Here is a 115,343-nt window from a genome sequence, read left to right as displayed (position 1 = left end):
CATTGCTCACCTTGGCCATGAAATCGTATGGCAGATGTGCCCAGTCGGCCGTCATGGCGTCCTGACTGGTCACCGCACGCAATGCCACGGGATGTTCATAGGTACGTTCATCGCCCATGACACCTACGCTGCGAATCGTCGAGAGCAGCACGGTGCCGGCCTGCCACACGTGGTCGTAAAGACTTGTCCCGTCGGGCATGGTGTAGTTGTGCATGTGCTCTATGTAAATATCATCGGCTTCCTGCAATATGCGCACCTTCTCACGGGTGATGTCGCCAAGTATCCTGACAGCCAATCCGGGGCCGGGGAAGGGATGACGCTTGATCAAACGCTCGGGCATTTCAAGCTCATAGCCCACTCTACGCACCTCATCCTTGAACAACCACTGCAAAGGTTCACACAATTGGAGCTTCATCTCCTTGGGTAATCCGCCCACGTTGTGATGGCTCTTGATGGTCATACCCGTAATACTGAGGCTCTCGATACGGTCGGGATAAATCGTACCTTGGGCCAGCCATTTGGCGTCGGTTATCTTCTTGGCCTCGGCATTGAACACTTCCACGAAGTCACGACCTATAATCTTACGCTTCTTCTCAGGGTCGGTAACACCTTCGAGGTCCTTAAAGAACTTCTCGCTGGCGTCCACTCCTATCACGTTCAGGCCCAATCCTTGATAAGCCTCCATGACTTTGGTAAACTCATTCTTGCGCAACATGCCATGATCCACGAAGATACAAGTGAGATTTTTACCGATGGCACGGTTCAACAGCGTAGCACACACGGAAGAATCCACACCGCCCGAAAGACCAAGGATAACCCTGTCATTACCCAACTGCTCTTTGAGTTGAGCCACGGTGCTCTCCACGAACGAGGCGGCACTCCACTCCTGACGGCTCTTACAGATGTCAACAACAAAGTTCTTTAGCAACAGTTTGCCTTGCGTAGAGTGGAAAACCTCGGGATGGAACTGCACTGCCCAAAGCGGATTCTTCGTACTTGCATAGGCAGCAAAGCGCACATCGGCCGTGCTGGCTATCACATGACAATCATTAGGGATAGCCGTGATGGTGTCACCATGGCTCATCCATACCTGAGAATTGGGCTCGAAGCCTTTAAACAAGGGATTCTCGTCGTCGAACTGCTGCAAGTGGGCACGGCCATACTCACGTGTTCCGGTCTGCTCTACCTTACCGCCATTGGCGTAGGATATGAATTGGGCACCATAGCAGATACCCAGCACGGGGTACTTGCCTACAAACTGCGACAAGTCAACCTTAAAAGCCTCGGGGTCATGCACCGAATAGGGCGAGCCACTGAGAATCACTCCGATGACATCGGGGTCGTTCTGAGGAAATTTGTTGTAAGGTAGAATCTCGCAGAAGGTGTCGAGTTCACGAACACGACGGCCAATCAGCTGGGTAGTTTGTGAACCGAAATCAAGTATAATTATCTTCTGTTGCATGTTGTTAAGGGTTTATATTACTGCAAAATTATATATTTTAATCAAATAAAAGCACTGCCCATGGCTAAAAAACAAGCTGAAAGTCCCACTCACAATGTCGCGAGGAAACTTTCAGCTTCTTTCAATGTCTCCAACTTACCCACATCCATCAGGCGCAAATCCTCTTTCAGATAGCCCCTTATCGGTTGCACATGGCAAGTTTGCAGGTAGAAATCTATAATGGAAAACTTATCCGGATAACCGGCCATCAGGGGCAGCAATGAGGGTGAGAAGTTGTGCATGCCCGCAAAAGCATAGAAACGTAACTGCCTCATTCCCGCCGTAGCGTCGGCCGGGCAGCTGTTCATCAGCACGCACTCTTCGGCAGTCCGTGGCATGGGCATGGCTTTCACCCAATCATAGGGGCTCTTAACCTCGCCCGTTCCCAAATGAATCCAGCCTACCAACAGCATGTCCTGATCAAATATCATATAACGCTGGGTGACCCGCCAACTCACCAGCAGCGTGGCGCCCACCTCACGATGGGACGACACATCGTCGCCGGTCATCATCGATGGAGCCAAGGAATAGAACTTACGCAGGTCCACATTACTTAATATATCGACATTATGGATAAGGATGGGACAATCTTTCCTGAACAGCGGACCGGCTTTCTTAATACCTCCTCCGGTCTCAAGCAGTCCATCCGTCTCGTCACTTATCTGAATGTCAAGGCCGAAATTATCATGCGCACGCAGGAAATCTATGATCTGATTGGCAAAATGATGCACATTGATGACCAAGTGGGTGAAGCCCGCGGCTTTCATCTTCAAGATGACTTGCTCAATGAGCGGCTGCCCACCTACCTCTACCAAGGCTTTCGGCATAGTGTCAGTGAGCGGTTTGAGCCGTGTACCTTTACCGGCCGCGAATATCATTGCTTGCATCATAACTGCGTAAGGATATTTTCTTCTGTTGTATTTTATGAAATAAAAAAGGAGGGGCTATTTGGCCTTAAGCACCTTCTCGATTTGCTGTTCCCGATGACAAATACGCACTTCCACGCCGAATTTCTCATGAATATGCTCTGCCAAATGTTGCGCGCTGTACACACTGCGGTGCTGACCGCCGGTACATCCGAAGGAAAACATCAGGCTTGTGAAACCTCGTTGCATATAGCGGGCCACGTGATGGTCGGCCAACTGATATACATGATCAAGGAATTTAAGTATTTCCCCATCATCTTCCAAGAAGCGAATCACCGGCTCATCCAGTCCGGTAAGCTGCTTGTAAGGCTCGTAACGGCCGGGGTTATGGGTGCTTCGGCAGTCGAATACGTAGCCACCGCCATTTCCCGACTCATCGGAAGGCAGGCCCTTGCGATAGGAAAAGCTAAAGACTTTCACCACCAATGGCCCTTTACCATCGTACTTGGAGAAAGTCGCGGGGCCATCTTGCGGATGGGCAGGATATACGTTAGTATCTGTGGTCTTATAACCATCGGCCCTTTGGCTCACGTGCGGCGCCTGAACGGCAAATTGGGGCAACTCACATAACCGCTTCAACATATCCATCATATAAGGATAAGGGAAGATGTCGGGATTGAGCCGCAACAGTTCACGCAGGTTCTGCATGGCCGGTGGAATGGAATCAAGGAAGTGTTTCTTGCGCTCAAAATAGCCTCTGAACCCATAAGCGCCCAACACCTGCAAGGTACGGAACAAGACAAACAAGCTCAAACGGGCCACAAAATGGCGCTCGGATGGCACTTCCACATAGTTTTTCAACGACTGATAGTAGTCAAAAATGAGCTCTCGGCGCAGCTTAAAGGGGTATTTGGCCGACGCCTGCCAAAGAAATGAAGCCAAATCATAGTAATACGGGCCTTTTCTTCCCCCTTGGAAATCAATGAAGAAAGGGTTATCGTTCTCATCGAGCATGATGTTTCGTGCCTGAAAATCACGATACAAGAAGCTCTCATTGTTCTCTGAAGTCAGGTCTTTGGCAAACATTCTGAAGTTGGCCTCCAACTTCAACTCATGAAAATCAAGCCCGGTAGCCTTCAAAAAACAATATTTGAAGTAATTTAAGTCGAACAGCACGCTGTCGGTATCGAACTCCGGCTGCGGATAACAGTTGGACCAATCCAAATCGCGTGCTCCTCGAATCTGAATTTCGGGCAGTGCCACGATGGTACGCCTCAACAATTCCTTCTCATATTGATTATAACGGCCACCTGCCTCACGGCCACCCTTGATAGCGTCGAAGAGCGAACGACGACCTAAATCGGTCTGCAGGTAGCACAACTCGTCATCTGAAACAGCCAACACCTCGGGCACCGGTAACTTCCGTGCCACAAAATGACGGTCTAAATAGATAAAAGCATGGTCCTCATCACGACTCGTGCCTTTCACACCGATAAGAGTGGAACCATCAGCGGCTGTCAATCGAAAGTATTCGCGATTGCTGCCTGCTCCCGGCAGTTTGTCTACTTGAGCCGGTTCCGCACCGGTCCAACTCTTATACAATTCCAATAATTTCTGCATATAACTATGATTTCATCAGATTGGAAACGCTATTTACAACCACCAATCTACATGCTGTTTCATTCTGCAAAAGTAATATAATCAAGCGAGAACGCAAAATGAATCCATAAAAAAATCGGATGTCATCCCGACAACCGATTTTCATAAACAAACTACTTAAAAACTAATCTACTAAAACAAATCAAAAAAAATATCGTAATCGGATTATTTCAAACAATCCGCATATAATCTTAGTTCTCGTTGCAAATATAATATTTTTTATTATACGCTCAAAAGTTTTACAATTATTTTTTATTAAATAGTGCCCTATTTGCCCATCGCCACCTATTCAAGCACCAAACACCACTTTGCCGAAGCTGCCCTTTTACACGGTCAAAAGGCTGCTTTGAGCTTGTCAAAAGCCTGCTTTGACAGCACAAAAGGCCCCCTTTGACAAACCCGCTCAACCGTGTTTATAAAATTAAGGGATAAAACTCACGCCGCCAACCATATTAAACTAAACATCCCCATTGCGCCTCACAAATAAAAAAGAGTCCATGATTACCGTAAGGATAATGATCAAAAGACCGCTGAATGTAACGAATATGGCACGCTTCACCCCATCCAAGAGCTTAAGAATAATAAACAAAAGGCTGCCGATTACAGCCTTACAAACAAATAAGGGGACAGTGCCAATGGCCTGCCCCCCCTATTATTTTAAAATAAATTTTCTACTTCTTTATCGGCTTACATCATGCCTCCCATACCCGGGGCGGCTGCCGGCATAACCGGTTTGTCCTCCGGTTTGTCTACCATGACACATTCTGTAGTGAGCAGCATGCCCGCGATGGAAGCAGCATTCTCAAGCGCTACACGAGCCACTTTGGCAGGGTCAACGATTCCGGCCTTGCGTAAATCTTCGTATTCGTCCTTGCGTGCGTTGTAACCAAAGTCACCTTCGCCCTCACGAACCTTATTTACCACAACAGAACCTTCACCTCCTGCGTTGGCCACAATCTGACGAAGCGGCTCCTCAATGGCACGTTCGATAATGTTGATACCGGTCTGTTCATCCTGATTCTCGCCCTTCAAGCCCTTCAAAGCTGCCAAGGCACGGATGTAAGTAGTACCACCACCGGCTACAACACCCTCTTCGATGGCTGCACGAGTAGCGCACAGAGCGTCGTCAACACGGTCTTTCTTCTCCTTCATTTCCACTTCAGAGTTAGCACCTACGTAGAGTACGGCCACACCACCTGCCAATTTGGCCAGACGCTCCTGCAATTTCTCCTTGTCATAAGAGCTCTTGGTGTTGGCGATTTCATTCTTTATCTGTGCCACACGGTCAGCAATGCTCTCCTTCTGGCCGGCTCCGTCAACGATGGTAGTGTTGTCCTTAGACACTGTCACCTTCTTAGCAGAACCGAGCATTTCAAGCGTTGCCTGCTCCAGCTTCAAGCCCTTGTCCTCGCTGATGACCACACCACCCGTAAGAACTGCGATGTCTTCCAACATGGCCTTGCGACGATCGCCGAAGCCCGGTGCCTTTACGGCGCATATTTTCAGGCCACCACGAAGACGATTGACAACCAATGTGGTCAATGCTTCCGAATCAACGTCTTCCGCAATGACGAGTAGAGGACGTCCACTCTCAGCGGCGGGCTGCAAAATAGGCAGAAAATCTTTCAGATTAGAAATCTTCTTGTCGTAAATAAGGATGTAAGGACTTTCCATAACACACTCCATCTTCTCTGCATCAGTTACAAAGTAACCTGAGAGATAGCCGCGATCGAACTGCATACCCTCAACCACACCGATATTGGTATCACGGGTCTTGCTCTCCTCGATGGTGATAACACCATCCTTGGAAACCTTACGCATGGCGTCGGCCAGCAACTTACCGATTTCAGGATCGTTGTTAGCGGAAACCGTAGCCACTTGTTCTATCTTGTCATAATTGTCATCTACCTTCTCGGCATGGCTCTTGATGTGTTCTACTACGCAGGCAACAGCCTTATCGATACCACGCTTCAAATCCATGGGATTGGCACCGGCAGTAACATTCTTCAAGCCTTCGGTCACGATAGCTTGTGTCAGGATGGTAGCCGTTGTAGTACCGTCACCGGCGTCATCACCGGTCTTGCTGGCAACACTCTTCACGAGCTGGGCACCCGTATTCTCGAACTTGTCCTCAAGTTCTATTTCCTTAGCCACGGTCACGCCGTCCTTGGTAATCTGAGGAGCACCAAACTTCTTCTCGATAACAACATTACGACCTTTAGGACCCAATGTTACTTTCACCGCGTTAGCCAACTGATCCACGCCTTTCTTCATCAGGTCGCGTGCATCTACATCATATTTAATATCTTTAGCCATAATCGTTTAATTTTAAAAGTAATTGATTTAAGAATTATTCTGTCACAATAGCAAGTACATCACTCTGGCGCATCATCAGGTATTTTTCGCCCTCACACTCCAATTCGGTACCCGCATACTTACCGTAGAGCACTACGTCGCCCTCCTTCAGTATCATCTGTTCATCTTTCGTACCTTGACCTACAGCCACGACTTTGCCACGCTGTGGCTTTTCTTTTGCCGTGTCGGGAATAATGATTCCACCTACTTTTTCTTCTGCCGGTGCAGGAAGTACCAGCACTCTGTCTGCTAATGGTTTAATATTCATAATCGTATAATTTTATAAATGCGTTCTGTTCATTGCTGCCCTTTGGGAAGCTAAAAGCATGCCAATGGACCTTTTTCTGACAAACTTGGCACAAATAGTGACACAAATGTCAGTCGATTAGCCCCACATGCGTTCAGGACATTTGGTCAACGCTTACCTTTCTACACCTTTATAAATATAAAAAGAATCATTTCGTTTTGGAAAATGTCAAAATTCTTTTATCTTTGCAACTAAGTCATTGCGAATATTGTCCTACTGCAACATGAGGGCACTGATTCGTCGCTTCATTCAACAACCAATATGCTATTTATATGAAAGATTTTTTCAAGCACGTCTTTGCCACGATGGTAGGACTCTTTCTCTTCGGCTTCCTGATGACCATTTTGGCCATATTTGTCCTTGTCGGTATCCTATCTACCTCAAAAACAACGACGAACATTACAGATAACTCCGTGCTCGTACTTAATTTAGAGGGCGAAATGACGGAACGAACCGAGCAAAACTTCATGAATGAGCTAAACGGTATCAGTGGAATGAGCTTTGAGGCGTACCAAAGAGCCATTCGCAATGCCACCGATAACGATAAAATCAAAGGTATTTTTATTCAAGCTAACGGCTTGGGCGCGGAAATGGCGCACTTAGAGGAGCTGCATCAAGCACTGGCAGACTTCAAGAAATCAGGCAAATGGATTATAGCTTATGGCGAAAGCATGTCGCAGGCCAGCTATTATCTGTCGTCATTGGCCGATAAGATTTACTTAAACCCATCGGGTGAGCTGACTTGGGTCGGCCTTGGCGGTGAGATGCGATACGTGAAGCACACGCTCGACAAGATAGGCATACGCGAAGTACCCGTAAAGGTGGGCAAATACAAGAGTGCCGTTGAAATCTATACGGAAGACAAGATGAGCGACGCCAACCGTGAACAAACGGAGCGATACCTCAACGGCTGGTGGAACAAAATCGTAACAGACGTAGCCGCAAGTCGCAAAATCAGCAAAGACTCGCTCAACGCCTACGCCGATCGCCTCATCACTTTAGAGGACCAGCAGCAGCTTGTGAAGACACGCATGATTGACGGTCTCCTTTACAATGACCAAACCAAAGCCGTTGTGGCCAAAATGCTGGGACAAGATAAGGACGACGAAATCAATCAGGTAGCAGTCAGCGATTTGCAGGAAGAGCCCGTTGATGGCCTATCAGACAAGATTGCTGTCTATACGGCTTCGGGCGAAATTGTGGATAATGCCACCCCACAAAGCCTCTTCAATGGCGGCAGCCAAATCGTGGGAGACGACTTCTGCAAAAACATGCGCGACTTGGCTGACGATGAAAACGTAAAGGCTGTGGTGTTACGTATCAACTCCGGTGGTGGCTCTGCCTATGCCTCGGAGCAAATGTGGCACCAGATTATGGAACTGAAAAAGAAAAAGCCCGTCGTGGTATCAATGAGTGGCGCCGCAGCTTCGGGCGGTTATTATATCAGTAGTGCGGCTAACTACATCGTTTCTGACGCCAACACCATCACGGGAAGTATCGGTATCTTCGGCATTGTTGAAGACCGAAGCAAACTATATACTCAAATCTTGGGTATGAAATTCGACGAGGTAAAAACCAACCGTAACTCGGTGATGAGCGCTGATGGACGTTTCCTTACTGACGAACAGTTCACCTTATTGCAACGCAGCGTTGAGCGGGGCTATCATTTGTTCAAAAAACGTGTGGCCGAAGGTCGCCACATGACGATGGAGCAGGTAGAAGCCATTGCCCAAGGACATGTTTATTTGGGTTCGGACGCTCTTCGTATTCGCTTGGTTGACGCATTGGGCAATCTCGACACGGCTGTCAAGAAGGCGGCCCAATTGGCCAAACTCGACGACTACAGTGTGACACGTTATCCTGAAGAGCAGGGCTTAATGGAGCAATTGCTCAATATAGACGACAGCATGGATAGCTATCTGAACGGCAAACTCAAGCTGTTATTGGGCGACATGTATGAGCCGCTCAAGATGAAGCACGACTTGGAAACGATGGATCGCATTCAAGCACGTCTGCCTTTCTATCTCTCTATTGTAAAATAAGACTGATACGCCCATGAGAACCGAAGGTGATTTTATCAAAATCAACGAATGGCTGCTGCCGCTAAGTTGGCTGTTTGAAATCGTTGTGCGCTTCCGCAACAGTCTCTTCAATATGGGGCTGCTCAAGAGCAAAGCCTACGACGTACCTGTCATTTCCGTGGGTAACATCACCGTTGGAGGCGCCGGAAAAACTCCTCATACAGAGTATTTGGTCAGATTGTTGAGCGATGACATGCGAGTGGCCGTTTTATCAAGGGGCTACAAACGCAAGACACGGGGCTATGTGTTAGCCGACAGTGAATCCACCATGAAAGAGATTGGGGACGAGCCATTCCAAATGAAGACCAAGTTTCCTAATCTGACCATTGCGGTAGACGGTAACAGAAGACGGGGTATTGACCACATCATTCATGATGAACTCACCAAAGATACGGACGTCATACTATTGGACGACGCTTTCCAACATCGTTATGTAAAGCCCGGTATCAATATCTTGCTGGTGGATTACCACCGCCTGATTATCTACGACAAGATGTTACCGGCCGGCCGCTTACGTGAACCGCAGTCGGGGAAGAACAGAGCGGACATCGTTATCATCACCAAATGTCCCAAAGACTTGAAACCGATGGAGTTCCGGGTACTGACCAAAGCCATGGACCTCTATCCCTATCAGTCGCTCTATTTCTCGACAATCGATTATTGCGACTTGATTCCCGTATTTAATAAGGACATTCCGTCTCTACCCCTTCAAGCGGTTCAGGGCAAAAACATTCTGTTGCTGACCGGCATAGCGTCGCCCGATCAATTGGTGATTGACCTTAAAGGCTATCATGCCGACATCACCCAACTGACTTATGCCGACCACCACCACTTTACAAGCAAGGATCAGGAAAATATCAACAAAGCCTTTGAAGCATTGGCAGAACCTAAGATGATTATAACGACAGAGAAAGACGCAGCCCGTCTCCTATCTGCGGAAAATCTTAATCAGCAGGTTTGTGACGCCATGTTCGCCCTGCCGATAAAGGTGAGATTCATGCTTGACCAAGAAGAAAACTTTAACAATCAAATCATAAGCTATGTACGAAAAAATTCAAGAAACAGCATTCTGGTTAAAAGAAAGGATGACCACAAGCCCAAAGACAGCGATAATTCTAGGAACAGGCCTCGGACAATTAGCTTCAGAAATAACTGACAGCTACGAGTTTCCCTACTCTGAAATACCCAACTTTCCCGTATCAACGGTAGAGGGACATGCCGGAAAACTCATCTTCGGTAAGTTGGGTGGCAAGGACATCATGGCAATGGAAGGCCGATTCCATTACTATGAAGGCTACTCCATGAAGGAAGTGACGTTCCCCGAACGTGTTATGTACGAGTTGGGAATCACCACTCTCTTTGTCAGCAACGCATCGGGAGGCATGAATCCTAAGTTCAAAATCGGAGAACTTATGATTATTGATGACCACATCAATTTCTTCCCCGAACATCCATTGCGTGGCAAGAATTTCCCCACAGGCCCCCGTTTCCCCGACATGCACGAAGCCTACGACAAGAACTTGCGTGACTTGGCTGACGCCATTGCTGAAGAAAAGGGCATTAAGGTTTCACATGGAGTTTATGTAGGAGTACAAGGACCGACGTTTGAAACACCTGCGGAGTATCGTATGTACCGTGCGCTTGGTGGCGACGCCGTCGGCATGAGCACCGTACCCGAGGTAATCGTGGCACACCATTGTGGTATCAAGACATTTGGTATCAGCATTATCACCGACCTTGGTGGCTTTGACGTGCCCGTAGAAGTGAGCCACGAGGAAGTTCAGAAGGCTGCCAATAGCGCTCAACCTCTCATGACCGAGATTATGCGGGAAATGATTCGTCGCTCTTAAAAACAACCTCTCTATATATAAATAGGTAAAGGAAAAAGAATGGAAATATCTAAATTGGGTGAGTTTGGGCTTATCGATCATCTGACACAAGACATCAAAAATAAGAACAGCTCTACACGATATGGGGTTGGCGATGACTGTGCCGTGCTTCATTATCCTGACTCGGAAGTGCTCGTTACATCTGACATGCTAATGGAGGGTGTGCATTTTGACTTGACTTATATTGACTTGGAGCACTTAGGATATAAAGCCGCGACAGTCAATATCAGCGATATTTTCGCAATGAATGGCACTCCCCGCCAACTCATAGTCAGCATCGCACTGAGCAAACGATTTAATGTGGAGGACATGGAAGCCTTTTATACGGGGCTGAAAGCCGCTTGCGACCGCTGGGGAGTGGATATTGTAGGAGGCGACACGACCTCTTCCTATACGGGACTTGCCATCAGTATCACCTGTGTTGGTGAGGCAAGAAAAGAGAAAATTGTCTACCGTAATGGGGCACAAGAGACAGACCTAATATGCGTAACGGGTGATTTAGGCGCCGCCTATATGGGCCTCCAACTCTTAGAGCGGGAGAAATCGGTGTACTATCAGCAAGTGGAAGAAGCACAGAAAAAAGGTGATAAAGCCGCATTAAAGGAGTTACAGAATTTCCAACCTGACTTTGCTGGCAAAGAATATCTCCTTCAAAGGCAACTCCAACCCGAGGCAAGAGGAGACATGATAGAGAAATTACGGGAAATGAACATCCGTCCTACCGCCATGATGGATATATCTGATGGGTTGAGCAGCGAATTACTGCATATCTGCAAACAAAGTAATTGCGGTTGCAGGATATACGAAAACAAACTGCCCATTGACTACCAAACCGCTGTTATGGCCGAAGAGTTCAACATGAACCTTTCGACATGCGCCCTCAATGGAGGTGAAGATTACGAATTACTCTTCACTGTTCCGATAGGGGATCATGAAAAATTGGAGAATATGGATGGCATTCGCCAAATAGGATATATCACAAAACCATCATTGGGTTGCATGCTTATCACCAGAGACGACCAAGAATTTGAGCTAAGAGCACAAGGCTGGAATCCGCTGAAATAAGTTCTGAATATCTTATTTTACCACATTAGCCGTTTCAATCAACTGATTTACTGATAGAATCAATCGATTGAAACGGCTAATTATTTTATCTACAGACAAACTCAACACCCTCTCCAAACAGTAGTGTAAACGCCTTTTTGTTAATAAGATTTAATTTAATAGACTTTCCTCTGCCATTTACCCATACTATTCATAAATATTATTACCTTTGCACTCGCAATAAACAATGGTGCCATAGCTCAGTTGGTAGAGCAAAGGACTGAAAATCCTTGTGTCCCCGGTTCGATTCCTGGTGGCACCACTGCAAAGCAGTCAGAATATGACTGCTTTTTTTATTGCTCCAAATCCCAGCACTACTCCGGACTTTCTTTTAATTTAAGCCGCATAAATACCTACTTATAGTGATTGTAGGAAAGAAAGAAAACATCTAATTTTGTCGGCGATTTATAAGTAATTAACAAAAAAACATAAAAGGAAATCTGAATGGCATTGAACATCAGCGACAATCTTTTATCGTGCCGCTATGCAAAATGGACTTTGACAATATTGCTTTGTCAAAGTCTTGCTATCGTTTGTGCTCAAACGAACGTCGGCACGCAACGTCCTAAAATGGACTCAGTTACTCACAAGCTACAAGAAGTCGTTGTCACGACAAATCAGATTTTAGGTAGCAAGTTTCAAGCCCAAAACCGAACAGGGTCGGCTTATTATCTGTCTCCACAGGAAATTGTAAAATTCGGCTACACCGATATTAACCGTATGCTCAAAGCTGTTCCGGGGGTAAACCTATATGAAGAAGACGGCTATGGCCTACGTCCCAACATCAGCTTGCGTGGTACACAAGCTGAAAGAAGTGAACGTATCGTCATCATGGAAGATGGAATATTGGCTTCACCGGCCCCCTACTCCGCACCGGCTGCTTATTATTTTCCGAATGCGGCACGTATGTATGCGGTCGAAGTGTTAAAGGGAAGCAGCCAAGTTCAATATGGTCCATTCACTACGGGAGGTGCCATTAACCTTGTCTCTACACCCATTCCCAATCATTTCAGCGGCAAAGCGCAATTATCATACGGAAGTTTCAACACGTTAAAAGCCCATGCCCACGTGGGTGATCGTTGGAAACATTTTGGCTATATGGTGGAATATTTACGCTACCAATCCGATGGTTTCAAGAAGAGTACAGCCGGAAAGCCATTCGGCTTTTGGCGTAATGACCTTATAGCAAAGGTTATTCTCAATACCGCAAAGGAAGAAGGCATGAATCATTCCTTGGAATTAAAGTTTGGATATGCCAATGAGAAGTCGGACGAATCCTATGTCGGACTTTCTGAAACCGACTTCCAAAATACCCCCTTTATGCGCTATCCCGGCGCCGACAAGGACAACATGCGCACTAATCATCAACAATATGTGGCGACATATCTGATGAATTTGGGGACGAAATGGCAACTGACAGCTAACTTATACTATAATCGTTTTCATCGTAATTGGTACAAACTGAACGATGTCAGAGCCAGTGAGGAAAAGCAGGACAAGGCCGGTATTGCACAAATATTGGAAGCCCCGGAAACTAATCGCCGCTTTATGGATATTCTTATCGGTAAAACCGATCGCTACAGTCAGGCTTTAATAGTGAAAGCCAACAACCGAACCTACCACTCACGAGGCTTTCAAGTAAAAGCCAAATATCGATTTAATATAGGTGAACATTATATAAATACAGAAGCAGGACTAAGATTACATAAAGACGATGAGGACCGCTTTCAGTGGAATGACGCTTATGCCATGAAGCAGGGGGCAATGGAACTCTATCTCCCGGGCATTCATGGAACCGACGCCAACCGCATTACTGAAGCAGAGGCAACGGCAGCTTACGGCTTAGTTAAATGGGCATACCACAAGTGGACCGTCACAGCAGGTATGCGTTATGAACAAGTCAATCTGCTCAATAAGGACTATACTACCGCAGATTTACTAAGAACAGGGCACTTACGTCAAGAAATCAAGAATAGCGCTAAGGCTTTTATACCCGGTTTAGGTATCCATTGGCAAGTATTAGACCCGCTTTCTCTCTTTATCGGAGTTCATAAAGGCTTCGCTCCACCATCTGCCACATTAGGACAAAAAGCAGAAAGCAGTATCAACACGGAAATCGGTACACGCTATAACACGCGCAATTTGGCCATCGAACTTATAGGATTCTATAACCGTTATGATAACATGTTAGGAAGTGATCTTGCCGCTTCGGGTGGTACCGGCTCCCTTATTCAGTTCAATGTTGGCAAGGCCGATGTTAGAGGTCTTGAGTTTCTTGTGCGCTGGCAGCCACTTCCCGCAGCTTGGAAAGTGCGCTTGCCCTTACAACTTTCCTATACTTACACAGATACTGAAATGAAAAGCCGATTCAGTAGCAGTGCTTGGGGAGAAGTTTTTGAGGGTGACGAGATTCCCTACATCAACAAACACACACTCAATGGGCAAGTTGGCGCAGAATACAAGCAGCTAACATTCAACGTAGGAATACATTATACAAGCGATATGCGCACCACTCCCGGACAAGGAAACATCGCGAAATTCAACAAAGTACCTGCAAGATTAATTTTCGATGCGGCAGCTAACTACCGGTTTAACAAGCAAATAACCTTCACCGTTAATGCAGTAAACCTGACCAACAAACATTACATCGCTTCACGACACCCCTCCGGTCTGCGCCCCGGACATCCATTCGGTATTTACGGCGGTGTAAAATTTATTTGGTAAACACATTATAACAAGATATACAGACTCTATAAATATAATGGACAATCATAAATTTCTATTCATCTTTAAACTTACCTTTTTCTTCTTAACTGGCATGTTTGCTCTTGCAAGCCATGCACAAACAGAAAAGGTAATTGTAAAAGTGATCGACAGCAAAGGCACTCCTATTATAGGTGCAAACGTATGGAATATTGACGCTAAAGGCGGTGCTACCACTGACGACGCCGGCTTATGCACGCTCAAAGCCACAAAAGGCGACTTACTAAAAGTATCTTATATTGGCATGGTGACACGCACTGCAAAAGTCATCAGCCATGAAATACAAGTCATGCTTCAAGATGATACCAAGATGTTGGACGAAGCTGTCATCACCGGTTATCAGAAAGTTAAGAGCCGTGTCTACACTGGTGCCGCCCAATTAGTGAAATTAGACGACATCAAACTTGAAGGTATCACCGATGTAACACGCATGCTCGAAGGCCGTGTCGCCGGTTTATCCATTCAAAACATATCTGGCTCTTTCGGTTCAGCACCCCGAATCAACATCCGTGGTGGTGTTTCTATTATCGGAAATGCCCAACCTTTATGGGTTATTGATGGCGCTGTTTACGAAGATATTGTATCTCTCAGCCTTGACCAATTGGCTTCAGGCGATGCGGAAACCCTCATTAGCTCAGCCGTATCAGGTATCAACGCAACCGATATTGAAGATATACAAGTGTTAAAGGATGCAGCCGCCACCTCTATCTATGGTGCCCGAGCGTTGAACGGCGTCATTGTCGTAACGACAAAACAAGGAAAGCGAGAGCAACCCATACGCTTGTCATACGCCATGGAAATGAGTTTCCGCCGCCGCCCATCATACAATGACTTCGACTTACTCAACTCGCAGGAGACAATGTCCGTCTACCAAGAAATGCACAACAAAGGATATTTCGACCTCCAAAGCACACTTTATGGCCGCAGAGGTGGCGTGTACTATCAAATGTATCGTGATCTCACCACGTATGATAACAATACGGGGAACTATCTTTTACCCAATACCGAAACAGCCAAGGCCGCTTTCTTACGCGAACATGAGTATGCCAACACCAATTGGTTCAAAGAGCTCTTCTCTCAAAACCCAACAATCAGCAATACCATCACGCTAACCGGCGGTGGTAAAAAGATAAGTACCTATGCTTCTTTGGGCCTTTTCAAAGATTACGGTTGGACTATTACGGACAACGTGCGCCGTATTACCGCCAACGTAAATACTACTTTTTTCCTTTCCGACAAGTTTTCTACCCGTGTCATTGCCCAAGGAAATATACGCGAACAGCGGGCTCCGGGCACCATGCCACAGCAACGCAACACGACCATCGGCTCATTTGAGCGCGACTTCGACATCAATCCGTTTGCTTATGCCTTAGGAACCAGCCGCACTCTGCGCCCTCGTGACAGCCGCGGACAATTGGAATATTACCGCAATAACTGGGCTCCATTTAACATTCTCAATGAATACGATAATAATTATATGGATATTGGCGTCCTCGACTTGAAACTACAAGCCGAGGCTAACTACCATTGGAATGACTATTTGCAGGTAAAAGGCTTGATGGCCATGCGACGTGCGACCACGCATATCACACATGAAATCAAGGAAGGCTCCAATGTTGTTCAGGCATTCCGTGCCAATGAAAATCCCTATGTTGCCGCACAGAACATTTACTTACTCCACAACAATACTGACCCACTACTTCAACCACAAGTAGCATTGCCCCATGGCGGAATCTTTAACAAGACCGAGAATCAAATGAAAAACTACATGGGACGACTTGCATTGGACTATGATCGCACGCTCGGGCAGCACGATATAAAAGCATTTGGATTCGCCGAAATACGTCATACCGACCGCATAACAACTCCATTCCAAGGCTATGGCATACAGTACGACAAGGGAAACCAAGTCTTTGTCAACCCGCTTATCTTCCAAAAGCTGCAAGGCGAAAGCACCGACTACTTCGGATTAACCAAACAATATAACCGAGGTATCACTTTTTCAGGCAGCGCCACTTACGGCTACGCAGGAAAATATGTCTTCAATGCCGTCATCAACTATGAGGGAAGCAACACGGCCGGCCAAAGCAACGGCTCGCACTGGCTGCCAACATGGAACGTGGGTGCCAAATGGAACATCAACAACGAGGCCTTCATGAAGCCTTACGCCAACATCTCAAAGTTAGCCTTACGCCTCAGTTATGGACTTACGGCTAAAATGAATGAGAAAGCTATCAATGCCAACGCTGTATATCAAAACACCATCATCAACCGAATAAACTTCAAGGAACGCGAAAACGCGCTCAATATCCTGCATCTTGAAAATCGTGACCTCACATGGGAAAAAATGTACGAATTGAATTTCGGACTTGATTTAGGCCTATACAACAATCGCATCAGTTTATCCGTAGACCTCTACCAACGCAATGCCTTCGACCTCATCGACCTTATTCGTACATCGGGTATCGGCGGACAATACTATAAGTATGCCAACTTCGGTGACATGCGCACACGTGGTGTAGAGCTGTCTCTGCACACAAAAAACATCCAAACAGCAGATTTCGGCTGGTCCACCTCTTTAACGTTCAGCGCCATGGACCAAACAATAACCCGTCTGCTCAACACTCCTAACACCTTTGACATGGTTGCCGGCCATGGCAATGGTAACATCGTAGGATTCCCCAAGGGCTCACTCTTCTCTTTCAACTATCAGGGTCTTGACAACACCGGACTTCCCACATTCGACTACGGGCTCTATCCCACCAATGGAAGTGCCTATGCCAAATCCTCCAACGCTGATTTCTTAGATACCAAATATTCCAAAAGCTACCTGATATATCATGGCCCCATCGAGCCGCAAATTATCGGAGGACTCTCTAACACGTTCCGATATAAGAATTGGGACTTATCCGTGTTCATGACCATGCAAGCCGGTAATAAGATTCGTTTGAATCCTACCTATGACCCATCGTTCGGCGATTTGAATGTTTTTGGTAAAGAATACTTCCGCCGATGGCTCAACCCGGGTGATGAACTTAAAACAAATGTCCCCGTCATCCCTTCAAAAGAACAGATAGCCCTCGTGGGACAAGAGAATATCGAACGTGCTTACAACACGTATAACTACTCACAGATGAGGGTAGCCGATGGCAGTTTCGTGCGTATGAAGAACATTTCTTTAGGCTATAAGTTCCCTACCGGCTGGATCAAGGGGCTTGGCCTGCGCCAATTATCAATGAGAATGAACATAACAAATCCGTTCTTGATTTATTCTGACAAGAAACTCAATGGGCAAGATCCCGAGTATTATAAGACGGGAGGTGTATCACTCCCCACTCCTCAACAATATACTTTCACATTAAACGCAAGTTTCTAACGACCGATTGTAATACGACATACCACTATGCGAATAAAAATAAACTGTTTAGGGCTGCTCTTGCTTCTTTGCTCGTGCAGTGATTACTTAGATAAGACTCCAAGTTCAGCCATCGATGTCAATATTGATTCCGAGGAAAAAGTGGCCGAACTGATCACCGCGGCCTATCCTTCCGCCAGCTACTTCGCCTTCCTCGAAGCCCGTACCGACAATGTTGAGGAACGTGCCTACGGCATTCAGAACAGAATGAACGAGGCAATGTTCTTTTGGGAAGATTTCGATCAAGAAGATCTTGACACGCCTCTCAACTATTGGAACAGCTGCTATACCGGAATAGCACAGGTCAACAAGGCCTTGGAACTCTTATCCACATTCCCTAAAAACAAGCGTACTGAAGCCCTCTACGCCGAGGCTTTCCTGCTCAGGGCCTACCTTCATTTTATGCTGGTCAATATTTGGTCGGAGCCTTATGGCAAAAAATCAGCCTCTCAAATGGGCATTCCCTATTTGGAAAAACCCGAGAAGCATGCCATCGTCAGCTACGACCGAGGCTCCGTTAAAGACGTGTACGACAAAATAGAAAAAGACCTTTTGCGTGGTGTTAATCGCATCACTGACCAATATTATAAGGCACCTCGCTTTCATTTCAGCAAGCGTGCGGCCTATGCTTTTGCCTCCCGGTTCTATCTGATGAAAGGCGATTGGCAAAAAGTAATAGACTATTCCAACTACGTATTAGGCGAAGACGCCAAAACATCTTTACGCAGATGGTGGGACTACAGACGTAAACTCAACTTCAATTTCAAGTCATTGCACCAACTTTATTTGGCTGAGGACGAACCCGCCAACCTGCTGCTGACCACTACCCGCTCTCGCTTACAGCGCAATCTTGCCACAGAGAAATACGGACTTACGGCCGACAAAATGGTTTCCATCTTCGCCAAACGAGGTATAGAAGGTGCCCAAAACTACTCCACTATCAATTTACAAGGAGTTTATCCGCTAAATGCGTCCGAATCGCCCATCACCAATGGCAGCTACATGGCTAAGTTTGATGAGTACGCACAGTACACGGAAACCGGGAGTTCGCCTAAACAAGTGTTCGTTACTAACGTACTCTTCTCTACCGACGAGGTATTGCTCAACCGCATGGAGGCCTATACCATGCTAAGCAAATTCGAGGAAGCCATAGCTGACTTGCTCGATTATATGAGCACCAAGTTCGAGATTTATCCTGCGTTACCGCATGAAGCCTACCTGCAATCATCGCGTACCAATTACGATATTTACTCTCCTAACTATGGATTAAGCAGGGAACAACTAGCCTTGATTTCTACCATCTTGCACTTCCGACAAAAGGAATTTATGCACGAAGGCCTAAGATGGTTCGATATACGGCGCTTCTATCTCTCCGTAAAACGCAATTCCAAAGCCGGTCGTTACAAGGCTCTTGAAAAAGAAGACCTACGTAAAGTGCTGCAAATTCCCAATGAAGCCATCCGTCGAGGACTACAACCCAACCCTCGCAATGAGGCCATTATTTTGAGATAACAAAAGATGATAAACGCTAAAATAGAATCTATGATTAAGAAATTCATATACTTGTGCTGCATCACGCTGGCCCTCGCCGGCTGCTCTGAGGAAGCGCTCAATGGCGACAGTGTCATTACCGAGCCTACCGAACAGGCTTCCGATATTGACAAATGGGTCTTTAAAAACCTCACCGAACCTTACAATGTACAAGTCATTTACCAATCGGGAAGCATTGCCATGGCACCCGATGAATATGCGCCAAAGACCGAAAAGGTGCTTGACGTGCTCGAAACCATCAAGGCGCTGTGGGTAGATGTCTATGCCACCGAAGGCATAGGAGGCACCAATTACTTGAAAGAAAAAATGCCGATGCGGATTCATTTAATCGGTGGTCGCAAATTAGACGCCTCCGGCAAGGAGCTTATCACCAATCCCACTGCCACCGGTATCAATATGTATATATATAATGTAAATGAGTTCAACCGCAACGATGAACACGATGTTTTCTGCCTTATGCGCAGTGTTCATTTCCAGTTTGCCAAGCGTCTTCTTGAATTGAAAGGCTATGATCGCGATAAATTCTTGCAAATCAGTCGCCATCGCTACCGCAACTCGCCCTATGGCGTCAACGTGGGTCTTACAAAACAGAGTCGTCATGAGGCGTTCGATGTTAGCCGGGAGGCGGCAAAGCGTGGTTGTTTCTCGCTCTTTGGCCTTTCCTCGGCCGAGGATGACATGGCCGATATGATCAGTACGCTCCTCACACACAAGCCTACCGTCGAACAAGAACGCCTGCAGGCGGCCCGCCATTATGAGATTCCTAAAAACGATCCCGACCCTGATTATACCCGACAATTGGCACAAGAGGGTGAGCAGTGTGCCCAAGAAATGGAACAAAAGATGGTGATTGTCAGAGATTTTTTCAAAAAAGAAGCCGGTCTCAATCTCAACCAATTACAGCTGTTGAGTATCAACAAACTGATTAATTTCACAAAAACAAAGAATCGTGATGAATAAAATAGGATATATACTACTGCTGACTGCAGGATTAATCATGGGCGCCTGCAATGACGACACCTTGTCAGGCCCCACACCCACCGAGCGCTCTCAAGCCAATATAGAGCAGTTACGTGCGGAACTTTCTGACGCTCCGCATGGGTGGAAACTGCTTTACTTCCCTACTACCGACTCGCTTTTATTCAGCAACCTGAATACAAGTCTGGGCATGGATGACCAACATGGGCACTATGGTTACGGCGGTTTTTATTACCTACTAAAATTCGACAAGCAAGGCAACGTAACGCTTAAGGCCGACCATAGCCCGTCCCCCGCCGAGGAACAAGGCCGTTATGCCGTTCACCAATCTTCTTCCACGCAGTTGAGCCTTACTACTTTCACCTCCCTGCACACACTGATTGGCACCGCGTTTAAAGGCACATCCCATTTCCTTTACGCCCGTAAGGACTTCGACGGAAGCCTTGTCTTCCGCACGATGAACTACATGGAACCGGCCAAAGAGTATATCGTCATGCAGCGACTTGACAGCGATGAGGCGTGGAATGACAATATCAAGCAAGCCTACGACAATCGTTCATTCTTTGAGTCGATGAAAAATCCACAGATACGCATTCACACCGGCGCCATGGTTCACTTCCAAAGCGACATGAATATGAAAGCACAAGAGAAACATCGGGCCGAAATCACTTCCCATCGTTACTATCTCTTTACCTTCGCCAAGGAGTTAGCTGCCGACCCCGACGCCTATCCCCGGACTGTCGTTGGCCTTGGCTCCGGCTATACCGGTACAGAGGCCGGGCTCTCCTTTCACGCCGGAATTAGACTAAATGCCAACCACGTATTTCATGATTTTGAGCGTGTTGAAGACAAGTTTATATGCGAATTGGTGCAAGTCTACGACCCTCATACCCTTCGGCCTTATCTGATGGCCAAACACTTGGCCCCAAAAGGACAATATAAAGAAACCGGCTACATCGCCGAAATCTTTGATATGCCAACCAAACGTTAAGACTATAATTTCCCCATATATGAATAAATACACTCACAAACTTATCAATAGCCTGACTGCCATCGCGGCTTTGCTCCTGCTCTCAGCCTGTAACAAGGACTTCGCGGAGTTCCCACAAGAGAATTACGATGAGCTTTTTCCTCCCACAGAGATAGAAAAACCTCAAACCAGTGATAACCCGGTAGTGAAGTTAGGCAACCCTTATATGAAGGTCGATGAGTTCAAATACATGGGAAGAGATAACCAAACACCTTCTCAAACCTACAAGGTTACTATCAGGGCTGCCTACTATGAACCCGACAATATGGGTCCCTCATCGGCTCCCTCGCTCTATTATATAAGGTATGTCGATGAAAACGGCAAGCTCGTTACATGGAGTAGTAGCAATTCCATCGAAGGAACAAGCTCTGTTCTCAAGCGAAATAAGGAGCAAACGGTGAGCTTTACCCTGCGCTCGGGTAACCAAGTTATGCTCATAGTCAATGGAATCGGCGAACGAGGCACCGGTGTCATGGGCGCTATCGACGTGCAAGATGAGAACGGGCTTCGCCTTCTCCCCTCCTTCTTGAGCCGCCAATATCAGAACGAAGAGGGCCCCAACAATATTCAAACACCTTTTTGTAAATATTACATTCTCCCTTAAGAACATGACAAAGACTTATTTTCTCACCGCTATATGCTCACTGCTATCGTTGACCGCTTGCCATGATGGCGAGGGAGAAACCGTAGAGAGCACTTACATGCTCCCCATTGAGCAAGTACCCGATTACAAATACAGCCGCAGCGGCCTCAGTACGGTCGACCAATGGGAATGTGCCATGAATCAAAAAGCGGCCACATACATTTACGAATCGTTCCTTCAGAAAGCCTATCTTCACGACGATGACGACATGCAACGCTTGAAAGAAGCCTTTGAGGAAGGACAAAACGCAGCCCACTTATCGCAACAAGTGGCCGAGACTGTCCCCGAAGCGACGAGGCAACTCATCCTTCAGGACTTCCAACAGCTTTTCGACGACACTCGAGCCTTGGGCCAACATACCTACCAACCGGCTGCCGAGGCCACGCCGGGGTACATTGGTTACAGCGCCGGAGACAACAGTCGGTCCTTCGCCAATGCCGATGGTATCATCCCGGCAGAGGTTTTCAATGGCATGATAACGGGCACGATATATCTCAATAAGATAATGAACAAGCACCTTACCACGGCCAATTTTGACAACGAAAACCTGCGAAATGCCCACCGTGACCTGCAAATCGGGCCGGGCAACAGCTACACCGAACTTGAACACCATTGGGATTTGGCCTACGGCTACTTCAACAATATGAAGGCTATAACCCAATCGGAAGGTATCGCTTTACTGAAAAATCGGGAGCGAAAGCTCTACGAAGCCTTTGCTTGGGGCCGTTATGCACTTGGCCATTACGACTATAAACTGCTCAAAGAGAAGATGGATTTCATCCGCAAAGACCTGTCACAAATCGTTGCGGCGCGTGCCATGTACCTCCTGATAGGCCCTAACACCATGGCCAATATTGAAAGCAAGAATCCCCAAAACGCATTCTTCTTCATTTCACAAGCCTACGGACTGGTCTACGCCCTGCAGTTTTGCTGCGACATGAACGGTCAACCTGCTTATAGCTATGAGGAAATCAAGAGCCTCCTACAACTATTCAAGGACGATAAAGGCCTATGGAATATAGAGCGCCTCAAGGCCGACAGCACCACCAAAGGCTCTCTTCAGTATATCGTTATGGCCATAGGAAATAAGTTTGGCATTACCCTTGATCAACTCATTCGTTAATTATATCATCTCATATTGTACTAAATGAAAACTATCAACTTCATATTCATGCTCCTTCTTGCCCTGCCTTTCACCATGCAGGCACAAGAAAAGGAGAACCTTATTCCCAACGGAGGATTCGAGACTTTCGGTACGGGAATGCAGTCTGATGTACCCGTCTATTGGTACATACCACAAACAACACTATTCCCACGCAAAGAAAAGAACAATAAACATCAAGGCGATTTCGCCCTGAAACTGTATGCTAATGGCGGTAGTTTCCAACCCAACAACGGCGATAAGATAGCTGTTAAGTCGGGCCATAAGTACAAACTATCATTTTGGTATTGGATGAATCTGTGGAATCGGCACCTTATTTTCTCGTTCTATTGGTATAAAGGTAGCCAGTATGTCTCAAAACTTGTCTTGGATAAGCCCCTTGATAAGATTAACGAATTTGAGAAGTGGACCGAAAAGAAACACGAAATTGAAGTGCCGGAGGGGGTCGACGCCGTTACCATTTCCATTCGCTTAGAGCGTGAAAGCACATCGGGGGCGTACCTTCTGCTCGATGATTTCTCACTCACCGATGAGGGTGGAGGCAGCCAAAACAACGTTATCGCCCCGGGCAACCTGCGGATTAACGCCTTCCAACGCGAGCTTGAATGTAAGTGGGACAACGTTGCGGTAGAGGGATATACGTGGAAGGTGACATGTAATAACCAAACCTTAACCACCCAAACGCCATCGTGCACCATCACCGGACTAACTCCTGCCACCAATTATGAGGTCAGTGTAACCGCCATCGATAAGGACAAGAACACCTCTACGCCCGTGGTCATCCGTAAAAAGACTGACAACATCATGGGCAAAGAGGAGGAACTACGAATTCCTTTCCTTAGAAGCATGCCCAAAGACGGGTATTATAAGCGCAAGGACAACAAGGTACCGCTCTATTTTACCGACCTTTATCCGCAAGACGCCACCATCAATTACACGCTCGATGACCAACCCGTCGCCCCTCAAGACGGATGGATAACCTTCGATAAGGGCGAGGGTGACGGCGAACATGTACTGAAAGTAACCATCAAGGAAGCCGATGGCAAGGAGTGGATATTGGAATACAACCTATCGAGAATAGACTAACCGCCGAGCCATTCCTGCTCACACGTCAAACAATAATGATAAAAGCACTATGAATAAAACGATATTTTACCTGCTCCTTGCCGTAACCACGCTCATCACCGGCCTATCGGCATGCAGCGAGGACAACGATACTACGCTCTCCGACATAAGGATTGGTCGCGAGGCACAGCTCCATGAAGTATCCGTCAGCCGCCAAACCACCCGCAACATACTGCTCGATGGCGGGAACGGAAAGTACGCCGTGTACGTGGCCAACCCACAAATTGCGACGGCAAAGATAGTCAACGACACGCTGAAACTTACCGGACAATTCGAGGGAACGACCTTTGCCACCATTCGCTCGCATGATTTTGAGAAGCGACTCGACATCAATGTGGTGCCGCCAACGCTGGGATTCAGTCAGAAACACATTCGTTTGGCACCCAAAAACGAGAGCACTTCCGTCACACTGACCGGCGGTGGCATTGTAAACTTCGAGATAGACGACCCCGATAAGGTCGTAAGCGTTAAATGGAATGCTGCCAACCGGGTCGTGGAATTGCGTCCCCATTATGAGGGCGAGGCCGTTATCACCGCCATAGGGCAAGATGGCAGCCGCGATCAACTGACCGTCAGCGTGAGCTGTGAGGGCGAACTCAACCGCATAGGCTACTATAGTACCCGCTCAAAAGTGATGACTACCGAGCTCAATACCCGCATGGTAGTGAGAAACCGTAAGGCCGGTATCTCGCTCTTTGGCTCCGTCGACCCCAAGAACGGGCAGGGGCTGCGCCTCTCTCCCATCGTTAATCCGCGGCAAGGGCAAACCTATGACGTGACCATAGCCATGCTCGGACAGTGGCCTAACCCCAAACTATCCAACGGGACGCTGAAACTACGGGTGTTGGAAGTACGCCCCGACAAACATCTTGTAGTGCTTCGAGGCCCCGGATTCAAATTCCTGCTGCCCTATTACGACAATTAAAACCCTCTCTTATTAAATGAAAAGGCGCCATTTGCATATTTATCAGCAAATGGCGCCTTTGGTTTTAGCTTACTTTCGCCAAGCTCCCACTATCTCACCGATATATTCCGAGTGAACACCCGCGGAGAAATTGGCATAGAATTTCTTGGGAACATCCCCGAAACCCTTGGGCTCGAACGGCGCACGATAGAGTATCTTACACTCATATACCTCCGAAGCCTCCTCGTAATAAGGCGTTCCGTTGGCGGTGAATTTCGTGTGCAGCCCTAATGCCTTGGCCTTATCACCGTCACGACCACTGTGCGATCCCATGTAATTCAGTATATCCTTATGGTCCTCATCGAAAGCCATCACCGTGAAATATTGGGCTTTCTCCATGAATTGATGGGTATGACGACCTTCTGCCACATACACTGTGATCGTGGCATTGTCGTGATTCCAAATGTTGCCGAGCGCTCCCCAGCCTATGGTCATGGCGTTGCTACCCTTCTTGCTGCCCACGGCCAGCAACAAACCTTCACGCTTAAACCAACTGAAAGGATTTTCCTTAAACTCCTCCAATACGTCGAAGGGCTTTAACTCCTTCTTCTCCGGGGCGGTCGGTGCGGCCGTAGGCTGCGGTGCGGCCTTGCCTCCAAAGACATTATAGGATATATTTTCCGGTTTCCATTTGTCCTTCGGAGCAGGCGAAGTCTTAGGGTAGCCAATGACGATGGTATTGAGCGGCACCATCGTTTCGGGCAAGTTTAAGAGGCGGGTCATACCTTCCACACGATCTTTCGACGGATAAGTGCCGGTCCAAACAGCCCCCAAGCCCAGCGCATGGGCCGCAAGCAGAATGTTCTCCGAGGCTGCCGACGCGTCTTGAACCCAATAATCGCGGCCCCGATCTTGCAAAGCCTTGGTCAGGTCGCCACAAACCACGATGGCCAAAGGCGCCTTGGCAGCCATGCCCGCATTGGGATTGACCTCCGGAATACGGCTAAGCACCGCCTTATCGGTCACAACGATGAAATGCCAAGGCTGCTTGTTGACCGCCGACGGGGCAGCCATGCCGGCCCGAAGCAGTTTCTCGATTTTCTCACTCTCCACCGGCGCGTCGGTATAAGCCCTGACACTGGTGCGCGTCACGATGGTTTGATAGGCGTCATCATCGGCACCCGACCGGCGTCCCTGACTGCTCTTGGCCTGCACCAACTGAATACTGACAAGGAGCAAGGCCACGGCCAATAAGGCCATTACGATTTTTGTGTTCATAAATTAAAAGGTTTTATGTTGGCTGATTTTAAACAAACTACCCATAGGACATACAAAACGGCAATACGGCCTCATCACAACCGTAGACAGTAAGACAAACACCACCGCTATGGTTATGACCACCCAAGAGGCCGATTGGAAGATAAACGCCGAGAAAGGCTCGTAATCTACCCACTCCGCCCATACGCCGGTCCAGAGGCAAAGCATGAGAACGGCCCATAGAACCTGCCGGAACAAATCAAGTCGTTTGGCCGTCCGACTACTCATCTTGAACTTAAACCCGACACACTTGGCGGCCAATTCCTGCGCCGCGCCGAAGGGACAAACATGGTTGCAATAATGATTTTTCTTGCCAAAGAGCGGATAAACGAAGGCCATGATAAGCATGAGCACCGGCGTAAGCAAGGCCACGACGTTCATACCATTTGACATATAGCCGATAATGGCTGAATAGGAAAGGAACGAACCACACCAAAAACCGAGCACGCCAATATCCAACAACTGCTGGAAAAGGCGGTAACGCCGATTCTTATAGTACAAAGGAACAATGGCAGCCATCAACGCCACCAGCAGTCCCGCTACCGACTTAACACTCAAATCGAGCTGTTCCCACCAGCTCTTTTGGGCCGCCGACTTACGGGCATATTGCAAACCACGCTCCATGTTGCCTATGATGCCCTTCGAGGAAAAGGTTGCACCCGACACGGCGTCGACCTTCAGGGCCGCGGCTTCCTCCAAAGACTTCCCCCGCCAACGTGCGAGGAGTTGCTCGGCCTCATGAAAGAAGTCGGGCGTTTCTTGATTATCGAGCGCTCTCACCGAGCTTACGACGCCGTCCTTCACGGTTATTTCCAACGGTACGGGACCGCCATAACCGTTAATATCCTTGGCCAACGGGGCCGTATTAATGATGATAGCGCCGTCATCGCCCTTGCGAAGCGTGTCGTTGGCGGCTGTCTTTGCACCCGTAACGGCTTGTTTTTCTAAGCTGTGGCCCAGCAGTTTGCCGTCGCGCCTGATAGAAACCACGGCTATCATTAATAAGCAAATAAGCAGGCTGAGGGCACGGGAAAGTTTGTCATTCCAGTTTTTTTTCATCTTCTCCAATAAAATCTAATAATACCTTAAAGCTACAAATCATTGACGATAACTCAAAAAAAGCGTTTATATTGTGCAAAAATGATTTAACATTATTTCGTAAAGAGAAAATTCAGAAACATCTTTACAAAATGTCAAAAATGCCTGCGTTATTTCAAAATAAAAAACTTTCGGCCGGAAATTATGAAAAAACAAGCCGTTTCGTAACCCGTTATCAATCAACAGTTTATCAAAAACAGCATTTTTCCAAGCCATCCACAAGCCCCTTTTGAGGCCAATTTTACCCTTTGATTACAGCTATTTACGCACATGGAAGCGGCGCTTTGAGCGGTCCAAAGGCCTGCTTTGACCCACAGAAAAGCCATCAATCGGGAAAAGAGAAAACCAATACAGTCCCATCACCCACCTTTTACGGTCCGACAAAAGCTGAATGACATATTTTTAAGAGGTCGTTTTTTATGACCTTATTTTTACAAAACAGCGTTTTTACACGCTACGAACAAGACAACCGCCCGCCACCCCGCAAAGCCCCATTAGAAAGACATACTAAACTAAAAAAATACAATTTTTAAACTTGAATACCTATTATATGGGCGGAATTCGTTAAATTTGCGAGTTAATAAGACAATAAACGACAACACGTGATTGATTTACTTACGATAAGACAACTCAAGGCCTATGCTTGGCAAGACGGCGCTTTCATGGGCGCTTATTGGTTTGCCGCATTTCTGCTGACGCTCCATTTCCCCGCGTTGGCGCTGGGCCCGTTCATGACTTTGTGCACTCCCCTTTTCGCGGGATGGCTCCTCAGCCGCTTCAGAGACGAGGCATTGGAGGGCCGAATAACATTCAGGAGAGGATTGGCCTACAGTGTTTATACGCTCTTCAATGGCGCTTTTCTTTTTGCTTTCGGCATATTTGCCTATCTGACGCTGTTCGACGACGGCCTTTTCCTTACCACCATGCTCAACAGTTTCAGGGAAAGCATAGACATATTTAAGCAAATGGGGCAAGACCAAAAGCAAATTTACGATGCCATTGACCTCATAAACAGCCTGTCACCCATAGAGATGGGCGCTATCTTCATGGCCTATTACGTGATAGCCAGTCTGCCTTTGGCCTTCATCATTGCCTTCTTTTGCAAGCGCAAGCAGGCCAAGACGCCCCATAACCACACGACTTAAACAAAATAAAATATACATAGCATAACATGGATATATCAGTTATCGTTCCTCTGTTTAACGAGGAAGAATCTTTACCGGAACTGCATGCTTGGATTCAGCGCGTCATGAACGCCAACCAATACTCCTACGAAATCATCTTCATAAACGACGGCAGCACCGACCACTCGTGGGCCGTGATAGAGGACTTACAGCAAAAGGACCCTTGTGTGAAGGGCATAAAGTTCAGACGAAACTACGGAAAGAGCCCCGCCCTTTACTGCGGTTTCAAGGCTGCCCAAGGTGATGTTATCATCACGATGGACGCCGATTTGCAGGACTCACCCGACGAAATACCCGCTCTTTACACCATGATTACCGCCGAAGGTTACGACCTCGTGTCGGGTTACAAGCAGAAACGCTACGACCCGCTGTCGAAAACCATACCGACAAAGCTCTTCAACGCCACGGCAAGAAAGATTAGCGGAATTAACAACCTGCACGATTTCAACTGCGGATTGAAGGCCTATCGCAGGGATGTTGTGAAGAACATAGAGGTTTATGGCGAAATGCACAGATACATACCCTACCTTGCCAAGAACGCGGGATTCGACAAGATAGGCGAACGAATCGTACACCATCAGGCCCGAAAGTACGGCAAGAGCAAGTTTGGTTTGAACCGTTTTATCAATGGTTACCTTGATTTGCTTTCCCTATGGTTCCTCACCAACTTCGGCAAAAAGCCGATGCACGTCTTCGGGTTCTTGGGAAGTATCATGTTCCTGATAGGTTTCATCGCCGTTATCTGTATCGGCGTGGATAAGCTCTACGCACTGGCCAACGGCATTCCTCAACGTCTGATCACCGACTCGCCTTACTTCTTCATCGCCCTGACGACCATGTTGCTCGGCAGCCAATTCTTTTTGGCCGGATTCTTGGGCGACTTGTTGGCCCGCCAAAACCCCAATCGCAACGACTATCAGATAGAAAAGGAAATTTAACATGATGAAAAGAATCGGTATCATAGCGGCTTTGGTGCTCACGTTGGCAGCTTGTTCCACGATTGACTGCTCACTCAACAACCGGGCGGTGGCCACCTACAAGCTGGCCGGCGACGTGAAACAACTGACCAACCCGCTAACGGTGGCGGCCGACTTGGGCGATGGCAACGACTCCATTCTCCTGAATGAAGTCACGAAAGTAGACAGTTTCATCCTGCCTATGAGCTATAGCCGCAAGGAAGACGTGCTCCACTTTAAGCTCATCGTGGGCACAGACACGCTCAACGACAAGGTTTCCATCGGCAAGGAAGACCATCCCCGCTTTGAATCAGTGGACTGTAACCCCATCATATTCCATACGATTACGAAGGTAGAATATACCCGAAACTTTATCGACTCGATTGTCATCAACAATAAAAATGTTACCAATGGATTCGCCAAAAGCAATTTCCTCATTTATCTCAAGAGCCTTACTCACTAATCTTTTGCTGCTGATACTGCTGCCGGCAGTGGCACAAAAGCGCAAGAAAGTGATTGCCGTGGTGCCCGACACCATCCCCATGTGGCGTGGCGTGCAGGTCTCCGGCGACGTAGTAGGCTTGATTCAGCTTGCCGTTGGCAGCTATGGGCAGTACGAAGGGGCCGTAAAGGTGAATCTCAAAGATAAGTATTTTCCCGTCATAGAATTAGGATTGGGCAAAGCCGACGCCAACGATGCGGTGACACAACTTACCTACAAGACGAGCGCTCCCTACGGAAGAATCGGCATGGACTTCAACCTTATGAAGAACAAACACGACGTCTACCGCTTGTATGGCGGCTTCAGATACGCCTATACCAAGTTCAACTACGATGTTTCAAGTCCCGACCTGACCGACCCTATATGGGGAGACAAGATTAAATTCGAGGCCAACGACGTGGCCTGCAACTACCATTGGTTAGAAGCAGTGTTTGCTATTGACGCCAAAATATGGGGCCCCGTAAGAATGGGATGGAGCGTGAGATACAAACGAAGGATAACCCACACGCACGGGGATATAGGCGACGCGTGGTATGTACCGGGCTATGGAAAAGCCGGTAATACCCGATTGGGAGGAACATTCAATATCAGCATAGAAATATAAAAAGCGATATGACCGCAAACAAAATGACAAAGAAAAAGGCCGCATGGCAGATATTGTTCTTGACTTTCCTTGTCGTGGGCACCGTCATGATTATTCTTCAACAGAAGAACACAGCGTACCAACACGATGAGGGCTTCATCTTCGGCACGATATACCACATAACTTATCAGAGCAATGAGAACCTGAAAGAGGAGATTGAGCGTGAGCTGAAGAAGGTGGACGCGGAGTTCTCCATGTTCAACAAGCAGTCGAGTGTAACAGCTTTCAACCAAAAGAACAGCTTGGAAATGAGCCCTATGTTTGAGGATGTGTATCAGACGGCCGGCGAAATCAACAAAGAAACGGACGGCGCCTTTGATATTACGGTGGCTCCGCTGGTGAATGAGTGGGGATTTGGCTTCAAGAATCAGAAGTTTCCGTCTGCTTCCACCGTAAAAGAACTACTCAAGCATGTGGGTATGGAGAAGCTAAGTGTGAAGAAAGTCAACGGACACAGAGGCCGGAACACCCTGATAAAAACGGATAAGGCTACAATGCTCGACTTCAGCGCCATAGCGAAAGGCTACGGAAGCGACCGAGTGGCCACGTTACTACGGAGCCATGACATTAAGAATTTCATGGTAGAAATAGGTGGCGAGGTAGTAGCGAGTGGCGTCAGTGACAAACGTTTGCCGTGGAAAATAGGCGTTACGAAGCCTACCGATGACTCGATAAGCACCAATGGTGAGCTTCAAACCGTGTTGAACATCACCGATAAGGCCATGGCTACCAGTGGAAACTACCGCAACTTCTACTATCGGAATGGCAAGAAGTACGCCCACACCATTGATCCCAAGACGGGTTATCCCGTGCAACACAGTCTATTGTCGGCCACGGTGATTGCCAACCGATGTGCCGTGGCTGACGCCTATGCCACCTCATTCATGGTGATGGGCATAGAGAAAGCCAAGGAGGTTTTGAAGAACCACCCCGAACTGAAAGCGTATTTCATCTATTCCGATAAGGAAGGGGGCAATGCCATTTGGTACACCGATGGTCTTATAGAGCCTGCTAAATAGCATTTTAAAACATTTCGTGACGAAAAGAGGAAACAGAAAATGGATAGATTCGGGCGATACAACAGATTATTGGAACTGCCTTTGTTCTTAGGTCTGAACGGCCAAGACTTGGAATCAATCGTAGAACATACGAAACTCGGTTTTCTGAAATACCACAAAGGACAAACCGTTATCAGGGAGGGAGACCCTTGCAGGAGTATCTATCTGCTGCAAGCAGGACGGTTGGAGGTAACGACCGTATGCAAGTCGCACCCTTATGAGATAACGGAGGTGATGACAGCGCCCGACATTCTGCAACCCGAAAACCTATTCGGACTGCAACAATGCTACACGAGGACCTTCACAACACTGGAACAATGTAACTTCATCACCATAGATAAGGCCGAGCTTTTGAAGCTGGGCGACACTTATACCATATTCAAGATAAACTTGCTGAACCTCTTATCGGCTCAAATACAGAAGCTGCAACAACGCATTTTTAGGGATGTGCCTGAGTCACTCTCCGAACATATCGTCAGATTCATAGCCGACCGGTGCATAAAACCGGCAGGCCATGTGAGCATAAAGATAAGAATGAATCAATTGGCAGAGGAGCTGAACGACAGCAGACTGGATGTGTCGAAGGCGCTCAACGACCTGCAAGATAAAGGCCTCATCACCCTTTCACGCGGTAAAATAGATATTCCACAATTGGAAAAACTATTCTAAAGAAGATGAAATTGTTTAATATATGATAATAACAGTTTGACAATTAAGACAAACTGCTTATTTTTCTATAAATTTGCAAGGATAAAGGAGTAATATCAGTATGAATGAAAAGAATGTAGAGACGACGCAACGAATCAATCCATTTTTTATCCCTTATAACACGCCTCATAACACCGTACCTTTTGACAAAATCAAAACAGAGGACTACGAAGAGGCTTTCTTGGAAGGCATTAGACGTGATAATGAGGAAATAGAGAAAATCATTAACGATCCGGAAGTTCCGACCTTTGAAAACACAATCATAAGAGTAGATACCTCGAAAGGCGAACATTACTATGATCTGCTCGACCGTGTTTCCAATGTTTTCTCATGTATGATGAGCGCGGAGACCAATGACGAACTTGACGCATTGGCCCAAAAGCTAAGTCCTATCCTCACCAAGCACGCCAATGACATCAAACTCAACGAGAAATTATTCCAAAGAGTAAAATATGTTTATGACCATCATAGGGAGCTGACTCCCGAGGAGGCCATGCTCTTAGAGACCAGCTATGACGGCTTTGTCAGAAGTGGCGCGCTACTGGACGAGGCCGGCAAAGAGAAACTTCGTCAACTGACAGAAGAAGCCGGCGTGCTTACGCTACAGTTCTCACAGAACTTGCTCAAGGAAAACAAGGCTTATGAGCTTCATATTACTGATGAGAAAGACTTGGACGGCCTGCCCGATACCGCCGTGGAAGCCGCCCGGATGGCTGCCAAAGAGAAAAAGCAGGATGGTTGGTTGTTTACGCTCGACTTCCCCAGCTACTCTCCTTTCATGACGTATGCCAACAACAGAGCGCTCCGCCGACAGCTCTACATGGCCAAGAACACCGAATGTATTCATGACAACAGCGAAAATAACCTCGATATTTGCAAGCGCTTGGTTAATCTGCGCCGTGAGATTGCACAACTGTTGGGCTTTGACACCTATGCCGACTATGTGCTGAAACACCGCATGGCCGGTAATATTAATAATGTATATAAGCTCTTAAATGACCTTATTGACGCCTATAAGCCGAAAGCTATTGAGGAAGTAGCGGAAATAGAACGGCTGGCCAAGGACTTGGAAGGCGAAAGTTTCGAGTTGGAACCGTGGGATTTCAGCTACTACTCGCATAAACTCCAAATGCAGAAGTATGATTTGGACGCCGAAATGCTTCGCCCTTATTTCCAACTTGACAAGGTTATTGACGGCGTATTCGGCTTGGCCACCAAACTCTATGGCATTACTTTCAAGGAAAACAAAGACATTCCCGTATATCATCCGGACGTAAAGGCCTACGAGGTGTTCGATGAGGACGGAAGCTATCTGGCCGTGTTCTATGCCGATTTCCATCCTCGGAAAGGTAAACAAGGCGGAGCTTGGATGACCGAATTTCAAGGACAATGGATTGACCACAAAAGAAACAACGTGCGTCCGCATGTCAGTGTGGTCATGAACTTTACCAAACCTACGGATGAAAAGCCGGCTTTGCTCACTTTAGGGGAGGTAGAAACCTTCCTACATGAGTTCGGTCACTCACTCCACGGCTTGTTTGCCAACACACGGTTTGGAAGCCTTAGCGGCACGAATGTATGGTGGGACTTTGTGGAATTGCCCTCGCAGTTCATGGAAAACTTTGCGATAGAGAAAGAATTTCTGCGCACATTTGCTTTCCATTATCAAACGGGCGAGGCCCTACCCGACGGGTTGATCGAGCGAATTGTCAAGAGTCGCAACTTCATGGCTGCCTACGCATGTATGCGACAAGTAAGTTTCGGTCTGCTGGATATGGCATACTACACTAAGAAAGATACTTTCACGGACGATATTATCCCATTTGAGAAAGAGGCATGGAAGCCTGCCATCGTGACGAAACAATTGCCTGATACATGTATGACGGTGCAATTCTCCCACATCATGGCCGGCGGTTATGCGGCCGGATATTACAGTTATAAGTGGGCAGAAGTGCTCGATGCCGATGCCTTCAGCGCATTTAAGGAAGAAGGAATCTTCAATCGTGAGACGGCACGGCGCTTCAGGGACAACATACTTTCAAAGGGAGGAACCGAACATCCCATGACGCTCTATAAACGATTCCGTGGAAAGGAACCGAGTATCGACGCTTTATTAGAAAGAAATGGAATCAAAAGATAAACTTCATAAACTCGATTTGCGCTATCTACGGATGGCACAAATATGGGCCGAGAACAGCTATTGCATACGCCGAAAGGTGGGAGCGCTTGTTGTAAAGGACAAGAGAATTATCAGCGATGGCTATAATGGAACTCCCAGTGGGTTCCCCAACGTGTGTGAAGACGATAACAACGCCACGCTCCCATACGTGCTTCATGCCGAAGCGAATGCCATCACGAAGTTGGCCCGAAGTGGAAACAACAGTGACGGCAGCACACTCTACGTGACCGCATCGCCTTGCATTGAATGCGCCAAGCTCATCATACAAGCCGGTATTAAGCGGGTTGTATATGCCGAAAAGTATCGGCTGGAAGATGGTATTGACCTTCTGCGCAGGGCAAAAGTCGAAGTGGAGTACATGAATCCACAAGAAGAGTCGCCTATAAATGAACCTACGAAATAAAAAGATATAAGACATTATGGACCAGAAAAGGACGAACAGATACATGCCCATCCTAATGACACTTTGTATTGTCATTGGTATTCTGATTGGAAACTTCTTCGCCAATCACTTCTCAGGTAACAGACTGAATATTATCAACAGTGGAAGTAATCGGTTGAACAACCTATTGCATATCATCGATGATCAATATGTAGACAAGGTAAACATTGATTCGCTGGTGGATAAAGCCATTCCTCAAATCTTGGCAGAGCTCGACCCACACTCTGTTTACATCAGTGCGAAAGATGTTCAGTCGGCCAATGACGATCTTAAAGGTTCATTCTCAGGCGTTGGTATTGAATTCACAATCCGCCAAGATACGATTCACGTGCAGAACGTAATCAAGAATGGCCCTGCCGAACGGGCGGGATTATTGGCCGGCGATAAGATTGTAAACGTTGACAACAAGCCTTTTGTGGGCAAGGTTGTCACGAATGAGGAGGCCATGCACAGACTTAAAGGGCCTAAAGATACAAAAGTGAAAATCGGAGTCATCAGATATGGAGAGAAAAAGGTAAAGTTCTTTACCGTCACACGTGGCGAAATACCGCAAAAAAGTATCTCCACGACTTACATGATTGACGAAAACACGGGCTACATCCGTATCAAGAGCTTCGGTGAAACCACATATCCGGAACTCCTGATAGCTTTAGCGAAGCTGTCACAAGAGGGTTTCGAGAACCTCGTCATTGACCTGCGGGACAATACTGGTGGTTTGTTACAGAGCGCAGTGCAGATGGCTAATGAGTTCTTACCCAAGAACAAGCTGATTGTATATACCCAAGGACGTAAATCTCCTCGGCATGATTTCACGTCAGATGGCCATGGCAGCTATCAGAACATACCTTTGGTTGTGCTAATAAACGAAGGTTCAGCCTCTGCTTCTGAAATTTTTGCCGGTGCGATGCAGGACAATGACCGTGCCACTATCATTGGACGACGCTCTTTTGGTAAAGGTCTCGTGCAACAACAGATAGGCTTCCCCGACGGCAGCATGGTCAGATTGACCGTCGCCCGCTACTATACGCCATCCGGACGTTGCATCCAGAAGCCGTACACAAGTGGTGAAGATGTAAACTACATGCAGGATTTGATGACAAGATACCGCCATGGAGAGTTCTTCTCTCAAGACAGTATCAAGCATAACGGTCCGGCATATCACACCAATAATGGCCGCGCCGTTTATGGTGGAGGTGGCATTACACCCGATATTTTCGTCCCGGAAGACACGACCAACATCACTTCTTACTATAAACAAGCCAGCATGAGTGGACTCATTCTACAGTTTGCGTTCACTTATACGGATGACAACCGCCCCAAATTAAATAACTTTAAGGAAATGATGGAGCTGAATGACTACCTCGTAAAGCAAAATATGGTAGAAAAATTTGCCACTTACGCGGACGGTCATGGCCTGCAACGCCGTAACTTGATGATAAAGAAGAGCTACCCGCTCCTCGAACGCTACATCAACAGTAGAATCATTTACAACATGCTTGATGAAGGAGCTTGGAACGAATATCTCAACCAAGGCGATCCCGTTATCCAAAAGACATTGGAGATTTTCCACAAAAACGCGGCGTTCCCCAAGCCTCCCCAGCCAAAGAAAACCGGCAATAAAGAGAAGACGGCCATGCTTATGAACAAGAACTTTAGTCTTTATCACCACACAACAGCACATGCTTAAACAAGAACTAAGGACTATTATAAAAGAACGGAAGCGACAATTCACCCAACAACAGTTGAGGGAGTTGTCGCTTCCTGCCATCAAGAAATTGATGAATCATCAAGCCATTAAGGGCGCAAAAACTATCATGCTGTACTATTCAATGGCCGATGAGGTAGATACGCATGACCTGATAGAACAACTGATTGCCATGGATAAGATTGTCTTACTTCCAAAAATGATTGACAATCACACCATTGAAGCAAGGCTATACAAAAGTAAAGACGACTTAAAGGAGGCTCCTTCTTATCATATATTGGAGCCTATCGGGAATATCTTTACGAACTTAAATCAAATAGAAACCATCATAGTACCCGGCGTGAGCTTTGATAAAAACGGCAATAGGCTTGGCCGTGGAAAGGGATATTACGACCGTTTCCTATCTCAAGTGCCCAACGCCTACAAAATAGGCTTGTGCTTTGATTTCCAAATAATGGATGATATTCCCGTCGAAACGACGGATATTAAGATGAATGAAGTAATAGACAATTCTATTAAAAAGACCTGCTAAAATTCTTCACGCAGCCCTTTAAAATACTTTTACATCGGTTATCACTTGACTTCCAACCTGTTGATTCAACCTGATAACCAATTGTGAGCGCATCATTGATAAGTCTTGACGAAGAGCGGGATTGGTAATCTTCACATAAAGAGTTTGATTCCGAATAAACTTTTCCGTGGTATAACGCTCCACAACCTTACCTGCCACCGTTCCCCATGCCTCTATCAGACGCTTCTGTAACAGAGGAGTTTCAAACCCTTCCTGCCGTAAGATCTGCTGAAGCAGCTCACTGATTGACTTCACTTCACGCTTAAACATATACTACTCCTTAACGTTCTTGTGTAAATACGCCATTACTCACATTGAACAAAGTGTAATCTTTTGAGGTATGTCGTAAGATATAATCCAAATGGTCACGGTTGGTGTCGGTCATAAAGATTTGCCCAAAACGATCACTCGATACGAGCCGGACTATCTGTTCCACACGTCCCGCATCCAACTTATCAAAAATATCATCCAACAACAACAAAGGAACATTGTCCGGAGAAGTACGACGAAGAAACTCAAACTGCGCCAGTTTCAATGCCAAAACAAAGGTCTTGTTCTGTCCTTGACTACCCTCACGCTTTACGGAATAACCTCCAATACTCATTTCTAAATCATCCCGATGCACGCCATGCAGCGAATAGCCTATCGCCAAGTCCTTAAAACGGTCGCGCTGAATGACTTCCAATAACGGCCCACGCTGCCCATGGGAAACATAGCGCAAGGAAACGTCCTCCTTATCATCAGAAATCAATCGATAAATATCTTGAAAAACGGGTACAAGTTGCTCTATAAGGGCGGTCCGCTTTTGAAAGATCAACTCACCGGCCTCAGCCATCTGCTCCTCCCATAGTTCCATCAGGGACATGTCCGAAATATTCTCCTGCTTCAGCAGTACATTCCTTTGCTGCAGCGCTTTGTTATAAGTATTCAGACAATCCATGTACGACTTGTCATACTGAGCTATGACAACATCCATCAACTTACGCCTGTCGTCACTGCTGCCATCTATCAGATAGCTGTCTGAAGGTGAGATAAAAACCAATGGAATCAACCCGATATGCTGCGTCAATCGCTTATACTCCTTCTGATCACGGCGCACATGCTTCTTCTGCCCTCGCTTCATACCACAATAAATGCCCACTTGCTCGTCGTCATCGGTAAGATATTTCCCTTCAATTGTCATAAAGGGCGAGTCATGACAAATCACTTGAGAGTCTATAGGGTTAAAAGCGCTCCGACAAAAAGACAAATAGTAAATCGCATCCAGCATGTTCGTCTTCCCTTCACCGTTATTACCTATAAAACAATTGATTTTGGGTGATAACGAAAGAGAGGCAGCCCGGATATTGCGGTAATTGATAACAGAAATCTTATCGAGTATCATAATTCCTTGCAAAGTTACTTGTTTTAGGACTGAAAACGAAAAAAGTAATCGATTAATTTCACTATATGAGATTAATTCAGTAATTTTGCCACACTCCAAAAGCATAGCTATCACGCTTCAAAAGCATAGCTATGACATGAAATTGGAGTTTCTTTAATCGATTCATAATAAAAAAACAATAAAACAAATGGCAATCAAAAATGAACAAAGTGTTGAGGTAGAAGTTCTCAACCAGTCCGAAGCCTTCTTCAATAAGCACAAGAAGGTCATCCTTGGCGTTATATGCGCACTCATCGTAATCATTGCAGGCACCATCCTTTACAAGGCATATTATGCCGGACCACGTGAGGAAAAAGCCAGCACAGCCTTAGGAAAAGGTCAAGAATACTTCATGAATGACATGTTCGACAAGGCGCTCAACGGCGATGGCGCAGGTTACCAAGGTTTTATTAAGTTAACTTCTGACTTCAGCGGCACCGACGCCGCCAACCTCGCCAACCTATATGCAGGCTTGAGTTTTGTCAATTTGAAAAAGTGGAACGACGCTATCAAATACTTAGAGGCTTACTCTCCAAGCGATGATTCCATGATAAGTCCGGCGGCAACCGCTGCTTTGGGCAATGCCTACGCTCACATTAATCAGCTCGACAAGGCTGTCAGCAACCTCAAGAAAGCGGCCAGCATGGCTGACGACGCTACCAAAGACGGCACAAACAACAGTATCTCTGCCTCCTTCTTACTGCAAGCCGGCAAGATTCTTGAGAGCCAAAACAGAAACGAGGAGGCCCTCAAGATTTATCAGAACATTAAAGATAAATATGTCAATTGCGTTATTGTACAAAGCCAAGAGATTGACAAATATATCGAACGTACTTCTAACAAGTAAATAATGGCTACCGCTTTACACAATCTTTCCGACTATGATTTCACCAAGATTCCTGACGCCAGCAACATGTGTTTCGGCATTGTTGTAGCCGAATGGAATCCTGAAATCACGGGAGCCCTGCTTGACGGCGCAGTCAAGACTTTAGAAAAGCACGGAGCTATCCCCGAAAATATTCACGTGAAGACTGTCCCCGGCAGTTTTGAACTTATCTACGGAGCACGCCAAATGGTATTAAATGGTGGCTATGACGCCATCATTATCCTTGGCAGTGTCATCCGAGGAGAGACTCCACACTTTGATTATATCTGCGAGGGGGTAACCTATGGCATAGCCCGACTCAACGCATCGCAAGACATTCCCGTGATTTACGGACTGCTCACGACCAACGATTTGCAGCAAGCAAAGGACCGTAGTGGCGGCCGTTTGGGAAATAAAGGCGATGAATGTGCGGTAGACGCCATTAAAATGGCTAAGTTTTAAACTGATCTTTTCCTTATGAAACTCCAACAATTATTCCTTGCTTACGAGTTTGATGAAATCATGCCGATCATCAATGAAATGTTTCCGGGTACATCAAAGTATCGTGAACCGCTTCAACAAGCCTACGAAATACTGACTACCATGAAGCCGGTGGCCTCGAAGAAGACCATCCGCTATAAAATCATGGACGCTCCCGGAAGCAAGAATGAGCACTATATCGGTGCCAACGATGTTGATTTCAGGGGACCATGGGAGGTTAGTTTAGGCAAGGATGTGTCCCGAGAGAGAGGCGTGGACCTTAGCGACGCGGACGTGTTAGCTAACTGCTTGGTCAACTTGTGCTTCTTGGGAAGCTATCCAAAAGAGTTTGAAAAAGCCCATCAGGCCCTGCTTAAGCAATAATTATAGGCCAAAAACATATAAAAGGCAGAGAACCTTCACGAGGTTTCCCTGCCTTTTTTATTTCTTCATATCGTAGAGAATACTTTACGATAAACCGATAAACACCTTATCGTTTATCAAATACCTTCCTCCTCCGAAAGCTCAAGTTCCGACTTCTTCCTATCTGCCACTGATCTGTCAGCGCCCGTATCGAGCTGCGTATCTTTTGAGATAACGACGCCACCGTGGTTGTCTATCTTCAATACCAAAGGCACATACTCATCGCTCATCTTATCGGGCGACCCCACACTGGCGGCAAACACGAGCCGATTTCCCTCGGCCACATCGAGCACTATGCCCAGCAAAACGCTGTTCTTCTTATAGATTCCATCGATATATTTCTCAAAATCGGCCTTCCTGAAAGAGCGATTAAAGAACTCACTCCCATCCTTCCGCTTGATAACCACGGTGATGATATTGTCATAAAACCTTGCTCCGCTACCGTCATCCACCACCTGCAAATCGGCGTTGGCCTTGCGTCCCACAATCACTTTGTAACGAGAACCCAGCCATTCCACCTCACGCTCTTGCGTATAATCGCCTACTTTGGAGATGGTCCGCTGCGCCTTCTGCACCGGTTTGTGCGTAATAATAACATCAGACTTTTTCTTTTCACCACATCCGGTCAGCAAAGCAAAAGCTCCACCCAGCATAGCGATGAAAGAAAAGCGAAAGTACTTATTCATATCCTTTAAATAATTTATAGCGCAAAGTTAATAAAAATATCACGGGTTTACACTATCTTTGCATAAGATAAACTGCACTCGGCCATTGAAAAGTAAACTTTTATGACGCTCGTTTGTAATATCTTTGCATAAGATAAACTGCACTCGGCCATTGAAAAGTAAACTTTTATGGCGCTCGTTTGCATTATCTTTGCATCATAAGATAAGCACAAATGAAGAATATAGCCCATATCCTATTCATGACGGTATTGCTTTTGGCATGTTCAGAACAAAAGAAAACTGAAAGCAAAACCATTCTTCCAGACACCATCCCCATGATGATTCTCCAGATACAGAAGACTTCCAAGCTCTACACCACCGAATACCATCTGCACAAAATCATCACGCATAACGACAACAAGAGCCTTTCGGGAACGGTATTCAATAAGACTTTCCACATAGATTTACCCTTGGGCAAACGCAAGATTGCCATTCCTTTAGACGCCACTTTGAAGGCTTACATAGATTTCAGTGAGTTTTCAAAGGACAACGTAAGGACATCTGACGGCAAGATAGAGATTATCCTGCCCGATCCCCACTTGGCGTTGACCAGCACGAAAGTCAACCATCAGGACATCAAACAATACGTAGCTTTCACCCGTTCCAACTTTACCGACGAGGAACTCACATCCTTTGAGCGACAAGGACGGGCGGCCATAGTCAAGGACATAGCCTCATTGGGCATTATCGACATGGCCAAAGAGAACGCGGCGAAGACCCTTGTGCCCTTCATCCGCCAAATGGGATATAAGGAAGAGGATATTATCATCACGTTCAGAAAGCCATTCGGCGCCGCCGACATCGAAAAACTGATAGACAAACCCTCAACTATTGAAAATGGAAAACAAGTCATCCGGTAATTTTAAATACTTCATCAGCCATGTCTCACGCACGATATGGCTCATCATCGGCGCAGGTCTGCTACTGATCATCACCATCGCCGCCGGCCTGTACTTCATCAATCGAAACAACCACATAACGCTCTCGCACGACCGCAAGATAGAAATCACGCCCACACAGCTTGAAACCATCGAGGCCATTGGCGAATGGGAGTTTCTCGCCATCACCGATGAGGAGCTGGTAGACACCGTCCGCAAGGGCTTCTTTGGCGACAGCGAACTCGTCAGAATCTACTATGGCACGCTCCGTTTGGGTATCAACCTGCGCGACGCCGAGCCGGGATGGATCAAGGCCGACCATGATACCATCAAGGCAGTGCTGCCCCCTATCCGCCTACTCGATAAGGACTTTATCGACGAAGCCAAGACTCGCTCCTTCTATGAGCAAGGCAATTGGGACGCCAAAGCCCGTGAACAACTCTACGACAAGGCCTATCACACCATGTTACGCCGCTGCATGACGCCGTCAAACATCAAGAGTGCGGAGGAAAACGCCAGCCGACAGTTCCATCATCTATTGACTTCCATGGGATTTGAGTTCGTTCAAATCCGATTCAAAACCACGAAGGAAGAGGACAAAGGATGAGGAATGAAACTATGAGGGAATGATATTTAAGGACAAAGGATGAGGTGATGAGATGGCGAAGAGATGAAATGAAGGGAGAAAAGATGAGGGATAACTTTGTAATAAGATAAAAAAATCTACGCCACAGCGCTAAGGTTGGGGCGTAGATGGGATGATTCTATAAAACTAAAAGCAATCTATAAAATAATAAAGTCCGCATTTTATTCTTGGAAATGCAGGCAATCCATAAATCGCTTGATAACCTCGGGCTTGCCCGTATGCTTTCCCTTGTCTTCCGAAAGTTTGCAAGTATCGTTATAGAAGTCCCATGACTCGGTTATTTTAGCGGCCACCAACTTTATAACTATGTTCATAGGTTTCACTCCTTCAAAGTCATTGGTAAAGTGAGTGCCTATCCCGAACGAGGGCTGACATAAGTCCTTGGCATATCCTTGTATCTCAATGGCCCGGTCAGTATCGAGCGCATTGCTGAAAATTACTTGCTTCGACTTCGGGTCTATGCCCAACGAACGATACTTGGCGGCTATCTTCCGCAACTGATCATGGTTGTCGCCACTGTCTACCCGAAGGCCTTTGAACAAATTGGCAAAGTCTTCCGAGAAGTTCTTACAGAAGATGTCCCACCCGAAACTGTCATAAAGATAGGTGCCTAAAGCCCCCCTGAACGTGGCCCTCCAATTGTTCATGGCTATGTGATTGGCCATCTGCGGGCCATACATGCCACCGATGGCACACACGAACTCATGGGCCATCGTGCCCACCGGCAACACATCGTACTTCATGGCCAGATATACGTTGCTCGTACCCACAAACTTTCCGGGCCACGCTCCTGCCCTATCACAGTCGCGCATGGCTCTCACGACTATATCCTCGGCCTGCTTCGAGGCACGGCGACGGGTACCAAAGTCGCTGAACACACACCCTGCGGCCAGCAGTTTCTCGGCTTTGGCGTACGACTTTTCATAATAATGCGCATAGTCGAGCTTATCGGTTTGGCCCGTGAACATGTAATACAACTCCGACACGATGGCCAATACCTTCACCTCCAACAAGATAGTGTCCGACCAATTGCCCTCAAACTCTATGTGCAGATGGTTGTTATCATCCTGCCAAACGTCGACCCATTCATGGCGATAGCGGTAACCTTTCAGGTAAGTATAGAACCAATCAGGAATGTAATAACAGCGTTTGCGCATGAATTCCACCTCCTCGTCGGTTATCACAACGCTCTCCAGCATGATGATTTGCTCACGCACGGCCTCCGCGAAGCCATCGGGATAGACGGTATCGTCACGGTCTACAAAGGAATATTTCACGTGGGCACGGGGATAATTGTCGATTACCGCACAGCACATGGAGAACTTATAGAGATCATCATCTGTAAAATGAGTGATTATCTGTCGCATAATTTTATCATTGTTTATTGACGGCAAAGATAAAGATAATTAACTGATAACCAGCCCGAACATAAATAAAAAGCGTCCGTTGTTAACAATTGTTTCACCAATGGACGCCCGGCAGTTTTCCCGAAGGGCAGCTCTCACCGTGTAAAAGCTGCCTTTTGACCGCCTCAAAGCAGGCCTTTCGCAGGATGAAAGCGGCCCTTTGACCGCATCGAAAGGCCACGCTCGCAACAGCACCGAATCCTGCCGCCAAAATAACGAAACCATGCCTATACAGCGAGAAAGTTCTCACGACCCCACCACGCCAAACAAACGCTACGCCCATACCACACCTATTATTATATAGTAAGGCGCCAACCATACTTCCACGCATAAGACAGTAAAGCACGATTGACCCATATCAATCCGTTTGATACATATCAATAAATATGTTTTAAATGCGAAATTAGTGTGAAATCATTTGGTGTGTACGCACACAATTACTAACTTTGCATCATCAAAAGGTTAATAGATTGTTTAGGTTAGTAGTAATAGATTTTTTAGGTTTAGTTATTAGGTTAAAGATTTTCAGGTTAAAGTATTAGTTAATAAGGTAAGAAAAAGGATTTTTCAGGTTAACAATTAGATGAAACAAAGGGGAGCACCGTGAGGTGCGAACCTAGCGGTCGGGCGGGATTTTCCCCTCCGATTTTTTTTGTTATAGGGCCAATGGCCACAAAAAAGAAGCCGCTGCATCACTGCAACGGCTATTCACTAAATCAACAAAACTTAATATTATCCCATATATTTTGGGGTTATGAGATTCAATCTATCAAAATACTAAATCAAATTACCAAAACATTTAAATACTTAATTTCTTTCCTATGCTATCTCTAAAAACGAATCTTCTCACCTGAAACTAATATAGCTCTCTATTTCTTTAACAACACTTGATCCAATAACTCTCTATCCTTAACTTCTCTAAAGATAATGCAAGCGGACGTCATGAAAGCGTGCTTTCAAACAGCCCACCGCGTTTTATCCGATGCAAAGATAGGACAAAATTACATGGCCCATGGCCTAAAAGCATAGAGAACCGCACAAATAGATGAGCAAACGATTGCGCAATCAGCTTAGCGAACGGCTATGTGAAGCTCCCCATCCTTCAAGTCGACAGCGCGGGCACGCAGCTTTATCTCGCCCGTTTGCCGACCGGCTTCCACCACGCACAGTGCCTTGCCGAAGAAGGCCTTGCGCTTGGTGTCCTTGAACCGCTCCATGCTGAAAGGACACCCGTTATCAACGCCGATGATCTTTCCCTCACCCGCTATCTCAAAACATATTTGATTCTCGGCCCAAGGACACAAGTGTCCGTCTTTATCCACCACCTCTACCGTGACAAACGACAACCGCTTGCCCTCAGAGGACAAGGTATCAACCGAGGCCGAAAGCCGCAAATGGTCGGGCTGTCCGGCGGTATGAATGGTTTGCTCGCCAACTACTTTCCCGTCTTTACGGGCCACCACCTTTACGTTACCGGCCTCGTAACTCACTCGCCACATGACATGATACTGATGGGGCTGCTTGCTTCGTTTGCCCTGACTTACGCCATTGATAAACAGTTCCACCTCGTCGGCCTTATTGTAATAGCACCACATGTCGACCGTTTGCCCCGGCAGCCAGTTCCAATGTGGGAAAAGATGGAGCACATTCTTGTCCGTCCATTCGCTCTGATACATGTAGTAAACGTCTTTAGGGAAGCCTGCCAAGTCGATAATGCCGAAATAACTGCTGCGTGCGGGGAAGCCGTAAGGCGTCGGTTCGCCAATGTAATCCCAGCCGGTCCATATAAACTGCCCGGCACAATAGGGCGTATGTTTCACCACATCCCATGTAGCCTCGTGCGTACTGCTCCACGACGCGTGCATGTTATCATAGGCGCTGCACATGAAAGTGGGGTCGGTATAGGGAAGCCACCACTCCTTCGGTGCCACGAAAACAGAGTCGCTGGGCAGCATGTAGTAACCTCTTGTTTGCAAAGCCGACACAGATTCGGTCATGAGGAAAGGCTTTCCGGGAAAATGAATGGGTACGTTCTTTACGTCCTCATGGTGATAATTAAAGCCTATCAGGTCGAGAGCGCCGCTTCTGAACAGCTTGTTATCGGGCGAAGGTTCGTTACATCCGGCGGTAATAGGCCGTGAATCGTCGTGCCGGCGCACGATTTCGGTCAGCAGGCGGGTGAGCCTTTCGCCTTGAGAGAGCTTCTTCGATTGGCCCGAGGCTACCTTATGGCCTGCGTTCAGCACCAAGTTAGCCTGCTCGGCGGTCAGCGTATCGGCGCTGGCTTCGTCCCATTGCTCCAACACTTCATTGCCAATGCTCCACATAACAATGCTCGGATGGTTGCGATCACGCCTTATCATGTCGGTCAAATCACGCTCGGCCCACTCGTCAAAATAAAGGGAATAATCATAAGTGGTCTTCTTTCGCTGCCACATATCAAAGGCCTCATCCATCACCAGCATACCCAATGAGTCGCAAACGTCCAGCAATTCGGGGGCCGGAGGATTGTGTGAAGTGCGTATGGCGTTACATCCCATTTGCTGTAATAGGGTTATCTTCCTGACAATAGCGTCCTTATAGACGGCCGCCCCCAGACATCCCATGTCGTGATGGTCGCAAACACCATTGATTTTCACGGGCTTTCCATTGAGCCAAAAACCGGTCTTGGCGTCGAAACGGAAAGTCCTTATACCGGCCTTCGTACGCTCCTCGTCCACGATTTTATCACCCTCGAGCAACTCGGTCGTGACGGTGTAAAGATAAGGAGAGGTAATGTCCCAGCGACGCGGATGACGGATGGTGAGCCGCTGCGCGAAAGTTGAGGTGCCGGGAGCCACGGTTATCGCCTTCACAGCGGTGGCCGCTTGCCGTCCCGAGGCGTCAATCACCCGTGAACGAAGCCGCAGTTTCCGTGCCGCAGTCGTCTCATTGTCTATCGCTATGGCCATGTCAAAGCCTCGCGCGTGGCTTTTCACGTGCTGCCCCCACTGACTTACATGTACCGAAGGCTTCTCCACGAAGTACACATGCCGATAAATGCCGCACCCACTGTACCATCGGCTGTTGGGCTGACGACTGTTGTCAACCTTCACGGCTACGACATTCGGCCCTTGGCGCAACGCTTTGGTAATGTCTACCCTGAACGATGAGAAGCCGTAAGGCCTGTGCCCAACCCTTTGTCCGTTTACATAAACGGTGGCGTTCATGTAAACTCCGTCAAAATCTATGTAGTATTTAGTGGCTTTATCCACGTGCTTTTGCGTGAAATTCTTGCGATACCATCCGATACCGCCGGGCAAGGCGCCACCTGAAGCGCCCGAGGGATTGCCCACACTGAAGTCGCCTTCGATGGCCCAATCATGCGGAAGAGACAGCCGACGCCATGCCGTGTCGTCGTAACGGGGCTGCTCCATGCGGGCGGAATCAGCAAGAATAAAGCACCAGTTGTCGTCAAAAAGTTGACGGCTGTGGCCCAAGGCCACAACCGTCACGCTGCATAACAGCAATAAAGTGAATATTTTTCTCTTCATATTTCCTATGGATTATGTAGCGATTCAAAGCTGAATCCGCTGTTCTTTGCCATCATAATCAATCATCTTTCCTACTGTTTCAATCTCCAAATCAGAGGTGCGGCTCTGTGGAGTACGATAAACGATATTGAATTTCCTATGGGTCAGCATGCCGTCGAATGAGCCTTTGCGCGCTCCTATCGTCAATGTGTGGCTGTTATCGTCATAAGTAAACGTAATCATGGCATACTTTCCTTTCTCATAATTATAATTGGTTCCCTCGTCTTCGTAAAGGGTGAACTTCCCATCTTTGCCCGCATAAACAAACAGATTGATCGTATCGGCCGGGTGCTCATCGGTCCATTCCATGGCCGGACCAAAGGGAAGAATGGCTCCTTGGGGCACAAACACGGGAATCTTTTCGTAAGGCGCGGCGGCGGTTATGGTCTGTCCGCCCTTATAATATTGGTTGGTATAAAGGTCATACCAGCCACATGAAGCGGGCAGATACACCTCCCTGCTGCGTGCCTTATAGTAGCCCACGGGGCAAGCCATCAACGATGGGCCAAACATCCATTGGTCTTTGATGTCGTTTACCTTCGTATCGGCACCGAAATCCATCACCAACGGGCGCATCATCGTGTAGTCGTTAAAGTGTACGGCGCCTGCCATGCTGTAGAGATAAGGCATAAGTCGGTAGCGCAAACGGTCGTAAGCAACGATGGTTTGATAGGCGGGATGGTTCTCGGGGGCTATGTTCCACACCTCACGCAAAGGCCACTGACCATGTGCTCGGTACAAGGGAATGAAGCAACCAAACTGGTTCCACCGGGTCTGAAGCTCACGCCATTCCTTTAAGTCCTCATTTTCCTCACCCGTACGGTTAAACAATTGCTGGGCCGCAACGTATCGATTCTCCACGCAAAAACCACCTTGGTCCATCCCCCAGAACGGAAGTCCACTGATACTATAGTTCATTCCGGCGGTCATTTGCGCACGCATGTCCTCCCATCGTGTACCGATGTCGCCGCTCCAAGTGGCCGTTGAGTACCTCTGTTCACCGGCAAAGCCGCTTCGGGTCAGCAAAAAGACACGCTGATTGGGGTTCACTCCGCGCTGCCCATGGTAGATAGCGTCGGCATTAACGATAGAATATGCGTTGAAATATTCGGTCGATGAACCCAAAGCAGTCGCACCACTGAGCGCTTTCCGATACCACATGGGGGTGCAATCGCGCACATTCGGCTCACTTGCATCCATCCACCAAGCGTCTATACCGTACTTATATTTGCTGTAAAGGTTCTCATCCATCTGTCTCCAAAACATCTTACGGGCACCTGCATCATAAGCGTCGTAGAACGAACCCATGAACCCTAACCAGTCGTAAATGCTGTCAGCAACGGCCTGATGATACATCCATCCTTTGCTGTCGAGCTCTTTATAGTTCTTGACCGTGCAATAAAACTTAGGCCAAACCGAAATCATGAAACGGCCGTTCATGGCATGCACACTATCCATCATGGCCTGCGGATTGGGGTATCGGGCTGCTTCAAAAGTGTGATCGCCCCATGAATCCAACTTCCAATAGTTCCAATCTTGCACAATATTGTCCACGGGAATATGGCGTTTGCGGAACTCTGCCAACGTGGACTCTATCTCCCCACTCGACTTATAACGCTCTCTGCTCTGCCAAAAGCCCAATGTCCACTTGGGATAAACCTGCGCCTTACCGGTCAATCGTCGGTAACCCGAAATCACATCGTCAAGATTTTGCCCGGCAATAAAGTAATAGTCCATATCCCGACTCATCTCACTCCAGATACTCAACTGGCTTTGTCGCAACGCGCCTTGGGGCTGTGCCACCCGCAATCCGCAATAACTTACATCGCCATCGGGGTACCAATCAATCAATATACTTGACTTCTTACCCTTCTGCAAAGGCACTTCAAATTTATAAGAGTTAGGATTCCAAGCCGTGCGCCAGCGTGTCGGAACGACTTCCTTGCCATCTATCACAATACGCATGTAGCCCGCATAGTAAAGAATAAACTGATAAGAATTATCTTGCGGAGCCTGAATAAAACCCTCATAGGTCACATGCGACCCGTTGAGTTTGAAGCCCTTGGGCAGATTGGCTACGCCAACATCGCGTCCGGCCTTAGCCATGGCCAGCTCGGGAAGCGCAAACTCATAGTAAATACTGTCCTCCTTACGCACCAACTTCTTACCACCTTTCTCTATATAGGTACCCGTAAGGCTGCCTTTCTTGCCCTTCTTATCATATAAGGTGAAAGCTCTGTTCAACTGGAGATAATCATTCGGATTGCCAAAACGGCAATAGCTGTAGCTGTCCCACAGTATTCCATAGTTGCGATTGCTCACCACGAAAGGCACACTAACCTTGGTATTATATTGGAAAAGGTCCTCGTTCTTGCCCTTCATGTTGAGCTCTTCCGACTGATGTTGGCCCAAACCATAAAACGCTTCGTCCGCCGGACTGTCGAAAGAGGCCTGCCATGACCAACCCACTTTCTGATTTTCGGTCAGTTTGCTATCCACTCCTATTTCCCTCTCCGGCACCCTGAAACGCTTAAAGGTCTTACCTCCGGCGTCGGCTTCGTTCAGCAACAGCTTGCCCGAAGCGTCATAAAAAGTTATCTTACCGGTAGGCGTATGCACCTTGGCCAAGACATTCCGTGTCCTAACCTCCACACAATCCTTGCTTTCTTCCACGGAAAAATCCTGAAAGAGGGGCTGTGGGACAACAATAAGGCTTTGTTTTTGAGGAAACGCATCCTCGGGTGTTGCCACCACACGGATGATGTCTTCACTGATAACCTGCAAGCGAATAAGGTTAGCACCGGTAGCAATCTTGTTCTTCACCTTAATGTTTACGGTGTTGCCACTGTGCTGATAACAACGTGCCCCTGCGGGAATAACCATCGCACAGAGCAGGGTTGAGATAATTGTTTTAGCGAGTTTCATGAGTAGTTTTTTAGTTTATGCTACAAAATTACGCCAAAATATCCGCCCAATATCCCCACCATGTTAATGAATACCGCCCTTTTGGGTTCAGCAATAGTGCAAATGTTTCCAACAAGTATATAAGATGTTACTTTCCCTCATACCGCTTTTTGTACTGTGAAGGTGTAAGTCCATACATATCAATAAAATACTTAGAGAAGTAGCGTGGATTGTTAAATCCAACCCGATAGGCTATCTCACTCACGCTCAATTGGCTCTGACGTAGCAATTGTTCCGCATGTTTCAGGCGAATCAACCTTATGAATTCCGATGGCGTAGTACCGGTTATGGCCACTAACTTCTTATACATTTGCACACGTGACATACCCAATTCGGCACTCAAGGCCTCAACGGAGATGTCGCTGTTATCAAGATTATTCTCCACATAATCGGTCGCGTCTTTCACCAACTTCTCATCCAAGGAAGTGATTTCCTCCTGCTTTATCTTCGGCTGAAGCTTACTTGAGCCTCCTCCACCGGCCTTCCATTTGATGAGATTGGCTATTCGCAACTGAAGCAAATCCAAGTTAAAAGGCTTCGTTATATAATCATCGGCACCCATCTCCATGCCTTCTATCTCCTGCTCCTGAGCCACACGAGCCGTCAACATAATGAAAGGAATATCGCATGTGGCCCTATCTGACTTCACCTGACGACACAACTCGTTACCATCCATTTCGGGCATCATCACGTCACTCAGTATCACATCGGGCTTCTTCTCCGCGATTTTCCGTAACGCTTCCTTGCCGTTCGCAGCCGCTCTCACGTCGAACTGATCGGCCAACACGTCACACATGAACGCCCGGAAGTCATCGGAATCATCGACAATCAGCACATCATGGCGCTGACGATCGGCTTTTGCCGGCATTACCACCGATGAAGCGGACGGCGCAACGACATCCGCGCTCGGCGACAACAGCAGGTTTGCCCGTGCCGTTTCCAGCGAAGCCATACCCGACTTGCCCTCTGTGGCGTCATGACGAACGGGAATCGTTACCACGAAAACCGTTCCCCCGCCGGGATTATCGGCCACAGCGACCTCGCCACCATGCAGTTCTATAAAGCTCTTCACAAGGTTCAACCCTATGCCACTGCCACCGTAAGGCGTCTCACGCTGCTGGTCAACCTGATAAAAGCGGTCGAAGATGTGAGCCTTATCCTTGTCGCTGATTCCCACACCCGTATCGCTGACTTTTATTTCGAGCATGTCCGACTCGGCCACTTGCGACTTCAAAACCCGCAACGCCACGTCAATACGCCCGCCGTCGTCCGTGAACTTAAACGCATTCGACAAGAGATTATTCATTACCTTGCGTATCTTGTCGTCGTCAAAACTCATCATCAACGACTCAACCGATGAATAGAACGTCAGCGCCACACGATGACCACCGAACTCTTGGAACGCTACGCAAATGTTACGGATAAACTCCACGATGTCGCCCGACAACACATGGAGGCGCAACTGCTCCTTATCCATCTTGCGGAAATCAAGAATTTCATTGACCATATTCAATAAACGGAGCGCATTGCGATGGACCAATTGCAGCTTATCGGCCTTTGCCTTGTCGGTTTCCTTGCCTATCAGCGCCTCCAACGGCGAGATAATGAGCGACAAAGGCGTGCGCAACTCATGGCTCACATTGGTAAAGAAATTGAGTTTCAGCTCATCTAACTGAATCTTCTGAGCAGCTTCAAACTCCACTTGTTCCATGCGATATTTAACCCGTTGACGCCGTTCCACCAACCATTTTATATAATACAAACCAATAAGCAATAACAAAACATAGCCCCAAATGGCCCAAGTCGACAAGTAAAAAGGCGGTCTCACCTTGATAGTCAGCCTGCTCACCTTGTCGCTTACACGCCCGTCACGATTGACAACCTTCACCTCCAGCTCATAAGTCGTGGCACTCAAGTTGGTAAAAGTAACGCTCGGACGATCCTCGGAGGTCATAAGCCACTTGTCGCTAAAGCCTTTCAGGCGATAAAGGAAGCGACTTTTCTCGGGTATCATGACATTATCGCCGGCCAAAAGAATGGTAAAAGCGTTCTCATTGGCCGCCAACTCGAGCACGCCACCGTCTCGCAGCGCCTCTTCCAGCACCACTCTGTCATGATAAGGCTCACCCACCGTCATCAAATGGTCGAAGAGCATTAAGCCCGAGAACAAGGCCTTGGGCTGCGACTTCATCGTTTTGATTTTCTGAGGGGGTATGATATTGATTCCATCTTGCCCACCCACGATGACATTACCATTGGAAGCAAGGTAGATGGAACGCAAGTTGAACTGCCTGCTTTGCAGTCCGTCGATGTCATTATAGCTGGTTACGAAGAAGCTCCACTTACCTTCCTCGCGCGAAACGGTCACGTGCGACACGCCATGATCACTGGCTATCCACATCGCATGGCCGAAATCTTCGGTCACCGAGCAGGCCATCGCACCCAACAAACCCGATGAGAGGTCGAGTGTTTCGAGCTGGTCGGTGTGGGGATCATAGACCGTCGCACCCGAAGCCGTGGCGTTCCAAATAAGTCCACGGCTGTCAACAAAGACCTGATTGATGGCCGAGGAAACAAACACCTGCCCCGAGCGAGTGGCCGAACGGGTGGTTATGCGATGGTTATCCATATTCATCAACGACAAGTCGGTGGCGTTTCCAATCAGCAAATTGCCCCGTGTGTCGAAAGAAAGGGAGGAAAGATAGTCGGTCGGGAGCTTGGAATTACGTGTGTTAAAGGTCATAAACCGCCCCGACTCCTTACCCAATATCTGCAAACCGCCGCCCAAAGTGGCTATCACAAGGTTGCCCGTGGCCTCCTCAACGGCCAAATGCCAAATGTTATCGCTGGCCAATCCGCTGCCATCGCCTACCTTGAATGCCTTGAAAACGCCATCCTTGTAATGCGTAAGCCCACCATTGAAACTGCCAAACCACAATGATCCGTCCTTATCGACGGCACTGCTGATGACCACATCGCTGCCCAGACCGGTCTGGGCCATGCCATAACGACGCACAATGCCCGTCACGGGATTATAGACCACGATTCCCCGATCGTTCGTGCCACACCAATAGTTGCCCGAACGGTCTTCCACTATCGTGCAAACATCGCCCAAAGTGACGGTTGAGAAACGAGAAGAAGCCGGCGAATAATAAGCCACACCATTCTTATAACAGCCCAGCCACAAGGCATTCAGGTTATCCACGTACAAGCACTGCACCGTATTATCGGGCAAACTGTGGGCGTCGGCGCTGTCAAACTGATAACTTCTGAAAGTCTTGTTCTTCAGATTGGCCGCCACCAAACCGTGATGATCGGTGGCTATCCACACGGTTTGGGTGTGGTCGGTCACGACATTCTTCACCTCAAAATCGCCCAAATCAAGCGTACAACCCTCTGAACGGAGAAACTCATACACCGAGGTAAACCATCGATGGTGGCGCCGGCTCCAGCACTCCGTGCGCCACTGATACGAATACCAGATGTTACCATAGGCGTCGGTCATGGCCCTATAGTCAGCCGTGGCGCCCTTGGTTTTACGAGAAACATAGTCGCTGCGCCAAACAACACGCTGCCGCAAGCCGTCCACACAAGCCAAACGGCCATCGCTCATCGACACCAAGACACCGCCATCATAGGCCGATAACCAAGTAATCGTGTTAAAATTTAACGCCAAAGGTCCCTTTCCCTTTTGTGGAAAAAGCACCGCACGGCCCGACTTCACGTCGTAAAAGTAGAGGCCTTGCCCATTTACGGCAAGCCACATGTTCTTTCGGGCGTCGATAAACACCCTGCTCGGCGTGCCCCGCATGCCCCTTGAACGCATCCATGAGGCTGAAACGGGGGCAAACACCTCGGCTTTAGGCGTGAAAACAGCATAACCCAAAGGCGTGCGCAACCACAGATTGCCGTCCACATCTTCCTGAATTTCCTCCACGACATTGTTGGGAAGCGACTTGGGATCGTTGTTCTTGCAGAGATAAGTCTTGAAACGAAAACCATCAAAACGGTTGAGTCCGCTTTGTGTTCCAAACCAAAGAAAGCCCCGTGAGTCCTTAAAAATGCAATTCACCTGACTGTTCGACAGTCCGTCATGGGTGCTGAGCCGGTGAAAATCGACCTTAGTCTGCGCTGACAAACCGACACAGAGCAGCGTTTGGAATAAAATATAAAGAGTGGTTAGCAAACGTTTGATCATCAGATTTTGCGCTTCATTGATATAAATACAAAGTTAGCGAGTTTTTCTTTCTTTTATTTCCACCACCCCACAGCAAAACAAGCACATTGACATAATTTAACCTAAAAACAATTGTGCCTCGACTGCTATTAAGCCAAAATGGGCCTAAAAGCATGTCGAGGCTACACACTAACTTATATATCTACTAACTCCAAAGCGGCCCAAGCCGCCCAAAACTTATTAAACAGCATAACGCAGCTCTCACAGCTACAGCCAGCCATACATGTCAATCCTTAATTACCTTCATGCCAAACTTTATCGGCTTTTCTTTTGATTTGTCATAACGGCGCCGGTAATCGGCTGCCGAGATTAGTTTGTCATGCCGCGACGGATTCCTCGGTCATCCGACCAAGACGTCGGAATAAGCACATTTCGCATGGCTCTTTAGACTCCGGCGGCAAACAAATAGTTATTTATGAAAATCTATTCGTCACGATGCAAAATTAGTAATTCCCAAAGAAAGCGTTATTACATTTTGTTTACGAGTGAACATTAAGCCGTAACCTATGCTGTTAAAATGTTTCCGATAGGTGTATAAAATGTTTCCATAAGCGACAAACCATTGATAAACAAGGTCATAACAGCATGAAAATCACGAAAACAAACACCTGAAAAAACAATAAGCCTATGCGCTGACAAACATATAAAAACAAGCCTATTCCGAAACGGCCCAATCGCTCCCACTTTGTCAAAGCTGCCTTTTCACGCTGCGAAAGCAGCCCTTTGAGCTGGTCAAAAGCCCCGTTTTACACGCCCAAAGCTGCCCTTTCGCACGCAAGAACCTACACATACATATACAAAAAAAGCGATACTCACCACCCTATCAAGTCGGGTCGCGAATATCGCACGTATCTTTTGCCCTTTACAAAAACGGTTCTTAACAGCCGAGCGCTTATCTTTCGCCTGCCGGCAACGGACCGATGACAGGACAGTAAATTATCTGTGGAAGGCTACTAAATGTAGTATTCGGCCGAATCTATCAAGCCCGCACGCAACGCATACTTCGTAGCTTCGTGCACATTGTTGACCTCTAACTTGCGAAAAATGTTCTTTCGGTGCGTATTTACCGTGTGAAAACTCGAGAAACGCTTGTCCGCTATCTCCTTGGTCGTAAGCCCCAAGGCTATGTCTTTCAGTATCTCGGTCTCCGTCTTGGTCAGTTTGGCTTTGTCCTCATTGCCCGCCGAAGGACTGAAAAGCAATTCGGTCGTACGCTGACAGATGTATCTTTTATGGGCTAAGGCGGCGGTCAACGCGTTTCTTATCTCATCCAAAGACGATTCTTTCAGCACTACGCTGAACTGCTGGCCCATCATCAGCAGCGTGCGCACGAACTCACTGCTGAGGTCTTCGCTGAAAATAATCCAGTGCGTCGCCATGAACCGCTGGCTGAGAATGGTCAGCTCGGTCATGTCGAGGAGGTCGAACAATGTGTAATCGAGCACTACGACGCTCTCCGGATTGTCCGTCAAGGCACTGATAAGGGCTTCCTTGTCCTTCACGTAGCATGAAGTGGCGTCGGGAATTTCCAAGAGCAGGTACATCACCCCCGCCCTTGTAATGTCTTGTCTGTCAGCCAAAAGAAAATTCATCTTTCTCTTTTATTTGATTACGGTGGGTATTTAGAAGGTCATTCTCATCATCAGGCGTATGCCGTTGCGATGGGCCGTGGGCAGGTAAACGTAATTGCAGCGGTGCACATACTCCACATGCAGAATCTTGAAGATGTTGTGTACACCGGCCACCAGCTCCACATAAGGGCGCTTGGGGTCCATGACGTAGCAGCCTTCGGGGAATACCATCAGCGTGGGATCGTTCACGTTGCGGGCCAAGGCCGGGTTGTTCTTGTCGGTCAAGGTGCCCCATAGGCATTTCACTCCTATGTACTCACGCCATTTGAGCTTCTTAAGCAGTGGGATACGGTTGAATATTTTGCCGTTCATATCCCAACTGACGTCCAGACTTGCGTAGCGATCGTTGAGGAATTCCATGTTATTGATAAGATTGAACGTCTCTTCTCCGACGATATAACTCAAGTTGGCAGGCGGCATAATCAGCAGTGGGAAGGGCACCTTGTTCCACTGTGCGCCGGCTTTCAGCCTCGTGTCAATCTTTCCCCATGAGCTCATCCAAAAGCGTTTGTAGACGCCTCCCTCCGTGAAATTATAGTTGTAGTCGCCACCCAGCAGGCCTTTGACACCCATGGTATGGCGCAACGTGAAGACCGGCGCGTCGAGATTCATCGGCACACGGCGCTGTTTGGTATTGATATAGGTGCGCCCCGGGGCTAATTGTAGCTGCAAAGTAAGCTCCGTAGTCCTTATTTTCCCATTATGGAGATAGTGCCCTGCTTGTTTCTCCGATAGGCTATTGATTTCCGAAGCCCTATCGATCGAAGCGTTCAGAGGTTGGAAGAAAAGCCTGCCCGCGGCCTCGTCTTCCTCCGTTTTCAGCTCTAACGTGGTCTTCATGCCCCATTCCTGCTCGTATTCAAACTGCAATTGCTGCCTATTATAGAACATCATTTTGTCTACACGGGCCCACTTGAAGGCCGTGAAAACGTTATCCTTATCGGTGTGAAGGAACTTGTCGGAAGGCGACATCACGTCATACGTGCTCGTCAGGGTTAAGGTTCGCTTTGGGAATTCTCGTGGTAAATAGTCCTTCTTGTTGAGCGAATAGGTCAGTTCTCCTTTATAGTAATTCTTCTTACTCTCAATACCGTGGGCATAATAGCCCGAGAAAAACCAGTGCTTATTGAGGTTTGCGGTGGTCTGACCACTGACACGCAGGCGCAAACCATCAATGAAGTTAGACGTTATCATCGTGTTTACCGGGCCTATATCAAACTTGCTTGGATGGTTCAAATCGCCCGTTTCCACAAAGTTTTCCACCAAAGCCTTCAGGCCAAAGATGATGTATTTAAAGCCTTTTTGCTGCTCTATGCGATGAATGAAGGCGTCCATGCCGCTCTCGCTCTTGGTCAGTTCCACCGTGCGATACTGGTTCCAGAAAGCCTCATCACGCATATTGGCGTTGGCTTCACGGCGAGTGACGGCCTTTCCCTTGAACAATTGCTTGGGCAAAGGGTCGAAAGCGTAGTCGCTCAGTCGGGTTGTGCGAGTGACAAGGGCCTTTGAGAGGAAGCTGGCCACTTTCATTTCAACGATCATATCATCAACCGAGAGCACCCATTCGCCATTACCCAACTTGGTATATTCTTGCGTTACGCGCAAATTTTCCACGAAGTTAACGTCGCTTCGCTTGGGAATTGTCAACTCACAACGCTTCACATGCAGCGTTGAGTCGGCTAAAATATAAAGGTCTCCTCGAAATCCGAAGTCCTGCTGGTTGTTGGGTAAGAACTGCAAATGGTAGCAAAGGTCGCGATCTACATACACCGTGTCCTCTATATAGTAGCGATAGAAGGCCACCGCGCTCTTGCCTATGGGGCTTGTAAAGGGATATTGCAGCAACCTGATTTGGTCATCGTATAGGTCAATATCCGTGAAAATATCCTTTAAGGCCGTATTGAGAATGTCGCCGGTAGCCAAAAATTGATTGACGCCCGTACTCTGTTGACCGGTCACAATGTCCTTCTCCGACTTTGGATTTTTCCTATAAATATGCTGTGTAACGGTCTCATCGACCGACACGGGAAGTATCAGTTTATGGTTATAGGGGCTGGTTTCTATTTGGTCCAAAAGCCATTTCCGCTTGGCGAAAAAACCACTGTCAATATCCGATGGTTGAATATCATTCACCGCCAAGGTTATCTTCTGATACTTATTAAACTGATAATAATCGTGGTTTGCCAAGTCGGTTTTCTTCTTGGCGGCTATCACCCGCTTCATCAATTCCACGGCAGGGTTGTCCTTACGGCTGTATTTGCCACGCTTCTGCTTGACCACCACTTCCGCCAAAGTCTTGGTATCGGGTTTCAATTTCACATTGATGACCGAAGGGGTCTTGGCCGTTATCGTCACGTTTTTCGACTGATAACCCACCGCACTGAACGTAAGTACCCAACCTTCATGGCGCTCTATGCTGTAAAATCCCATGGCATTACCGCTTACAGCGATATGATGGCCCTTATAGGAAGCGCTCGGATAAAAGATAGTATCACCTGTTGCCGCGTCGGTAATGGTACCGGTCAACTGCGCATGGGCAGCCACTGACAACATTACCATCAAAAAAATAATATGTAATCGCTTGATTATCATCATCTACTCTTATAACTATAATATCCAAACAGATATTATCTACTAATACCAAAAAGCGAACGATAACCGTTCGCGGGTGTACTTCGACACCTTTTTAGAATGCCAATATTTCGCTCAAATCCGTTATTACATAATCCGGAATCGTCTCATCGTATTGCTTGTTCGTCCATCCCTCGCCTTTGAACCATGCTGTTTTACAACCTAACTCCCGGGCCGGTTCAATGTCTTTATGGATACTATCGCCTGTCACAAGCACATTCTTGGCGGGTAAGCCCAAGGCTTCGACACCCAATTGAAATATCTTCGGATCGGGTTTTCGTATGCCCACGGCGGCCGACTCGATAACATCGACAAACAAGTTATCAAACTGAAATTCTCTCAAAACGGCGTTCACGTTGCCATAGAAGTTACTGACAACGACCATCGGACGCCCCATTGCCTTCAAACGAGCCAACACTTCACGGCTGTGGGCAGTGATGTCTGACACTTTCTGATAAACATCTGCCAGCACGGCTTCACGCTTTTGTGAGACCATCGCTTCATCCGCGCCCCAAAAGCCATGAGCACAGAGATAGTCCATTTCTAACCGGAGCTTAACATCCAAGGTCTTTCGGAAAGTATAGTCAGGCTTTATAATCGCATGACTGCCCAATGTACGCTCCGCGTAAACATAGGCTTCACGGAATTGGTCCTCCTCTATCGCCACGTGCTGACGCTGATACGCGTGCCATAACATCTTGCCCCAATGACATCCGGCAGTATCAAGTGTGGCGCCATAGTCAAAAATATATCCTTTTATCATCATGATTCAGTCGCTTATTTTATTCTTTCCAGCATGTCAAGACATAACCGCTCATGCTTCCGGTGCATGTAAACAGCCATTCCCTGCATTACCGTTATCTCAAACAAGAAGTAGATCCAAGGCAGATTTATCAGGCATGAGACGTAGCAAACGATAGCCCGCAGGTTAAAAGTAAGCAGGTTCGTGTAAGGCATTAAGGGCCTGCTACCTGCCAAGAAATCATCTTTTATCAGCCCGATAGCCGCCTCTGACCCATCGGGATAGGCCTTTATGGCGCTCTTCAGCTTTTGAAACGCAGGCGTACGAGCCTCTTGGCCCTTGCAATAATTGGCATAATTATAATAAAAAGCATGAGCCCAGAAAGCGCCTTTCTTAGGCAATGAGTCCAATATCTCACGTTGTCCGGCATAGCTATCCAGCTCACTTCCTTCCTTACCTTTCAAAAAGAAAAGGTGAATTTGTCGATAGTAATCGGCCAATGAGCTTTGGCGAGAATGACATAAGATACCGGCCACAGCGGCAAGGGCCCAAATCCACCACCCCCATTGCCCTCCGATAAACGGTATAGGCTCATTCATCAGTCGCACACAGATGGCCGCATAAATGCAAACAAACCACACATCACCCGAAAAACCATCGAGCATGCGACCTATCAAAGTCTTCTTTCCCGTCAGCCGAGCCATCTGTCCGTCCGTCGAATCACAGAAATTAGCGAACATCAACAGTACCATTCCCCATACATTAGACCACAAGTCAGCGTAATGAAACATCCAACCAGCGCCCATACCTAAAAAGATTGACAGAATGGTTACCGCGTTAGGATGAACTCCAAACTTATTCCACATCAAGGCAAAGGCCAGCCCTATGGGGCGCGTAAAATGGACATCTAACCACTCTTCCGTATCTTCCGACTTAAAAGAAGCCTGCAATAACTCTCCAAAATGACTCATTATATCTCCTTACATTATAAAGTTTGTTATCTTAAAATACACCTATTCTATATGAATAGAATCTGTTTCAACACTTGATTTATATGCTCTTACGCTCTATACAGTCCTGCTTTATCCCGTCACTTATGACCTCTCTACCAATTCACAGATGGCTTCAGCCGCCTCAGACACGCATCGTGAGAAGCTGGGCCAGTCGTTGAAATCGATGATATAGAAGTTTCCATGCGCATCTATGATAGCGTCGCCACCATAAACAGCCACGTCCGTCAATGTGGAAAGCAAGTCGGCAGCCGCTTCCAGTTGAGCTTTGTCAAACTCATAGTGGCGGGGCACGCCATTGAGAGCCTCATCACCAAACTTGGAAATGCCATCGTCGCCGGGGTAATAAATGTGGAAAAATCCACCCTTAACGCCATAAAACTTCACCAAATCACCTGCGACATGGGCCTGAACCACCCACTTTGTCACGCCACGCTCCACGAAAGAAGCCTGCATGGAGGCCAAGGCCGCCCGGTCATTACAGTAAACCACGTCAGCCTTAGACTGCGCGGACTGGTCTGCCCGCTTAATCCAAAAGCCATCAGGGCCATCGGTTGGCGGAACCGGAATGCCATTGTTGATCATCAGTTCCTGCAAACCGCCGCGATCGCAACGGTCCACTCCGAACGCGGAATTGAGCACCAAAGCGCCCTGCTTCTCCTTTTCTTGAAGCAAATTGAGTGCCATCCGCCCACGAGCCATTGACAAAAAGACGTCCGCATGATGGCCGGCTGTCAGCTCCTTTTCTGTAATCATGCTTATCGACAGCCCATGGCGCAGTGCCAACCTGTCACAAACAGCCTGCAAGATAGCTTTGTCTTTCGCCACCGAATTGGGCGAAAAGACCTCATCCCGCTGCACAGCAATGACTTTCATACACCTTTTTCCAAAAACAACTCGGCCTTGACGATGTCCGAAGCATGGTCAACATCCATCACCTTACTAAACGAAAAAGCTTTCAGCTTGCGTCCATCGGCGATGAGCGCACGCTGAAAGTTCCGCATTCTACTTTCCTTTCGTTCCATACAAGCACGCAAAGTGTCAATTGAAGATGAGCAAAGTCCATAGATACCGCCCGAGATAAACCGGCAATGCGCCGAATTATCATCATAAAAACCGGTAACATTCATCAACTCATCCGTACCGACATAGAGGGGCTTTTCGTCATCAATATAGTCCGTTACGCCCATCATTCCATCGAAACCATCGGCAACCACCCGGCCAAAAGCCGACACATAGGCCTGAAACTCATCCTCCTTGAAAATCGTATCGACCGTGGTCAACACAAAAGGACCATCGCTCAGGTAAGGGCTCAACTCGAAAAAGCTGTGCATGGAGCTGGGCGTGCTCTTAACGATAAAGCGCAACGGAACCCGTCGTCCCCGCAAACCATTCTTCTCCAAGTCCATCAGATGAGCGCTCACCAAAGGCGTGAGATTGTTGCAAATCACGACAATCTCCTCCGCGTCATTATCCATGAAGATACGAATAAGCCTATCAATAAGATGTTCATCCTGAACCTTTACCAAGGGTTTGGGCAAGTCCACGCCTTCCTTGGCCAGTCTTGAGCCCTCTCCCGCCGCAATAATTGCAAATTTCATGAAGTGCTATGTTACGATTGAAAACATGGCAAAGTTACAAATATTTTCGGAAGTTGAAAACTTTTTAATACCATTTTGTTTTGTAACACTTCACATTCGTTCCGACAACCCTTTGATAGCCAAATGGTCTAAGGGCGTTTCGTATGGTCTGATATGTCACCCGAGCCTCGCACGTTACGTGTAACCCGCTTGGCCGTTCCTTCGATTGAGATGTCTCCACTGCCCAAAAGATCGGCAGCAACCTCACCACATTGGTAGCAATTAAGGTCCAAGTCGCCACTTCCCCGCAGGCTTGCCTTGGTCTGCTTCACGCCATGTTGGCTGACACTAAGGTCGCCGCTGCCCAGCAAAGACAACTCCGCACGCTGCGCCACAATCTTTTTGATTTCCAAATCGCCGCTACCCGTGACCTTAGCCACATAACTGTCGCAAATAACATTGTTGAAAACCATGTCGCCACTGCCCGTGACCGCCAACTCCAAATGGTCGGTATCGACCAATTGGGGGGCCACAAACGAACCGCTACCCGTGACCGTCGCCGCTATCAGGTCAGGACTTGAAATCTTGATAACCACGTTATTATCGCGCCCGGAGCTGAAAACTCCGGAAAAAAAACGAAACTTTCCACCCGAGAACAGCTTATCATTGCTACGCACATTGAGCGTGCCTTGGCTGAGCGAAAACCTCACCTCCTTCACCAAGCGTTCAGGCCCGGTCACCTCAACCGAGTACTTATCGGCCTGCGTATAGACTATGTCATAACTTCCAGTCAAAGCTATTTTCTCGAAATTAGCTATCTTCACAATGCGTGTTACCCTGCGGTCCTTGTCGTTGGAGCCTTTATTCACGAGGTTGTTGAAGCCCGCTGCCGCACATACTAAGGAACAAGATATGCCCAATAAGGCAAAAATTATTTTCTTCATACGTTACACCTATTATATTATTAGTAAGATATATTAGGTAGACGTCAGTCCTTTGGTGAAAGTTGCAGGTAGGAAAAATATTTCAAGAGTGGGCGCATGAACGGCGTAAGATGGCGCTCCACGGGTTGCCGCGTGCGATAATCCATCCTCGAGGTGCTCTGCATGACGATGAGACGGCGCTTGGCCCGTGTCATGGCAACGTAGAATTTGCGGGCGTCCTCGGCCATTTGGTGCGCATTTCCCTTACTGAAATAACTGGGATAACGGTCGTCTATGGCGTCAAAAATTATCACATTGTCAAATTCCAAGCCCTTTGCCTTATGCACGGTCGATACAAACACACGGTCGCTGACGGCGCTGCTGCCACAGAGGTCGGCCTCTTTCAGTGTATTGATTTCCACCAAATGGCGGCCCAACTGCGCTATCATGACCGGTTCGACCTCGCCATCAATCAGGTCATTCTCCATGTAGCGCAGCGTCATGGGCAGCTTATCAATCTCTCCCATCAGCCCATCGGCCACCAAACTCTCGTAGAACGACCGCAGGGCCGTGGTGAGGTCTGTGGTATAAAGTTGGCCGAGCGACTTGACATAACGGTCCCGATAGTTTCTCACCAGCACCTCCGCACGGCTTTGAACACGGCTCTCGGCCATGAAAGCCTGCTGCTGTGGAACAATCTCCACGGCCTTTCGGTAGCAATAATCCACCAAACCGCAGGTGGCATTGACGTCATCGTCGGCCAAATGGCTGTTCTCTCCTTCCAAACTCAAGGCTCTCAACAACTGCTTCAACTTATAACCGGGCTGTCCGGGGAGCAGCAATCGGGCTATCTTCAGTGAGTCGAAATAGAGCGGATGGGCCGCCGTTAGCTCACAATCGGGCAGATAACGGCGCAGGTTATGGTCTAAAATATGGTAATCATAGTCGGCGTTATGGCCCAACAGCACACCACCGGCCGCATAGTTCATAAACATGCGCAGCGCCTCATCGGGCGGCAGGAGCTCATGATGGCGGCGTTCCTCAATCATAGGATTGACCAAATCGCCCAACATGGCGGGTATCTCGCGCTCCGTCCGGATATAAACCGAGAACTCGGAGCCGGCGACCCGCTCGCCACGAACCAGCTTCACGGCCGCTATTTGCACGATGTCGTCGTGGAAAATATCGAGCCCCGTGGTCTCCGTGTCAAAGATAACGAGCGTCTGTTCACGATAAGTCTCGGCAAAACGACCGATATAGGACATGCCGGGCGTGAGCAACAAATCGGATGGAAGCATGGCCCTGTTGAGCAAAGAACGCACAAAATTGCGAGCCGCCGTGTTCGACTCAAACACATGAAGGCCCCTTAACAGCCGCGTCCAAGCCAAGAAGTTGGTTTCCGAAGCCAACACGTTAAGATGGGCGATGAGCGTTTTCATTTCCAAAGAGGCAAACAAGTCGTCGCCCGACACCTTAAAATGGGGCAACCGTTGCTCCAAAAGAGCCTTGCTTATCTGGTCGGCGTCGTAGTTGGCGTTAACGACCACGGCCGTCGTTTGGTCGGGAAAATCATGTGACAGTCGAGCCACTATCTGCGCCGCGTCGAGGTATTCGGTCTCTATGACGGTCGACGGGGCTATCTGAAGCTCATTGCCTATCGCCACGGGCTCGTAGTCTGTCGTGGGCAAAAGGGAGCGGTCGATGTGCAATATTTCCTCGGCATAGGTATTGAAAACGTCGAGCAGATACTTGGGCGACCGATGGTTGACCTCCAAGGTGTGAACATGGCCCTCACAACGGCGGCGCAACACGTCGAGCATAGACAGCTTGGCACCCATGAAAGAGAAGATAGCCTGCTGCGAATCGCCCAAATAAAGGGCGCAACCTTCGGGCTCACTGCCGTCAAGACGCGGGCCTATGAGGTCGATTATGGCCAACTGTAAGGGGTTCAGGTCTTGCACCTCGTCCACCTGAATCCATGGATAATGAGGGTTGGCAGGGCTTTCCCTACTCAGCTCCGTGTAAGCTATCATCAGCAAATCCTCGAAGTCGAGCAGTTGGTTTTGGGCCTTGTAATCGGCATAACAGCGGGCTAAGCCAAACTTGCGGAGCATGGTCAGCACGGCTTGTTGCTCCCCCATGTCGTAGCCCTCGCCCCGAACGGCGTCACGATAGAAGTCGGTATGGTGGTAAATATCGAGCATGGTATGGGCCGTGAACTCCATTTTCTGCACCCTGCAGATGATTTTCATGGCCTCAATGTCGGCCCCGTCGAGGCTCTCGGGATGGGCCCGCAAGGTCCGAGGATGATTTTCGGCTATCTGATACATCAGGTGCGACAGTTGCATAATGAGCGAATACTCGCGCCGGCGCCGACTGTTCTGCGCCACGGTCAGCTCATCTTCCCCCGTATAACGGGTGATAATGCTGATTATATCCTCATCGTCAATTATCGACGAGTCGGCCGCCACAAAGCCGTTGTCGAACAAGTATTTGGCACAAAACCGATGCACATTGCCTATAAAGAGCCTGCCCACGCTCTCGGGGCCTATCGCCCGGGCCACACGATCACGCATGCCACGGGCCGCCCGATTGGTAAACGTAAGACAGAGCATGTCGTCATAGGCCACCCCGGCGGCATGGGCCAGTCGTATGCGCTCCGAAAGAATCTGCGTCTTTCCGCACCCCGGCGAGGCCAAAACAAGGTGGAAACCTGATTGCGAATTGATAACTTGCTGTTGGGATGCGTCGGGATGGAACATGGCAATGTGGTTTTTAAGAAATAATAGGATATTTGCAAAGATACGGTTTTCTCGCAAACAGAACGTTTTTTGTAAAGAATTTTATCCTAAAAAATGCTCTTTCCAAATGCGTCATTTAGCTTTTAAAAGTATGGGACAGCTATTCGCAATAAGTCATTTTCACCCCATAGACCTGTCAAAAGCCTGCTTTGAGGAAAGACCAACGCCCTCTTGATGAGGTCATAGCTACGCTTTGGGCCGATCAAAAGCCTATTGCCATGCGCTCAAAACAGCCAAATAACAAGGTAAAAGCATGGCTTTCAACGACCCTACACGGCCGTATTATGGCCCAATAGATTACAAAGCATTGAAATTCAACGCATTATAAAATCGCTAAAAAACGCGTTATTTCCACCCAAAATATTTTTCTTTGAAAATAACGCGGCCATTTCTGACCTTTTGTAAAATAAATTCTTAATCGGCGAAAGACGAACGGCTAACCTTGAGAAGCGCTCCGAAGATAGCGCATCCAAGCATAAGGCTTGCGATGAAGGATGTAGTTGTCGTCATTCATGTGGGCGTAGGCCTCACGCTCAAAGGCTATTTTCCGATAAGCGCCTCCCCCGATTGGCAGGCGGATAAGCCACTCCACAACATACCATAGGTAGAAACCCACGAAGAGCATTTCACGCATCTGACAAGTATGGATGCGCTCATGCTGTATCAAATCCTGCGTCATGATGACTCCTTTCCTGCAAAACAGAAAGCCCATGAGGTTAATGGCGTCGAAACGGCGTGGCGGAAGGAATCGGTTATGGATAATCTTCATTTGCGTGGAAAGCCTCAAAAGAAAGCGGAATTATAAAAAAAGAAGAACCGTGGAGATTACTTTACCTCCCACGGTTCTTCCATTGTTATCGTTTTATGATCGACCCGTTAAAGGGGCTTATACTCAACAAAGGCTTCCATGGCCTCATAACAAGCCAAGCCCAAAGAGTCGTATAACTTGGCCGTGGCACGGTTGCGGTCCTCGGAACGCTGCCAGAACAGACGCTCGTCGTTGCCCAAGAAGGGAGCGCTTTCCATCTGAGAGCTGTGCTTCAGGATAGAATTACGCTTGGCACGAAGCTCCTCGGGGCTCATGGGAACGCACATTTCGATGTTCTCAATTTCCCATTCGGCCCATGCACCACGGTACATCCAGATGCGACAGTCGTTCAACCACTCGGCTCCGGCTTCCTTTTCAACATCTATGGCTGCGAAAACGGCGTCGGTACACTTGCGGTGTGTGCCATGAGGATCGGCCAAGTCGCCGGCCACGAAGATTTGATGGGGCTGCACTTCTCTCAAGAGGTCACGTACGATTTCCACGTCCTTCTCGGTCATAGGCAGCTTCTCTATCTTACCACTCTCATAGAACGGCAGGTCGAGGAAGTGCACATGGTCTAACGGAATGTCGTTGTAGGTGCAGGCAGTACGGGCTTCGCCACGGCGAATGAGGCCCTTTATGGTGCGCACGGCAGGCGTATCAACGTCGCCTTCCTTCTTTGTGGCCAAGAATTCCTTGATGTCTTTATACATCGAAGTGATGGTTTCGTTCTCGGAATTCATGAAAAGCTGGTTATAACCGTTCACGAAGTGCATGAAACGTGTTACTTCCTCGTCGCCCACGGCGATGTTTCCACTCGTTTCGTAAGCCACATGAACGTCGTGCCCTTGCTGTACCAAGCGACGCAAAGTGCCACCCATGGAGATTACATCGTCATCGGGATGGGGAGAGAACACGATTACTCGCTTGGGGAATGGCTTGGCACGCTCGGGTCGATGGGTATCGTCGGCGTTGGGCTTTCCACCCGGCCATCCCGTGATGGTGTGCTGCAAATCGTTGAAAATCTTGATATTGGCGTTGTAAGCCGAACCATAGAGCGCCAACAATTCGCTCAATCCGTTCTCATTATAGTCCTTATTGGTGAGCTTCAGGATAGGTTTCTTCGTTACCTGACACAGCCATGTGAGGGCCGCACGTGTGAGTTTATCGGTCCAGTTGCAGCTTGTCACCAACCAAGGGTGGATAATGCGGGTGAGCTTACTGGCCGCAGAGAGGTCTACAACGACGTGGGCGTCCTTGTGGGTCTGCAAGAAGCTGGCCGGAATAGCGTCGCTCATGTGTCCCTCAACGGTAGCCTTGATGATGTCGGCCTTCTCCTCGCCCCAAGCGGTAAGGTAAATCTTGCGTGACGCAAGGATGTCAGCTATACCCAAAGTGATAGAGCATGGGGGAACAGGTTCCTGCAAACCAAAGCTCATGGTCATCTCTTCACGGCTGGTAGCGTCAATCAATATAAGACGCGCCGTTGACGAGAGAATACTTCCCGGCTCATTGGTGGCGATATTACCGATACGTCCTATACCGAGCAACATGATGTCAATACCGCCAAAAGTCTGAATGCGCTCTTCGTAAAGACGGCACTGCTCTTGTACATTTTCTTGTGCCACGGTTCCATCAAGGGTATAAATATTCTGTTCAGGAATATCAATATGATTGAGGAAACGGCTCTTCAATTGTGAGATAGCACTGAGTTGGCTATCCGGACTAAGGGGAAAATACTCGTAAGCGTTAAATACCACAACATTCTTAAAGCTGATTTCCTTGCGTTCATAACGCTGAATCAACTCGTCAAAGATTGGGATTACCGACTGGCCCGTGCCCAATCCGAGCACGCAGAACTTACCCAATTGGCTCTTGGCCGTAATCTCATTACAAATAGCATCGGCGATATTTTTGGCGCCTTGCTCAACTTTGGGGAAAATATCTGTGTAGACTTTCTCCATACGAGTTATCTCTGAACGCTCTACTGCGGTCTTAGGCGCGTAGAAGTTTTCAGAGACTGTGTTCAAAACTATTTCTGAACTTAAATGAAGTCTCATTGATTTAATGTATTAAAGGGAGTTTTTTGTTTTAATAAAAAGACTTAGAGATTATCTTTCTCTATGTCTTTGAAGTATCTGTAAGTTCCTACTTTCAGTTCTTCAGTAGCAGCTTCGTCAGCTACGATAATGGCATGTGGGTGCTGTTGTAAGGCGCTGATAGTCCATGCTTGGGTAACCGGACCTTCCACAGCGGCCTGCAATGCACGGGCCTTATGGTGACCGTTAACCAAAATCATCACCTCCTTGGCGGCCATAACGGTGCCAACACCGACGGTAAGGGCGTGCTTAGGCACTTTATTTACGTCGTTATCGAAGAATCGGCTGTTAGCTATAATGGTGTCAGTGGTCAAAGTCTTCACGCGGGTACGTGACGTAAGAGCGGAGAAAGGCTCGTTAAAGGCGATGTGACCGTCAGGACCTATACCGCCAAGGAAGAGGTCGATACCGCCTGCTTCCACAATCATTTGCTCGTAATGAGCGCATTCTGCTTCAAGATCTTCCGCGTTTCCATTCAGGATATGTACGTTTTCTTTCGGACAATCAATGTGGTCAAAAAGATTGCGAGCCATAAAAGAATGGTAACTTTCGGGGTGAGATTCAGGCAAACCAACGTACTCGTCCATGTTAAATGTCAAGACATTCTTGAAACTTACTCGGCCTTCCTTGTAAGCAGCGACCAACGCTTTGTACATACCTTCGGGCGAAGAGCCGGTTGGCAACCCTAAAACAAACTTGCGATCGGGGGTAGGATTGAACTCATTAATTCGTTTAATCACATGTTCAGCCGCCCATTTCGACAACTGCTCGTAATCTTTCTCAATAATTACTCTCATGGTTTCTTTTAATGAAGTTAGTATTTTTCTATTAAGACACAAAGATAGTGAGATTATCATAAAAAGCAAAATAAATTTTAAATGATTAAGATTTAAATTGTCATCGCATAATCAATTGCCAACTGTAGGTGTCAAAAAAGTATCGAAGGGGAATAAAACCAACACATTTATTTTGTGGTGTGACCCTTTTAATGTAATTTTGTGACATAGAAAAATATTGAAAATTCAGAATGAAAGAATTTGTTATCTCTGAAGCCAAAGCCGAAACGGCCATTCTCGTTGGCCTGATTACACAAGAGCAGGATGAGGCTAAAACCAAAGAATATCTCGACGAATTGGAATTCCTCGCCGACACCGCAGGGGCCATAACGGTGAAACGTTTCACGCAGAAAGTAAACGGTCCGAGCCAAGTGACCTACGTTGGAAAAGGCAAACTTGAGGAAATCAAACAATATATCTTGGAATGTGAGGAAGAAGATGAACCCATCGGCATGGTCATTTTCGACGATGAGCTCTCTGCCAAGCAAATAAGGAACATTGAAAACGAGCTACAAGTAAAGATTCTTGACCGTACTTCGCTCATTCTGGACATCTTTGCCATGCGGGCACAGACGGCCAACGCGAAGACACAAGTGGAACTGGCACAGTATCGCTACATGCTTCCCCGTCTGCAACGCTTGTGGACTCACTTGGAAAGACAAGGCGGCGGATCGGGTTCCGGCGGCGGAAAAGGCTCGGTAGGTCTGCGTGGTCCGGGTGAAACCCAGCTGGAAATGGACCGCCGAATCATCCTTCAACGCATCACATTGTTAAAGCAACGACTGGCCGAAATCGACAAACAAAAGACCACTCAACGCAAAAATCGTGGCCGATTGATAAGAGTTGCGCTCGTGGGATATACTAATGTGGGCAAGTCAACGATCATGAATCTCATGTCAAAGAGCGAGGTTTTCGCGGAAAACAAGCTCTTTGCAACCCTTGATACCACCGTTCGTAAAGTGGTGGTAGAGAACCTTCCCTTCCTTCTTGCCGACACTGTAGGATTCATTCGCAAGCTCCCTACCGACCTTGTCGACTCCTTTAAATCAACCTTGGATGAGGTTCGAGAGGCTGATTTGTTACTCCATGTGGTCGACATTTCACACCCCGACTTTGAAGAACAGATTAACGTGGTGAACCAAACGCTCAAAGATTTAGGGTGCAGTGATAAGCCCAACATGATCATTTTCAACAAAATAGACAATTACAAGTGGGTAGAGAAGGAAGAGGATGACCTCACTCCCGCCACTAAAGAGAATATTGACTTGGACCAACTGAAGCGAACATGGATGGCACAGTTGAACGACAACTGTCTGTTTATATCGGCAAAGAACAAAGAAAACATTGATGAGTTCCGCAACATCCTATACAAGAAGGTGAGCGAACTCCATGTTCAGAAATATCCTTACAATGATTTTCTCTATCCGCAGGTAGACTGAACGTAAGCCATATTTACGGAATCAAATAACCGGAAGACAAATGAGACAACTTACTGATAATGAAATAAGCATACTGGAAGACAACAGTTGCTGGGCAGAAGACTGGAATCGCATTTGGGTAGATGAGGATTTTCGCCCTAATTACTTTCATCGTGTGATGTTCTATGGCGACATCGAGCTGGGACTTTTCGACAAGAACGTCGAAGTTAGCCGTGGTTTCATGAAACATTCCGGTATCAATAACGCCACACTTAGGAACGTCAGCATTGGTGACAACTGCCTGATTGAGAACGTAGGCAACTATATCAACAACTACACGATAGGCGATGACTGCTACATCAGTAATGTATGTACACTCGAAACGACCGAGGGCGCTACCTACGGGGAGGGCAACCTCATTTCCGTTCTTAATGAGATAGGCGATGGAAACCTAATGATTTTCCGCGATTTGAGCAGCCAGTTCGCCGCTTACATGGTGAAACACATGCACGACCGTGAGCTGAGAGACGCCATACGGCGGCTGATTCTCGAGAACATCTACAGCCGTCAGCCCGACCGAGGCACGTTGGGCAACAATGTAAAGATTGTCAACACCAAGGAAATCACTAACACAATTATCGAAGACGACTGCGAAATCAGCGGTGCCTCACGGCTCAGCGACTGTACAATTCTCAGCAACGACAACGCCAATGTCTTCATCGGAACCGGCGTTATCTGCGAGAACTCCATCATCAGTTATGGCTCTTCCATCATCAACAGCGTCAAAATGCAGAACTGTTTTGTAGGTGAAGCCTGCAAGATAGCCAATGGATTCACGGCCGCATCCAGCGTATTCTTCGCTAATTCCTACATGAGCAACGGCGAAGCATGCGCCGCTTTCTGTGGACCTTTCACCGCAAGCCACCATAAGAGCAGCCTCCTCATCGGCGGACAATTTTCTTTTTACAACGCGGGAAGCGCCACTAACTTCAGCAACCATGCCTACAAAATGGGGCCGATGCACTACGGTATGCTCGAGCGAGGCTGCAAGACTGCTAGTGGAGCCTACCTGCTCATGCCCGCTAACATCGGAACTTTCAGCGTTTGTTTTGGAAAACTGATGTATCATCCCGACACTCGCAACCTGCCATTCTCTTATTTAATCGCCTATGGAGATACCATGTATCTGTCTCCCGGGCGCAATATTACAACCGTAGGGCTTTACCGTGACATCCGGAAATGGCCCAAGCGCGATGTCAGACCAAAGGTTTGCCAAAAGAGTATTGTCAATTTCGATTGGCTGTCACCGTTCTCCGTGGGTGAGATTCTCGAAGGAAAACGCATATTGGAGAAACTTCGAGAGGCCAGCGGCGACAATGTTTCCACTTACAATTACCACGAATATGTCATCAACGCCTCTTCCTTACGCAAAGGAATCAAGTATTATGACATCGCATTGCGTATCTACATGGGCGCCGTTTTAAAGCGGGTACTGAAGCGAGGGCCTTTTAGTCCACCTTCAACAACCATAGGATTGGGACCATGGAATGACCTCTCGGGCCTTTTACTGCCCGACAGCGAGGAGCAACAGCTCACCCAAGACATCAAAGACGGTGAGCTTGACACCATCGAAGACATTCTTCTTCGATTTGAAGACATCAACCGCCACTATCGCGATTACCAATGGGCATGGACCTACCGGCTCATTCTTGATTACTATCAGTTGGAAGAAATCACCGAGGAAGACATCGACCGCATACACCAAGACTACGTTCAGGCCCGCCGGGCATGGGTGGCCGAGATAAGGAAAGACGCCGAGAAAGAGTATGCCATGGGCGATGTTGAGCCTGCGGTGCTCGATGATTTCCTTGAAAATCTGGACCACGAGATTGATTTCGAGAATTGAATTATAAGGCAAAAAACAAATATTTTATCATATAATGAAGACAAAGTTACTATTCTTATTCGCGACATTGGCCATCACGACCTCCGTTGTCGCAAAGGACTATCCCTACACCACCGTGAAAGGAGACGCCACCCAAACACGTCTTTACACACTCGATAACGGATTGAAAGTGTACTTGAGCGTCAATAAGGAGAAGCCCCGCCTGCAAGCCAACATCGTTGTGAAGACCGGCTCACGCAACGATCCCGCCGAAACCACAGGCTTGGCACACTACTTAGAACACCTGATGTTCAAAGGAACACAGCAATTCGGAACCACCGATTATAATAAAGAGAAGCCCTATCTTGACGAAATAGAACGCCGATATGAGCACTATCGCACCCTGAAATTGCCCGCCGAACGCAAAAAAGCCTACCATGAGATAGACTCTATATCACAATTGGCCGCCCAATACAACATCCCCAACGAATACGATAAGCTGATGGCCAGCCTCGGAAGTGAGGGAAGCAACGCCTACACCAGCAATGACGTAACCTGCTACATAGAGAACATACCGGCCAACGAAGTCGAAAACTGGGCCAAGATACAGAGCGACCGCTTCCGAAACATGGTCATCCGTGGTTTCCATACGGAGCTTGAGGCCGTTTATGAGGAGAAAAACATCAGCATGGGCAGCGACAATAGCAAACAGTATGCCGCACTATGGAAGCTCCTCACACCCACTCACCCCTATGGAACCCAAACGACCATAGGCGAACAAGAGCACTTGAAAAATCCCTCCATCGTCAATATCAAGAACTATTTTAACCGTTATTACGTGCCAAACAACGTAGCCATTACGATGGCCGGTGACTTTAATCCCGACGAAGTAATTGCCATTATCGACAAATATTTCGGCGATTGGAAGCCCAATCCTAATCTCTCACGCCCTGAATTCAGCGCTCAAAAACCACTGACAGCCCCCAAAGACTCCAGCGTTGTGGGCCAAGACGCCGAGAACCTGATGATGGCATGGCTCTTCAAAGGCAGCGCCGAACTGCAAAACGACACGCTCGATATTATCAAGAACATGCTTGCTAACGGCAAGGCCGGCCTCTTCGACACAAACATCAACCAGCAGATGAAAACCCAAGGCGTAGGTGCCATGATCGATGGGCTGCACGATTACAGCGCATTCATCGTATACGGCTCGCCCCTACAAGGCCAAAAATTGGAAGATGTGCGCGCCATCATCTTGAAAGAGATAGAAAAAATGGGCCGCGGAGAGTTCTCCGACGACTTGCTTCCGGCAGTCATCGCCAATAAGAAGCTGAAATATTACAGCTCACTTGACGACAACGAAAACCGGGTAGACATGATGGTTGACGCCTTTGTCAACGACAAGAGCTGGGAAGAACAAGCGCTCCAATTAGACCGGCAGGCCAAACTGACCAAGCAAGACATCATCAACTTTGCCCGACAGAACCTGCGCACCGACAACTTCATTTGCGTTTACAAGCGCATGGGCGTAGACTCCACCCTCAAAAAGATAGAGAAGCCCATTATCACTCCTATTCCCGCAAACCGTGAATATGAGAGTAAATTCCTCGCGAACATCCGCACCTCGGAGACTAAACCCATCCAACCGGTCTTCGTCGACTTCAAAAAAGAACTCTCGTTCGGCAATGTGAAGAAAGGATTACCTTACATCTACAAACGCAATACATCAGATGATCTTTTCCAACTGATATTCCGTTACAACTTCGGAGACGAGTCCGACCTGCGCTATTCATACGCCGCGGCCTATCTCGACTTCATTGGCACCAAGTCAATGAAGGTCTCCGACATCAAGCAAGCGTTCTACAAACTGGCTTGCAACTATCGAATCACCACCGACAAGAAGAACATCAGCATATCCTTAAGCGGCCTTGGAGAGAACATGGCTCAGGCTTTGAGACTCTTGGAGGACGTTATCAGCAACGCACAAGCCGACAACGACACGTGGAAACAATTCTGCGACCTGATGGAAAAGAACCGTATAGACGCCAAAACCAACCAACAGCAAAACTTTGAAGCCCTTTGGAACTACGGCGTTTACGGTCCTTACAACCCTACTCGTAACGACTTATCGATGAAACAGCTGAGAGCCATGAACCCACAGCAGCTCGTCAACCTGCTCGGCGGGCTGAAGAACCACGCCCATACGGTGCTCTACTATGGTCCCGACACGCAAAAACAACTCCGCGACCTACTGATTAAAGAGCATAAAGTGGCCAAGAATTGGGCCAAAGACCCACAAGCCAAGCCCTACAAGGCACAACTGACGCCACAGAACGAGGTAATCATCGCTCCTTATGTGGCCAAAAACATCTACATGCGTCAGTATCATAACGAGGGAAACCTTTGGAATCAGGACAAGGCACCCGTGGAAACTCTCTTTAACCAGTACTTCGGCGGCGGCATGAACACCATCGTTTTCCAAGAACTGCGTGAGACCCGAGGCTTGGCTTACAACGCTTACGCCCTTTACCAGCGCCCCGAACGCAAGTCACAACCCGAGTCGTTCTTCACCCACATCATATCACAGAACGACAAGATGACCGACTGTATCAAGATTTTCAACGACATTCTTGACAACATGCCGCAAAATGAGGCCGCCTTCAACTTGGCCAAGCAGAGCCTGATAAAGACGTTACAAAGCAACCGAACCACAAAATTCAACATCATCAGCCGCTATCTGTTCTTGCAGCAATTAGGCCTTGAAAACGATTACATGCAGCACGTATATAATAAGGTGCAATCGCTCACGCTGAAAGACATGGTCAACTTCGAGCAAAGCCATATCGCCCGCAAGCCTTATCGCTACATCATTCTCGGCGATGAGACCAACCTCGACATGAAGGCCTTGGAAAAGATAGGCCCCATCAAGCGCCTCACCACGGAAGACATCTTTGGCTTTTAAAGCCCCAACGTGAAGAAGCTATCAACCGGACATTATTAATTTATTCATCATTTTAAATATAAAGACATTATGGCAAACAAAGTTGAATTCAAGTATGCGCCCATGTTCCAGACCGGAAAGGACGATACTGAATACCGCCTCCTGACCAAAGAGGGCGTTACAACAAGTGAATTTGAAGGCAAACAGATTGTGAAGGTATCCAAAGAGGCCCTCACTCTCCTTGCCCAACAGGCTTTCCACGACGTGGAATTCATGCTGCGCCGCGAACACAACGAGCAGGTTGCCGCCATCCTCAACGACCCCGAGGCGTCTGAAAACGACAAATACGTGGCCCTGCAGTTCCTCCGCAACGCCGAGACTGCCGTGAAAGGCGTGCTTCCCTTCTGCCAAGACACGGGCACGGCCATTATCCATGGCGAGAAAGGTCAGCAGATATGGACCGGCTTTGAGGACGAGGAAGCCCTCTCACGCGGTGTCTACAACACCTTTACCGAGGACAACCTGCGCTATTCACAGAACGCTCCGCTCAACATGTATGACGAGGTTAACACCAAATGTAACCTGCCCGCACAGATTGACATTGAGGCTACCGAAGGCGCGGAGTATCGCTTCGTGATGGTTGCCAAGGGCGGCGGATCAGCCAACAAGACCTATTTCTACCCCATGACCAAGGCTACCATTCAGAACGAAGGCACGCTGCTGCCCTTCCTCGTTGAGAAAATGAAGAGCCTCGGAACGGCCGCTTGTCCCCCGTATCACATCTGCTTCGTCGTAGGTGGCACCTCAGCTGAGAAGAACCTGCTCACCGTGAAACTCGGCTCCATCAAGTATTACGACAATCTTCCTACCACCGGCGACGAGACCGGTCGTGCTTTCCGCGACATCGACTTGGAAAACAAGCTCCTCGAAGAAGCCCACAAGATTGGCCTCGGCGCACAGTTTGGTGGTAAGGCTTTGGCCCACGACATCCGTGTCATCCGCCTGCCACGCCACGGCGCCAGCTGTCCTATCGGCATGGGTGTAAGCTGTTCGGCCGACCGTAACATCAAAGCGAAGATCAACGCCGATGGTATTTGGCTGGAAAAGATGGACACCAATCCATCAGAACTTATCCCCGAGGAATACCGTAAGCCCGGCGAAGGCGCCAGCGGCATAGAGATAGACCTCGATAAGGGCATGGACGCCGTACGCGCGGAGCTGACCAAATACCCCGTAAGCACCCGTGTGAACCTCAAAGGCACCATCATCGTGGCTCGTGACATTGCCCATGCCAAGCTCAAAGCACGTCTTGACGCAGGTGAGGACATGCCCAAATATTTCAAGGATTACCCCATTCTGTATGCCGGACCGGCCAAAACTCCCGAGGGATATGCCTGCGGTTCGATGGGCCCAACTACCGCTAACCGAATGGATCCCTACGTTGACGAGTTCCAAGACCACGGCGCTTCGCTCGTGATGATAGCCAAGGGTAACCGTACACAAGCCGTTACCGACGCCTGCCAAAAGCATGGTGGCTTCTATTTAGGCACCATCGGAGGTGTTGCCGCCGTACTTTCACAGAGCAGCATTAAGAGCATTGAGTGCGTGGAATATCCCGAACTGGGCATGGAAGCGATATGGAAGATTCGTGTGGAAGACTTCCCCGCCTTCATCCTCGTGGACGACAAGGGACATGACTTCTTCAAGGAACTGAAGCCATGGACCGCTTGCAACTGCAAGAAATAAGCACACAGAGCGAACGAACGCTCCGTTTCAAACAAAAAGGAGAAGTCTCTTCACGGAGATTTCTCCTTTCTTTTTTCTCCCCGTCCCTGCCGTTCTCAGGCGAAAAACGTTAGTGCCGCTCCCATGAATTCCAATCATCGGGTCCCAACTCTTCATGTCCCCCAAGTGCCGAGAAGCGCTAAAAGCAAAATTACACGCTCTTTTCTCCACTGCGTTTTGTAAACTTTTATTCCCTAAAAAACGCTCTTTCTTTTTTCACCATCTACGATAGACACTTCCTTATTTGGCAGAATACTCCGTTCTTTTCCGGCAAACAGCAACCTGAAATTCCGCAAGCAGCAGGTCATTATGGCCCTTTCACCCACCCGATGCACGACTACGAGCCTGCCGATGCAGCCTTTCGCCCACGCCAAAAGCCTGCTTTCAGTCGGTCATAAGGGTCCTTTCAGAAGCCCGAAATGGCGACAACACGGCATTAAATATTATAAAACACTGATTATCAGCTTATTATTTAAAAGTCTCAAAACAGCGATTTTCCCGACCAAAGTTTGATTATTTTCAAATAACGAAGCCTGTAAAAGCATTTTGTAAAATATTTTCAGCACTATATTCGCTACGCTTACGAATCTAAAGCGTAGGCGTTTCCTATGCAAGTCTGCCGACAAGAAGACGATGGCGCACGCCCCCTACTCCCCCAACCCCACATCATCACAATGGCGGCAGGCCACGCATGGTCCACATTTTTCAGCACAATGTTTGCCCAATTGAAAACGAATAAGTAATTTTGCAACGTTTTCTGACCACACTGAAAACCACAGAGGGGTGCTACCGCAATTGCGGATGCTGAGATCAGACCCATGGAACCTGATACGGATAATGCCGACGCAGGGACAAGGATAACGATTCCACGAGTTTTTCCATCTGACAAATGACAAAGCTGATAGCAGGCACTCATTTTCTGTGAAAAGGATAATAAATCATTAATATTTACACAAGAAATGAAGAAAATAGCATTGATTCTCGCGGCTACAGCCTGCTTGTCGGCTACGCATGCCGCCCCGAAAGAGGAAAAAATAGACACGCTCCGAACCTATGAGCTGCAAAACGTGGAGGTTCTTTCTACCCGTGCGGGGCGAAAGACGCCCGTGGCTTACACCACGATGGACAAACAACAAATCAAAAAGCTCAACCATGGCCACGACATTCCGTTCCTCCTATCGCTCACACCGGGCGTAACGACCACGAGCGACGCCGGCAACGGCATTGGCTACACGTCCATCAAGGTGCGTGGAACCGACCCCAGCCGCATCAACATCACGGCCAACGGCATTCCCATTAACGACGCTGAAAGCTCTCAAGTGTTCTTCGTGAACATGGGCGACTTCATGTCGAGCGTGAAAGACGTGCAGATTCAGCGTGGCGTCGGTACGTCGACGAATGGTAGCGCGGCCTTTGGCGCCACCATCAACATGCAGACCGACGCACCATCGCTTACCCCCTTTATCACGCTAAGCACGGCGGCGGGCAGCTACGGTACCCATAAGGAGAGCTTGCTCTTCGGCTCCGGCCTCCTTGCCGACCACTGGAGTTTCAACGGACGCTTGTCAAACATCGGCAGCAATGGCTATATCGACAGGGCGTCGACCAACCTCAACTCTTATTTCCTGCAAGGAGCGTACACCGGTACCAATACAATGGTGAAGTTGCTCACCTTCAACGGAACGGAGAAAACTTACATGGCATGGGACTATGCCACGAAAGAACAAATGGAAAAGTTTGGCCGTCGTTACAATCCTTGCGGCGAATACACCGACGTCGATGGTAAAACTAAGTATTACAGCAACCAAACGGACAACTATCATCAGCAGAACTACCAGCTTATTTGGAACCAATTGCTCGGTGGAGGATTCAATTTCAACATCGGACTCCACTATACCGCCGGCTTCGGTTACTATGAGCAGTACAAGGCCGGAGCCGCGTTGGCCGACTATGGCTTCACGGGCACGACGCTCTTTTCGGACATCATCCGCCGGAAGAACCTGAGTAACGACTTCTATGGCGCCGTTTATGCGGTCAATTACAAAAGAGGTCGCTGGGACGCTTCGGTGGGTGGAGCCATCAATCGCTACAGTGGGCGCCATTTCGGCAACGTCATCAGCGTGGTGAAAGCGCCCGTTGAGAACTATCCCGATACCGAATACTATCGCAACAAGGCCGAAAAGAGCGAGAGAAGTTTCTACGGTAAGGTGAATGTTGACCTATGGCGAGGCTTGAGTGCCTACGTGGATTTGCAATATCGTCACATCGATTACCGCATTCAAGACCCCAATGACAACTATTCCGCGGCAGCTAAGGAGGGATGGCTCTACGACGAGCATTACGATTTCTTCAATCCCAAGGCCGGTCTGTTCTATCAATTCAACCCCAATCACATGGCTTACGCCTCGTTTGCCATATCCCACCGTGAGCCCACCCGCAACGACTTCGAGGGCAATCCGACGCCCAAGCCAAAGGCAGAGCGCATGACCGACTGGGAATTGGGCTACAAATACCAAAGTGAACGATTGAGCGCGGCGATTAATTTGTACCACATGGATTATAAGGATCAGTTCGTGTTGACGGGTGAAATCAACGCCATCGGCGAAATGATTCACCGAAATGTGGGCTCTTCTTACCGTGAAGGCATTGAACTTCAGGCTGCTTGGAAACCGCTTGATTGGTTTAAATGGGATGCGAACGCCTCTTTCAGCAAGAACAGAGCCAAGGATTGGACGGTGAAAAGCGACAATGGAAAAGCGCTCAGCTTCGGAACCACCCACTTGAGTTTCTCTCCCGACGTTATCTTCAACAATATTTTTACCTTCAGTTACAAAGGCATTGAGGCCGGACTGCAAAGCCAATACATCGGAAAGCAGTACATGACCAACGACGATAACGAGAATCTGACGCTCGACGACTACTGTGTGACCAACCTCGACCTTAGCTATACCTTCAAACTTAAATCGGTTAAGAGTATCACTGTGGGCGCGACGGTTTACAACCTCTTCTCAAAGAAGTATTTTACCAACGGCTATGCCAGCGCCGGATACAACGATGAGGGGAAAGAAAGTTGGACGTGGGCCGCTTATTCTCCGCAGGCTCCCATCAACTTCCTTGCCCATCTGAGCATTACGCTTTAAACGATGACTGATTTCATAACACTCCATTGGCTCGATATTCTGACCACAATCTTGGGCATAGCCTACATTGTGCTGGAATATCGTGCCAGCATTCTTTTATGGGTTGTGGGCATTATCATGCCCGCACTCGATGTTTGGCTCTACTATAGCCATGGTCTTTACGGCGATGCGGGCATGGCCGTGTACTACACTTTAGCTGCTATCTACGGCTATGCGGTATGGAAATTTGGCCGGAAACATAACCAACAAGCAGGTCAGCAGTTACTGATCAGCCACATGCCCAAGCGTCTTTACCTGCCAGCTATCCTCTTTTTCTTCACGGCGTGGGCGCTCACTTATTGGATTTTACGGGCATACACCAATTCCACGGTCCCATTACTCGACGCCTTTACCAATGCTTTGAGCTTCGTTGGACTATGGGCTTTGGCTCGCAAATATATCGAGCAATGGTTCTTTTGGATTGTTGTTGATGTCATCAGTTGTTATCTCTACATCAATAAGGGCATACCTTTCAAGGCCGGCCTTTATGGTATGTATGTGGTGATAGCTGTGGCCGGATATTTCAAATGGAATAGAATGATGAAGCAACAAAGCGCTCAAAAGTAAAGCAACGTATGAATATTTACCCCAAAATAACGGCCGACACGCAATTCGACATGGTCATTGTAGCCAATGGTTCCTTTCCCGAGGATCCCATAGCGTTAAGCATTTTGCACCATGCTAAGCACATCATAGCCTGCGATGGTGCCGCGGAGACACTGCTTAACCATGGTTTTTCGGCTGACAGCTTTACCGTTGTGGGCGATGGCGACAGCTTGAGCAAGGATCTGAAGGCGCAGTTAAACTTCATACATGTAACTGAACAAGAAGATAATGATTTGACGAAAGCCACACGCCATTATGCTTCTTTAGCCGGCACGAAGCCCGGAAGCCGGGTGGCTTTCCTTGCCGCTACCGGCAAAAGGGAGGACCACACGCTGGCCAATATATCGCTATTACTACGCTACTATCGTGAATTTAACCTTCAACCCATCATGATTACCGATAAAGGTTACTTTATCCCAACGCAAGGCGATAGTAGTTTTACCACGTTCAAAGGCCAACAAGTCAGTATTTTCAACTTTGGTTGCAACCGACTTTCAAGCGACGGACTCGTTTGGAACGCCTATCCTTACCATGAATTGTGGCAAGGCACGCTCAATGAAGCCAATGCCGAGCGTGTCAGTCTCCATGGAGATGGCTTCTATCTCGTATATCTCACCTTCTTGGGAAAGCACTAAAAGTCAGTATTTCACGAAATACCAAAATGAAAAAGCGCCATGGCCAATCGACCATGACGCTTTTCTTATGTAACCATTTAAATACTATTCTTACCTACTTTTCAAGCAATCAATTCTTAATTGTCTAAAAACAATTACTTCAAATGAAAGGAATTTTCTATTGAAACCAGTTCCGATCGGAAAGCGGCGTCGTACTTCAACTTCTGCTCCACTTGTGTACAACTGTGAATAACCGTGGAATGATCCCTGTTACCAACTAACTTTCCTATTCTTGAAGCGGGCATTTTAGTGTACTTTTGCGCCAAATACATAGATACTTGACGGGCTATGACCAAGTCACGTTTACGACTTTTGCTATTCACCGCTGTCGTTGTAACATTAAAATGCGTACATACGGTATCCATAATGTCATCTACCGTCAGCGGCTTATCATCAATCTTAACGGCTCGTTTGATAACTCTTGTCGCCAACTTCATGTCTACTTCGCAGTTGTAAACAACGCTATAAGCCAATAAACTATTGATAACGCCTTGCAAATCTCTCACACTTCCATTGGCTGTTGAGGCTATAAAATGGACTACATCTTCAGGAATATGAAGTCCATCACGGCGTATCTTGCTATTCAGAATGGCCACACAAAGCTCTACATTCGGCTTTTCAAGCTCAGCGATAAGCCCACATGAGAAACGTGTTAACAAACGATCGTTCATTCCTTTCAAATCTACGGGAGGACGGTCACTGGCCAATATAATACGTTTTCCATTACGGAAAAGGTGATTAAAGATATGAAAGAAAGTGTCTTGTGTCTTTGTTGCGGTTGCCCACTCTTGAATATCATCAACTATCAACATATCTATCGTTTGATAGAAGTTGATAAAATCGTTGACTTCATTTTGAAGAACAGCGTTTGTGTACTGCACTTGAAAAAGGCGAGCACTGATATACAACACCCTCATTTGTGGATACAATTGCTTTGCATGCACACCAATCGCATTGATCAAATGTGTTTTTCCACAGCCACTTGGGCCATAGATGAACATAGGATTAAACTGATTATTGTTCGGATGCTCCGCAATGCTCTGCCCAACAGACCGCGGCAGCTTATTACATTTACCTTCTATGTAGTTCTTAAAAGTCTGGTGAGGGTTTAATTGTGAATCAATATCCTGCGGCTTTGTGGCTTCTGAAACGACTGAAGCCTGATTAGCGTGCGCTCTTGACGCAGCTTTTACGCCGGTATCCGTTGACTTTGACTGTGCGTTTTGGGGCAAGTTATTTGCCCTATTAGCCATAACACGGTATGCCAAACGAATATACATGCCGAAAGATTCAAGCGAAACCTTACTAAGTAAGTCCATATAAGCGGCTTCCAGCTCCTTAACAATATCGGAGCTGGGCACCTGAACCAACAATATCTTCTGACTTTCATCAAATGACTCGAAGACAAGTGGCTTAAACAACTTATCATACTGTTGTGTTCCAACACTCTTCCGGATGAGCGCAAGGGCGTTGTCCCAACAAGCATTAGGACTCATCATGTACAATATTCAATTATGACAACTAAATTAATGTCTTGAACTAACAGCCTTAGAACTTAGTTTCCTCCCACTAAGGGCTATTACTTGCTTTGCAAATTTAGCAAAGAATTACCAGAAAAACAAATCTTCTGATTTAGACTTTTTTAAAGAACAAGCCTTAACTCTCTCATGTTATGGACTTTACAAAGATAATGAGTCTAAATAGCCAAAACAAGCTATTGCAAAATTACAAATCACTGATTTACATACACTTACATACATCCGACAGTTCCATTGTAATCATAGTGAAACATTCTACTCACACTCTGAATTCCCCGTATATCAGCAGGTTTAGCAATAGGCCGCAATGCGTGAAACATTACGGCCTATTAATTTAGACTCAATTTATTTAGAATGAACAAATGATTTCTTAACTCTTAAATCTATATTTCTTAAGTCTTAAATCTATATTTCTTAACTTTTGAATCGATATTCCTAAACTCCTGAGTCTATAATTCTTATCTAATTACTTGTCCTTTTTACCAAAGAGCGAGAAATGTACATATCTCTTAGGATGTTCACGGACATTAATTAATAAGGAATCCGCACTCTTCATTGTCGCACTCAAATGATTATAAAGTGCCGGATCATTCATTAGCAATCCCAAGCTACCGGTATTATTATTCAACTTATCCGTGAACTGCTGCACATTTGCCAACGTTTGGTTTACTTGCTGCATGGTACCTTGCACATCTACTTTCGCCAAATTAGCCGTCAATTGATTCGTATTATCCAAAACTCCATTTGCCTTATTCATCAAACCCGGAACCTGACGATTGACAGAAGCTAACAACTGATTCAGCTCACGAGTAGAGGTTGTCAAATCGCCCGTTATGTGTTGAATATTATGCAATGACGCCGCAATAGCCGGATCAGCCAATAATTGATTCACACTTGTGAGAATACTATCGAGCTTAGGCACCATTTTCTGCACTTCAGGCACGATAGCCGCCACCTGAGACAGTGCTCCTCCATTTACCACACCTGTTATGGTGTCGCCCGGCTCCAGCCGATTACGAGGATCATTGGCCATCAAAATATTAAGTTTAACGTTGCCCATCAAGTCACTAACGATCTCCGCGGTACTGCCATTGGCTATACGCAATCCTTTCTCAACTCCGATTTCGACAACAATATCTTCCTTATGTTCCAAATCATAATGGATACCTTTCACGACTCCTATCTGATACCCATCCGCATAAATGGGATTAGAGGAAGACAAGCCGCTAATATCCTTGAACTTTACATAAAATGTATTGTCATTTGAAAAAACAGACATTCCTTTCAGGAAATTAAGTCCGAAGAAAAGAACTATAATTCCCAAAACAGCCACCACGGCTATCTTTACTTCCTTTGTAAACACCTTCGTCATTTATCTATTATTTAATCTTCTGCTTAACGATTTTTCTTAAACTCTACTATCGCCGCGTTTATATTCATCCGTTCACCATTTTTGAACGCAACGATAAACGCCTCGGGAAACCTATCGAGTATCTCCTTACGCAAACGGTAAACCTCATTATAATTCGTAGAAGCGCCATAAGTGTACTTATTCAAGCCTCCCTCCTCATAACACTCTACCGGCTCGAGCTTTTTAAAATGCTCATCCGTCGGTCGCAATTTACGAGAACTACTCAATATCTGCACCTTAAACACCGGCTTGGCAGCGTCCGTTTGCTGCGCGTTTTCATGCTGCTGCGGCACAGAACGTGTCGGACGAGACTGCGCCACGCCACTCTCACTCTTCTGATCGGCATTGGCAGGCTGGTCCACCGCGGCCGGCTGCGTCGTCTCATGGGGCTTTATCAACTGCGGGACAGTCGTTGTCTCAGTCCGCTCCGTCTTATAAGGCACCACGATACCATTAAAATATTTATTCTTATAGCGAAGAAATCCCTGAAAAATAGCTTGTCCCATCTGCCGAATACCGTCCGAGCTATTGAGGAAATTTTCCTCCTCAGCCGATGTAATGAATCCTAACTCAATAAGACAACTGGGCATTGACGTTTCACGCAACACCAAAAAGCCCGCTTGATGTACTCCTTTGTCGATACGACCAACACCTCTACACACGCTGTTCTGAATATCCCGGGCCAGCTCCACGCTTTTTTCCATGTTCTTACCCTGAATAAATTCAAACATGATATAGCTCTCCGAAGACTTTGGATCAAATCCGGCATAGGTCTGCCGATAATTCTTTTCCATCGAAATAACGGAGTTCTCACGCATAGCCACATCCAAATTGTCCTTAGCCCGGTGCATACCCAAGGTATAAGTTTGGAAACCTCGGGCCACTCTTCCCGGCGGAAGGGAATTCGTATGCACTGAAATAAACAAATCAGCATTGGCCTTGTTAGCGATATGGGCACGCTGATGCAAATCAATAAAGACGTCAGTCTTGCGTGTATAAACCACCTTTACATCCGGACAATTCTGCTCCACGCAGCGTCCAAACTCAAGTGCTATGTTAAGATTGATGGTCTTTTCCTTTGAAAAAGCGCCCATGGCTCCGGTGTCCTTTCCGCCATGGCCCGCATCTATCACCAATACAAATTTCTTATCGGCCGCGACCGACAAACTTACAAACAAGAGAATTAGGGTTGATAAGAAAACTTTCTTTCCACTCATAATACCTATTTAAATTAGGACAAAATTACAGAATATATGTCACAAAACCGATGTCAGACTTCCAGTTTTATCATTTATTAAGTGAACTTCCACACCGGCACCATCCGTATCAGCCCCCATCGGTGGGTTGAGCTTGACGATTTGCAGGGTCATTTCACGTATTGCCGGAAACACTTCCATCAGTTTCTGACCCATCCTGCCGGCAACATACTCCAGCAACTTACCGGGACAACGCATTTCCGCGGCTATAACCTCATAAACCTCTGCGTAATTCAAGGTGTCCCGAACATTGTCCGAAACCATTGCCCGGCTGAAATCATAACCTATCTCCACGCTTACGGTATAGTCATTGCCCACTATACGCTCCTGCGGCATCACGCCATGAAAGGCGTGAAACCGCAGGTTGGTAAGTGTAATTTTAGCGTTATCGACTATCATATATGTGCTATATCACTGATTATCCGCAACGACTGGCACCACAATTGGTACAAATCAGGCAACCTTCTTGGTACACCAACGTCTCCTGACCACACACCGGACACTTCTGTCCCTTAGCCGCGGTCCCGTCAGTAACGTATTTCTTCAGCGCACGTTCCACGCCTATCTTCCACGTGTTAATGCTTTCATTCTTTAATTGCAACTGACCTACGAGCTTGATGACATGCTCTATCGGCATACGATAGCGCAACACACCCGATATAAGTTTGGCATAATTCCAATACTCGGGGTTAAACTTCTCGCTCAATCCCTCAACCGTCGTCTTATATCCACGCTTGTTCTCAAACTGGAAGTCATAACGCTTCGAGCCGTCCTCGTTCACCCGCTTGATTATCCTACCCTTCGTGACGCTCTTGGGCAGCATAATGCCTTCCTCGTCATCTTGCAATCCGGTGAAGATTTCATAGGGATAACCATCCAATAAGCCCACAAAGGCCACCCATTTTTCCTTATTGTTTTGGAAACGAACCACGTCGCACTCCAATTCTTTCGGACGAACCTCGGTAACTTCGGGATGATGAAGCACGATGTTTTCGGCTTTCTTCTCCTTCTCCTCTTTCTTCTTGTCTTTCTTCGACACGGAAATCATGACACCCGAACGGCTGCCGTCACGATAAATAGTGCAACCTTTACAGCCGCTTCGCCATGCCTCGACATACAATTTGTTGACAAGCGCCTCGTCGACCTCGTTGGGCAGGTTCACCGTAACGCTGATACTATGGTCCACCCACTTCTGAATGGCGCCTTGCATCTTCACTTTCATGAGCCAATCCACGTCATTCGCCGTTGCTTTATAATAAGGTGACTTGGCCACCAGCTCATCTATCTCCTCTTGCGAGTACTTCTTTTCCGTGTCATATCCGTTTACCTGCATCCAAGTAAGGAACTTACGATGGTACACGATATACTCCTCAAAGCTGTCGCCAACCTCATCCACAAAGTCCACATGCACGTCGGTATCGTTGGGATTCACCTTGCGGCGACGCTTATAAACCGGCATGAACACCGGCTCTATGCCGCTGGTGGTTTGCGTCATGAGCGATGTGGTGCCCGTGGGAGCTATGGTCAGGCAGGCTATATTGCGACGGCCATACTTACACATGTCCTCGTAAAGCTTTCCATCGACTTCCTTCATACGCAAGATAAAAGGATTGGCAGCCTCACGCTTGGCGTCGAACACCTCAAAGGCGCCACGCTCTTGGGCCATCGTAACCGACGAACGATAGGCGTTGAGCGCCAAAGCCCGATGCACGGAAACCGAGAAATCAGTGGCCTCTTGCGTGCCATAGCGCAGTCCCAAAGCCGCAAGCATGTCGCCCTCGGCCGTGATTCCCACGCCGGTACGGCGACCCTTACCGCTCTTTTCCTTGATTTTCTCCCACAAGTGATACTCGGCGCCCTTCACCTCACCGCTTTGTGGGTCGCGCTCTATCTTGCTCATGATGAGTTCTATCTTCTCCATTTCCAAGTCAACGATGTCATCCATGATACGCTGAGCTAAGCGAACATGCTCCTCAAACTTTGCAAAGTTGAAAGAAGCGTGGTCGGTAAACGGATTCTCCACGTAGCTATAGAGGTTTATACTCAACAAACGACAACTGTCATAAGGGCACAAGGGTATCTCGCCACACGGATTTGTACTCACCGTACGGAAGCCTAAATCGGCGTAACAGTCGGGAATGCTCTCCTTCAAAATGGTGTCCCAAAAGAGTACACCCGGCTCGGCGCTCTTCCAAGCGTTGTGCACTATCTTCTCCCACAGCTTGCGGGCAGAGATTTCCTTCTTCACCATGGGCTGCTCACCGGTGATGGGATATTGCTGCACATAGGGCTTATCATCTACCGCCGCCTGCATGAAGGCATCGTCTAACTTCACTGATACGTTGGCACCCGTTACCTTTCCCTCGGTCATTTTGGCGTCGATAAACGCCTCACTGTCGGGATGTTTAATGCTGACGCTCAACATCAAGGCGCCACGACGACCGTCCTGCGCCACCTCACGTGTGGAGTTACTGTATCGTTCCATGAAAGGCACCAAGCCCGTAGACGTTAGTGCCGAGTTGTTCACGGGGCTTCCGGCCGGGCGTATATGGCTTAAATCGTGGCCGACGCCACCCCTTCGCTTCATCAACTGCACCTGCTCCTCGTCTATACGCATAATGGCGCCATAGGAATCGGCGTCGCCATCAAGGCCAATCACGAAGCAATTGCTAAGGCTGGCCACCTGATGATTGTTGCCAATGCCCGTCATCGGACTGCCGGCGGGCACGATATAGCGAAAATGATCCAAAAGATCAAAGACTTGTTGGGCCGAAACGGGGTTCTTGTATTTATTCTCAATGCGAGCTACTTCATTGGCAATGCGCCAGTGCATGTCGACCGGACTCTTCTCAAAAATATTGCCGAAGCTGTCCTTCATCGCATACTTATTCACCCAAACACGAGCGGCCAATTCGTCACCGTTAAAATACTTCAAAGTAGACTCAAAAGCCTCATCGTACGAATACGTTTTATTATTTTCCATGAACAAAATAAATGTAGGTTGTTTGCTTGCAAAACTACAATATATTTTCCTAATATTGACCCTTTTAGAACTTTATTTCGGAAATCACATAGTTAAAACTTTCCAAAAACGGGAAACTCTTTTTACCTTTGTAAAACAAAAGTTTTCCATTTTATGAAATCACTAATAACCCGCACAACCATCCGCAAATACGCTGCCACTCCCGTGACTGACGAGCTTCTTTATCGGCTTATCGAGGAAGCCGAACGCACTCCGACCATGGGAAACCTGCAACTTTACAGCGTAGTTATCAACCGCGAAGCCGACAGCAAGGCCGCTTTGGCGCCCGCTCACTTCAATCAGACCATGGTAACGGAGGCCCCCGTGGTGCTCACCGTGTGCGCCGACTTCCGTCGCACCACCGCTTGGGCCACACAACGGCAGGCCTCGCCCGGCTACGATAACGCACTCAGCTTTCTCAACGCGGCCACCGACGCCCTGCTCTACACGCAAACTTTCTGCAATTTGGCTGAAGAAGCGGGGCTCGGCACCTGCTTTCTGGGCACCACACTCTACAATCCGCAGGCCATCATCGACACGCTGCGACTGCCCCGGTTGGTATTTCCCGTGGCCACCATCACCCTCGGCTGGCCCGCCGAACAACCCGCCTTGTCCGACCGGCTGCCCCTAAGGGCTATCGTACATCAGGAATCTTATCAAGATTATACAGCCGAAAGCATTGACGATTTCTACCACGAAAAGGAATCGTTGCCCGAAAACCGCCACTTCGTAGCCATCAACCATAAGCAGACTTTAGCCCAAGTATTCACCGACTTGCGCTACACCCGCAAAGACAACGAGGCCATGAGCCAAGGGCTGCTTGAGGCACTGCGCCGTCAAGGCTTCCTTCCTTAAACGGTCATTGACTACAAACGCCATCACGGGGACGACAGCGTATCGTTCCCGTTTTTTGTAACTTACAATTGCGAAACTTCTTTACAAAGACTCCAAAAACAAGCCTTGTTTTCAAAAAAACTTTGTCCTCAATTGGAAAAACACGAAAACAAAGCAAGTTCATAACCAACTAATAATCAATATTTTACCAAAAGTCATCCGTTTTCTTGCCCGCTGCTTTCACCTCAAACCTATGCTTTGACACTCCCAAAGCAGTGCTTTGAGCAGGTCGAAACCATGCTTTCGCTTGACAATTCCTGCGTTTTGGCAATCCCAAAGGGCCGCTATGAGCTTTCCGCAAACCGAAAATCGAGGCACAAGCGCATGATTTCGACCAATCCAACGCTGTTTTTTCTCTTTTTCCTCGCTACATGACACACTCCCAAGAGCGATGAAAATTGTCAACAATCTTGACACTTTTACCATTCCTCAACAGCCTTACTACTTGCTTACCAACGTGCTACCGACATTTTATCAGTCAAAAACGATATTCATAAAGGAAGAAAATAAGCTTTTTATAACACAAAAAACATTTTTTATATAGCAAAAAGCAACAATATGATATTTTTTATTTAATTTTGCAGCCGCTTTTGAAGTTCATTAAAAGATAGGAGCAATGGAACCGCAAGAAATCAAGTCTCCATTATCAGCCACAAAGCCGCTGACCGCCTTATCGGCAATGACACGTCAGAAAGTAGCGAGTAATTAATCAAAATAAGGCAACACATTTCCTTCAATAAAGACACAGCCCATTTCAGGAACCTGCGACAACAACCATGCGTTCAGCCCATTCTATGCACATGAGAACGAGGCCGTAACAAAAGCAAAACGCGGGAAATCGAGGCAAAAAGCGTAGTTTGCCACGCTATAAACAGCAAATATTTTTAACTCAATTTTATAAAACGATTATGCAATACATTATCATTACATTCATCGTGTTCTTCGCTCTGCGACTCGTATCTTTATCATTTTCCATCCGCAATGAGAAACTCCTGCTGAAAAAAGGAGGCGTACAGTATGGCAAACTCAATTCGCTCTTGCTGACACTGGCCCACATCGCTTATTATTTTTCGGCACTTTACGAGGCTCATGTCAAAGCGGTAGATTTTAACTCCACGTCCATCATAGGCGTTGGCGTCATGACTTTTGCCTATGCCATGTTGTTTTACGTTATCTATAAGCTAAGAGATATATGGACCGTAAAACTCTACATCGTGCCTAACCAGCGCATTGAGCGCAGCTTCTTGTTCAGGACCGTGCGCCATCCTAACTATTTCCTGAACATCATGCCCGAGCTTATCGGCGTGGCATTGCTCTGCAACGCATGGACCACACTGTGCGTAGGCTTCCCCCTTTACCTATGTTTGCTCGTGGTAAGAATACGTCAGGAAGAAAGCGCCATGCGCGAATTATTCAATAAGTAAAGCCCCACAGCGGGACGCCGACGGCGGAAAAACAACGCTACTGCCCCATTCTGCCGCCACAACCCACAAGGATATATTTTTAAAATTACAAATCATAACACATTAAAAAGATGAACATTAACTCAAGACTCCTACCGACGGCCCTCATGGCCGCTGTGATAACGATTTCAGCAAGTCTCACTTCATGTGGCAAAGACCATATCGACGACATCGTGCCGCCTACCCAAAAAGAAACTCCTAAAGCGGGTTCGCCCGAGAAACCAAAGGACGCCGAGCCTGAAAAACCAAAGGAATTGACTCCTGAAAAGCCAAAGGATTCTACTCCCGAACAGCCCAAGGACACTGAGCCGGAGAAGCCCAAGGAGGAGAAACCACAAACGCCAAAGGACCCGACGCCTAAGACAAATGGGATAGAAGGTACATGGATTTTCAGCGAAGGTAAAGCTACTTTCGCCACGGTAAAGGACGGTAGGGTTAGTACTTATAAAGTAACTTGGAGCTTTGACGGGAAAAATAAGCCGCAGTTCTTGCTTGAAGACGGTAAGAAACCGGAGGCTCAAGTGCAGAAAATCCTTGAATCAGAAGACATTTATGTAGTTCCCCGTCAATGGACTTTTGGACCTTCTAACATGCTTAAAGAAACGCTCTACGATATTAAGCATAGCAAATGGGGAGCTGAAAAAACCGGAACATACAATTATTATTCACAACGAAAGCAGGTTTACACCACTCTTTCAGATGGTACATTCAGTGCTCTTAACATAGAAAAGATTCAGGAAAATGTCCTTACTATCACTGATGCGGATGGATATCCATGGGACTCCAACTCAAAGAAAATATATAATATACACTTGACTTTCAAGCGAGTAAAGTAAAAACGCATACAAACAAAAAAGCGGCTCCACCTTATTATATATAGGTGGAGCCGCCTTTTTCATTTCTATACATTCGCATTTGCCCGACTAACACGGTGCTTTTTTATTTTAAAAAGGACTTCGCGACGCTATCCTTTGCCTGCCATCGGCTTAATCTTGATAGTAAACCCGACGCACACGGGTGCTGATTCCCGTCATCACCTCGTAAGGAATGGTCTCAAGAAGGTCGCTCAATACCGTTACGGGAAGCTGCGGTCCGAATATTTCTACGGTGTCTCCTTCGTGGCAATCGATACCCGTGACGTCTATCATGCACACATCCATGCAGATATTACCTACGTAAGGAGCACGTTGCCCGTTAACAAGACAATAGCCTCGACGGTTTCCCAAGCGCCGATTAAGTCCGTCGGCATAGCCTATGGGGATGGCCGCTATCAGGCTGTCACGCTCTAAGATGGTGCGCCGACTGTAGCCTATGCTGTCGCCGGCAGGCACTTCCCGCAGTTGCAAGATGGTGGTTTTCAAGGCCGAAACGGTGTGGATGGTTTGGTTGTTGCGTGAGTTGATACCGTAAAGGCCCAGCCCCAAGCGACACATATCCAACTGACGACCGGGGAAATGCTCAATGCCTGCCGAGTTGTCGATATGACGCAGTATCTTATGGTCAAAGGCTTGCTGGAGCTGTTGGCTGCCCTTATCGAACAATTCAAACTGTTTGGCCGAGAAATCATCGAACCCATCGTCATCGCTTCCCACAAAATGACTGAATACCGAACGGGGAATGACGGCGTTCTGACGCTTGAGCCGATTGATGAGTTGCTCCATGTCATGCTCCGGATCAAAGCCTAAGCGGTGCATACCGGTATCGAGTTTGATATGAACAGGATAGTCGGTGATTCCCTCTTTCTCGGCAGCTTTGACAAGCGCATCAAGCAAACGGAAACTGTAAACCTCAGGTTCCAAATCGTAATCGAACATGGTTTTGAAGGCCGACATCTCGGGATTCATAATCATGATGTTGCTTGTGATACCGTTCTTACGCAGGGTGACGCCCTCGTCAGCCACGGCCACGGCCAGATAATCTACCTGATGATCTTGCAAGGTCTTGGCTATCTCCACGCTACCAGCCCCATAAGCGTCGGCCTTTATCATGCAGACCAGCTTTGTACCGGGCCTCATCATGTCGCGATAATAATTAAGATTATCGACAACTGCGTTGAGATTAACCTCAAGTATCGTCTCATGGACTTTACGAACCAAGTATTCTGTTATCTGATCAAAGCCAAAACTACGGGCACCTTTGATGAGAATAACCTCGTCACGCAGTGAGTTGAAGACCTCACTCTGCAAGAATCCGGCCACCGTTTTGAAGAAAAACTTTTCTGAAACCTTGATTAATTCCGCGTGTTCCGTCAGCTCCGGCCCTATGCCGATGAACTTCTCAACACCTCGCTCCACAGCTAACTTGCTCACTTCAGCGTATAAGCGCTCGGCCGATTGACCGCTCTGATAGATGTCACTCAAGACAAGTGTGCGGCGACGGCCCTTGTGATCGGGCCTGCGAGTCATGAAGTCGAGCGCTATATCGAGCGACTTAATGTCTGAATTATAGCTATCGTTGATTAAAGTACAGCCATGTTGCCCTTCTTTTACCTCCAAACGCATGGCTACGGGCTCGAGTTTGGGCATACGCAGTGCCAATGCTTCCGGCGTAATACCTAACTGAAGGGCCAATGTAGCCGATACGATACTGTTCTCAATGGAGGCTGAATCGATGAAAGGAATGGTATAACGGCCTTTAACTTGGCCTTTAAAGATGTAATCAATGGTGGTCTGTGCGCCGTCAACGTGGGCCTGCACATACATCGGAGCTTGCTCATTACGCGTGGACCAAGCCAACGACGCGGCTTTGAAATCAAACTCCGACACGCAACGTTGTACCAACTCATCATCCATACAATAAACAATGACTTCGGCCTCGTGGAACAAGCGCAGCTTTTCCTTGCACTTCTCTTCCTGCGAAGAGAAATTTTCCTGATGGGAACTACCTATGTTTGTAAGCACGCCTATCGTGGGTTGAACCAATTCTTGCAAAGCGGCCATTTCCCCGGGCTGGCTGATTCCGGCCTCGAAAATACCAACTTGTGTATCTTCTTTCAGAAGCCAAACGCTCAACGGCACACCTATCTGCGAATTATAGCTGCGCGGGCTGCGAGTAACGACCATGTCCGGCGATACCAACTGATAGAGCCATTCCTTTACAACGGTCTTTCCATTGCTGCCGGTAATACCTACTATGGGGATATTATACTCATCACGGTGGCGCTCTGCCAAGCGTTGCAACGCTTCGAGCGTACCTGTCACTTTCAAGAAATTGGCTTCCGGAAAATCGGTTTCATAATTCTGAGGAACCCGTTCCACAACAAAGTTCCTCACACCGCGGCGATAAAGGTCGGCTATATAATGATGTCCATCATTGCGTTCAGACTTTAACGCGAAAAATAAGGTTTCTTCAGGGAAACACAGAGACCGACTGTCAGTGAGCAAAAAGGCGATGTTAGCGTCTCTATGTCCAAAACGACGCGCACCAATGAGTGTGGTTATCTTTTCAATAGTATATGTCATCGTTTGATACTGTTAATGTTTTTGTAAAGCCATAACCTATAAACAATGTGGTTATAGCTCGTGCAAAGATACGGCAACCCATAGAAACAGCCAAATAAAAGTAAAAAAAACTGACGAAAATGCCTATGATACAATCAGGCTGAATGTATGCTTTTAAAGGTTGAAAAACTATATACAAACAAGGGAGAAGTCCTTATGAAAAGACTTCTCCCTTATGTTTTTTCGCTTAATAAGTTAATTTACTTCTTCTTCAAGTCGTAGTCCGCGGGGTTACCTGCTTCTTTAAACTCGGCATTCACCATACGAAGTGTACTGTCGTCAACACACTTGAAGATGTCATCACTTACACCGTCATTAGCCGGGAACCTATAGAATGTAGCCTCTTTTCCGTCAACTGTCTTCTTAAGAACTTCAGCTACGCCCGTTCTACGGAATGTTTCTTCCTTGCCTTCTTCAGCCAAGTAAGTGCTGCTCAGGCTGAAACCATTGGTTGAGTCGTTAGCCAAAGCGATTTCATACTTGATACCCGGGCCATCAGCAGCGGGCACCGTACCTTCAAAATAGAAAGTATCAGCCACGGCTGAATCCATGTTTTCTACGTTTGCAGTTGTCTTACCATTCTGGCCGCAAGCCGCAAAGAGCAAAGGCAAAGCCAAGAGAGTTAATTTTGTTTTCATTTCTTTATTGTTTAATATGGTTTAAATGTGAGTGGCAAATGTATGAAAAGAGCTACGAATAACCATCATTCAAAGGATAGATTTAACGAAAGTTAAGTCAAAGGAGATAGCTTATACTTACTTTCAAAGGCTTTTAACTGAGCTTCAGCCTTGGCTCGGAATATTTGGTATTCGGGCGACTCGGGATGGAACGGCTTATGAGCGAGGGCTTCACGGATGGGTTTCCACTCCTCCATGAATCGAAGCGTATCTTCTCCGAAATAGCTTTCGGCCAGCCGTTGCCAAATAAATTCAACGGCCTGAGCCGAAGGATGAAGCATATCGGGCTCATAAAAACGATAGTCGCGCAGCTCATCCATCATGATCTCATAGGCCGGAAAGTAACTCACTACGCCATGGAAACGTTCTTGATGGAGCAGTTCGTTAATGGCCAAAAGCAGCGTTGACTTACTAAGTTGGCTCTCATGATACCCATATTTACGATAACGAATCGGACTGACAGTCATGACTACCCTCACATCAGGATTAGTTTCACGCAAACATTCCACGGCTTCTGATAAATAGGTAGCACACTCTGCTATCGTAAGTTCACGTTCAGTGAAAAGTCGTTGTGGCCGTTTGTTGCAGTTATCAACTATTTCTCCCGTCTCATTCAGTATATAAACATGGTTGGTTCCAAGCGTAAAGAATGCCACATTAAAGGAGGTATTAGGCTCTTCGACTACCTTTTTCACCGTATGTAACACACTCGCCGGATTGTACATTACACCATAAGGATTGACCAATGTCTCAAAATGTTCATCTACAAAACGGTGCCCTATGCGGTCCGCAAAGCAACTACCGACAAACAAAAGTCTGTCGGCAGGTCTTATTTTCCACGAAGAAGATGGAATGTCTACTATCGTTCTGAACTCCATAAATAAGAAAGGTTAGGATCGACTTACCTGCAAACCGGTCACACTTAGCTGCATATCAACGAATCGGGCATTAGGATTTCCCTTGTCATTCATAAGGATTTGCTTGATACGAGCGGCCGCATCGGGGTCCTTCGCTACCATATAAAGGTATCCACCGCCACCTGCGCCGGGCAACTTATAGCCCAAACACAAATCGTCTATCAAAGAAGTAAGTCGCTCAACGGCAGGAGGATTCGTCCCACTATCCAATGCTTGATTCAAAAGCCATGACTTACGAACGAATCGTCCCATACGTTCAAAGTCCTGTCGCACGATAGCATCGTACATATCGAGGGCATGTTGCTTCATACCCGTCAGCAACTCTAACTGTTCATGCTGGTTAAGGAACATCCTACGAACTATCTGGCTCAAGATGTCTTTGGCCGTTCGGGTGATTCCCGTATAATAAAGAAGGTGACAAGGAGCGTACTCCTGATTCGTAAAAAGCTCAACCGGCAAATATCTTACCAAAGGATTTTGAGCGAAACCACGCTCTGTCTGCAACAGTTTTACACCCGAAAGAAGACCTCCGAACTGGTCTTGCCAGCCTCCACCGGTCGTTAACAACTGCTCCAAAACAAGGGTTCGGTGGCCAATATCATTCTTATCCCACGACAATCCACAGAAATCATTGAGCGCACCAAGCACTGTTGACGCAAGGATAGAGCTGGTTCCCAAACCGCTACCGGCAGGAATGGCCGACAACATGGTCAGTTCGATACCACAACCGAAGGCTTCCAACTGCGCTTGAAGGGAGGGATAACTCTCTACAGAGTAGCCCGGCTGGAATCCGGATAGCACCAACGCCGCCTTAGGAATGGAGAAAGGACTTCCCACTTTCTTGAAATCAGCCAATTGTTCATAAGTAGTAATGACCTCGGAAGACCCTAAGTCTATGCTTCGCAGGATGATCTTATACTCTTTGCAAGGCTTGACATAAGTCTGTAAAGGCGGCTGTCCGTTTAATTCTATCGCCAAATTAACTACATTTCCGCCCTCCATCAAACAGTAAGGGGGTGTATCCGTCCAGCCGCCGGCAAGGTCCACACGCACCGGACTTCGGCCCCATACAATCTGATCGGCGTACACATTCATCCTCGGCGACATGGTTTCCTCGAGTGCATTGCGTGTAAGTCCACTACGCAACAAGCCAAACGCATTATCAGCTTCACCACGGAACATCGCATCATGGATTCGTGTCATGAGGGGAGCTTGCTCCGATAAAGGCTCCGGCATTGGCAAATGAAACTTTTGGAACTCCGCAGCCGCATCGTCCAAGTCCAACTGATAGAAAACGCTATGCTCGAAATTAGCGGCCAAACGCGGCCAAGCCGTCGCACGGAAATGCTGCCTCTGCGCTTCCAAACGCCGCAGATTGGCCTGCGCCGAAATATCTTCCGCACTCATCTTCGCAGCCTCCTCATACAGCTGACGGGCCTTATCGCTAAGCTCTTGCTTCAACATGTAACGCAGAACAAGCCCCATGTCGTCTACCGAATGAACAACGGGAAACAGCTTAGCCTGCTGCAAAGGACCGGCAAACTTATCATAATAACCATACGGACGCACCACCCACGCGTCGTCACCAAGGGGAACTATGTCAACACATTGGCAGGGTTCTAAATCCAATACCCAATCATTTTCAGGCACACCGGTTACAATGTTCTCGCTGGTAAGGGTCCAATGAGAACCTATAAAACTATTTTCTATCCACAGATTTTGGTTCTCCGCGGTAATTGCCACCTCCGTTATCGCGTTCTGAACGAAGAGCGATGGATGGGGCTTTAGCGAATGGTGCATGATCTCACGCTGGTCATTGACCAAATTCTGAATGGCCAACGTGGAAGAAAGAAGCTCATGGCTAGTCCCAAAATGATAAAATTCGCCACCCTGCAAAGGCAAGATCGCCACCTTCAAATCAGCCAAATCATCATCCGGCAGAGAAGGATGAGTACCCAAAGCACAGCCAAAAGTGCCATAAAGATCATATTCCTTGAACTCACCCGATGGCGTCTTAGACTTCTGCGCCAGCTTCCTCATGGCCTTATCACTCAACAGCCATACGCCAATATCCGTCAAATAATAATGATCTTTCAGCAAACTGCCCAACGTTTCGACCGAAGGTTTCTGAAGCATACACTTCAAATCGCCGGGATTTTCACGAGAAGAAACGAACACACCATGGTCTTTCGCAATCTCAGGACCCAACCACAGCCCATAACATACAATATCCGCATCCTCCGGAATAGGAAGAAGAGGCTGCGTCGCTCGGATATAGACATCGCCACTGACTATCATCACGTTTAAATGACGTGGCGCTATATTCATGATTTTCTCATAAAGCGGCACCTGCAAAGACAGAAGTGTTTGCGACAATCGTTGCCCTCTGGCCCACCGAAAAACGGGAATCGGCGTCAAAATCTTACCCGATGGCGCATAAGAAGGCAAACGTCGGCTCTGTCCTCCGGCATGAAGCAGCAGGTATTTTTCATCTTCCGACAACGAAAGACCAGTTCCCTCGTCCTTCACCCCCTGCTTACGCCGTTGGTCATTCAAATAGTTTTCCACCAACCAAACGGAGCCACCGCCCGATCCGAGCTTCTGTCCTATGGGGTCATTGGTACAAAACCACTCTGTATCACTGTAACCTGTAATGTCATGAAAGCACTCCACCAAATTCGGCGGAAGGGAAAGAAGCTTTTTCATTTCGATTTCTTTTTGCGTATCTCGTAATAAACAGAGAGGCCTATCATCAACAACAAGATGGCATAAGCTACGTTGGCAACCGTCTCCGTGCGTTCCACGCTCTTTGGGAAGAAGCTCAAAACAACCTGATGACTTCCCGCCTGCACATTCAAGGCACGAAGAACATAGTTAACCCGGCCCAATTCTACTTTCTTGCCATCGACCGTTGCCTCCCATCCGGGGTAATAAATCTCGGAGAATACCACAACTCCACCCTTATCGGAATTAACTTGATAGGTCAACTTATTAGGCTCATAAGCTGTCAGTTGTGCCACAGCCGTCTGATTGGTGGCCACAGCTTTGCCCAATTGTTTGGCAAACTTCTTGTCCGCAACGGCATGATGGCGCAAGTCTAACTTGCCCATTCGCTCTAACTCTTGGTTGGCATTATCCACATAATCCAGCTTATCCACGAACCAAGCGTTACCATATACATAAGGATTTTGCAAGGGAACGGTTTGCCCACCATGGAGAGGGACGATGAAATACTTGGCATTCAACATATTCAGAACCGGGAACTGGCTATTTCCATTGACCTTCGTCATATCGCCATTAGCCTGCTGAACCGAGGTCATCAGCTTCTGCATCTCGGGCTGGATATAGGCTTCTATCAACTCCTGATAGCGCCGCAACTTCGCCGCATGATAACCACCGATGCTCTTATGGAAATAACTTGTCTCGTTCTCGTTGAAAGTATTTGAGGCCAAATTCAGCACTCTGTAATCCAAACTCTTATCCTGCAAAATCTGACGGTCGGTGGCTGTCATCTCCAACGGCGTCTCACGAACGCTCTTTTCCACAAACATGCCATCGTTGAGGTAGCGCTTATCCACCTGCCACATGTCGATAAAACAGAGTAAGGTCATCAGTCCTATGGCTATATCAGCCCGCAATTTATTGTATTTATAGAGCAAAAGCAAGCCCGTTCCAATCACGATTATCCAGAAAGAACGCCAGCAGTCCGCCGTGAAAATGCTCACTCTGATGTCACGCAGATTGGCAACCAGCGGACCATAATACTCCGCCGGAATGCTCTTGAATGCCGTTTGCTCCTGCAAAGAAATGAAACTTGAGAAGAACATTTCAGGAAACAAGGCAAAAAGCAAGGCGATACCGGCCGTCAATCCGAAGCTGATATAGACATATTTCATCTGCTTGCGCAAGGTCTCCGGCTCTTCTATCAACTGCTTCAAGGCCATTATGGCAAGCAAAGGTATGGTAAACTCGGCAATAACCAGTATGGAAGCTACCGTTCGGAACTTACTATACATCGGCATATAGTCGAGGAAGAAATCGGTAAAAGGCATGAAGTTGCGACCCCAAGAGAGCAGAACGGAAAGAATGGTAGCCGCCAACAACGCCCATTTCATGGGCCCTTTCACGATGAACAAGCCCAATACAAACAGCATAAGCACAAAAGCGCCCACATACACCGGACCACTCGTACCCGGCTGATCGCCCCAATACTGACCCAACTGCTGATAAACCTGCATGAAATTGGGGTCGGCTTTTTCCATAGCCTTCTGATTGAGAGCCAATGGAACCGACGCTCCGCCCTTCGTATTGGGCACCAAGAGCGTCCATGTCTCGTCTATTCCGTAACTCCACTGGGTGATATAGTCACGGTCCAATCCACTATTTGTCTGAACAGCGGCGTTTTTCTTGACCAGCTCACTCTTGCCTCGCATGCTCTCCTGACCGTACTGCCACGTGTGATAAAGATTGGAAAGATTGATGCAAATGCCCAAAGTGGCGGCGGCGGCACACACGACCACGGCCTTCCAAAACTGCTTCATCGCCTTCTCTCGTATAGCTGTATAGAGGTAAGCCAGCACCATGAAGAAGATGATAAACAAGTAATAATAGGTCATCTGCACATGGTTGGCATGTACTTCAAAAGCCGTGAAAATAGCGGTGATGATAAATCCGGGTATCAACTTGCCTCGGAAAGCCAGCACGACGCCCGCTATCATCGGTGGCAGATAGGCCAACGCCATTACTTTCCATATATGTCCGGCCGCTATAATAATAAGGAAATAGCTGGAGAAAGCCCATATCACCGAGCCCAAAACAGCCAAGGACTTCCTAAAACCGAAAGCTCTCAGAAGTATATAGAAGCCCAACAGATAGGCGAAAAGGTACCAAACATTCTCCGGCAGCCACAAGTGATAGGCTTTCTCCACATGAGAGAGGACACTACCGCTCTTATACGACGGCGCCATTTGGTAAGTTGGCATGCCGCTGAACAACGAGTTGGTCCATCGGGTGGCCTCGCCCGTCTTCTCCTTATACTGCGTCATCTCAATGCCCGCGCCCCTGCCGGCCGATGAGTCGTGGCGATAAAGAATGCGCCCGTCGATGTCTGCCGGAAAGAAATAGGCAAAAGAAATAACTACAAAGATTACTACTGTGATAATGTCTATCAGGTACTTCTTCAACACTTCCATCTTTTCAAAAATTATTTACATGGCAAAAATACAAAAAATCAGCCATATATCCACTTATATCAATCATCTTTTAGCAACTTTGCACGCTTCGCCTATCCGCATATAAGGCAGAACCTGCGGTTTACGTGCTCATCTCTATCCTTTTCACACCTTATTATATTATAGGGCACACATGTCCCCTGCCTCATCACATATCAGAAAACGGCATGACTTTCTCACTCAAACCCATCGCCAAAATCATTCCATGGCTTGTACGGCCACTTGTCAAGCAACGGCCGGTAACGAGCATTATAGTGCTTCTTCATGGCCGAATGAAAAAACTCCCGATAGTATCTATTGCCCTTAGCCATCCGCAACGTGAGGTCTATCTGCCGATAAGCCCACGGACTATCATAGGCCATCAGCGCCTCGAAGAGGTACTTGATGCGAGCATAATCATAATAATGCCGCTTTACCTCATAATTCCTGATGGTCAGCAGCGGTCGCTTGAAATCCTCGTTGGGCCAATTCCTCACGGCCAACAAGGCCTCGTTGGTATGACCTTCGGCACTTTTACGGGCTCCTTCCTTATCTAATCCCATTGCGTATTGCGACAAGGCGGATATAATAAGCGGCTTATCGGCCACCCGCTGATAGCGGGCAAGCATTGGCAAAGCCTCGGCTACATGCTCATCGACGTACATCTGACGAATACGCGACTCGTTTTCGGGCCGTAAATCGCCCCGAAGAAGCAAGCGACGGGTATAAGCAAAGCGGCCGGCCGCAGGCGTTGCTAACAACACGGAGTCTATTTCCAGCGAGTCAGCGACGCTCACCCATCCCCCACGACGTCTTTCCATCAACCACTCCACATACATGTTTTGCGTATAATCACTATAGATGACATCGTAAGACCGCACCGTTGTGTATGACGAATCGGTCATGTTATTCAACACAAGGGCTTTACACACCGGCAACCGTCGGTCCATAAGGGCACGCATGGCCGTGAGCCGCAAGGGGGCGGAGCCTTGCCGCACTTTCACGATGGCCACAAGTTGACGCTCGGAAGCCATGTGATGGAGCAAATTTTGGTAAACCCAACCTTCCAACAGTCCACCCCATCCGTCATTCCAATCGGCATAATACCAAGTACGATGATTCAAACTATCCATTATCTGATGAACATTCTGCGCTCCGGACGGCCTTGCGTTCAAGGCAAGAAGTAGCAGGATGAGGCATTTTAATATATGTTTTTTCATATCCTATGCGTTTATTGATTCTTTATAATAATGACAACAGCCAAGCCATCAGCCTATTTTCCATGGCCATTCTGCACCGCCTACCCGTTTCCCTATGGCTTCTCAAATGTTTTAACAGCCACCACACGGGTGATTCTTTCCCCATCGGGAGTGCCAAAAACACGCCAAACAAGCGTATCAGCGCTTTGCTGCCGGGGAATAAAACGCACCATAACACCTGCTCCAAGGGAGTCACACGTTATGTCGATGGTACGCAACGCTTGTTCAAAATCAATCTTCTCCCCTTGTAAGAGCCATTGATTATCAGCGTGAGCGTCGTCAGCTTCAAGTTGGCTTCGCAGCGGATTGGCACAATAACGATCGAAAAGTTCACGCATTTGGGCAGTCGTTGGTCGCATCACTTGCTTCTGATGGAAATACAGATGGAAGAATTCGGAGAGCAGATTCACAAAGTCCTCCGCTTCTGCCCCCATTTCATGATCCATCGCATAAAGGTCGGGCGCCCGACCGGGGGTGACGCAATAGAGCATATTCCATAAGTCATCGGTCTCCGGCATGCAAGCCACGACGTTCAGATAAAGCGTTGTTGGCGTGGCGTAAAAGGGGTGGGCGTACATCAATTGATAGACACCCAGCTCACCGATAACATCTTTCGTACCTATTTCTCGCTGCTTCCAAATGGTTTTCCCACGGCGTTCGAGCGTCAGGAATACCGAATTGTCTGCCACTTGATAATCCGTTCCACGGCCAATCACATAGCTATTGGCTTGCCGACGCAACCGTATGTGCCAATCGCCGATAACCGTATCGATGGTTTCCGGCCGCATACGCCACACCGAGTCGCGCCCCAACACGGAAGTCTCCGTCGCTTCCAATACTTCAGTCAGACTATCGTTTGGCAGTTTTTCCACAGGTTTACCTACTCGATTGGTGCCACACGCCACCAACATTAGGCCGATACCGACTACCAACAATATCATTCTTGACCGCATATTACACAAGGTTTTTATCCTAATAAGGATAAAATGAAAATGTATATAGAACAATATTGCAAATATAAACCGTTCATTCGAGAATTGCAAGAAAATGAAAGGAAAAAGCCCTTTACGGCAATCTATTTAGCCAAAACGGCGGAAAAACAACAAAAAAGCCATATATTTGTCGTGCAGTATCTTATTTTCGTCCTGACAAAAAGGCGCCCAAAAGGCCTATATATCAGGCAAAAAGCGTACTTTTGCATAAGAAATGAAAGCGTCGGCTTTCTGTTTTTAAACAATCATACAAGGCAGGTCGTCGGCAGGTCGCCATGCCCTTACGGGGAGAGCGTCGCGCCACGATGTTACGCAAGGGTAGCCATGGATTTCCGAAAGCTATGCTTTCGCGTGATCAAAGCGGCCCTTTCAGGCTGTCAAAGCACTGCTTTCACGCGGTCAAAGGGCAGCTTCGACAAAACCACTCGCAAGCCCTCTCACCACAAGCGTTGACAACCCGACAGACCACCGCCCCCAAACAAGCATAAGAAAAAATGAAAAGAATTGGAATTATCGTAGCGATGGATAAGGAGTTCAAGCAATTGGAAGGATTGCTCGAAGCGCCCGTAACCGAGGAATTTAATCATAAGACGTTCGTAGCCGGCAAGGCCTTTGGCAACGAAATCATACTGATGCAATGCGGTATAGGCAAGGTTAACAGCGCCGTAGGTTGCGTGGAGATGATTCATCACTTCCATCCCGACCTCATCATTTCGAGCGGTTGCGCCGGCGGTGCCGACACACGGCTGAACGTGGGCGACGTAGTGGTGGGCTCGGCATGTGTTTACCACGACGCCTACTGTGGCGACAACTGTGCCTACGGCCAAGTAATGGGCATGCCTGAACGCTTTACGGCCTCGCAAGAGTTGGTCGACAAAGCGCTTGGTATCAACCATGAGCAGGCCGGAAGCCCTGCCGGCGACGCCCTGCCCACCATCGTCAGCGGACTGACCGTGAGCGGTGAATGGTTCGTTGACAGCCGCGAGAAAATGCGGGAGATACTTTCTCATTTCCCCGAAGCCACGGCCGTCGACATGGAGAGTTGCAGCATAGCGCAGACTTGTCACCTTTATGACACGCCCTTTATTTCGTTCCGAATCATCAGCGACGTGCCACTCAAGGACCATAAAGCACAGATGTACTTCGACTTTTGGGACAAAATGGCCGAAGGCAGCTTTGACGTGACCAAGGAATACCTCCGCAAGTTGGGGCACAACGCATAAGCCTTACGCCACGATCCCACCCCTATTTATTTACAAAAACAACATTTCAACACACATGAATACAGACAATTCTACCCCCAACGCCACGCCGACAAACGCCGGCAGCATGAAACCCATACCCTCGTTTACCATCAACCACCTGCTATTGAGGCGCGGTATCTACGTAAGTCGCAAGGACCGGATAGGCAACGAAACGGTCACGACGTTCGACATACGCATGAAAGAGCCCAATCGTGAGCCGGTATTGCACAACGGCGCCATCCATACCATAGAGCACTTGGCTGCCACCTTCCTGCGCAACGACGACGAATGGAAAGACAAAATCGTCTATTGGGGCCCCATGGGCTGCCTTACGGGCAACTACCTCATACTCCACGGCGACTTGGAAAGCAAGGACATCGTGGCCCTGATGCAGCGAACCTTTGACTTCATCGCAAGCTACGAGGGCGACATTCCGGGCGCGGCGCCCAAAGACTGTGGCAACTATCTGCTGCAAGACCTGCCCATGGCCCGCTACGAAGCCCGAAAGTATTTGGACGAAGTACTGAACCGCATACAACCGGAGAACTTGGTTTACCCGGAATAACACAGAAAGCAATGCCTTGAAACACACGTTTTTATTTCTTTTGTTCCTTCTTGTACCGCTGAACATAGCGGCACAAGAAACAGAAGATTGGGAACAATATTTGGAGCACATCATCACACTTGACGACACGGAGTCGACCTCATGGGAGGAAGTTCATCAAGTGTTGAGCGAATATGCGCGCCATCCCATCAATATCAACGAGGCCACCGAGGACGACCTGCGCCAGCTCTTGTTTCTCAACGATAGGCAATTGGACGAAATAATGACCTATCTCGGCAAGTATCATGGCATGCGAACGATGGCCGAACTCAACATGCTTCGCGAGTTGGATACCGACCGTAAGATGTTGCTTAGCCACATGATATACATCGGAAGCATGCCCGAGGCCGAGGAGTCGTTAGGCCAAATGGTGCGCAAAGGTAAGCAAGAAGTCATCGCGACGGCCGGTATTCCGCTCTACGAAAGGGCCGGCCAAGCCGACGGACGCTATCTCGGAGGAGGCCTGCACCACTGGATTCGTTATGATTTTAACGCCAAGAACCGGATTCGTTGGGGGCTTGTGGGCGCACAAGACGCCGGTGAGCCTTTCCTCAAAGACAAGAACGCAGGGGGCTATGACTACTATTCCTTCTACCTGCAACTGCGCCATTGGGGAATTATCGACAATCTGGTCATTGGCCGTTACAAGTTAAAGGCAGGCTCGGGATTGGTCATCAACAACGGATTAGGATTGGGGAAAACGTCCATGTTGGCCATTCTGAACAGCGCAACCACGCTGACCGCCCACTCCTCAAAGAGCGAATTCAACTACCTACAAGGGGCTGCCGTAACCCTACGGCCACTGTCTTCTATCCAAATAACGCCGTTCGTATCGTATAGAAAGTTGGATGGTACTTTCTACAATGATAGTTCCACCTTATATAATATAGCCGGTTCGGGCTATCATCGCACGGCGAATGAGTTGCGACGCAAGCACAATACCGGACTGACTACTGCCGGATTGCTCTTTAAATATTTATCAAACGGCTTTCACCTTGGGGCAACAGTGGTCTATAATCACCTGAACCGCAGGCTCAAACCCATGAAAACGGATAGCTTGGGCCGCTACAGCGAGTCGCAACTTTATAGGATGTGGTTGCCCCAAGGCAATGATTTCCTCAACATGAGCCTGATCTATGGGTACAACCGAGATAATCTTTCGGTCAATGGCGAGACCGCTTACAGCAACAGCCAAGCATGGGCCACGATCAACACGGCTACCTATTCGGCCGGTGGCAACCTTTCTTTCACGGCGCTTTATCGGCTTTATTCTTATCGCTATTATGCCCTTCAAAGCCTTAGCTACAGCGATGGCGGGGCCACGCAGAATGAAAGTGGGCTGTACGTAGGGGCCGATTGGCGGATAACAAAGGCGCTCACACTCGCTTCTTACATTGATTTGGCTTACTCTCCTTGGCCCAAATACCAAGCCTTAGGGTCCTCACGTGCTTGGGATTACCATGTAAACCTGCTCTATCAGCACCATAATCTTACCTTGCAAGCCCGCTATCGCTACCGCAACAGACAACGTGACAACGACGACAAGACCGAGCTTATCGCCAAACAAGAGCACCGAGGCTGCATGAGCATTGAATATAAGAAGCATAACTTTATATTCAGGACAAAGGCAAACCTTAGCTACAGCCGCTACTTATCGAACAGTTTGGGCTACGCGATCGAACAATTCATTGATTACCATGCCTCTTCGTTAAGATTGCAAGGCAGTATCAACTACTTCCACACGCAGGATTATGACAGCCGTGTCTACTCCTACGAGCGCAGTCTGCTCTATATGATGAGCCTTCCGGTACTCTCCGGCCATGGTATTCGCTACTATCTCATGGGGCAACTGCCCATCCATAAACTCTTGTTCACGGTCAAAATCGGAACAACCAATTACTTTGATAGAAACCATATTTCATCAGGAACGCAACGCATCAGCAGGTCCTCGCAAACCGATGTTGACGTACAATTAAGGTATTCTTTTTAAAAGTTTTCCACTTTCATTACAAATGCAACCATGAAAAATACTTACATTTGTATTTATCACCTAACGATAATCTATTTATCTACTATTTTAATACAACTAAAAATCTAATGAGTTATGAATGAAATCCCTACAGTATTCTGGCTGGTACCGATAGCTTCGGTGGTAGCTTTGGGCATGGCATGGTATTTTTTCAGCCAAATGATGAAGGCCGAGGAAGGCACGCAGAGAATGATTGAGATCGCTGAACATGTCAGGAAAGGCGCCATGGCCTACCTGAAACAACAATATAAAGTGGTGTTTTATGTCTTTATAGTCTTGGCTTTGGTGTTTGCTTTCATGGCATACGTGCTTAAAGTGCAGAATCCTTGGGTGCCTTTTGCCTTCCTCACGGGTGGTTTGTTCTCGGGATTGGCCGGCTTCTTCGGCATGAAAACGGCCACTTACGCCTCCAGCCGTACGGCTAACGCCGCTCGTACGGGACTGGATAAGGGACTGAGAATCGCTTTCCGAAGCGGTGCGGTGATGGGACTTGTCGTGGTAGGATTGGGACTTTTAGACATCGCCATTTGGTTCCTAATCCTCAACGCAGCCTATGCGGGAGAGGAAACAGCCCTGATTACCATCACGACTACCATGCTTACCTTTGGTATGGGCGCATCTACGCAGGCCTTGTTTGCCCGTGTGGGTGGTGGCATTTATACCAAAGCAGCCGACGTAGGGGCCGATTTGGTCGGTAAAGTAGAGGCCAACATACCCGAAGACGACCCACGTAACCCGGCCACGATAGCCGATAACGTGGGCGACAACGTAGGCGATGTGGCCGGTATGGGTGCCGATCTTTACGAAAGTTATTGCGGAAGTATTTTGTCAACGGCGGCCCTTGGCGCCACGGCTTTCGCCATGAACGGCGACATGCAGCTCAAAGCCGTGATAGCACCGATGATCATTGCCTCGGTCGGTATATTCCTTAGTCTTATCGGAATCTTCCTTGTCAAGACGAAAGAGGGTGCCTCGATGAAAGATCTTCTGCGTTCCTTAGGCTTGGGAACCAATGTTTCGGCGGTGCTCATTGCCCTTGCCACTTTCCTTATTTTATATCTTTTAGGACTTGAGAATTGGTTAGGCGTTTCGTTCTCGGTTATCAGTGGTCTCTGCGCGGGTGTCATTATAGGTCAGGCAACGGAGTATTATACCTCACAAAGTTACAAGCCTACGCAGAAAATATCGGAGGCCTCACAAACGGGTTCGGCCACTGTCATTATTAAAGGTATAGGCACCGGCATGATTTCTACTTGCGTTCCGGTCGTTACTATCTCTGTCGCCATCATGTTGAGCTACCTTTTTGCCAATGGATTTGATTTGAGTATGAACGCCGACAGCATATCTCACGGCCTTTACGGAATAGGCATTGCCGCTGTGGGTATGCTGTCAACATTGGGTATTACGCTGGCTACCGACGCCTATGGGCCTATCGCCGACAACGCCGGAGGTAACGCTGAAATGAGTGAGTTGGGAGCGGAAGTGCGTCAACGTACCGATGCGCTCGACGCGTTGGGCAACACCACGGCCGCCACGGGTAAAGGTTTTGCCATTGGTTCGGCAGCTCTCACGGCCTTGGCGCTGCTGGCTTCCTATGTGGAAGAAATCAAGATTGCCATGTCACGGGCGGCTTTGGAAGGTCAACAGTTTATCGACGCAGCAGGAAATGTATTCAATCCGGACGTTGCCAACATGACTGATTTCATGAACTTCTTTCAAGTTAACCTCATGAATCCTAAGGTTCTTGTTGGTGCTTTCATCGGTGCGATGGCCGCATTCTTGTTCTGTGGACTTACAATGGGTGCCGTTGGACGGGCCGCACAGAGCATGGTGGAGGAAGTTCGTCGGCAGTTCCACGAGATAAAGGGTATCTTAGAGGGGCAAGCTACGCCCGATTATGGACGTTGTGTTGAGATTTCGACCCGCAGCGCACAGCGTGAAATGATTGTTCCTTCTATCTTAGCGATAGTCATTCCTATAGTTGTGGGCATTCTGTTGGGTGTAGCCGGCGTATTAGGACTGCTGGTTGGCGGTCTCTCCGCGGGCTTCACGCTGGCTGTTTTCATGGCAAATGCCGGAGGAGCGTGGGACAATGCCAAAAAGATGGTGGAAGAAGGACATTTCGGAGGTAAAGGTTCTGACAGCCATAAGGCTACCATCGTGGGCGACACCGTGGGCGATCCATTCAAGGATACGTCCGGTCCGAGCCTCAATATCCTCATCAAACTCATGTCTATGGTCAGCATAGTCATGGCCGGATTGACCGTTGCGTGCATGTAACAGCCTACACCTATTTATTATAATCATGTAAAGTTTACATGATTATAATATACCTCTTATATAATAGGAGCAAATAAAAAGTGGAGTTCCAATAGCTTTTCAAAACTATCGGAACTCCACTTTTTATGGATTCAAATGTAATTTTTATTGCCTTTTTATAAGGTGCTTATTCCTTATTAGAGCGCTTACGCTCCAAGTGATCCAAGAGAATCTTACGCATACGCATATTCTTCGGCGTCACTTCCACAAGCTCATCAGCCTTTATATATTCAAGACATTCCTCCAAACTCATGACAGTCTTCGGGATAACTCTTGCCTTTTCATCAGAGCCACTGGCACGAACGTTGGTCAACTGCTTGGCCTTCGTCACGTTGATAACAAGGTCGTTATCGTGAACATGCTCACCTACAACCTGTCCGGCATACACATCCTCACCCGGATCAATGAAGAACTTACCGCGATCCTGCAGCTTATCCAAAGAGTAAGCATAGGCTGTTCCCGTCTCCATAGCTATCATGGAACCGTTGGTACGACGGTCAATTTCGCCCTTGAAAGGTTGATAGTTCTTGTATCTATGGGCCATAATAGCCTCTCCTTGTGAAGCAGTCAGCACGTTAGTACGTAAACCTATAATGCCACGTGACGGAATTTCAAACTCAATATTCACACGTTCACCCTGACTTTCCATGCCAAGCAAGTCTCCTTTACGGCGAGTAACCATGTCAATCATCTTACTTGAGAAGTCCTGAGGTACATTAATGGTCAGTTCTTCGATAGGTTCGCACTTCTGACCATCAATCTGCTTATAGATAACTTGTGGCTGTCCGACCTGCAATTCATAGCCTTCACGGCGCATAGTCTCAATAAGAACCGACAAATGGAGCACTCCTCGACCGCTGACAATCCATTTATCAGTGAAATCTTCAAAAGGTTTCACACGCAAAGCCAAGTTTTTCTCAAGCTCTTTATCCAACCGTTCCTGAATATGACGGCTGGTACAGAACTTTCCTTCCTTACCAAAGAAAGGACTGTCGTTAATCGTAAAGAGCATACTCATGGTGGGTTCGTCGATCGCGATCGGTGGTAATGGCTCGGGATTCTCGAAGTCACAGATGGTATCACCTATCTCAAAGCGCTCTAATCCGATAACGGCGCAGATGTCACCGGAGTCCACATGGTCGGTCTTTACGTGGGTCATACCCTCAAAAGTGTGAAGTTCTTTAATCTTGGTGCGCTCTGTTGAGCCATTACGATGGCAAATCGTAACGTTCTGACCGTCACGTAACGTACCGCGATGAACACGTCCTACGGCGATACGTCCCGTATAATTACTATAATCCAAAGAAGTAATCAAGAGCTGGGGAGTACCTTCCAATTGCTTCGGAGCCGGTATTTTCTCCAATATAGTGTCAAGCAAATAATCGATGTTTTCAGTCGGTTGGGTCCAATCTTCGGCCATCCAACCATTCTTTGCAGAGCCATATACCACGGGGAAATCAAGCTGATCCTCGGTTGCACTCAGGTCACACATGAGGTCGAACACCATTTCGTACACCTCCTCGGGGCGACAATTGGGCTTATCTACCTTGTTAACGACAACGATAGGCTTCAATCCTATCTGCAAAGCCTTCTGCAAAACAAAGCGTGTTTGTGGCATGGGACCTTCAAAAGCGTCAACCAGAAGCAGACAACCATCGGCCATGTTGAGCACTCGTTCTACCTCTCCACCAAAGTCGGAGTGGCCCGGCGTATCGAGAATATTGATTTTTACGCCTTTCCAATTTATGGATACGTTCTTAGAGAGAATGGTGATTCCTCGTTCACGCTCCAAGTCATTGGAGTCCAAAACTTCACCACTATTATCCTGACCATCACGGAACAGTTTACCGGCGAGCATCATTTTATCAACCAACGTGGTTTTGCCATGGTCGACGTGCGCAATTACCGCAATGTTTCTAATGTCTTGCATTTTAATAATAACCTTTATACCTTAATATTACGGTGCAAAAGTACAAAAAATAATCCATAGTGAATTGGAAATGAGTAGTTTTTTAGTACAACGCCACAGCTCAAAAACGCCATAATTGACATAAAACAATGGCCCAAAGAGGGCTAAGTGGTTAAAAAAGACTAAATAGAAAGTTACGTCAAAGCATACCAACAAGGAATCGGATAATTCTTCATACCTTTGCACCCGCATTTCGGATAGTCCGAAGCATTCGATGAGCGTTAATGTCGTGATTAAAGCATGAAGCGCCCGCAGGATGTAATTGATGCAACAACAATTAATCAAAAACAACAGCTATGTATTTAGACAAAGCAAAGAAAGAAGAAATCTTCGGCCAGTACGGCAAGAGTACTACCGATACCGGTTCTGCCGAAAGCCAGATCGCATTGTTCACATTCCGTATCGCTCACCTCACTGAACACGTGAAGAAGAACCACAAGGACAATGTAACAACTCGTTCACTGACTCAGCTCGTAGGTAAGCGTCGTAGACTTCTCGATTACCTTTACAAGATTGACATTGAGCGCTACCGTGCCATCATTAAGGCCCTCGGCTTGCGTAAGTAATCAAAGCCTTATAGGCTCAATAATAACTCCCGACTTTCCCACGAAAGCCGGGAGTTGTTTTATTTATACCCCTCCAACATTTCACTTATGGCTTTTCGGAGATTCCGAAAGGCTGTTTCTTTTTCCATGGCCTCCGACAATGACAAGCCCGAAGGACTGATACCGCTCACCCGGGCAAAGCCTTCGGCCAACAAAGTTTCCTTATCGGACACCCTACCGGCCAACAGCCATACGGGCACACCGGCCTTCCGAGCATGTGAAAGCACCACGGCAGGCAGTTTACCCATCAATGTTTGCCTATCGGCAGCGCTTCTCCCGTAATGACAAGCCCTGCATCGACCACCAATTTGTCAAAACCAATCGTATCGAGCAGCAGTTCGGCTCCCGAAACGGCCCGCGCTCCCATATATTGCATGAAGGCATAACCCAGTCCACCGGCCGCTCCGGCCCCGGGATCATTGCGCTTGTCATAACCGAAATGACGAGCAGAAATATCCGCGAAACGACAAGCACGCTCATCAAGCGCCCTCACCATCACACTATCGGCACCTTTCTGCGGTCCAAAGACAGCGGCAGCGCCATCCTCACCACAAAGCGGATTCCGAACATCGGAGCCCAAAATAAAACGACACGAACGCAATTCCACAATGTCGTCAAACCGCCCACCGGGTGCCAAATGGTCTATCAGCGCCCTTATCATGCCTATGCCGGCGTCGCTCGTAGCGCTCCCTCCCAAGCCCACAATAAACCTCTTGCATCCTTGACGCAGCGCATGGGCCACAAGTTCGCCCGTGCCATAGCTCGTTGCCCGTAGCGGATTGCGCTCCTCGGGGGCCAACAATGTCAGTCCGGAAGCCTGCGCCACCTCGATAACCGCCGTGTCGCCATGCCGCAGGTAATGGGCTTCAATGCGCCGCATCAACGGATCGTGGGCCGCAACGCTGACCAATTCGCCGCCCCACGCACCATGAAAAGCCGCCACCCAGCCCTCGCCCCCATCACTCAACATGAGCTTGAGCACTTGGGCTTGCGGCCAACGCTCTTGTAACGCCTCGGCAGCAGCCGCATTGGCTTCGGCCGAGGATAGACTTCCTTTGAAGGAATCAAATGCCAAAATGATTTTCATAACCCTATAAAAACAAATCATGCAGCCCTCGGAATGAGACCTGCATGAGCTGTATGATTATTCTTTTTCGTCGGATTCGACAAGCGTTTTCGACTTGGGTAACAATAAATTGAGTATCACTCCCACCACGGCAGCCAAGCCAATGCCCGAAATCGCGAAGCTACCCGATGAGAGAACAGCGCCTCCAAGGCCCATGGTCAGCATGACAGACATGATGATAACGTTGCGCGTATTGCCCATATCAACCTTATGGTGCATCAAATTCTGCACGCCCACACTGGCTATCGTGCCGAAAAGCAACAGCATGATACCGCCCAAAACGGCCTGCGGAATAGACTGCAACACGGCACTGAACTTGCCCACCACCGAAAAGACGATGGCCGTAGCGGCAGCCACACGGATGACAGCAGGGCTTGTTACCTTGGTGATAGACATGGCACCGGTCACCTCCGAATAGGTAGTTTCGGGAGGACCACCCAAGAA

83 protein-coding genes, 1 tRNA gene, 1 pseudogene and 1 riboswitch (1 of these 86 running past the window's edge) are annotated in these 115,343 nt (G+C 47.8%); of the genes and pseudogenes, 44 read left to right on the top strand and 41 right to left on the bottom strand.

The annotated features are described in order from the left end of the window. The 5 genes from guaA to VIR50_RS04450 all read right to left on the bottom strand — a co-directional run. Nucleotides 1–1,462 carry the 5' portion of a glutamine-hydrolyzing GMP synthase gene (guaA, locus tag VIR50_RS04470; RefSeq protein WP_331933937.1) on the bottom strand. The gene continues 83 nt to the left of window position 1, outside the view, so the window shows 1,462 of its 1,545 coding nt (coding positions 1–1,462); it begins with the start codon at nt 1,460–1,462; its stop codon lies off the left edge, out of view. An 89-nt stretch (nt 1,463–1,551) separates the two neighbouring features. Then, entirely contained in the window at nt 1,552–2,391 is an 840-nt protein-coding gene (locus VIR50_RS04465) for a sugar phosphate nucleotidyltransferase (protein WP_331933936.1), read from the bottom strand. A 54-nt stretch (nt 2,392–2,445) separates the two neighbouring features. Then, nucleotides 2,446–3,987, bottom strand: coding sequence for a RapZ C-terminal domain-containing protein (locus VIR50_RS04460; protein ID WP_331933935.1), 1,542 nt, complete (start codon nt 3,985–3,987; stop codon nt 2,446–2,448). Between the two features lie 726 nt (nt 3,988–4,713). Next, nucleotides 4,714–6,342, bottom strand: a complete 1,629-nt coding sequence (groL, locus tag VIR50_RS04455; protein ID WP_331933934.1) for a chaperonin GroEL — start codon at nt 6,340–6,342, stop codon at nt 4,714–4,716. A gap of 34 nt (nt 6,343–6,376) precedes the next feature. After that, nucleotides 6,377–6,649, bottom strand: a complete 273-nt coding sequence (locus VIR50_RS04450; protein WP_331933933.1) for a co-chaperone GroES — start codon at nt 6,647–6,649, stop codon at nt 6,377–6,379. A 311-nt stretch (nt 6,650–6,960) separates the two neighbouring features. Between VIR50_RS04450 and sppA the strand changes: the two genes are divergently transcribed. The 14 genes from sppA (at nt 6,961) to VIR50_RS04380 (ending at nt 25,354) form a co-directional block, all read left to right on the top strand. Further along, nucleotides 6,961–8,730, top strand: a complete 1,770-nt coding sequence (gene sppA / locus VIR50_RS04445; protein WP_331933932.1) for a signal peptide peptidase SppA — start codon at nt 6,961–6,963, stop codon at nt 8,728–8,730. A gap of 13 nt (nt 8,731–8,743) precedes the next feature. Continuing rightward, a complete protein-coding gene (lpxK, locus tag VIR50_RS04440; protein ID WP_331933931.1) occupies nt 8,744–9,925 on the top strand; it encodes a tetraacyldisaccharide 4'-kinase in 1,182 nt (393 codons plus the stop codon). Beyond that, nucleotides 9,810–10,619, top strand: coding sequence for a purine-nucleoside phosphorylase (locus tag VIR50_RS04435; RefSeq protein ID WP_331933930.1), 810 nt, complete (start codon nt 9,810–9,812; stop codon nt 10,617–10,619). The genes lpxK and VIR50_RS04435 overlap by 116 nt, the downstream gene beginning before the upstream one ends. 39 nt (nt 10,620–10,658) lie before the next feature. Beyond that, complete coding sequence (thiL, locus tag VIR50_RS04430) at nt 10,659–11,723, top strand: thiamine-phosphate kinase (protein WP_331933929.1); 1,065 nt, start codon at nt 10,659–10,661, stop codon at nt 11,721–11,723. 228 nt (nt 11,724–11,951) lie between these two features. Continuing rightward, a tRNA-Phe gene (locus VIR50_RS04425) sits at nt 11,952–12,024 on the top strand. Between the two features lie 308 nt (nt 12,025–12,332). After that, nucleotides 12,333–14,486 (top strand): TonB-dependent receptor family protein, encoded by a 2,154-nt coding sequence (locus VIR50_RS04420; RefSeq protein WP_331934518.1) that lies wholly within the window; start codon nt 12,333–12,335, stop codon nt 14,484–14,486. A gap of 94 nt (nt 14,487–14,580) precedes the next feature. After that, nucleotides 14,581–17,901 (top strand): SusC/RagA family TonB-linked outer membrane protein, encoded by a 3,321-nt coding sequence (locus tag VIR50_RS04415; protein WP_331933928.1) that lies wholly within the window; start codon nt 14,581–14,583, stop codon nt 17,899–17,901. Between the two features lie 27 nt (nt 17,902–17,928). Next, on the top strand, nt 17,929–19,452 hold the full coding sequence (locus tag VIR50_RS04410) for a RagB/SusD family nutrient uptake outer membrane protein (RefSeq protein WP_331933927.1): 1,524 nt from the start codon (nt 17,929–17,931) through the stop codon (nt 19,450–19,452). Nucleotides 19,453–19,482: 30 nt separating this feature from the next. Further along, entirely contained in the window at nt 19,483–20,451 is a 969-nt protein-coding gene (locus VIR50_RS04405) for a putative zinc-binding metallopeptidase (protein WP_331933926.1), read from the top strand. Then, entirely contained in the window at nt 20,444–21,460 is a 1,017-nt protein-coding gene (locus tag VIR50_RS04400) for a DUF4302 domain-containing protein (RefSeq protein WP_331933925.1), read from the top strand. The genes VIR50_RS04405 and VIR50_RS04400 overlap by 8 nt, the downstream gene beginning before the upstream one ends. A gap of 19 nt (nt 21,461–21,479) precedes the next feature. Then, nucleotides 21,480–22,103, top strand: coding sequence for a hypothetical protein (locus VIR50_RS04395; RefSeq protein WP_331933924.1), 624 nt, complete (start codon nt 21,480–21,482; stop codon nt 22,101–22,103). Nucleotides 22,104–22,107: 4 nt separating this feature from the next. Beyond that, the gene (locus tag VIR50_RS04390; RefSeq protein WP_331933923.1) at nt 22,108–23,265 is read left to right on the top strand and encodes a DUF4856 domain-containing protein; all 1,158 of its coding nucleotides are present in this window, start codon (nt 22,108–22,110) and stop codon (nt 23,263–23,265) included. A gap of 24 nt (nt 23,266–23,289) precedes the next feature. Beyond that, the gene (locus VIR50_RS04385) at nt 23,290–24,390 is read left to right on the top strand and encodes a fibronectin type III domain-containing protein (protein ID WP_331933922.1); all 1,101 of its coding nucleotides are present in this window, start codon (nt 23,290–23,292) and stop codon (nt 24,388–24,390) included. 49 nt (nt 24,391–24,439) lie between these two features. Continuing rightward, nucleotides 24,440–25,354 (top strand): hypothetical protein, encoded by a 915-nt coding sequence (locus VIR50_RS04380; protein ID WP_331933921.1) that lies wholly within the window; start codon nt 24,440–24,442, stop codon nt 25,352–25,354. A 69-nt stretch (nt 25,355–25,423) separates the two neighbouring features. Here the strand turns inward: VIR50_RS04380 and VIR50_RS04375 are convergent, their stop codons facing one another. Both VIR50_RS04375 and VIR50_RS04370 read right to left on the bottom strand, forming a co-directional pair. Continuing rightward, nucleotides 25,424–26,611, bottom strand: coding sequence for a nitroreductase family protein (locus VIR50_RS04375; RefSeq protein ID WP_331933920.1), 1,188 nt, complete (start codon nt 26,609–26,611; stop codon nt 25,424–25,426). A gap of 3 nt (nt 26,612–26,614) precedes the next feature. Next, the gene (locus VIR50_RS04370) at nt 26,615–27,709 is read right to left on the bottom strand and encodes an FMN-binding protein (RefSeq protein WP_331933919.1); all 1,095 of its coding nucleotides are present in this window, start codon (nt 27,707–27,709) and stop codon (nt 26,615–26,617) included. A 641-nt stretch (nt 27,710–28,350) separates the two neighbouring features. Here VIR50_RS04370 and VIR50_RS04365 point away from each other — a divergent pair. The 10 genes from VIR50_RS04365 (at nt 28,351) to VIR50_RS04320 (ending at nt 37,657) form a co-directional block, all read left to right on the top strand. Beyond that, entirely contained in the window at nt 28,351–28,893 is a 543-nt protein-coding gene (locus VIR50_RS04365; protein WP_331933918.1) for a DUF4199 domain-containing protein, read from the top strand. A gap of 26 nt (nt 28,894–28,919) precedes the next feature. Then, nucleotides 28,920–29,870, top strand: coding sequence for a glycosyltransferase family 2 protein (locus VIR50_RS04360; protein ID WP_331933917.1), 951 nt, complete (start codon nt 28,920–28,922; stop codon nt 29,868–29,870). Between the two features lies 1 nt (nt 29,871). Further along, nucleotides 29,872–30,351, top strand: coding sequence for a DUF6452 family protein (locus tag VIR50_RS04355; protein ID WP_331933916.1), 480 nt, complete (start codon nt 29,872–29,874; stop codon nt 30,349–30,351). Continuing rightward, nucleotides 30,299–30,994 carry a DUF6048 family protein gene (locus tag VIR50_RS04350; RefSeq protein ID WP_331933915.1) on the top strand — a complete coding sequence of 232 codons (696 nt, stop codon included), beginning with the start codon at nt 30,299–30,301 and terminating at the stop codon, nt 30,992–30,994. Before VIR50_RS04355 ends, VIR50_RS04350 begins: the two co-directional genes overlap by 53 nt. A 23-nt stretch (nt 30,995–31,017) precedes the next feature. Next, a complete protein-coding gene (locus tag VIR50_RS04345) occupies nt 31,018–32,052 on the top strand; it encodes an FAD:protein FMN transferase (protein WP_331933914.1) in 1,035 nt (344 codons plus the stop codon). A 39-nt stretch (nt 32,053–32,091) separates the two neighbouring features. Next, the gene (locus VIR50_RS04340) at nt 32,092–32,760 is read left to right on the top strand and encodes a Crp/Fnr family transcriptional regulator (RefSeq protein ID WP_331933913.1); all 669 of its coding nucleotides are present in this window, start codon (nt 32,092–32,094) and stop codon (nt 32,758–32,760) included. A 100-nt stretch (nt 32,761–32,860) separates the two neighbouring features. Then, nucleotides 32,861–34,939 carry a M3 family metallopeptidase gene (locus VIR50_RS04335; RefSeq protein ID WP_331933912.1) on the top strand — a complete coding sequence of 693 codons (2,079 nt, stop codon included), beginning with the start codon at nt 32,861–32,863 and terminating at the stop codon, nt 34,937–34,939. After that, the gene (locus VIR50_RS04330) at nt 34,923–35,381 is read left to right on the top strand and encodes a deoxycytidylate deaminase (RefSeq protein ID WP_331933911.1); all 459 of its coding nucleotides are present in this window, start codon (nt 34,923–34,925) and stop codon (nt 35,379–35,381) included. The genes VIR50_RS04335 and VIR50_RS04330 overlap by 17 nt, the downstream gene beginning before the upstream one ends. Nucleotides 35,382–35,397: 16 nt before the next feature. Beyond that, nucleotides 35,398–37,107 carry a S41 family peptidase gene (locus tag VIR50_RS04325; protein ID WP_331933910.1) on the top strand — a complete coding sequence of 570 codons (1,710 nt, stop codon included), beginning with the start codon at nt 35,398–35,400 and terminating at the stop codon, nt 37,105–37,107. Then, nucleotides 37,100–37,657, top strand: coding sequence for a 5-formyltetrahydrofolate cyclo-ligase (locus tag VIR50_RS04320; RefSeq protein WP_331933909.1), 558 nt, complete (start codon nt 37,100–37,102; stop codon nt 37,655–37,657). The genes VIR50_RS04325 and VIR50_RS04320 overlap by 8 nt, the downstream gene beginning before the upstream one ends. Nucleotides 37,658–37,675: 18 nt before the next feature. On the opposite strand, the gene VIR50_RS04315 is transcribed toward VIR50_RS04320, so the two are convergent. Beyond that, nucleotides 37,676–37,966, bottom strand: coding sequence for a DUF721 domain-containing protein (locus VIR50_RS04315; protein WP_331933908.1), 291 nt, complete (start codon nt 37,964–37,966; stop codon nt 37,676–37,678). Nucleotides 37,967–37,976: 10 nt separating this feature from the next. After that, nucleotides 37,977–39,080 carry a DNA replication/repair protein RecF gene (gene recF, locus VIR50_RS04310; RefSeq protein ID WP_331933907.1) on the bottom strand — a complete coding sequence of 368 codons (1,104 nt, stop codon included), beginning with the start codon at nt 39,078–39,080 and terminating at the stop codon, nt 37,977–37,979. A 187-nt stretch (nt 39,081–39,267) separates the two neighbouring features. Between recF and VIR50_RS04305 the strand changes: the two genes are divergently transcribed. Genes VIR50_RS04305 through VIR50_RS04295 form a run of 3 tightly spaced genes read left to right on the top strand, consistent with a single transcriptional unit; the run spans nt 39,268 to nt 40,848 of the window. Further along, the gene (locus VIR50_RS04305) at nt 39,268–39,966 is read left to right on the top strand and encodes a tetratricopeptide repeat protein (protein WP_331933906.1); all 699 of its coding nucleotides are present in this window, start codon (nt 39,268–39,270) and stop codon (nt 39,964–39,966) included. A 3-nt stretch (nt 39,967–39,969) separates the two neighbouring features. Continuing rightward, nucleotides 39,970–40,446: a 6,7-dimethyl-8-ribityllumazine synthase gene (gene ribH, locus VIR50_RS04300; RefSeq protein ID WP_331933905.1), complete on the top strand. Its 477-nt coding sequence runs from the start codon at nt 39,970–39,972 to the stop codon at nt 40,444–40,446. A gap of 15 nt (nt 40,447–40,461) precedes the next feature. Next, nucleotides 40,462–40,848 (top strand): hypothetical protein, encoded by a 387-nt coding sequence (locus VIR50_RS04295; RefSeq protein WP_331933904.1) that lies wholly within the window; start codon nt 40,462–40,464, stop codon nt 40,846–40,848. Between the two features lie 116 nt (nt 40,849–40,964). On the opposite strand, the gene VIR50_RS04290 is transcribed toward VIR50_RS04295, so the two are convergent. Continuing rightward, nucleotides 40,965–41,573: a DUF4738 domain-containing protein gene (locus tag VIR50_RS04290; protein ID WP_331933903.1), complete on the bottom strand. Its 609-nt coding sequence runs from the start codon at nt 41,571–41,573 to the stop codon at nt 40,965–40,967. A gap of 212 nt (nt 41,574–41,785) precedes the next feature. Here VIR50_RS04290 and VIR50_RS04285 point away from each other — a divergent pair, with 212 nt between their 5' ends. Both VIR50_RS04285 and VIR50_RS04280 read left to right on the top strand, forming a co-directional pair. Continuing rightward, entirely contained in the window at nt 41,786–42,472 is a 687-nt protein-coding gene (locus tag VIR50_RS04285; RefSeq protein ID WP_331933902.1) for a DUF4230 domain-containing protein, read from the top strand. Continuing rightward, nucleotides 42,450–43,097 (top strand): DUF4230 domain-containing protein, encoded by a 648-nt coding sequence (locus tag VIR50_RS04280; protein WP_331933901.1) that lies wholly within the window; start codon nt 42,450–42,452, stop codon nt 43,095–43,097. The genes VIR50_RS04285 and VIR50_RS04280 overlap by 23 nt, the downstream gene beginning before the upstream one ends. Before the next feature lie 200 nt (nt 43,098–43,297). On the opposite strand, the gene pncB is transcribed toward VIR50_RS04280, so the two are convergent. The 15 genes from pncB to nagB form a co-directional block, all read right to left on the bottom strand. Further along, the gene (pncB, locus tag VIR50_RS04275; protein WP_331933900.1) at nt 43,298–44,503 is read right to left on the bottom strand and encodes a nicotinate phosphoribosyltransferase; all 1,206 of its coding nucleotides are present in this window, start codon (nt 44,501–44,503) and stop codon (nt 43,298–43,300) included. Between the two features lie 1,109 nt (nt 44,504–45,612). Beyond that, nucleotides 45,613–48,075, bottom strand: coding sequence for a glycoside hydrolase family 2 TIM barrel-domain containing protein (locus tag VIR50_RS04270; RefSeq protein WP_331933899.1), 2,463 nt, complete (start codon nt 48,073–48,075; stop codon nt 45,613–45,615). A gap of 24 nt (nt 48,076–48,099) precedes the next feature. Further along, on the bottom strand, nt 48,100–51,039 hold the full coding sequence (locus VIR50_RS04265; RefSeq protein ID WP_331933898.1) for a TIM-barrel domain-containing protein: 2,940 nt from the start codon (nt 51,037–51,039) through the stop codon (nt 48,100–48,102). Nucleotides 51,040–51,166: 127 nt separating this feature from the next. Then, the gene (locus VIR50_RS04260) at nt 51,167–55,276 is read right to left on the bottom strand and encodes a hybrid sensor histidine kinase/response regulator transcription factor (protein ID WP_331933897.1); all 4,110 of its coding nucleotides are present in this window, start codon (nt 55,274–55,276) and stop codon (nt 51,167–51,169) included. A 992-nt stretch (nt 55,277–56,268) separates the two neighbouring features. Then, nucleotides 56,269–56,907 (bottom strand): helix-turn-helix transcriptional regulator, encoded by a 639-nt coding sequence (locus VIR50_RS04255; RefSeq protein ID WP_331933896.1) that lies wholly within the window; start codon nt 56,905–56,907, stop codon nt 56,269–56,271. A gap of 30 nt (nt 56,908–56,937) precedes the next feature. Continuing rightward, nucleotides 56,938–59,538, bottom strand: coding sequence for a DUF5686 family protein (locus VIR50_RS04250; protein ID WP_331934517.1), 2,601 nt, complete (start codon nt 59,536–59,538; stop codon nt 56,938–56,940). Nucleotides 59,539–59,632: 94 nt separating this feature from the next. Then, on the bottom strand, nt 59,633–60,340 hold the full coding sequence (locus tag VIR50_RS04245) for an HAD family hydrolase (RefSeq protein WP_331934516.1): 708 nt from the start codon (nt 60,338–60,340) through the stop codon (nt 59,633–59,635). Between the two features lie 14 nt (nt 60,341–60,354). Next, the gene (locus VIR50_RS04240) at nt 60,355–61,290 is read right to left on the bottom strand and encodes a CDP-alcohol phosphatidyltransferase family protein (RefSeq protein ID WP_331933895.1); all 936 of its coding nucleotides are present in this window, start codon (nt 61,288–61,290) and stop codon (nt 60,355–60,357) included. Nucleotides 61,291–61,413: 123 nt separating this feature from the next. Next, nucleotides 61,414–62,205: a hypothetical protein gene (locus VIR50_RS04235; protein ID WP_331933894.1), complete on the bottom strand. Its 792-nt coding sequence runs from the start codon at nt 62,203–62,205 to the stop codon at nt 61,414–61,416. Then, complete coding sequence (locus VIR50_RS04230; protein WP_331933893.1) at nt 62,202–62,930, bottom strand: sugar phosphate nucleotidyltransferase; 729 nt, start codon at nt 62,928–62,930, stop codon at nt 62,202–62,204. The genes VIR50_RS04235 and VIR50_RS04230 overlap by 4 nt, the downstream gene beginning before the upstream one ends. A gap of 128 nt (nt 62,931–63,058) precedes the next feature. Beyond that, nucleotides 63,059–63,853, bottom strand: a complete 795-nt coding sequence (locus tag VIR50_RS04225) for a GIN domain-containing protein (protein WP_331933892.1) — start codon at nt 63,851–63,853, stop codon at nt 63,059–63,061. 44 nt (nt 63,854–63,897) lie between these two features. Continuing rightward, a complete protein-coding gene (locus tag VIR50_RS04220) occupies nt 63,898–66,594 on the bottom strand; it encodes a 3'-5' exonuclease (protein WP_331933891.1) in 2,697 nt (898 codons plus the stop codon). Between the two features lie 475 nt (nt 66,595–67,069). Next, entirely contained in the window at nt 67,070–67,402 is a 333-nt protein-coding gene (locus VIR50_RS04215; protein ID WP_331933890.1) for a hypothetical protein, read from the bottom strand. 107 nt (nt 67,403–67,509) lie between these two features. After that, the gene (locus VIR50_RS04210) at nt 67,510–69,501 is read right to left on the bottom strand and encodes a glucosamine-6-phosphate deaminase (RefSeq protein ID WP_331933889.1); all 1,992 of its coding nucleotides are present in this window, start codon (nt 69,499–69,501) and stop codon (nt 67,510–67,512) included. 44 nt (nt 69,502–69,545) lie between these two features. Beyond that, on the bottom strand, nt 69,546–70,337 hold the full coding sequence (gene nagB, locus VIR50_RS04205) for a glucosamine-6-phosphate deaminase (protein ID WP_331933888.1): 792 nt from the start codon (nt 70,335–70,337) through the stop codon (nt 69,546–69,548). Nucleotides 70,338–70,567: 230 nt separating this feature from the next. On the opposite strand from nagB, the gene hflX reads away from it, so the two are divergent. The 7 genes from hflX to VIR50_RS04170 all read left to right on the top strand — a co-directional run bounded on the left by hflX (nt 70,568) and on the right by VIR50_RS04170 (nt 82,825). Beyond that, nucleotides 70,568–71,815, top strand: a complete 1,248-nt coding sequence (gene hflX, locus VIR50_RS04200) for a GTPase HflX (protein ID WP_331933887.1) — start codon at nt 70,568–70,570, stop codon at nt 71,813–71,815. A gap of 40 nt (nt 71,816–71,855) precedes the next feature. Further along, nucleotides 71,856–73,700 (top strand): DUF4954 family protein, encoded by a 1,845-nt coding sequence (locus VIR50_RS04195; protein ID WP_331933886.1) that lies wholly within the window; start codon nt 71,856–71,858, stop codon nt 73,698–73,700. Between the two features lie 34 nt (nt 73,701–73,734). Then, nucleotides 73,735–76,641 (top strand): M16 family metallopeptidase, encoded by a 2,907-nt coding sequence (locus VIR50_RS04190; RefSeq protein WP_331933885.1) that lies wholly within the window; start codon nt 73,735–73,737, stop codon nt 76,639–76,641. 69 nt (nt 76,642–76,710) lie between these two features. Beyond that, nucleotides 76,711–78,366, top strand: a complete 1,656-nt coding sequence (locus VIR50_RS04185; protein WP_331933884.1) for a fumarate hydratase — start codon at nt 76,711–76,713, stop codon at nt 78,364–78,366. An 808-nt stretch (nt 78,367–79,174) separates the two neighbouring features. Beyond that, nucleotides 79,175–79,274: riboswitch (TPP riboswitch) on the top strand. 90 nt (nt 79,275–79,364) lie between these two features. Then, on the top strand, nt 79,365–81,545 hold the full coding sequence (locus tag VIR50_RS04180) for a TonB-dependent receptor (protein ID WP_331933882.1): 2,181 nt from the start codon (nt 79,365–79,367) through the stop codon (nt 81,543–81,545). Nucleotides 81,546–81,548: 3 nt separating this feature from the next. Beyond that, nucleotides 81,549–82,151: a nicotinamide riboside transporter PnuC gene (pnuC, locus tag VIR50_RS04175; protein WP_331933881.1), complete on the top strand. Its 603-nt coding sequence runs from the start codon at nt 81,549–81,551 to the stop codon at nt 82,149–82,151. Nucleotides 82,152–82,159: 8 nt separating this feature from the next. Beyond that, entirely contained in the window at nt 82,160–82,825 is a 666-nt protein-coding gene (locus VIR50_RS04170; RefSeq protein WP_331933880.1) for a thiamine diphosphokinase, read from the top strand. A 134-nt stretch (nt 82,826–82,959) separates the two neighbouring features. On the opposite strand, the gene dnaA is transcribed toward VIR50_RS04170, so the two are convergent. The 5 genes from dnaA to VIR50_RS04145 all read right to left on the bottom strand — a co-directional run bounded on the left by dnaA (nt 82,960) and on the right by VIR50_RS04145 (nt 90,052). Then, nucleotides 82,960–84,363, bottom strand: coding sequence for a chromosomal replication initiator protein DnaA (gene dnaA, locus VIR50_RS04165; RefSeq protein ID WP_331933879.1), 1,404 nt, complete (start codon nt 84,361–84,363; stop codon nt 82,960–82,962). Between the two features lie 505 nt (nt 84,364–84,868). Beyond that, nucleotides 84,869–85,774 (bottom strand): MlaD family protein, encoded by a 906-nt coding sequence (locus VIR50_RS04160; protein ID WP_331933878.1) that lies wholly within the window; start codon nt 85,772–85,774, stop codon nt 84,869–84,871. Nucleotides 85,775–85,797: 23 nt separating this feature from the next. Next, on the bottom strand, nt 85,798–87,030 hold the full coding sequence (locus VIR50_RS04155) for an N-acetylmuramoyl-L-alanine amidase family protein (protein ID WP_331933877.1): 1,233 nt from the start codon (nt 87,028–87,030) through the stop codon (nt 85,798–85,800). A 39-nt stretch (nt 87,031–87,069) separates the two neighbouring features. Further along, entirely contained in the window at nt 87,070–87,468 is a 399-nt protein-coding gene (gene folB, locus VIR50_RS04150) for a dihydroneopterin aldolase (protein ID WP_331933876.1), read from the bottom strand. 19 nt (nt 87,469–87,487) lie between these two features. Next, nucleotides 87,488–90,052, bottom strand: a complete 2,565-nt coding sequence (locus VIR50_RS04145; RefSeq protein ID WP_331933875.1) for an adenosylcobalamin-dependent ribonucleoside-diphosphate reductase — start codon at nt 90,050–90,052, stop codon at nt 87,488–87,490. Nucleotides 90,053–90,205: 153 nt separating this feature from the next. Between VIR50_RS04145 and VIR50_RS04140 the strand changes: the two genes are divergently transcribed. Further along, a complete protein-coding gene (locus tag VIR50_RS04140) occupies nt 90,206–90,946 on the top strand; it encodes a nitroreductase family protein (protein WP_331933874.1) in 741 nt (246 codons plus the stop codon). Nucleotides 90,947–91,165: 219 nt separating this feature from the next. Here the strand turns inward: VIR50_RS04140 and VIR50_RS04135 are convergent, their stop codons facing one another. Continuing rightward, nucleotides 91,166–91,411, bottom strand: a complete 246-nt coding sequence (locus VIR50_RS04135) for a hypothetical protein (RefSeq protein ID WP_331933873.1) — start codon at nt 91,409–91,411, stop codon at nt 91,166–91,168. 482 nt (nt 91,412–91,893) lie between these two features. Here VIR50_RS04135 and VIR50_RS04130 point away from each other — a divergent pair, with 482 nt between their 5' ends. After that, nucleotides 91,894–92,409: an isoprenylcysteine carboxyl methyltransferase family protein gene (locus VIR50_RS04130; protein WP_331933872.1), complete on the top strand. Its 516-nt coding sequence runs from the start codon at nt 91,894–91,896 to the stop codon at nt 92,407–92,409. A 110-nt stretch (nt 92,410–92,519) separates the two neighbouring features. Further along, the gene (locus VIR50_RS04125; protein WP_331933871.1) at nt 92,520–93,284 is read left to right on the top strand and encodes a hypothetical protein; all 765 of its coding nucleotides are present in this window, start codon (nt 92,520–92,522) and stop codon (nt 93,282–93,284) included. 150 nt (nt 93,285–93,434) lie between these two features. On the opposite strand, the gene VIR50_RS04120 is transcribed toward VIR50_RS04125, so the two are convergent. From VIR50_RS04120 to VIR50_RS04090, 7 genes are all read right to left on the bottom strand, one after another. Next, on the bottom strand, nt 93,435–95,909 hold the full coding sequence (locus VIR50_RS04120) for a bifunctional UDP-N-acetylmuramoyl-tripeptide:D-alanyl-D-alanine ligase/alanine racemase (RefSeq protein ID WP_331933870.1): 2,475 nt from the start codon (nt 95,907–95,909) through the stop codon (nt 93,435–93,437). Nucleotides 95,910–96,148: 239 nt separating this feature from the next. Beyond that, nucleotides 96,149–96,586, bottom strand: a complete 438-nt coding sequence (locus tag VIR50_RS04115; RefSeq protein WP_331933869.1) for a copper resistance protein NlpE N-terminal domain-containing protein — start codon at nt 96,584–96,586, stop codon at nt 96,149–96,151. A 92-nt stretch (nt 96,587–96,678) separates the two neighbouring features. Then, nucleotides 96,679–97,503, bottom strand: coding sequence for a GSCFA domain-containing protein (locus VIR50_RS04110; RefSeq protein WP_331933868.1), 825 nt, complete (start codon nt 97,501–97,503; stop codon nt 96,679–96,681). Between the two features lie 12 nt (nt 97,504–97,515). Beyond that, the gene (locus VIR50_RS04105) at nt 97,516–100,248 is read right to left on the bottom strand and encodes a bifunctional fucokinase/fucose-1-phosphate guanylyltransferase (protein WP_331933867.1); all 2,733 of its coding nucleotides are present in this window, start codon (nt 100,246–100,248) and stop codon (nt 97,516–97,518) included. After that, a complete protein-coding gene (locus VIR50_RS04100; protein WP_331933866.1) occupies nt 100,245–102,734 on the bottom strand; it encodes a YfhO family protein in 2,490 nt (829 codons plus the stop codon). The genes VIR50_RS04105 and VIR50_RS04100 overlap by 4 nt, the downstream gene beginning before the upstream one ends. Before the next feature lie 215 nt (nt 102,735–102,949). Then, a complete protein-coding gene (locus VIR50_RS04095; protein WP_331933865.1) occupies nt 102,950–103,972 on the bottom strand; it encodes a hypothetical protein in 1,023 nt (340 codons plus the stop codon). 92 nt (nt 103,973–104,064) lie between these two features. Continuing rightward, nucleotides 104,065–104,964: a hypothetical protein gene (locus VIR50_RS04090; RefSeq protein ID WP_331933864.1), complete on the bottom strand. Its 900-nt coding sequence runs from the start codon at nt 104,962–104,964 to the stop codon at nt 104,065–104,067. A gap of 533 nt (nt 104,965–105,497) precedes the next feature. Between VIR50_RS04090 and VIR50_RS04085 the strand changes: the two genes are divergently transcribed. From VIR50_RS04085 to VIR50_RS04070, 4 genes are all read left to right on the top strand, one after another. Then, nucleotides 105,498–106,226, top strand: a complete 729-nt coding sequence (locus VIR50_RS04085; RefSeq protein ID WP_331933863.1) for a 5'-methylthioadenosine/adenosylhomocysteine nucleosidase — start codon at nt 105,498–105,500, stop codon at nt 106,224–106,226. A 106-nt stretch (nt 106,227–106,332) separates the two neighbouring features. After that, a complete protein-coding gene (locus tag VIR50_RS04080; RefSeq protein ID WP_331934515.1) occupies nt 106,333–106,812 on the top strand; it encodes an S-ribosylhomocysteine lyase in 480 nt (159 codons plus the stop codon). Between the two features lie 16 nt (nt 106,813–106,828). Beyond that, complete coding sequence (locus VIR50_RS04075) at nt 106,829–108,841, top strand: helix-hairpin-helix domain-containing protein (protein WP_331933862.1); 2,013 nt, start codon at nt 106,829–106,831, stop codon at nt 108,839–108,841. A 114-nt stretch (nt 108,842–108,955) separates the two neighbouring features. Beyond that, nucleotides 108,956–111,160: a sodium-translocating pyrophosphatase gene (locus VIR50_RS04070; protein ID WP_331933861.1), complete on the top strand. Its 2,205-nt coding sequence runs from the start codon at nt 108,956–108,958 to the stop codon at nt 111,158–111,160. A 166-nt stretch (nt 111,161–111,326) separates the two neighbouring features. Here VIR50_RS04070 and typA read toward each other — a convergent pair whose 3' ends face one another. Continuing rightward, nucleotides 111,327–113,129: a translational GTPase TypA gene (typA, locus tag VIR50_RS04065; RefSeq protein ID WP_331933860.1), complete on the bottom strand. Its 1,803-nt coding sequence runs from the start codon at nt 113,127–113,129 to the stop codon at nt 111,327–111,329. A gap of 335 nt (nt 113,130–113,464) precedes the next feature. Here typA and rpsO point away from each other — a divergent pair, with 335 nt between their 5' ends. Further along, on the top strand, nt 113,465–113,734 hold the full coding sequence (rpsO, locus tag VIR50_RS04060) for a 30S ribosomal protein S15 (protein WP_331933859.1): 270 nt from the start codon (nt 113,465–113,467) through the stop codon (nt 113,732–113,734). Nucleotides 113,735–113,793: 59 nt separating this feature from the next. On the opposite strand, the pseudogene VIR50_RS04055 reads toward rpsO, so the two are convergent. Beyond that, a pseudogene (locus VIR50_RS04055) lies at nt 113,794–114,860 on the bottom strand (glycerate kinase). A gap of 57 nt (nt 114,861–114,917) precedes the next feature. Continuing rightward, on the bottom strand, nt 114,918–115,343 hold a 426-nt coding region (locus tag VIR50_RS04050), incomplete at its 5' end, for a solute carrier family 23 protein (RefSeq protein WP_331933858.1).

The organism is Prevotella sp., from assembly GCF_036570325.1.
GTDB lineage: Bacteria > Bacteroidota > Bacteroidia > Bacteroidales > Bacteroidaceae > Prevotella.
This window is presented reverse-complemented; position numbering and strand designations above follow the sequence as displayed.

Excerpts from the sequence above, each read along its gene's own strand:
- VIR50_RS04465 (WP_331933936.1), bottom strand. The coding sequence starts at position 2,391 with ATGATGCAAGCAATGATATTCGCGGCCGGTAAAGGTACACGGCTCAAA.
- VIR50_RS04460 (WP_331933935.1), bottom strand. The coding sequence starts at position 3,987 with ATGCAGAAATTATTGGAATTGTATAAGAGTTGGACCGGTGCGGAACCG.
- groL (WP_331933934.1), bottom strand. The coding sequence starts at position 6,342 with ATGGCTAAAGATATTAAATATGATGTAGATGCACGCGACCTGATGAAG.
- VIR50_RS04450 (WP_331933933.1), bottom strand. The coding sequence starts at position 6,649 with ATGAATATTAAACCATTAGCAGACAGAGTGCTGGTACTTCCTGCACCG.
- sppA (WP_331933932.1), top strand. The coding sequence starts at position 6,961 with ATGAAAGATTTTTTCAAGCACGTCTTTGCCACGATGGTAGGACTCTTT.
- lpxK (WP_331933931.1), top strand. The coding sequence starts at position 8,744 with ATGAGAACCGAAGGTGATTTTATCAAAATCAACGAATGGCTGCTGCCG.
- VIR50_RS04435 (WP_331933930.1), top strand. The coding sequence starts at position 9,810 with ATGTACGAAAAAATTCAAGAAACAGCATTCTGGTTAAAAGAAAGGATG.
- thiL (WP_331933929.1), top strand. The coding sequence starts at position 10,659 with ATGGAAATATCTAAATTGGGTGAGTTTGGGCTTATCGATCATCTGACA.
- VIR50_RS04420 (WP_331934518.1), top strand. The coding sequence starts at position 12,333 with ATGGACTCAGTTACTCACAAGCTACAAGAAGTCGTTGTCACGACAAAT.
- VIR50_RS04415 (WP_331933928.1), top strand. The coding sequence starts at position 14,581 with ATGTTTGCTCTTGCAAGCCATGCACAAACAGAAAAGGTAATTGTAAAA.
- VIR50_RS04410 (WP_331933927.1), top strand. The coding sequence starts at position 17,929 with ATGCGAATAAAAATAAACTGTTTAGGGCTGCTCTTGCTTCTTTGCTCG.
- VIR50_RS04405 (WP_331933926.1), top strand. The coding sequence starts at position 19,483 with ATGATTAAGAAATTCATATACTTGTGCTGCATCACGCTGGCCCTCGCC.
- VIR50_RS04400 (WP_331933925.1), top strand. The coding sequence starts at position 20,444 with ATGAATAAAATAGGATATATACTACTGCTGACTGCAGGATTAATCATG.
- VIR50_RS04395 (WP_331933924.1), top strand. The coding sequence starts at position 21,480 with ATGAATAAATACACTCACAAACTTATCAATAGCCTGACTGCCATCGCG.
- VIR50_RS04390 (WP_331933923.1), top strand. The coding sequence starts at position 22,108 with ATGACAAAGACTTATTTTCTCACCGCTATATGCTCACTGCTATCGTTG.
- VIR50_RS04385 (WP_331933922.1), top strand. The coding sequence starts at position 23,290 with ATGAAAACTATCAACTTCATATTCATGCTCCTTCTTGCCCTGCCTTTC.
- VIR50_RS04380 (WP_331933921.1), top strand. The coding sequence starts at position 24,440 with ATGAATAAAACGATATTTTACCTGCTCCTTGCCGTAACCACGCTCATC.
- VIR50_RS04375 (WP_331933920.1), bottom strand. The coding sequence starts at position 26,611 with ATGAACACAAAAATCGTAATGGCCTTATTGGCCGTGGCCTTGCTCCTT.
- VIR50_RS04370 (WP_331933919.1), bottom strand. The coding sequence starts at position 27,709 with ATGAAAAAAAACTGGAATGACAAACTTTCCCGTGCCCTCAGCCTGCTT.
- VIR50_RS04360 (WP_331933917.1), top strand. The coding sequence starts at position 28,920 with ATGGATATATCAGTTATCGTTCCTCTGTTTAACGAGGAAGAATCTTTA.
- VIR50_RS04355 (WP_331933916.1), top strand. The coding sequence starts at position 29,872 with ATGATGAAAAGAATCGGTATCATAGCGGCTTTGGTGCTCACGTTGGCA.
- VIR50_RS04350 (WP_331933915.1), top strand. The coding sequence starts at position 30,299 with ATGGATTCGCCAAAAGCAATTTCCTCATTTATCTCAAGAGCCTTACTC.
- VIR50_RS04345 (WP_331933914.1), top strand. The coding sequence starts at position 31,018 with ATGACAAAGAAAAAGGCCGCATGGCAGATATTGTTCTTGACTTTCCTT.
- VIR50_RS04340 (WP_331933913.1), top strand. The coding sequence starts at position 32,092 with ATGGATAGATTCGGGCGATACAACAGATTATTGGAACTGCCTTTGTTC.
- VIR50_RS04335 (WP_331933912.1), top strand. The coding sequence starts at position 32,861 with ATGAATGAAAAGAATGTAGAGACGACGCAACGAATCAATCCATTTTTT.
- VIR50_RS04330 (WP_331933911.1), top strand. The coding sequence starts at position 34,923 with ATGGAATCAAAAGATAAACTTCATAAACTCGATTTGCGCTATCTACGG.
- VIR50_RS04325 (WP_331933910.1), top strand. The coding sequence starts at position 35,398 with ATGGACCAGAAAAGGACGAACAGATACATGCCCATCCTAATGACACTT.
- VIR50_RS04320 (WP_331933909.1), top strand. The coding sequence starts at position 37,100 with ATGCTTAAACAAGAACTAAGGACTATTATAAAAGAACGGAAGCGACAA.
- VIR50_RS04315 (WP_331933908.1), bottom strand. The coding sequence starts at position 37,966 with ATGTTTAAGCGTGAAGTGAAGTCAATCAGTGAGCTGCTTCAGCAGATC.
- recF (WP_331933907.1), bottom strand. The coding sequence starts at position 39,080 with ATGATACTCGATAAGATTTCTGTTATCAATTACCGCAATATCCGGGCT.
- VIR50_RS04305 (WP_331933906.1), top strand. The coding sequence starts at position 39,268 with ATGGCAATCAAAAATGAACAAAGTGTTGAGGTAGAAGTTCTCAACCAG.
- ribH (WP_331933905.1), top strand. The coding sequence starts at position 39,970 with ATGGCTACCGCTTTACACAATCTTTCCGACTATGATTTCACCAAGATT.
- VIR50_RS04295 (WP_331933904.1), top strand. The coding sequence starts at position 40,462 with ATGAAACTCCAACAATTATTCCTTGCTTACGAGTTTGATGAAATCATG.
- VIR50_RS04290 (WP_331933903.1), bottom strand. The coding sequence starts at position 41,573 with ATGAATAAGTACTTTCGCTTTTCTTTCATCGCTATGCTGGGTGGAGCT.
- VIR50_RS04285 (WP_331933902.1), top strand. The coding sequence starts at position 41,786 with ATGAAGAATATAGCCCATATCCTATTCATGACGGTATTGCTTTTGGCA.
- VIR50_RS04280 (WP_331933901.1), top strand. The coding sequence starts at position 42,450 with ATGGAAAACAAGTCATCCGGTAATTTTAAATACTTCATCAGCCATGTC.
- pncB (WP_331933900.1), bottom strand. The coding sequence starts at position 44,503 with ATGCGACAGATAATCACTCATTTTACAGATGATGATCTCTATAAGTTC.
- VIR50_RS04270 (WP_331933899.1), bottom strand. The coding sequence starts at position 48,075 with ATGAAGAGAAAAATATTCACTTTATTGCTGTTATGCAGCGTGACGGTT.
- VIR50_RS04265 (WP_331933898.1), bottom strand. The coding sequence starts at position 51,039 with ATGAAACTCGCTAAAACAATTATCTCAACCCTGCTCTGTGCGATGGTT.
- VIR50_RS04260 (WP_331933897.1), bottom strand. The coding sequence starts at position 55,276 with ATGATCAAACGTTTGCTAACCACTCTTTATATTTTATTCCAAACGCTG.
- VIR50_RS04255 (WP_331933896.1), bottom strand. The coding sequence starts at position 56,907 with ATGAATTTTCTTTTGGCTGACAGACAAGACATTACAAGGGCGGGGGTG.
- VIR50_RS04250 (WP_331934517.1), bottom strand. The coding sequence starts at position 59,538 with ATGATAATCAAGCGATTACATATTATTTTTTTGATGGTAATGTTGTCA.
- VIR50_RS04245 (WP_331934516.1), bottom strand. The coding sequence starts at position 60,340 with ATGATAAAAGGATATATTTTTGACTATGGCGCCACACTTGATACTGCC.
- VIR50_RS04240 (WP_331933895.1), bottom strand. The coding sequence starts at position 61,290 with ATGAGTCATTTTGGAGAGTTATTGCAGGCTTCTTTTAAGTCGGAAGAT.
- VIR50_RS04235 (WP_331933894.1), bottom strand. The coding sequence starts at position 62,205 with ATGAAAGTCATTGCTGTGCAGCGGGATGAGGTCTTTTCGCCCAATTCG.
- VIR50_RS04230 (WP_331933893.1), bottom strand. The coding sequence starts at position 62,930 with ATGAAATTTGCAATTATTGCGGCGGGAGAGGGCTCAAGACTGGCCAAG.
- VIR50_RS04225 (WP_331933892.1), bottom strand. The coding sequence starts at position 63,853 with ATGAAGAAAATAATTTTTGCCTTATTGGGCATATCTTGTTCCTTAGTA.
- VIR50_RS04220 (WP_331933891.1), bottom strand. The coding sequence starts at position 66,594 with ATGTTCCATCCCGACGCATCCCAACAGCAAGTTATCAATTCGCAATCA.
- VIR50_RS04215 (WP_331933890.1), bottom strand. The coding sequence starts at position 67,402 with ATGAAGATTATCCATAACCGATTCCTTCCGCCACGCCGTTTCGACGCC.
- VIR50_RS04210 (WP_331933889.1), bottom strand. The coding sequence starts at position 69,501 with ATGAGACTTCATTTAAGTTCAGAAATAGTTTTGAACACAGTCTCTGAA.
- nagB (WP_331933888.1), bottom strand. The coding sequence starts at position 70,337 with ATGAGAGTAATTATTGAGAAAGATTACGAGCAGTTGTCGAAATGGGCG.
- hflX (WP_331933887.1), top strand. The coding sequence starts at position 70,568 with ATGAAAGAATTTGTTATCTCTGAAGCCAAAGCCGAAACGGCCATTCTC.
- VIR50_RS04195 (WP_331933886.1), top strand. The coding sequence starts at position 71,856 with ATGAGACAACTTACTGATAATGAAATAAGCATACTGGAAGACAACAGT.
- VIR50_RS04190 (WP_331933885.1), top strand. The coding sequence starts at position 73,735 with ATGAAGACAAAGTTACTATTCTTATTCGCGACATTGGCCATCACGACC.
- VIR50_RS04185 (WP_331933884.1), top strand. The coding sequence starts at position 76,711 with ATGGCAAACAAAGTTGAATTCAAGTATGCGCCCATGTTCCAGACCGGA.
- VIR50_RS04180 (WP_331933882.1), top strand. The coding sequence starts at position 79,365 with ATGAAGAAAATAGCATTGATTCTCGCGGCTACAGCCTGCTTGTCGGCT.
- pnuC (WP_331933881.1), top strand. The coding sequence starts at position 81,549 with ATGACTGATTTCATAACACTCCATTGGCTCGATATTCTGACCACAATC.
- VIR50_RS04170 (WP_331933880.1), top strand. The coding sequence starts at position 82,160 with ATGAATATTTACCCCAAAATAACGGCCGACACGCAATTCGACATGGTC.
- dnaA (WP_331933879.1), bottom strand. The coding sequence starts at position 84,363 with ATGATGAGTCCTAATGCTTGTTGGGACAACGCCCTTGCGCTCATCCGG.
- VIR50_RS04160 (WP_331933878.1), bottom strand. The coding sequence starts at position 85,774 with ATGACGAAGGTGTTTACAAAGGAAGTAAAGATAGCCGTGGTGGCTGTT.
- VIR50_RS04155 (WP_331933877.1), bottom strand. The coding sequence starts at position 87,030 with ATGAGTGGAAAGAAAGTTTTCTTATCAACCCTAATTCTCTTGTTTGTA.
- folB (WP_331933876.1), bottom strand. The coding sequence starts at position 87,468 with ATGATAGTCGATAACGCTAAAATTACACTTACCAACCTGCGGTTTCAC.
- VIR50_RS04145 (WP_331933875.1), bottom strand. The coding sequence starts at position 90,052 with ATGGAAAATAATAAAACGTATTCGTACGATGAGGCTTTTGAGTCTACT.
- VIR50_RS04140 (WP_331933874.1), top strand. The coding sequence starts at position 90,206 with ATGAAATCACTAATAACCCGCACAACCATCCGCAAATACGCTGCCACT.
- VIR50_RS04135 (WP_331933873.1), bottom strand. The coding sequence starts at position 91,411 with ATGGTAAAAGTGTCAAGATTGTTGACAATTTTCATCGCTCTTGGGAGT.
- VIR50_RS04130 (WP_331933872.1), top strand. The coding sequence starts at position 91,894 with ATGCAATACATTATCATTACATTCATCGTGTTCTTCGCTCTGCGACTC.
- VIR50_RS04125 (WP_331933871.1), top strand. The coding sequence starts at position 92,520 with ATGAACATTAACTCAAGACTCCTACCGACGGCCCTCATGGCCGCTGTG.
- VIR50_RS04120 (WP_331933870.1), bottom strand. The coding sequence starts at position 95,909 with ATGACATATACTATTGAAAAGATAACCACACTCATTGGTGCGCGTCGT.
- VIR50_RS04115 (WP_331933869.1), bottom strand. The coding sequence starts at position 96,586 with ATGAAAACAAAATTAACTCTCTTGGCTTTGCCTTTGCTCTTTGCGGCT.
- VIR50_RS04110 (WP_331933868.1), bottom strand. The coding sequence starts at position 97,503 with ATGGAGTTCAGAACGATAGTAGACATTCCATCTTCTTCGTGGAAAATA.
- VIR50_RS04105 (WP_331933867.1), bottom strand. The coding sequence starts at position 100,248 with ATGAAAAAGCTTCTTTCCCTTCCGCCGAATTTGGTGGAGTGCTTTCAT.
- VIR50_RS04100 (WP_331933866.1), bottom strand. The coding sequence starts at position 102,734 with ATGGAAGTGTTGAAGAAGTACCTGATAGACATTATCACAGTAGTAATC.
- VIR50_RS04095 (WP_331933865.1), bottom strand. The coding sequence starts at position 103,972 with ATGAAAAAACATATATTAAAATGCCTCATCCTGCTACTTCTTGCCTTG.
- VIR50_RS04090 (WP_331933864.1), bottom strand. The coding sequence starts at position 104,964 with ATGCGGTCAAGAATGATATTGTTGGTAGTCGGTATCGGCCTAATGTTG.
- VIR50_RS04085 (WP_331933863.1), top strand. The coding sequence starts at position 105,498 with ATGAAAAGAATTGGAATTATCGTAGCGATGGATAAGGAGTTCAAGCAA.
- VIR50_RS04080 (WP_331934515.1), top strand. The coding sequence starts at position 106,333 with ATGAAACCCATACCCTCGTTTACCATCAACCACCTGCTATTGAGGCGC.
- VIR50_RS04070 (WP_331933861.1), top strand. The coding sequence starts at position 108,956 with ATGAATGAAATCCCTACAGTATTCTGGCTGGTACCGATAGCTTCGGTG.
- typA (WP_331933860.1), bottom strand. The coding sequence starts at position 113,129 with ATGCAAGACATTAGAAACATTGCGGTAATTGCGCACGTCGACCATGGC.
- rpsO (WP_331933859.1), top strand. The coding sequence starts at position 113,465 with ATGTATTTAGACAAAGCAAAGAAAGAAGAAATCTTCGGCCAGTACGGC.